At 50.6% G+C, this 115,343-nt stretch carries 96 protein-coding genes and 1 tRNA gene (1 of these 97 only partly in view); 29 read left to right on the top strand and 68 right to left on the bottom strand.

Annotated features, from left to right (window positions below):
• Positions 1–15: 15 nt before the first annotated feature.
• The 4 genes from DHN43_RS06360 to DHN43_RS06345 all read right to left on the bottom strand — a co-directional run bounded on the left by DHN43_RS06360 (position 16) and on the right by DHN43_RS06345 (position 4,524).
• On the bottom strand, positions 16–1,272 hold the full coding sequence (locus DHN43_RS06360; protein WP_057463603.1) for a cytochrome b: 1,257 nt from the start codon (positions 1,270–1,272) through the stop codon (positions 16–18).
• Positions 1,273–1,295: 23 nt separating this feature from the next.
• Positions 1,296–1,856, bottom strand: a complete 561-nt coding sequence (petA, locus tag DHN43_RS06355; protein ID WP_057463604.1) for a ubiquinol-cytochrome c reductase iron-sulfur subunit — start codon at positions 1,854–1,856, stop codon at positions 1,296–1,298.
• Between the two features lie 366 nt (positions 1,857–2,222).
• Complete coding sequence (locus tag DHN43_RS06350) at positions 2,223–4,061, bottom strand: ABC transporter ATP-binding protein (protein WP_108818101.1); 1,839 nt, start codon at positions 4,059–4,061, stop codon at positions 2,223–2,225.
• A gap of 73 nt (positions 4,062–4,134) precedes the next feature.
• On the bottom strand, positions 4,135–4,524 hold the full coding sequence (locus tag DHN43_RS06345; protein WP_057463607.1) for a hypothetical protein: 390 nt from the start codon (positions 4,522–4,524) through the stop codon (positions 4,135–4,137).
• A gap of 567 nt (positions 4,525–5,091) precedes the next feature.
• On the opposite strand from DHN43_RS06345, the gene DHN43_RS06340 reads away from it, so the two are divergent.
• The 4 genes from DHN43_RS06340 to hemF all read left to right on the top strand — a co-directional run bounded on the left by DHN43_RS06340 (position 5,092) and on the right by hemF (position 8,013).
• A complete protein-coding gene (locus DHN43_RS06340) occupies positions 5,092–5,547 on the top strand; it encodes a tRNA (cytidine(34)-2'-O)-methyltransferase (RefSeq protein ID WP_063290043.1) in 456 nt (151 codons plus the stop codon).
• 68 nt (positions 5,548–5,615) lie between these two features.
• Positions 5,616–6,194: a DUF1176 domain-containing protein gene (locus tag DHN43_RS06335; RefSeq protein ID WP_108818100.1), complete on the top strand. Its 579-nt coding sequence runs from the start codon at positions 5,616–5,618 to the stop codon at positions 6,192–6,194.
• A 242-nt stretch (positions 6,195–6,436) separates the two neighbouring features.
• Positions 6,437–7,012, top strand: coding sequence for a DUF1176 domain-containing protein (locus DHN43_RS06330; protein WP_208994967.1), 576 nt, complete (start codon positions 6,437–6,439; stop codon positions 7,010–7,012).
• Positions 7,013–7,101: 89 nt separating this feature from the next.
• Positions 7,102–8,013 (top strand): oxygen-dependent coproporphyrinogen oxidase, encoded by a 912-nt coding sequence (hemF, locus tag DHN43_RS06325; protein ID WP_108818099.1) that lies wholly within the window; start codon positions 7,102–7,104, stop codon positions 8,011–8,013.
• 74 nt (positions 8,014–8,087) lie between these two features.
• Here hemF and DHN43_RS06320 read toward each other — a convergent pair whose 3' ends face one another.
• Together DHN43_RS06320 and DHN43_RS06315 are read right to left on the bottom strand one after the other, a co-directional pair.
• Positions 8,088–8,678, bottom strand: coding sequence for a DUF2087 domain-containing protein (locus tag DHN43_RS06320; protein ID WP_208994961.1), 591 nt, complete (start codon positions 8,676–8,678; stop codon positions 8,088–8,090).
• A gap of 215 nt (positions 8,679–8,893) precedes the next feature.
• The gene (locus DHN43_RS06315) at positions 8,894–9,301 is read right to left on the bottom strand and encodes a hypothetical protein (protein ID WP_108818098.1); all 408 of its coding nucleotides are present in this window, start codon (positions 9,299–9,301) and stop codon (positions 8,894–8,896) included.
• Positions 9,302–9,387: 86 nt separating this feature from the next.
• On the opposite strand from DHN43_RS06315, the gene DHN43_RS06310 reads away from it, so the two are divergent.
• Entirely contained in the window at positions 9,388–9,960 is a 573-nt protein-coding gene (locus tag DHN43_RS06310; RefSeq protein ID WP_108818097.1) for a TetR/AcrR family transcriptional regulator, read from the top strand.
• Here DHN43_RS06310 and fumC read toward each other — a convergent pair.
• Positions 9,947–11,353: a class II fumarate hydratase gene (gene fumC, locus DHN43_RS06305; protein ID WP_057463612.1), complete on the bottom strand. Its 1,407-nt coding sequence runs from the start codon at positions 11,351–11,353 to the stop codon at positions 9,947–9,949. The genes DHN43_RS06310 and fumC overlap by 14 nt on opposite strands.
• Before the next feature lie 242 nt (positions 11,354–11,595).
• Between fumC and DHN43_RS06300 the strand changes: the two genes are divergently transcribed.
• The 3 genes from DHN43_RS06300 to DHN43_RS06290 all read left to right on the top strand — a co-directional run bounded on the left by DHN43_RS06300 (position 11,596) and on the right by DHN43_RS06290 (position 14,269).
• Positions 11,596–12,720, top strand: coding sequence for an AAA family ATPase (locus tag DHN43_RS06300; protein WP_108818096.1), 1,125 nt, complete (start codon positions 11,596–11,598; stop codon positions 12,718–12,720).
• A 2-nt stretch (positions 12,721–12,722) separates the two neighbouring features.
• Positions 12,723–13,706, top strand: coding sequence for an EamA family transporter (locus DHN43_RS06295; protein WP_108818095.1), 984 nt, complete (start codon positions 12,723–12,725; stop codon positions 13,704–13,706).
• An 80-nt stretch (positions 13,707–13,786) separates the two neighbouring features.
• A complete protein-coding gene (locus tag DHN43_RS06290) occupies positions 13,787–14,269 on the top strand; it encodes a PAS domain-containing protein (protein WP_108818094.1) in 483 nt (160 codons plus the stop codon).
• 3 nt (positions 14,270–14,272) lie between these two features.
• Here DHN43_RS06290 and DHN43_RS06285 read toward each other — a convergent pair whose 3' ends face one another.
• Positions 14,273–14,743: a MarR family winged helix-turn-helix transcriptional regulator gene (locus DHN43_RS06285; RefSeq protein ID WP_208989409.1), complete on the bottom strand. Its 471-nt coding sequence runs from the start codon at positions 14,741–14,743 to the stop codon at positions 14,273–14,275.
• A 181-nt stretch (positions 14,744–14,924) separates the two neighbouring features.
• Between DHN43_RS06285 and DHN43_RS06280 the strand changes: the two genes are divergently transcribed.
• A complete protein-coding gene (locus DHN43_RS06280; protein WP_057463616.1) occupies positions 14,925–15,356 on the top strand; it encodes an organic hydroperoxide resistance protein in 432 nt (143 codons plus the stop codon).
• A 178-nt stretch (positions 15,357–15,534) separates the two neighbouring features.
• Here the strand turns inward: DHN43_RS06280 and DHN43_RS06275 are convergent, their stop codons facing one another.
• The 6 genes from DHN43_RS06275 to DHN43_RS06250 form a co-directional block, all read right to left on the bottom strand.
• Positions 15,535–16,587 (bottom strand): TIM44-like domain-containing protein, encoded by a 1,053-nt coding sequence (locus DHN43_RS06275; RefSeq protein WP_057463617.1) that lies wholly within the window; start codon positions 16,585–16,587, stop codon positions 15,535–15,537.
• Positions 16,588–16,760: 173 nt separating this feature from the next.
• On the bottom strand, positions 16,761–17,198 hold the full coding sequence (locus tag DHN43_RS06270) for a DUF1284 domain-containing protein (RefSeq protein ID WP_108818093.1): 438 nt from the start codon (positions 17,196–17,198) through the stop codon (positions 16,761–16,763).
• 2 nt (positions 17,199–17,200) lie between these two features.
• Entirely contained in the window at positions 17,201–18,421 is a 1,221-nt protein-coding gene (locus tag DHN43_RS06265; RefSeq protein ID WP_108818092.1) for a CCA tRNA nucleotidyltransferase, read from the bottom strand.
• Positions 18,418–18,690, bottom strand: a complete 273-nt coding sequence (locus tag DHN43_RS06260) for a DUF6111 family protein (protein WP_208860182.1) — start codon at positions 18,688–18,690, stop codon at positions 18,418–18,420. Before DHN43_RS06260 ends, DHN43_RS06265 begins: the two co-directional genes overlap by 4 nt.
• Positions 18,690–19,310 (bottom strand): CoA pyrophosphatase, encoded by a 621-nt coding sequence (locus DHN43_RS06255; protein ID WP_082596903.1) that lies wholly within the window; start codon positions 19,308–19,310, stop codon positions 18,690–18,692. Before DHN43_RS06255 ends, DHN43_RS06260 begins: the two co-directional genes overlap by 1 nt.
• A gap of 27 nt (positions 19,311–19,337) precedes the next feature.
• Entirely contained in the window at positions 19,338–19,958 is a 621-nt protein-coding gene (locus DHN43_RS06250; protein WP_108818091.1) for a DUF1285 domain-containing protein, read from the bottom strand.
• A 455-nt stretch (positions 19,959–20,413) separates the two neighbouring features.
• Between DHN43_RS06250 and DHN43_RS06245 the strand changes: the two genes are divergently transcribed.
• The 4 genes from DHN43_RS06245 to DHN43_RS06230 are packed head-to-tail and all read left to right on the top strand — an operon-like array spanning position 20,414 to position 27,305.
• Positions 20,414–21,427, top strand: coding sequence for an AAA family ATPase (locus tag DHN43_RS06245; protein ID WP_108818090.1), 1,014 nt, complete (start codon positions 20,414–20,416; stop codon positions 21,425–21,427).
• Between the two features lie 22 nt (positions 21,428–21,449).
• Entirely contained in the window at positions 21,450–22,376 is a 927-nt protein-coding gene (locus tag DHN43_RS06240; protein ID WP_108818089.1) for a DUF58 domain-containing protein, read from the top strand.
• Positions 22,373–25,183 carry a DUF4159 domain-containing protein gene (locus DHN43_RS06235; RefSeq protein ID WP_208994960.1) on the top strand — a complete coding sequence of 937 codons (2,811 nt, stop codon included), beginning with the start codon at positions 22,373–22,375 and terminating at the stop codon, positions 25,181–25,183. Before DHN43_RS06240 ends, DHN43_RS06235 begins: the two co-directional genes overlap by 4 nt.
• A 37-nt stretch (positions 25,184–25,220) precedes the next feature.
• Entirely contained in the window at positions 25,221–27,305 is a 2,085-nt protein-coding gene (locus DHN43_RS06230) for a hypothetical protein (RefSeq protein WP_108818088.1), read from the top strand.
• A gap of 59 nt (positions 27,306–27,364) precedes the next feature.
• On the opposite strand, the gene DHN43_RS06225 is transcribed toward DHN43_RS06230, so the two are convergent.
• Positions 27,365–27,940: a GNAT family N-acetyltransferase gene (locus DHN43_RS06225; protein WP_108818087.1), complete on the bottom strand. Its 576-nt coding sequence runs from the start codon at positions 27,938–27,940 to the stop codon at positions 27,365–27,367.
• A 323-nt stretch (positions 27,941–28,263) separates the two neighbouring features.
• Positions 28,264–28,668 carry an NUDIX domain-containing protein gene (locus tag DHN43_RS06220; RefSeq protein WP_108818416.1) on the bottom strand — a complete coding sequence of 135 codons (405 nt, stop codon included), beginning with the start codon at positions 28,666–28,668 and terminating at the stop codon, positions 28,264–28,266.
• Positions 28,669–29,194: 526 nt separating this feature from the next.
• Between DHN43_RS06220 and DHN43_RS06215 the strand changes: the two genes are divergently transcribed.
• Positions 29,195–30,130 carry a metallophosphoesterase family protein gene (locus DHN43_RS06215; RefSeq protein ID WP_108818086.1) on the top strand — a complete coding sequence of 312 codons (936 nt, stop codon included), beginning with the start codon at positions 29,195–29,197 and terminating at the stop codon, positions 30,128–30,130.
• 79 nt (positions 30,131–30,209) lie between these two features.
• Here the strand turns inward: DHN43_RS06215 and DHN43_RS06210 are convergent, their stop codons facing one another.
• From DHN43_RS06210 to DHN43_RS06160, 11 genes are all read right to left on the bottom strand, one after another.
• Positions 30,210–30,839 carry a hypothetical protein gene (locus tag DHN43_RS06210; RefSeq protein ID WP_063290061.1) on the bottom strand — a complete coding sequence of 210 codons (630 nt, stop codon included), beginning with the start codon at positions 30,837–30,839 and terminating at the stop codon, positions 30,210–30,212.
• 311 nt (positions 30,840–31,150) lie between these two features.
• The gene (locus DHN43_RS06205; RefSeq protein WP_108818085.1) at positions 31,151–31,759 is read right to left on the bottom strand and encodes a GNAT family N-acetyltransferase; all 609 of its coding nucleotides are present in this window, start codon (positions 31,757–31,759) and stop codon (positions 31,151–31,153) included.
• Positions 31,760–31,853: 94 nt separating this feature from the next.
• Positions 31,854–34,028, bottom strand: a complete 2,175-nt coding sequence (gene flhA / locus DHN43_RS06200) for a flagellar biosynthesis protein FlhA (RefSeq protein ID WP_057463628.1) — start codon at positions 34,026–34,028, stop codon at positions 31,854–31,856.
• Positions 34,029–34,047: 19 nt separating this feature from the next.
• Complete coding sequence (flbD, locus tag DHN43_RS06195; RefSeq protein ID WP_108818084.1) at positions 34,048–35,421, bottom strand: sigma-54-dependent transcriptional regulator FlbD; 1,374 nt, start codon at positions 35,419–35,421, stop codon at positions 34,048–34,050.
• Positions 35,422–35,452: 31 nt separating this feature from the next.
• Complete coding sequence (gene fliN, locus DHN43_RS06190; RefSeq protein ID WP_093518315.1) at positions 35,453–35,791, bottom strand: flagellar motor switch protein FliN; 339 nt, start codon at positions 35,789–35,791, stop codon at positions 35,453–35,455.
• A gap of 60 nt (positions 35,792–35,851) precedes the next feature.
• Positions 35,852–36,532: a FliH/SctL family protein gene (locus DHN43_RS06185; RefSeq protein WP_108818083.1), complete on the bottom strand. Its 681-nt coding sequence runs from the start codon at positions 36,530–36,532 to the stop codon at positions 35,852–35,854.
• Positions 36,533–36,568: 36 nt separating this feature from the next.
• Positions 36,569–37,633 carry a flagellar motor switch protein FliG gene (locus tag DHN43_RS06180; RefSeq protein ID WP_057463631.1) on the bottom strand — a complete coding sequence of 355 codons (1,065 nt, stop codon included), beginning with the start codon at positions 37,631–37,633 and terminating at the stop codon, positions 36,569–36,571.
• A gap of 1 nt (position 37,634) precedes the next feature.
• Positions 37,635–39,281: a flagellar basal-body MS-ring/collar protein FliF gene (fliF, locus tag DHN43_RS06175; RefSeq protein WP_082596906.1), complete on the bottom strand. Its 1,647-nt coding sequence runs from the start codon at positions 39,279–39,281 to the stop codon at positions 37,635–37,637.
• Positions 39,282–39,687: 406 nt separating this feature from the next.
• On the bottom strand, positions 39,688–39,966 hold the full coding sequence (gene sciP / locus DHN43_RS06170; protein WP_054784903.1) for a CtrA inhibitor SciP: 279 nt from the start codon (positions 39,964–39,966) through the stop codon (positions 39,688–39,690).
• A gap of 125 nt (positions 39,967–40,091) precedes the next feature.
• Complete coding sequence (locus DHN43_RS06165; protein ID WP_063290066.1) at positions 40,092–40,748, bottom strand: flagellar hook assembly protein FlgD; 657 nt, start codon at positions 40,746–40,748, stop codon at positions 40,092–40,094.
• Between the two features lie 23 nt (positions 40,749–40,771).
• Positions 40,772–43,114, bottom strand: a complete 2,343-nt coding sequence (locus tag DHN43_RS06160; protein ID WP_108818082.1) for a flagellar hook-length control protein FliK — start codon at positions 43,112–43,114, stop codon at positions 40,772–40,774.
• 455 nt (positions 43,115–43,569) lie between these two features.
• Here DHN43_RS06160 and mnmA point away from each other — a divergent pair, with 455 nt between their 5' ends.
• The 4 genes from mnmA (at position 43,570) to DHN43_RS06140 (ending at position 49,937) form a co-directional block, all read left to right on the top strand.
• The gene (gene mnmA / locus DHN43_RS06155) at positions 43,570–44,772 is read left to right on the top strand and encodes a tRNA 2-thiouridine(34) synthase MnmA (protein ID WP_108818081.1); all 1,203 of its coding nucleotides are present in this window, start codon (positions 43,570–43,572) and stop codon (positions 44,770–44,772) included.
• 364 nt (positions 44,773–45,136) lie between these two features.
• Positions 45,137–45,213 (top strand) — tRNA-Met (locus tag DHN43_RS06150).
• Between the two features lie 236 nt (positions 45,214–45,449).
• On the top strand, positions 45,450–49,004 hold the full coding sequence (locus tag DHN43_RS06145) for a protein kinase domain-containing protein (protein WP_108818080.1): 3,555 nt from the start codon (positions 45,450–45,452) through the stop codon (positions 49,002–49,004).
• Positions 49,005–49,046: 42 nt separating this feature from the next.
• Positions 49,047–49,937, top strand: coding sequence for an SDR family oxidoreductase (locus tag DHN43_RS06140; RefSeq protein ID WP_108818079.1), 891 nt, complete (start codon positions 49,047–49,049; stop codon positions 49,935–49,937).
• Here the strand turns inward: DHN43_RS06140 and DHN43_RS06135 are convergent.
• The 3 genes from DHN43_RS06135 to DHN43_RS06125 are packed head-to-tail and all read right to left on the bottom strand — an operon-like array spanning position 49,907 to position 52,864.
• Entirely contained in the window at positions 49,907–51,268 is a 1,362-nt protein-coding gene (locus DHN43_RS06135) for a TfuA-like protein (protein WP_108818078.1), read from the bottom strand. The genes DHN43_RS06140 and DHN43_RS06135 overlap by 31 nt on opposite strands.
• A gap of 4 nt (positions 51,269–51,272) precedes the next feature.
• On the bottom strand, positions 51,273–52,583 hold the full coding sequence (locus DHN43_RS06130) for a YcaO-like family protein (protein WP_108818077.1): 1,311 nt from the start codon (positions 52,581–52,583) through the stop codon (positions 51,273–51,275).
• 5 nt (positions 52,584–52,588) lie between these two features.
• On the bottom strand, positions 52,589–52,864 hold the full coding sequence (locus DHN43_RS06125) for a hypothetical protein (protein ID WP_063303184.1): 276 nt from the start codon (positions 52,862–52,864) through the stop codon (positions 52,589–52,591).
• Between the two features lie 286 nt (positions 52,865–53,150).
• Here DHN43_RS06125 and DHN43_RS06120 point away from each other — a divergent pair, with 286 nt between their 5' ends.
• Positions 53,151–54,170 (top strand): GGDEF domain-containing protein, encoded by a 1,020-nt coding sequence (locus DHN43_RS06120; protein ID WP_108818076.1) that lies wholly within the window; start codon positions 53,151–53,153, stop codon positions 54,168–54,170.
• 633 nt (positions 54,171–54,803) lie between these two features.
• Here the strand turns inward: DHN43_RS06120 and DHN43_RS06115 are convergent.
• Positions 54,804–55,460, bottom strand: coding sequence for a ChrR family anti-sigma-E factor (locus DHN43_RS06115; protein WP_108818075.1), 657 nt, complete (start codon positions 55,458–55,460; stop codon positions 54,804–54,806).
• A complete protein-coding gene (locus DHN43_RS06110; RefSeq protein ID WP_108818074.1) occupies positions 55,457–56,050 on the bottom strand; it encodes a sigma-70 family RNA polymerase sigma factor in 594 nt (197 codons plus the stop codon). The genes DHN43_RS06115 and DHN43_RS06110 overlap by 4 nt, the downstream gene beginning before the upstream one ends.
• A gap of 146 nt (positions 56,051–56,196) precedes the next feature.
• On the opposite strand from DHN43_RS06110, the gene DHN43_RS06105 reads away from it, so the two are divergent.
• From DHN43_RS06105 to DHN43_RS06095, 3 genes are read left to right on the top strand one after another with little or no spacing between them, the layout of a single operon-like run.
• The gene (locus DHN43_RS06105) at positions 56,197–57,537 is read left to right on the top strand and encodes an NAD(P)/FAD-dependent oxidoreductase (protein ID WP_108818073.1); all 1,341 of its coding nucleotides are present in this window, start codon (positions 56,197–56,199) and stop codon (positions 57,535–57,537) included.
• Positions 57,534–58,394: a DUF1365 domain-containing protein gene (locus DHN43_RS06100; protein ID WP_108818072.1), complete on the top strand. Its 861-nt coding sequence runs from the start codon at positions 57,534–57,536 to the stop codon at positions 58,392–58,394. The genes DHN43_RS06105 and DHN43_RS06100 overlap by 4 nt, the downstream gene beginning before the upstream one ends.
• Complete coding sequence (locus DHN43_RS06095; protein ID WP_108818071.1) at positions 58,391–59,635, top strand: SAM-dependent methyltransferase; 1,245 nt, start codon at positions 58,391–58,393, stop codon at positions 59,633–59,635. Before DHN43_RS06100 ends, DHN43_RS06095 begins: the two co-directional genes overlap by 4 nt.
• A 38-nt stretch (positions 59,636–59,673) precedes the next feature.
• On the opposite strand, the gene DHN43_RS06090 is transcribed toward DHN43_RS06095, so the two are convergent.
• The 7 genes from DHN43_RS06090 to DHN43_RS06060 form a co-directional block, all read right to left on the bottom strand.
• The gene (locus DHN43_RS06090; protein ID WP_108818070.1) at positions 59,674–60,111 is read right to left on the bottom strand and encodes a nuclear transport factor 2 family protein; all 438 of its coding nucleotides are present in this window, start codon (positions 60,109–60,111) and stop codon (positions 59,674–59,676) included.
• On the bottom strand, positions 60,108–60,860 hold the full coding sequence (locus DHN43_RS06085; RefSeq protein ID WP_108818069.1) for an SDR family NAD(P)-dependent oxidoreductase: 753 nt from the start codon (positions 60,858–60,860) through the stop codon (positions 60,108–60,110). Before DHN43_RS06085 ends, DHN43_RS06090 begins: the two co-directional genes overlap by 4 nt.
• Positions 60,861–60,904: 44 nt before the next feature.
• Entirely contained in the window at positions 60,905–62,437 is a 1,533-nt protein-coding gene (locus tag DHN43_RS06080) for a cryptochrome/photolyase family protein (protein WP_108818068.1), read from the bottom strand.
• 225 nt (positions 62,438–62,662) lie between these two features.
• The gene (locus tag DHN43_RS06075) at positions 62,663–63,487 is read right to left on the bottom strand and encodes an ABC transporter permease (RefSeq protein WP_063294022.1); all 825 of its coding nucleotides are present in this window, start codon (positions 63,485–63,487) and stop codon (positions 62,663–62,665) included.
• 1 nt (position 63,488) lies between these two features.
• Positions 63,489–64,307 carry an ABC transporter permease gene (locus DHN43_RS06070; protein ID WP_063290166.1) on the bottom strand — a complete coding sequence of 273 codons (819 nt, stop codon included), beginning with the start codon at positions 64,305–64,307 and terminating at the stop codon, positions 63,489–63,491.
• 108 nt (positions 64,308–64,415) lie between these two features.
• Positions 64,416–65,564, bottom strand: coding sequence for an ABC transporter substrate-binding protein (locus DHN43_RS06065; protein ID WP_063290076.1), 1,149 nt, complete (start codon positions 65,562–65,564; stop codon positions 64,416–64,418).
• Between the two features lie 61 nt (positions 65,565–65,625).
• On the bottom strand, positions 65,626–66,726 hold the full coding sequence (locus DHN43_RS06060) for an ABC transporter ATP-binding protein (RefSeq protein ID WP_108818067.1): 1,101 nt from the start codon (positions 66,724–66,726) through the stop codon (positions 65,626–65,628).
• Positions 66,727–66,855: 129 nt separating this feature from the next.
• Between DHN43_RS06060 and DHN43_RS06055 the strand changes: the two genes are divergently transcribed.
• Positions 66,856–67,845 (top strand): LacI family DNA-binding transcriptional regulator, encoded by a 990-nt coding sequence (locus tag DHN43_RS06055; protein ID WP_093518349.1) that lies wholly within the window; start codon positions 66,856–66,858, stop codon positions 67,843–67,845.
• A 78-nt stretch (positions 67,846–67,923) separates the two neighbouring features.
• Here the strand turns inward: DHN43_RS06055 and DHN43_RS06050 are convergent, their stop codons facing one another.
• The gene (locus DHN43_RS06050) at positions 67,924–68,742 is read right to left on the bottom strand and encodes a tetratricopeptide repeat protein (RefSeq protein ID WP_108818066.1); all 819 of its coding nucleotides are present in this window, start codon (positions 68,740–68,742) and stop codon (positions 67,924–67,926) included.
• Positions 68,739–70,934 (bottom strand): polysaccharide deacetylase family protein, encoded by a 2,196-nt coding sequence (locus tag DHN43_RS06045; RefSeq protein ID WP_208994956.1) that lies wholly within the window; start codon positions 70,932–70,934, stop codon positions 68,739–68,741. The genes DHN43_RS06050 and DHN43_RS06045 overlap by 4 nt, the downstream gene beginning before the upstream one ends.
• Before the next feature lie 447 nt (positions 70,935–71,381).
• On the opposite strand from DHN43_RS06045, the gene DHN43_RS06040 reads away from it, so the two are divergent.
• From DHN43_RS06040 to pelG, 4 genes are read left to right on the top strand one after another with little or no spacing between them, the layout of a single operon-like run.
• Positions 71,382–72,368, top strand: a complete 987-nt coding sequence (locus DHN43_RS06040; RefSeq protein ID WP_208994954.1) for a hypothetical protein — start codon at positions 71,382–71,384, stop codon at positions 72,366–72,368.
• Between the two features lies 1 nt (position 72,369).
• Entirely contained in the window at positions 72,370–73,353 is a 984-nt protein-coding gene (locus DHN43_RS06035; RefSeq protein WP_108818064.1) for a hypothetical protein, read from the top strand.
• A 13-nt stretch (positions 73,354–73,366) separates the two neighbouring features.
• Entirely contained in the window at positions 73,367–74,878 is a 1,512-nt protein-coding gene (gene pelF / locus DHN43_RS06030) for a GT4 family glycosyltransferase PelF (protein WP_108818063.1), read from the top strand.
• 35 nt (positions 74,879–74,913) lie between these two features.
• Entirely contained in the window at positions 74,914–76,335 is a 1,422-nt protein-coding gene (gene pelG / locus DHN43_RS06025) for an exopolysaccharide Pel transporter PelG (protein ID WP_108818062.1), read from the top strand.
• On the opposite strand, the gene DHN43_RS06020 is transcribed toward pelG, so the two are convergent.
• Positions 76,332–77,231, bottom strand: coding sequence for an MJ1477/TM1410 family putative glycoside hydrolase (locus DHN43_RS06020; protein ID WP_208994952.1), 900 nt, complete (start codon positions 77,229–77,231; stop codon positions 76,332–76,334). The two genes, pelG and DHN43_RS06020, sit on opposite strands and share 4 nt — an antisense overlap.
• 1,580 nt (positions 77,232–78,811) lie before the next feature.
• On the opposite strand from DHN43_RS06020, the gene DHN43_RS06010 reads away from it, so the two are divergent.
• Entirely contained in the window at positions 78,812–79,792 is a 981-nt protein-coding gene (locus DHN43_RS06010) for a crotonase/enoyl-CoA hydratase family protein (protein WP_108818059.1), read from the top strand.
• Between the two features lie 13 nt (positions 79,793–79,805).
• Here the strand turns inward: DHN43_RS06010 and DHN43_RS06005 are convergent, their stop codons facing one another.
• The 6 genes from DHN43_RS06005 to DHN43_RS05980 all read right to left on the bottom strand — a co-directional run bounded on the left by DHN43_RS06005 (position 79,806) and on the right by DHN43_RS05980 (position 95,325).
• Positions 79,806–82,409 (bottom strand): hybrid sensor histidine kinase/response regulator, encoded by a 2,604-nt coding sequence (locus tag DHN43_RS06005; RefSeq protein ID WP_108818058.1) that lies wholly within the window; start codon positions 82,407–82,409, stop codon positions 79,806–79,808.
• Complete coding sequence (locus DHN43_RS06000; protein ID WP_063294041.1) at positions 82,406–84,592, bottom strand: GGDEF/EAL domain-containing response regulator; 2,187 nt, start codon at positions 84,590–84,592, stop codon at positions 82,406–82,408. Before DHN43_RS06000 ends, DHN43_RS06005 begins: the two co-directional genes overlap by 4 nt.
• A 579-nt stretch (positions 84,593–85,171) precedes the next feature.
• Complete coding sequence (locus tag DHN43_RS05995) at positions 85,172–86,512, bottom strand: HlyD family type I secretion periplasmic adaptor subunit (RefSeq protein ID WP_208994944.1); 1,341 nt, start codon at positions 86,510–86,512, stop codon at positions 85,172–85,174.
• 28 nt (positions 86,513–86,540) lie between these two features.
• A complete protein-coding gene (locus DHN43_RS05990) occupies positions 86,541–88,379 on the bottom strand; it encodes a type I secretion system permease/ATPase (protein WP_063303221.1) in 1,839 nt (612 codons plus the stop codon).
• Between the two features lie 91 nt (positions 88,380–88,470).
• Complete coding sequence (locus DHN43_RS05985; RefSeq protein WP_108818057.1) at positions 88,471–90,414, bottom strand: hypothetical protein; 1,944 nt, start codon at positions 90,412–90,414, stop codon at positions 88,471–88,473.
• Between the two features lie 78 nt (positions 90,415–90,492).
• On the bottom strand, positions 90,493–95,325 hold the full coding sequence (locus DHN43_RS05980) for a beta strand repeat-containing protein (protein ID WP_108818056.1): 4,833 nt from the start codon (positions 95,323–95,325) through the stop codon (positions 90,493–90,495).
• A 1,057-nt stretch (positions 95,326–96,382) separates the two neighbouring features.
• Between DHN43_RS05980 and DHN43_RS05975 the strand changes: the two genes are divergently transcribed.
• On the top strand, positions 96,383–96,982 hold the full coding sequence (locus tag DHN43_RS05975) for a hypothetical protein (protein WP_108818055.1): 600 nt from the start codon (positions 96,383–96,385) through the stop codon (positions 96,980–96,982).
• A gap of 8 nt (positions 96,983–96,990) precedes the next feature.
• Here the strand turns inward: DHN43_RS05975 and DHN43_RS05970 are convergent, their stop codons facing one another.
• The 20 genes from DHN43_RS05970 to DHN43_RS05875 form a co-directional block, all read right to left on the bottom strand.
• Positions 96,991–97,755: an SDR family NAD(P)-dependent oxidoreductase gene (locus DHN43_RS05970; RefSeq protein ID WP_108818054.1), complete on the bottom strand. Its 765-nt coding sequence runs from the start codon at positions 97,753–97,755 to the stop codon at positions 96,991–96,993.
• Positions 97,756–97,814: 59 nt separating this feature from the next.
• On the bottom strand, positions 97,815–98,186 hold the full coding sequence (locus DHN43_RS05965; protein WP_108818053.1) for a hypothetical protein: 372 nt from the start codon (positions 98,184–98,186) through the stop codon (positions 97,815–97,817).
• Positions 98,187–98,240: 54 nt separating this feature from the next.
• Positions 98,241–100,316, bottom strand: a complete 2,076-nt coding sequence (locus DHN43_RS05960) for a TonB-dependent receptor plug domain-containing protein (RefSeq protein ID WP_108818052.1) — start codon at positions 100,314–100,316, stop codon at positions 98,241–98,243.
• Between the two features lie 326 nt (positions 100,317–100,642).
• Positions 100,643–101,287: a NapC/NirT family cytochrome c gene (locus DHN43_RS05955; protein ID WP_108818051.1), complete on the bottom strand. Its 645-nt coding sequence runs from the start codon at positions 101,285–101,287 to the stop codon at positions 100,643–100,645.
• A gap of 28 nt (positions 101,288–101,315) precedes the next feature.
• Positions 101,316–101,759, bottom strand: coding sequence for a nitrate reductase cytochrome c-type subunit (locus DHN43_RS05950; RefSeq protein ID WP_208980620.1), 444 nt, complete (start codon positions 101,757–101,759; stop codon positions 101,316–101,318).
• Entirely contained in the window at positions 101,756–102,685 is a 930-nt protein-coding gene (gene napH / locus DHN43_RS05945; protein ID WP_108818050.1) for a quinol dehydrogenase ferredoxin subunit NapH, read from the bottom strand. Before napH ends, DHN43_RS05950 begins: the two co-directional genes overlap by 4 nt.
• Positions 102,682–103,482: a ferredoxin-type protein NapG gene (gene napG / locus DHN43_RS05940; protein WP_057461271.1), complete on the bottom strand. Its 801-nt coding sequence runs from the start codon at positions 103,480–103,482 to the stop codon at positions 102,682–102,684. Before napG ends, napH begins: the two co-directional genes overlap by 4 nt.
• 32 nt (positions 103,483–103,514) lie before the next feature.
• Positions 103,515–106,004, bottom strand: coding sequence for a nitrate reductase catalytic subunit NapA (gene napA / locus DHN43_RS05935; protein WP_108818049.1), 2,490 nt, complete (start codon positions 106,002–106,004; stop codon positions 103,515–103,517).
• A gap of 13 nt (positions 106,005–106,017) precedes the next feature.
• Positions 106,018–106,278 (bottom strand): chaperone NapD, encoded by a 261-nt coding sequence (locus DHN43_RS05930; protein ID WP_063290102.1) that lies wholly within the window; start codon positions 106,276–106,278, stop codon positions 106,018–106,020.
• A complete protein-coding gene (napF, locus tag DHN43_RS27605; RefSeq protein WP_373456185.1) occupies positions 106,275–106,769 on the bottom strand; it encodes a ferredoxin-type protein NapF in 495 nt (164 codons plus the stop codon). The genes DHN43_RS05930 and napF overlap by 4 nt, the downstream gene beginning before the upstream one ends.
• Positions 106,770–107,240: 471 nt before the next feature.
• Positions 107,241–108,482: a carbohydrate porin gene (locus DHN43_RS05920; RefSeq protein ID WP_208994942.1), complete on the bottom strand. Its 1,242-nt coding sequence runs from the start codon at positions 108,480–108,482 to the stop codon at positions 107,241–107,243.
• 238 nt (positions 108,483–108,720) lie between these two features.
• Positions 108,721–108,969 carry a hypothetical protein gene (locus tag DHN43_RS05915; protein ID WP_057461267.1) on the bottom strand — a complete coding sequence of 83 codons (249 nt, stop codon included), beginning with the start codon at positions 108,967–108,969 and terminating at the stop codon, positions 108,721–108,723.
• Positions 108,966–109,157, bottom strand: coding sequence for a hypothetical protein (locus DHN43_RS05910; RefSeq protein WP_063290104.1), 192 nt, complete (start codon positions 109,155–109,157; stop codon positions 108,966–108,968). The genes DHN43_RS05915 and DHN43_RS05910 overlap by 4 nt, the downstream gene beginning before the upstream one ends.
• 3 nt (positions 109,158–109,160) lie before the next feature.
• Positions 109,161–111,104, bottom strand: a complete 1,944-nt coding sequence (locus DHN43_RS05905; protein WP_199914783.1) for a nitric oxide reductase activation protein NorD — start codon at positions 111,102–111,104, stop codon at positions 109,161–109,163.
• A 5-nt stretch (positions 111,105–111,109) separates the two neighbouring features.
• Positions 111,110–111,907 (bottom strand): CbbQ/NirQ/NorQ/GpvN family protein, encoded by a 798-nt coding sequence (locus DHN43_RS05900; protein ID WP_063303159.1) that lies wholly within the window; start codon positions 111,905–111,907, stop codon positions 111,110–111,112.
• Positions 111,907–113,292: a cbb3-type cytochrome c oxidase subunit I gene (locus DHN43_RS05895; protein ID WP_057461264.1), complete on the bottom strand. Its 1,386-nt coding sequence runs from the start codon at positions 113,290–113,292 to the stop codon at positions 111,907–111,909. Before DHN43_RS05895 ends, DHN43_RS05900 begins: the two co-directional genes overlap by 1 nt.
• An 11-nt stretch (positions 113,293–113,303) precedes the next feature.
• Positions 113,304–113,756 (bottom strand): c-type cytochrome, encoded by a 453-nt coding sequence (locus DHN43_RS05890; RefSeq protein ID WP_057461263.1) that lies wholly within the window; start codon positions 113,754–113,756, stop codon positions 113,304–113,306.
• 189 nt (positions 113,757–113,945) lie between these two features.
• On the bottom strand, positions 113,946–114,662 hold the full coding sequence (locus tag DHN43_RS05885) for a Crp/Fnr family transcriptional regulator (protein WP_057461262.1): 717 nt from the start codon (positions 114,660–114,662) through the stop codon (positions 113,946–113,948).
• Between the two features lie 151 nt (positions 114,663–114,813).
• Positions 114,814–115,170 (bottom strand): DUF2834 domain-containing protein, encoded by a 357-nt coding sequence (locus DHN43_RS05880; protein ID WP_108818046.1) that lies wholly within the window; start codon positions 115,168–115,170, stop codon positions 114,814–114,816.
• A 123-nt stretch (positions 115,171–115,293) separates the two neighbouring features.
• On the bottom strand, positions 115,294–115,343 hold the 3' end of the coding sequence (locus DHN43_RS05875; protein WP_063298390.1) for an ABC transporter ATP-binding protein. The gene runs 781 nt beyond the window's last position; the window shows 50 of its 831 coding nt (coding positions 782–831); its start codon lies beyond the right edge, outside the window; its stop codon occupies positions 115,294–115,296.

Below are 115,343 nucleotides of genomic sequence, written 5' to 3'. Positions count from 1 at the left end.
TAAAATCCCCTGCCCTTAAGCCGCATCACTGGACTTACCCAGCACTGCATCGTTGATTGAGTCAGGAACTTTCCGAGGCGTTTCGATCAGTCCGAGAACTGGAAGAACGATCAGGAAGTGTGCGAAGTAGAGAACCGTAAAGAACTGGATCCAGGCAATGTATGGCTGCTCAGCAGGCTTAGATCCAAGCCACCCCAACATGATTGTGGTGAAGAAGAAGAGCCAGAAGAAGAACCGGTAAACAGGACGGTAATTCGCTGAACGAACTTTGGAAGTATCAAGCCAAGGCAACACGAACAAGATCGCAATCGCACCACCCATGGCAATCACACCACCGAGTTTGGAAGGAATTGGACCAATATCGAAAGTGATCGCACGCAGGATCGCATAGAATGGCAGAAGGAACCATTCTGGAACGATGTGCGCTGGTGTCACCATTGGGTTCGCTGGAATGTAGTTATCAGCATGACCCAGATAGTTTGGCAGGTAGAACACGAACCAGGAGAACAGGATCATAAAGACAACGATCGCGAACAGATCCTTCAACGTGTAGTACGGATGGAATGGAACTGTGTCTTTATCGGACTTAGGATCAACACCAACTGGGTTGTTGTTACCAGCAACGTGGAACGCCCAGATGTGCAGCATCACAACGCCAAGGATCACGAACGGCAGCAGATAATGCAGTGAGAAGAAGCGGTTCAGTGTTGGGTTACCAACTGCGAAACCACCCCAGAGCCATGTGGTGATTGCTTCACCAACAACTGGAACTGCAGAGAACAGGTTCGTAATAACCGTTGCACCCCAAAGAGACATCTGGCCCCAAGGAAGTACGTAGCCCATGAATGCGGTAAGCACCATGAGGAAGAACAGCAACACACCCAGGATCCATGCAATTTCGCGCGGCTCTTTGTAAGAACCGTAGTACATACCGCGGAAGATGTGGATGTACACTGCGAAGAAGAACATGGATGCACCGTTTGAGTGCAGATAACGCATCAACCATCCGTAGTTCACATCGCGCATGATGTGCTCAACGGATGCAAATGCAAGCGCATCATTCGGCGTGTAGTGCATTACCAGAACGATACCGGTAATGAGCTGAACAACGAGCACGAAAAATGCGATACCGCCGAAGGTCCACCAGTAGTTCAGGTTCTTCGGGGTAGGAAACGCAACAAAACTCCCATGTACAAGGGAGAGTACCGGCAAACGACGCTCAAGCCATTTGGCGCCAGCGTTTTGCGGTTCATAAGTAGAATGACCAGCCATAGCTGCCTCCTGAAAGGGCCTCGTCAGCCGATTACAACAACGTCGTCGCTGGAAAACTTGTAAGGCGGCACGAGCATGTTTTCTGGAGCCGGGCCTTTACGAATACGACCAGCAGTGTCGTAGTGGGAGCCGTGACATGGGCAGAACCAGCCGCCGTATTCACCAGCTTCACCAAGAGGCACACAGCCCAGGTGCGTACAAACGCCAACCATAACCAGCCAGGCTTCTTTGCCTGTCGTAGCGCGGTTTGCGTCAGATGCGTCCGCACCATCTTCTAGGTTAGCATTACGTGCAAACTGGTCTGGCAGATCAGCAATAGGCACTTCTGTCGCTTCAGCGATCTCTTTTTCCGTACGTTGACGGATAAAGACCGGCTTACCACGCCAGGTCACAGTGATGGATTGCCCGACTTCAACCGCAGAAACATCAACTTCGATAGAAGCCAAAGCCAGTGCAGATGCATCGGGGTTCATCTGATGGATAAAGGGCCAAGCCAGAGCTCCCGCACCGACCGCGCCCACGGCACCGGTCGCGATGTAAAGAAAATCGCGGCGTGACGGTTCAGCCGTGTCCGTGTGTTCCAAGGTCGCGTCCTCTCGAAACAAAATTGAAAGAGAACACCTACGATCTCTTCTGTGAGGACAGGCCCGCAACCAGTCAAAACCGGTCACTGTCTATACACCGCAAAGAAGACATAGGTGAAAATGCGCTAAATACGCACTTATATTGACGGATGCTATCTGCCACCAATGGTCGCACTTGTCTAGACTGGTTAAAAATTTGCGGACTTATTGTCGCAGACAACTTGGGCATAAGAGGAAAAAAACGGGATCAATTGAGATTTTGACACGCAAATATGAGTCAAAAGTCGAGTGGTTCGGGGACCCTAGGACGCAAACTCGCCCCGAACCACTTTTAGTTTAAACCGCTTGATTCCCTGTCAGGAATCCCTATTCGGCGGCAACTTGTGCAAGGAAACCGCCAGATTGGTGATTCCAGAGGTTTCCATAGATACCTTCGGATTTCAGAAGTTCCTCATGGGTACCCATCTCTACGATCTTGCCTTGATCCATGACAATGAGGCGATCCATTGCCGCAATTGTGGAAAGTCGGTGGGCAATTGCAATAACCGTCTTACCTTCCATCAACTCAAACAGGCTTTCCTGGATCGCAGCCTCCACTTCTGAATCCAAAGCAGACGTTGCTTCGTCCAAAACAAGGATCGGAGCATCCTTAAGCAAGACACGCGCGATGGCGACGCGCTGGCGCTGTCCGCCAGAGAGTTTCACACCGCGCTCACCCACCAGAGTATCAAAGCCAGTCCGTCCTTCTGGATCTTTAAGGCCGTCAATAAACTCCAGAGCATGAGCCCGTCTCGCCGCTTCGGTCGCCTCTTCCAGAGTTGCACCATCTTTGCCGTAGGTGATGTTCTCCAGAATCGTCCGATGCAGCAAAGACGTGTCCTGAGAAACCACACCAATATTCTGGCGCAGGCTCTCTTGCGTCACGCCGCGAATATCCTGACCATCAATGGCAATGCGTCCACCTTCCAGATCATGGAAGCGAAGCAGCAAGTTCATCAGGGTCGATTTACCCGCACCCGAGCGACCAACAATCCCGATTTTCTCACCCGGTTTAATGTTGAGCGACAGGTTCTCCAGAACACCACTGCCCTTGCCATAGTGGAACTTCACATCTTCAAAGCGAATTTCCGCGTCAGAAACAACAAGCGCTTTCGCATCTTGCTTATCAGTGACCTCAGTATGCCGGGACAACATGCCCAATCCGTCCTGAACCGTACCGATATTCTCAAACAGACCAGCAACTTCCCAAAGAATCCACTGAGACATGCCCTGCAAACGCAAGGCCAGACCAATCGCAATCGCGATATCACCAGTCGTTACCAAAGCCCTCTGCCAAAGCCAGATGGACAGAGCGCCAAGAGACAACAAGAGCAGATTGTTGATCAGCGTCAGGCAGATATTCAGCTTGGTCACATTCCGCATCTGCTTATGCACGGTATCCATGAAAGTGCTCATGGAACCCTTGGCATAATCTTCTTCGCGCGATGCATGTGAAAACAGCTTTACGGTCGAGATATTCGTATAGGCATCAACGATATGACCAGTCATCACAGACCGGGCATCTGCTTGCTTCTTGGAAATACGCTTAAGCTTGGGAACAAAGACGTACATGACGAGGAAGTAGGAGAGCAACCAACCGATCATCGGCAGGGCAAGACGCCAATCCGCACTCACAAGCACAACAAGCGCAGCCAGGAAGTAAACAATTACATAGACAAATATATCGACAATACGCGTAATAACTTCTCGCACAGCAAGAGAAGTCTGCATCAGCTTGTTAGCAATGCGACCTGCAAAGTCATTATGGAAGAAAGTCAAACTCTGTCGAAGTAACTGTCGGTGCCCCTTCCACCTGATCAGCATTGGATAGTTACCAACCAATCCCTGATGGAAGAACATCTCCCAAACTGCGGACATGATCGGCGAAATCACAAGAAGAACAACACCCATCCAGATCAGATGGCCCCAGTTGTCGGCAAAGAACGTTTCCGGGTCTTCGGTGCCTAACCAGTTCACCAAATCACCCATAAACGTAAAGATGACCACTTCAATTACAGCAATAGATGCAGCGAAAAAGGCGATCACAACAAGTAGTATTGAAACAGGCTTGGTATAATACCAGATAAACCCCCAAAACTTACTTGGAGGAGTCTCGATCTCTTCCATTTTGAATGGGTCAATAAGCTTCTCAAAATAAGAGAACATGACAAATCCCAATTAAGATATTTGGTTTGCGAGGTGCGCTACCACGTCAACATGGTAAGAGGATGACGGCTGCTTACTGCAGCCGCTCATCTCGATCGTAAGGATCCCGGTTATCTTTCGGAGAGCCGGAAAAAGTCCAGATAACACTGGCAATTCCCACCCCAACAGCAAAAGCTCCAACCAGGGTATCAATCAAACGCCCCTGAAACAGAGAGCCAGCCTCGTTGATTCCGTTTGCTCTTACAATTTCTACCGTAGCCAACTCTGCGTAGAGCGTTGGAATAATTGTAAAAAATGCGATTCCAGCACTGATCATCAAGAACCAGAATGCGTGCCCAAGGCTTTGAGAAAACGTTCCTTTTTCAGAACCAGCCGAGCGCACATACCGGCCACCATCGACCGGAATTTGAGATGCAGAATCGTCACGGGACGCGATCTGCGCCCAGATAAATGACGTAATCATTGGAGATACTCCGACAACATATGCATGCAACCGCAGACGTAATACGTCCGTGAAAAGGGCTGCATTAAGAAAATACGAGCTAGAAAGTGTTGGAAATCCGCCTTCTAAGCGGAAACGGCGTAACCTGCGTTTTTGGCGGGATGCATAGCGCATGCGCCGGTCGCTGGGAGAACATTTACGTTCACGAGCACAAATTCAGTAATCATGTATGTCTCCCTAGTTCCAACGTTAAAAAATGGCTGATCGGGCGATCAGCAACTCGGAGAGTCTCGTCAAGTAAGATGAGGGCTCTCGGCCGGTGCGAGATGCTTATACTCATAAAGGCGGAGACATGCCTAGCCCCAAAAAATACGGAAAACCACTTTAGGATGTGGTGTATCTTTTTCGCAACATATATCACGAATTCAGATAGAAGCTCTTGATTTCCATTAGGTTTCACCCACCGGAACGCCCCACCTATCAACAAACTCTATGATTTTTCTGGAGATTTTCCCCGGGTTCCTCTAGATGCCCAAGAGATGCTTCCATAAGCCATTCTTTCAGGAAACAACGCGAGCACCCGACAACATGCCAGATATTGCCCTTTACCAGCCAGACATTCCGCAGAACACCGGGACCCTATTACGGCTGGCCGCTTGCATGGATGTGACGGTACACCTGATCGAACCGGCAGGCTTCCCCCTGTCTGATCATGCACTTAAACGGGCTGGCATGGATTACATCGAACGCGCCAAACTCCAACGCCATATGGATTGGGAGAGTTTTCGTGAATGGCAGTTAGCCGAAAAACGCCGACTTATCCTCATGACCACCAAAGGATCACGCCCTTATACGCAGTTCGCGTTCAAGAAAGAGGATCTGATCCTGATGGGCCGCGAAAGCTCGGGCGTGCCGGAAGATATCCATCAAGTTGCTGATGCAAGACTGCTGATTCCTATGAAGAACGGCATGCGCTCTCTCAACATGGCCGTTTCCACTGGCATGGTCCTGGGTGAAGCTCTTCGTCAAACAGATTGTTTTTGAATAAAACACAACCTAAACTAGTTGCGTTATTGAATGCGTTGCTTTGCGCGATTTAGGTTTTTATTGCGATGTTTGAGAGTCTTTCGAGAAAATTCGCTCATCTGTTTTGCTTTGCACTTTTGCTGTCAGTTCCACAGCCCACTTTCGCAGGAGCACCGGTCGAACCCGTCCTCCATGCCAACCTGCATGACGAAGCCGTCCTGAATCGATATCTCCACCTGCTGGACGAGATATACCCTTGTGATTGGCATGATGCACACACACGAAGCGGGTATAACCTCTACGACTTCGGCGACGGCATCGAGGTGCTTGAGTTCTCCTGCACCGTTGGCATGCACAATCTGGCGAACCTCTATATCCGTCGCACCAAAAACTCAAACCAGCCTGCAAAACTCGTCTCCCTCGATCGTCCTAAGGACCAGCCAGTCACCAGCCGGTACATTCTGTTCAACAGCTTTTGGGATCACAATCGCAGCGCTCTCACCAGCTTCACAGTGGATCGCGGCCTCTCTGACTGTGGCTCTTTTGAAATCCACCGCTTCACACCCAAAGGATATCTGGAACTCGTGGAGTATCGCGCCAAGCGGGAGTGTGACGGCAAATTCCGTGAGCCAACGGATTACCCGTTGATCTACCCGCCAAGGTAAAAGCGACCAGCAAGTCCATTAAAGCCCGAAGCTTCTTGGTAAGCACGATGAAACCAAGAGTTTTAGCGCAAGAGTAAGGCTGGCAAGGCATCTTCAGGAACACAGCCAGAAGACTACAGCGTATCTCCGAAAAGTGGAAATCGGTTTTCGGATAAAGATACGCAAAAACAAAGACTAAAGCAGTTCATATGTTTCAACTTAAATGCGAACTGCTTTAGGGTTGTCCAAAGAGGAAGATCGCCGTGTTCCAAACCTTGCCCCGAACATTCACAGCCTGTTTTGCAGCAACAGTTCTCTTCGAAGCTCTGCTGGCAAGCTCGTTACACGCCGAACCTGTCAAACCCGTCACACAGCACGATCCATCAATCCTGAACCGCTACATAAACATGCTGGATGCAGCCTATCCCTGTGATTGGAAAGACGCCTACGACCTGTCCGGCAACAATACACTGCAGTTCAGCAAGGACGTAAAGGTGCTGGAGTTCATGTGCGCCAACAACCTTTACAACATGGCCCACCTCTACATCCGTATAGATTCCCGCCAGCCCAACAACGCCAAGCTGCTGACCTTTGAACGCCCAAAACACGAAGGCAACGACAACCCTGACGTGGTCTTCAACGGTGTCTGGGACATCAAGACCGGAGATCTGACCAGCTTTACGGAAGGCCGCGGGCTTGGAGACTGTGGCACCTACGAGGTCCACAAGTTCACATCCGATGGCTACCCCCAGCTGATGGAGTTCCGTGCCAAGCCCGAATGTGACGGCAACTACGTCCAGCCTGAAAAGTATCCGTTCATCCTCGACAGATCCAAATAGCTCCATGCACGGCTCCGCCTCACCTGTACTTCTCAGTTGCGCTCCCTTACATAGAACAGCAAAGAACGCTTTGCGCTCAAGGAGGGACTATGAGCGAGACACAAAACACGCTTCCAGCAGATCTGGAAGACAAAAAACAAGAGGCATCCGCGTGGTTCAGCCAGCTGCGTGACAACATTTGCAATGCCTTTGAGCAGCTGGAAGTAGAAGTCGGGGAACTGGACGGCCCTCTCTCTGACCAGCCGGCGGGACGTTTCGAGCGGACCCCATGGGAACGTACAGACCACAGCGGCGGCCACGGCGGCGGCGGTGTCATGTCCCTGATGCATGGACGTGTATTTGAGAAAGTCGGCGTACACGTCTCCAGCGTACACGGTGAGTTTTCGCCAGAGTTCCGCGACCAGATCCCCGGAGCCAGCGAAGACCCGCGTTTCTGGGCTTCCGGTATCTCCCTGATCGCCCATATGCACAATCCAAATGTACCAGCAGTGCATATGAACACCCGCATGGTCGTCACCACCAAGCAGTGGTTTGGTGGCGGAGCAGACCTGACACCTGTACTCAGCGCACGCCGCACGCAGGAAGATCCGGACACTGTCGAATTTCATGAAGCTATGAAAGCAGCCTGCGCAGACCATCCGGGCGCAGATTACGATCACTTCAAGAAGTGGTGTGACGAGTACTTCTACCTGCCTCACCGCAACGAAGCACGCGGCATCGGTGGCATTTTCTACGACCGCCACAACACCGGCGACTGGAATGCAGACCTTGCCCTCACCAAATCCGTCGGCAACGCCTTCCTCGACATCTACCCAAAGCTGATCCGCAAAAACTTCCTGACTCCATGGACGCTCGAACAACGCGAAGAACAGCTGGTCCGTCGTGGCCGTTACGTGGAGTTCAACCTCCTTTACGATCGCGGCACCATCTTCGGCCTAAAAACAGGCGGAAACGTCTCCTCCATCCTGTCCTCCATGCCACCCGTGGTAAAGTGGCCATAAGCCACAACAGAATAAAGAAGCTCCCCAACTCACGTGTTGGGGAGCTTCCTGTCTCTTTGGAAGTGAAAACCAGCTTAAGCGCTCGGCCTGACAATGAACGACATGACAGAACTGCCAGTCTCACGTTCCAAACTTCTCCCCTTCAAACGCTTGATCAGATCACGCGCTTCCAGCGGTGGTTGTTGCTCCTGCCGTCTGTAATCAGAACAATCCCGATTACGATGCAAAAGCCCGAGACTAAACAGCTCACGCCTTAACAAAGCAGGGTCGGCAAAACAGTGCCCTTCCTTGAGCAGCATGTTGATCTCTTTCTCCCGAAGCGATGCACCAGCCGGAATAAGGGACCACAACTGCCAAAGACAAAGCACCTGAACCTGCCGCCGTGACGGCCAGCTCACCAATCGCCCCAAATCATCAAACTGATTGAGGGCGCGCTCAACAAGCCGATGGTCTACCGTCTCGACAACCGGCTCGGTATCGAGGCGACGACCCGCAGAATGCGAAGCTTTTAGATGCTGGAAGTTCTGGAAACCCGCCGCTTTGGCGAGCATGTTCATCAACTCCACATGCGAGGGAGCATCACCGCGAGATTTCATCTGGCGGGCAACACTACGCGCAAACGTGGAGATATCAGGCAAACGAAGAGGGACTGGGACTCTCGACATTGAAAAATCCTCTCGAGCCGCATTACATTTTCGTGGTCGCTGGCTTGCGAAGCGGCATCGGACAAGAATGTCGATTGCTGTCGAAGTGAATGGCAGGTTTAGCTCCCCTTACGGGGCAGCGACGCCTTGGGAACTGCCGACCGATGATGACAATAAAAGCGCAAACCGCGAAATGTCAACACGCAGCAGTTTTGGGCGTCACCCATTTCAACCACTCAGGCTACAGAACTCCGCAATGCATTTGCACGCCCGGCCTTCCGCAATCCCATCGCCACACAGCCGGCTATAATCGCGAAGGAAATCCACTGCGGCATATCCATCAGGTTACCCAACTGGGTGAGGCCGTAGTAGATGAACAGCAGCGTGAACCCGCCATATTGCCCAATCACCACCCAGGCAACACCAGCGGCCAGTTCCTCTCTAAAGGCAGCTGCCAGCAACAACACACCGTTGACCAGCATCACCACCGTAATCCCGTGCCAGACCACTGACAGCACCGCGATCACCACAGGATGAAGATCACTGCCCAGTACAGGATCGAGGATCTCTGGCCCACCCAGAAACACATGTACCAGCATCAATAGCAACGACAGGATACCAGAAGCCAAAAGCCACTTATTCATAGGAATTGCCTCATCTTTGATTCCATACGGCAGCGTATGGTAGCTTAATGCTGGACCCTGTCAATACGGCAGCGTATGGTGAATGAATGACAGAGAAAACCAAACTCACAGCATTGGACTGGATCAAAGGCGGCTTCCGCTCGCTAGCCGCGAATGGACCTCTGAGCCTGAAAGCCGAAGCGCTTGCCAGAACACTGAAGGTGAGCAAGGGCTCGTTCTATTGGCACTTCAAGGATGTCGCTGCTTTGAAAAAAGCAATGCTGGACCATTGGGAGCAATTAGCCACACAACAAATCATCGCGCAGGTCGATGCAGGCAGCCCCGCCCCCAAACAGCGCCTCTATGATCTGATCGAGATTGCAGCAAGTGAGGTCTCATTGGAGTATGGCGCAACCGGCGTTTCCTCCGCGATCCGCAACTGGGCCCAGTTTGATGATCTCGCCGGCGCCTATATGAGTAAAATTGATCAGCGGCGTCTGGAGTACGTCGAGCAATTGTTTTCTCAAATCCCCCAAACCCAAAGGCATGCAAAGATCAACAGCCAGATCCTTTATGCAACGCTCATTGGGGCTCAGCAGTTAGAGGAGGCAGACCAAAAAGCCTGCCTGAAGCACACACTGGACATCATGATGAGTGGCAACCGCCCTACCCCGGTCTGACCATTTTTTCTGGCCGGACAACACGGTCAAACTCTTCCGCAGACACATAACCAAGACGAAGAGCTTCTTCCTTCAGTGTGGTCCCGTTCTTATGGGCAGACTTGGCAATCTCGGTTGCTTTGTCATAGCCAATGGTGGGCGCAAGTGCTGTCACCAGCATCAAGGACCGCTCCAGCAACTCTTCAATACGCTCAATGTTTGGCTCAATGCCAACAACGCAGCGGTCCGCAAAGCTCACCATGCAATCGGCCAGAAGCTCAATGGATTGCAGCAGGCTGTTGGCAATCACAGGTTTGAACACATTCAGCTCAAAGTGCCCTGTCGATCCGCCCACACTCACAGCTGTCTGATTGCCCATCACCTGAGCGCAGACCATGGTCACCGCTTCACACTGGGTCGGGTTCACCTTACCCGGCATAATGGAAGAGCCCGGCTCGTTGGCTGGCAGGCTGATCTCACCAAGACCAGAACGCGGACCAGAAGCAAGGAAACGGATGTCATTGGCAATCTTCATCAGCGAACAAGCCAGCGTGTTCAGCGCACCATGCGCAAACACAGCTGCATCATGCGTGGCCAATGCCTCAAATTTATTGACCGCCGTCACAAATGGCAGGCCTGTCACCTCACTCACATGAGTAGCAAACGCACTGGCAAACTCTGGCGTTGAATTAAGTCCGGTTCCAACCGCTGTGCCACCCTGCGCAAGGCGATAAAGCCCCACAAGGCTCTGCTCAATACGCTCCTTGGAATACTCCAGCTGCGCCACATAGCCAGAAAATTCCTGCCCCAATGTCAAAGGCGTCGCATCCTGCGTGTGCGTCCGGCCAATCTTCACAATATCCGCAAAGGCCGCTACCTTGGCTTCCATCGTGTCGTGCAGATGTGTCAGCGCGGGCAGCAGCACTTTGTTGATCTCACAAGCTGCCGCGATATGCATGGCCGTCGGGAAGGTGTCGTTAGAGGACTGCCCCATATTCACGTGATCGTTGGGGTGCACAGGAGACTTGGTGCCAATCTGACCACCAAGCAACTCAATGGCTCGGTTGGCAATCACCTCATTGGTGTTCATGTTGGATTGCGTGCCAGATCCTGTTTGCCAGATCACCAGAGGAAAATGCGCGTCCAGCTTGCCGGAAATCACCTCGGTCGCTGCCTGACAAATGGCCTTGCCCAGATCTTCTGACAAACGCCCCTCTTCCATATTCACTCTGGCAGCAGCCAGCTTCACCGCGCCTAACGCATGGATCAGCGCAGGCGGCAAATGCTCCCGGCCAATGGGAAAGTTGATCAGAGACCGTGCGGTTTGCGCGCCCCAATATTTGCCAATCGGAACATCCAGCACACCAAAACTATCGGATTCCTGCCGCATACCATCAGAATTTTGATCAGACATTGACACTTACCTCTCAAGCGCAGTCCTGAAAAAGGAACGATCCTTCTCAGGCGAGAACACACGACAACGAAACCATAAAGCAGTTTGGACAACCCTGCCATGAAGCACAGGGCTTCATCAACCACAGGCGAACAAAACGTGAATTTCCGGTGCATGAACGCCGCGGTTCAATTTACATTCGTGAGTCAACCTGCTTATTCTCAACCATACCTACCGAAGATATATCAAAAAAGTTTCACCAGATGTCTATGCCCCCTCTCTCGGCGATCGGTATTGAGAATTACCGATCCGTACATAAGCTGTTCATGCGAGTTGGTGCCGTCAACGTGTTTGTCGGCAACAATGGCGTCGGTAAAACCAACCTCTACAAGTCACTTGAACTTCTGCAGCAAGCCGCACTGGGCCGTATCACCCGCGCCGTTTCAGAGGAAGGCGGCGTAGACAGCGTCATGTGGGCAGGTGACCTGAAAACCCACGAAAAGAAGCGCATCATCCTGCGTGCCGATCTGGGGGATCTTTCTTACCGCATCCAGCTGGGCCTGCCCAACCCGATCTCTGATCCCGCCCTGCCCTATGAGACCATGGTGAGAGAAGAAGAACTAAACCTTCTGACAGGCTCCAAGTCTGTCATGCTGATGAACCGCAAAGGCCCAAGTGCCTTTCTGCGCGCCAGCAACGGCAGCAAAGTAACCTACGACAACGAGCTTTTGCCTTCCGAGACGGCCCTCGCCAGCATTCGAGATGGCAGCCAGTTTCCGGAGTTGGATCTGGTCCGCCGCGCAATTGCAGACTGGCGTTTCTACCACACCTTCCGCAGTGACCGGGACAGCCTGTTACGTCGTCCAAGCCCCAATGTCACTACCCCAACGCTCTCATCAGATGGCAACGATCTCGCTGCAGTTTTCGCAACACTGAAGGAAATCCGCAAGGACACCTTCTATCTCCAGGAAGCGGTCGATGATGCCTTCCCCAACAGCAAGCTGATCATCGAGGCTAACGGGCAGGATTGCCGCTTCGCATTACAAACACCGGAAATCCGCCGCCCGTTCCCTTCTCAGGAACTGTCGGACGGCACATTGCAATATCTCGCGCTGCTTGGCGCTATGTTGTCCTACCGCCTGCCCTCCTTCATTGCCCTCAACGAACCCGAAGCCAGCCTGCACCCTGACTTGCTGGAACCACTCGCCAAAGTCATTGCCAAAGCCTCAGAGCGCAGCCAGATCTGGCTCGTCACACATTCTGAGCAACTTGCTGATCATATTGCCAATCATGCAGGGGCATACCCAAGGCGCATTTATAAAGAAAACGGCCAGACCGGAATTGATGGCCTGAAAATCACCGGCGAATTCGTCGGAGAGGAGTACTAAGTTTGACCCCCAAGGGCTTGATTGTCTGCCTTGCCACCATGGTAAGCTGGGCGTTTCTGATTGTCATAAGCAAAGGCTTGCTGCTTACTTACAATCTTGATCCATGGATCTTCACTATCATTCAGCTGATGTTTGGCGGCCTGTTCCTCATCGCCATCAGCCGAAAGCTGGGCGCAACAATGGATGCGCTCAAGAGCCCTTACACCTGGGCCTACGGGGTTGCCCGCGTCCTCTCTGCTGCCTGTTTCACAGCCTCACTGCTGTACATAAGTGCGGCAAACGCAGGCTTTTTCGGCCTTGTCTCCGTTCCGTTTTCAGCGCTCGCCTTTGCTCTCTTGTTTTTCCGGCTCCCCACCGCTCTGGAACTGCCCGGTCATCTGACCATTATTCTTGGCGTTGTTCTACTGATCTCCTCGCTGGAAGGCACCTACTCCAACCCCGCCGTCTATCTGATGATCTTCTCAGAATTTGCAGTGGTTGCCTCCGTTATTATCGCTGAATTCCACCCGCAAAATCAGGGAGATGATCTGAAAGAACGTGCCTCGCTCAGCGGTGTCATGCTGGTGGCCAGCGCACTGATCATGCTCATCGCCCTCGCCGCCCTCTCTCTCATCACCGATGGCCCTGCAGCAACACAGCAAGCAACGGACTGGACCAGCAACCTGCCGCTCATCGACCTGACACAGGTCTGGAGCCCAACCATGTGGCTCGCGGCCATTTGTGTCGGCATAACCCTGCGCGGTGTGTCCATGTTCCTGTCCATGCAGGCGATTAATCTGGTTGGCAGTCAGAACTACGTTGCCACAATCGCCGCCCTGCCGTTCACCTCATTGCTGTTTGAGCTCATCGCCGACAAAGCTGGCTATCTGCCTCAGACATTACTAGATCCAATCGCCATTCTGGCAGGCGTTATCATGACGGCGGGTTCACTGGGCATTCTCTGGGCGCGCCAGCGCAAGTTCAAGACGGCAGCCGCATTCTCATAGCTTGGGAAAACCCGAGTATTTCTGAAAGCAATTGCTTACTCGCCTTCGCTAAGGTTTAGGCGAACAGCGAGTAAGCAGACATGACTGACAACAAGAGCGAACTGCCGGAAGTCACTGAACAACGCATTCTGGAAGCGTGGAGACTGTCGGGCTGGGCTGACCGCTTGCTGGAGGAAGCAGGTATCGGTGTCACCATCATCGATAAAGACGGCAAGCTGCTCTACTACAACAAATGGGCTTCAGAAAATCTGGATCGCCAGCCCCGCCACATCGGGCACATCGGGCACAACGTAAAAAAAAACCACCGCCGCGCCATCACCAACCCGCGGTTTGATGCCATGCTGCAGCTGTTCAAAGATGGCCGCAAAGACCCGGTGCGTTATGTGGCCAATCCATACGGAACCACCCCCATTCTCGTCACCGTCTCCCCAATCCATATTGACGGAGAGCTCGTCGGCTTTTCTCAGTTTGTCTTGTTAAAGGAAGAAGTGCAGGACCTGTGCTGCCTGTATGATCAGCATGGCCGCGATCCCTTTGAAAAAGCGATGCTGCCCGACAGCTGATCTTTAGCTGGAAACCTTCTCTTTGGCTTCCGTCAACATCTCCTGAATGTCATTAAGCTGCTCAACCAGTTGGCCAATGGTTTCTACCGGCACATCCAGATTGGAAAAGGCGCAGTGCTGTACGTCAATCACGCCATCACTCAAATCACGCCCTTCTTTCGTCAGGCTAACAATAACCTGCCGCTCATCTTCTTTGGAGCGCGCACGAGCAAGAAAGCCCATTTCTTCAAGGCGCTTAAGCAACGGTGTCAGAGTGTTCGACTCAAGGAACAAGCGCTCCCCCAACTCGGAGACGCGCTGATGGTCTTTTTCCAAAAGAGCAAGCAAAGTGATGTACTGCGGATACGTGACCCCAAGCTTCTTCATCACCGGTTTATAAAACCGATTGAAGGCGTGGTTGGCCTTATAGATGGCAAAGCACAAATGCTGATCTAAACCAAAGCCTTGAAATTCTTCAGATTTCTTTTCGGCCATCACCGTATTCCAGTCCTGAGTAACATCCTCTTTCCTCGTTCTACCCATCAATATAAAAGCCGTCAAACTAAATCGCACACGATTAATTCACGTTTTGATTGACAGCACCCCACATTTCTTCTTAACTATATCGCATAGGATTTAATCGTGCACGATACATAACAACAACGAGGAATACCAAATGCCAGTTAACGTTCTTTATGAAACAAGCGCAGTTGCTACCGGTGGCCGGGACGGCACTGCAAAAACAAAGGACGGAGCTCTGGAACTGACACTTGCAACCCCAAAAGAACTGGGTGGTGCAGGTGGAGAAGGCAACAATCCAGAACAGCTCTTCGCTGCTGGATACGCCGCATGTTTCATCGGAGCTATGAAGTTTGTAGCGTCTCAGCAGTCTGACATCGCTCTGCCTGCTGACGTAAATGTAGAATCAACCGTTGGCATTGGCCCACGCTCCGAAGGTGGTTTCGGTCTGGAAATTGCTCTGGCTGTTACCGTACCGGGCATGGACAAAGCCAAGGCAGAAGAACTCGTCGCTGCAGCGCATGAGGTCTGCCCATATTCCAACGCAACCCGCAACAACATCGATGTAAAGCTTTCTGTCGCAACCTAAAGCGTATCTCCAAAAAAAGTGCCTATCGGTTTTCGGAGATAGATACGCAAAAGCAAAAGCTAAAGCAGATCAAGCGTTTCAGCTAAACGCGAATTGCTTTAGCAGCACAAGACCCATCGAACCATTAAAGAGAAAGGGGCCCATGAGGCCCCTTTCCAATTTCTATTATCTGCTCTGATTAATCAGCTTGTTGAATAGCTGAGAGCTTCCAGCTCTCACCGGCATCACGAACAAACGACCAGATCTCTGTCCGCTCTTCCGGTACATCCGGATTGCCTTCAACCACTTTGTTGTTGGCCCGCTCACGCATCACATCAATGGCCTCATAGCGCATTGCGACAGACGCATAGTCCTTGTCGCCTTCACGCCATGCTTCACTCAGATCACCCTGAAGCAGCTTGATGCCGCGCACTTCATTGACAAGACCGTTGGACGCAGCCTTGCCCAGTTCCTCAGCAAAGTAGCCCATGATTTCAGGCGTCGCGATTTCGCGGATCTTACCGTAATCCTCAGAGCCATAAGCAGTCCAGACGGTTGTCAGCAGCGCTTCAAAGGCATCAAAGTCATCCGCAGTCAGTCCGATTTCATCATCCGCTTCGGTAGAAAAGACAGGCTTTTCTTCAAACTGAGGCGCCTGACCACCACCAAAACCGGTGTTCGGAATGCCAGAAGATCCTGAACGACGCGGCGCATCCTGCGCGCCCGCATCATTAAAGCTGAACGACTGGTTCTGCTGTGGCTCCTGCTGGTATCCATGGGCAGCACCAGCGGCCTGTGGCTGTTGGCGTCCCCGCAAGAACCGCATCAACAACATGATACCACCGCCGATCAGCAACACCTGCATGATCATGCCGAATAACCCGGCCATACCGCCGAACCCGGAACCGAACAGCATGCCCAGCAATCCGCCAAGTGCCAGACCACCGAGCATAGACCCGAGGAAACCACCGCCAAACAAACCACGGCGCTGGCCTGCAGCTGCCTTGGAGGCTGCCGCGGCATTCTGCTGCTGCGCACCAGTGTTGGTGCCGTTGTTAGGTGTCATGGTCCGCTGAACCGGAGCCGTCTTTGGTGCGGTCTTGGTCGCTTTTGGAGCAGAGTAACTGCGTGAACCGCGGCTACCGAAACTGAACCCACGCTTTGCCTCTGCAAAGTCAGCCGTCACAAAAATCAGACCGATCGAAAACACCAAGAGTGTGAGAAACTTTGGAAACTTATTCAATGCAAGCATGTAACCCCTAAACCTGCCCTTAAACTCATGTTGCCCTCCATATGGGGGCATTCTGTTAAAATTTGAAGACCAAAGTGCATCCCCGAAAAGTGGAAGCCGGTTTTCAGACAAGAATACGCGCCAATGAAAAATGCTGAAGCAGCTTAAGTCCCTCAAAACAAAGGCAAACGACTTCAGAGTTTCATTGGATTGCGAAGATGGACTTTTTCAAAGCCAGATGAGGAGATTTCATCACAAAACTCCACCCACTCGCAGTTTTGGCAGGCCTTCTTAAAAACACCCTCAGCATATGCTTTCCGCATCTTGGTGACCAAATGCGAACTCAGCACAAGCTCATCACCAACACGCAGTTCAGTCCCAAGCAGACGAGAGAGCAACGTCACAGCCGCTTTATCACGCTCCACCACACTGCAATTAAAACAATGCGGCTGCTCTTCTTCACTGATCAGAACCGCACAAATCTCATCTGGCCCCTCAACCAATAGGGCAGCCTCTCCCGCATTCAGGCGCTTCACCACAGCCTCATAGTTCTTGGAAAACGCAGGAGAATAGCCGTGTCCAATAAATGTAAGCACGCATAGCAAGTGATGACCACGCAGCTTAACACTCATGATCACTTCACCTCATCAGCCAGCAGCACTTTCACCTGTTCCAGCAAACTTTCAGCAGATTGCTGATAATCCGCATCAGCCCAGATCTGCTGTGCCAGCCGCATCGCCTTACCCATATCAGGTCCGGCAGGAATACCGCCGGCAAGCATCATTTTGCCAGTCAACGGAAAATTCGGTATCACCCAGTTCTGCGCAAAGGCCAGCAGCTCTTTCAGCTCCGCCTCACTCTGCACGATGTCGCTCATCCAGGCAGTCAAAACACCATCAACAACAGCATCTGTACCGTGAGCAACCAACAACGCTTTCAACTGCTGCTTGCTCTGCCCGTGTAAACGCAAAGCTTCTGCAATATCAGCAGCAACCTCAATCTGCTTCTTTTGCGCATTAGAAAGGCGCAGGCGCTCAGCAACTTTCGGCCCCGCAACACCACCAAGCCGTAACACTGACTGGAGAGCTGCCTCAGGCAAATCATCAAGGTCCAAAAGGCGCGCCAAACGAGAGCTCGCAGCCTCTCCACCCAAAATGAGCTGCAATATTCCGCCCTGCTCCATCAGAAGCAAAGAATCGAGAGCACGCGGTGCAGACAGCGTTCTCAGAACTTCCTTGGTGATACGCTCCTTGGAAAGGTGAGAAAGGCCATCTTTCAGCTCAATACAGGCAGCATACCCATCCGCATTGATCTCCCCTTGCCCGTAAGTCGCAAAGAACCGGAAGAACCGTAGGATCCGCAGATAATCTTCGCGAATACGCGCACGCGCATCTCCAATGAACCGCAGATGCCGGTTGAGGCAGTCATCCAGACCGCCCAGCGGATCAAACAGTTCACCATGACGGTCCACGTAGAGCGCATTCATTGTGAAATCGCGACGCTGCGCGTCTTTCGTCCAGTTCCGCCCAAACTTAACCGTCGCATGGCGTCCGTGCGTTTCAATATCCTCACGCAGACAGGTCACTTCAATTGGCTGGCGCTCAATAACCAGCGTCACCGTTCCATGGTCAACACCAGTTGGGATGGCTTTGACACCAGCAGCTTCCGCTCTGGCAAGCACCACATCCGGCAAGGCAGTGCAGGCGATATCAACATCATCCACCACTTCACCAAGTAGGGAATTGCGCACAGTTCCACCAACGGCACGCGCAACATCACCGTCTTGTTCCAGAACGTCAAAAGCCCGCTGAACAGCAGCACTGTCCAGCCAGCCGCTCTGTTGTAATCTAGTCATTTTTGAGGTGTCTCGTATCCACCTGGAACGAACTCACCATCCACCACTTGCGCTGGTCTGTATTGCGAGCCAAGAGGTGCGCGGCTTGTTTCTGCAAGCAGCATCAGGCTGGCGATGACAAGAGCTATTCCGCTGATGCTCAACCACAACATCGGGCCATCGCGAAATCGCTTGTCTTTCTTTGCCTTACGTACCACCATCACCCACACCGCGTAGGCGATAAAAGGAACAAAGAACAACAACCCATGTGTCAGGAGCATTCGTATCATCAGGCATAAACCCTATTGTAAAGCACGCGCAGGATGCCAGCGGTGACACCCCATATGTAACGCTGCTCAAACGGCATGGCATAATAGTAGCGCGTTTTGCCTCTGAATTCTCCGCTTTTTTTCTGGTGGTTCTCAGGGTTCATCAGAAAAGACAAAGGCACTTCAAATACTTCATCCACCTCTGCCGGATTGGGAGAGAGGATCAACGGAGGTTTGACTGTCGCAAGAACCGGCACGACCCGATACCCGGAGCCCGTGTAGTAATCGCCAAGATCACCTAAAATCTCTACTAAGTCAGAGTCCAGGCCAACTTCTTCGTGCGCCTCTCGCAAGGCTGCACCCACAGGCCCGTCATCATCCTCATCAATTTTGCCACCAGGAAACGCAATCTGCCCAGCATGAGAACGCAGGTGCGCAGTACGCTGGGTTAAAAGAATGGACGCCTCTGTCCCCCGGTCAACAATACCGATCAGAACAGCAGCATCCCGTACCTGCTCCAGATCCTCACCATAATCAGGAATATCCGGATTGAGGATGTGATCTCCTGCAGGCTCATGGGCTTGACCGGCCAACCGGTCCATCACCCGAGATCTGAAATTCTCTGCTGTAAACTCAGACAAGATAATACGCCGTCCTAATGTCTCTTCCTAAAATCCAAGGTTCTGGACCGTATCCACCACGAAGAATGCGCCATGGCTTTCAATGCCAACAACCCGTCCACCCTCGCCTTCACGCTCTTGCAAATGCGGCGCGAGCTCATGAACCAGTGTCCGCGCAAACAACGCTTCCAACCGATCACGCACAAGGATGTAAGGCTTCAGCCCGCCATCTTCTTCCTGCTGTACAAAACGGATAGGATTGTCTGGCCCAGCTTCAACAACGTCACCGCAATTGGTCCGGATGGTGATCACCTGCTCTCCGTCCTGCTGGTGAATATCCATTTCCACGCCTACAAACGGCGCATCTTCAACGGTTAGGCCAATCTTCTCAACGGGCGTTACAAGGTAGTACTTCCCATCTTCTTCCTGCTTCAACACAGTCGAAAACAGATGCACCAGAGCCTCACGCAGAATGGGCGTGCCCATGTAATACCAGGATCCATCCCGTTTGATCTGCATATCCAGATCACCACAGAACTCCGGGTTCCAAAGATGGATAGGAGGCAGGCTTTTGGACTTTCCCGCACGCGAAATCAAAGCCTGAAGACCTTTCGGCATCTCGTTGATTTCCGGAATGCTCTTTTCTGTTAATTCGCTCACCACGGTCATTCTACCAATACATCGGAACACACCACTATTGGGGTAATATGGTGTCACGCAAGCTCTAACGCTACCCTCCCTCAAAGCCCGCGCCAAGTTATACCTTTGCGATAAGCATCGACGCAGCAAAATAAGAGACGTCATTGGTGGTCTCCATTAAGGGCGCAATGCTCTCAATTCTCAGGGGCAAACGGAATCTCAGCCCTCAGACTCACTATCTGTTCACAGAAATGCCGTTAGGGTAGAGCCAACCAAACTATAACCCAGGGATGCTCTGACCCCGATCATATCAAAACATTTTGAAACTGGCTTTCGCGCCTTGCATTGCACTTCTGCCTGCATAGTCAGCCTATTGCTGAAAAGTACAGGCCTATAAATTTGCTAGGGATCGCCTTTTTTAAAACCGAGTATGATGCAAAGGTGAGCTAGGCAGGGTTGCAACGCGCGACGAAAAGAGAGCAGCGATGAACACCAATATGACAGGCATGCCCCCCAAACCAGAGGATATAGTCGCACGCACAGAGGCGGCTTGTGAGAAAATCCGACAGACAAAAGAGGAAATCGCCCGTTCCATATTTGGTCAGGAAAGCGTCGTTGAACGCACATTGGTGACGATTCTCTCCGGTGGCCACGGCCTGCTTGTTGGTGTTCCCGGTCTTGCAAAAACCAAACTGGTGGAAACTCTGGGCACAGTGCTCGGCCTCGATTCCAGCCGTATCCAGTTCACACCAGACCTGATGCCCTCGGACATTTTGGGTTCTGAAGTGATGGAGGAAGCCCCGGATGGCAAACGCTCCTTCCGCTTCATTCCCGGCCCAGTCTTCGCCCAGCTACTAATGGCAGACGAGATCAACCGCGCCAGCCCGCGAACCCAGTCCGCTCTCCTGCAATCCATGCAGGAATACCACGTCACAATCGCAGGCCATCACCACGACCTGCCTGCCCCCTTCCACGTACTGGCCACTCAGAACCCGCTTGAACAGGAAGGCACTTACCCACTTCCGGAAGCACAGCTCGACCGCTTCCTCATGCAGATTGACGTCCATTATCCGGACATAGATGCAGAGCGCCGTATCCTGCTGGAAACCACAGGGGCGACAGAAGCCAAATCCAAACAGGTCCTGCAACTTGAAGAGCTGCGGGAAATGCAACAACTTGTGCGCCACATTCCGGTAGGCGAAACCGTCATGGACGCTATTCTGAAACTGGTCAGAGCAGCCCGCCCCGGCGAAGCAGATGGTTTTGATGATCTCGCCCAATACATCGCCTGGGGCCCAGGACCGCGCGCCAGTCAGGCACTCATGTTGACCGTTCGTGCCCGTGCTTTGGCAGACGGACGCCTGTCCCCAAGCGTTGACGATGTCATGTCTCTGGCAGAACCTGTGCTGCAACACCGCATGGCTCTCACCTTTGCCGCACGAGCCGACGGAAAAACCATTCCGCAACTGCTCAAAGACATAAAAGAACGCATCGCCTAACAACAAGCCGACAGGATCGCATATGTTATCTTCGAGGACCGCTCCTCAAGACAGACAGGAAAACATCTTCGGCTTAACGGGCGAAGCGCAATCCATTGCTGATACCTTGCCAGAGCTGCTGGTTGAGGCAAGACGCATTGCAGCCAATGTCACCTCTGGCTGGCATGGTCGCCGCCGAGCAGGTCCCGGCGAAACCTTCTGGCAGTTCCGCCCTTTCCTTTCTGGGGAAGCCGCCCAGCAAGTTGACTGGCGCCGCTCCGCCCGCGACGACAATTTGTATGTGCGTGAGCGCGAGTGGGAAGCAGCCCAAACCATTTGGGTCTGGGCAGACCTCTCCGCTTCCATGCGCTTCCAAAGCAGACAAGCCACCGCCTCCAAACGCGACCGCGCCTTGCTGCTCATGCTGGCTCTGACTTATGCCCTGAATGAAGCTGGCGAACGCGTCGGTCTGGCTGGCCTGACAAGACCACTGGCCAGTAGAAATTCAATGCAGACCATCGCAGAAACTCTGGTGCACGAGAACCCTGAAGCAACGCTACCCAACCCTGAAGGAATCCGCCGTTTTTCTGAAATTGTACTCTTCTCAGACCTGCTCGACCCACCGGAAAAGCTGGAAGCGTGGATGGCCAACATCGCCGGCACAGGTGCTAAAGGCCACCTCATCCAGCTTCTGGACCCGATTGAAGAGACATTCCCCTTCACAGGCCCAACCCAGTTCGAAGATCCGGAAAACGGAGAGCAGCTCAAAGCAGGCCGCGCACAAACCTGGCAACAGGAGTACTTGCTTCGTCTGGCCGCACATAAGGATCAGATCAGCTCTCTCGCCCGCAAATTCGGCTGGAGCTATACCCTGCACCACACAGACCGCCCAGCGGTCGAACCCTTGATGCTGCTCCATTCCCGTCTGGCTGACGCCCCACAGCACAAAATGAGGGGAGACCTGCGATGATCGGCTCTCTTCTCCCAATTGGGTTTGCAGCACCGTGGGTACTCACCGCACTCACAGTTCTTCCCGTTCTATGGTGGCTGCTCCGCACCACACCACCTCAACCTGCCCACGTTAAGTTCCCGCCTCTACGCCTCCTGCTGTCTCTTCGCAACAAAGAGGAAACCCCGCAGCACACCCCATGGTGGTTGATCCTGCTACGTCTTATGCTGGCTGCAGTTCTGATCATCGCTATGGCTGGCCCCGTCTGGAAACCTCTGGATATCGCAGAGCCCAAAACAGGCCCACTCTGGATCATCGTTGACAATGGCTGGGATGCCTCAGCAGATTGGGACCGCCAAATCCGCATGGCGGAACTCATGGTAGACGGCGCAGCGCAGAACAACAGAACCGTCATGCTGGTGACAACAGCAGATGGCCCTGCCCAGCCCTTGCGTTTGTCCAGTGCGCAAGAGGTTGCCGACCAGCTTCGCGCACTGACACCTCAAGGCTGGCAAGCTGCCCGGTCAGAACTCATTCCTGCCCTACAAAAGCAAGCAGAGCAAAACGCGCCCGGTGCAATCCTTTGGTTTTCATCACCGCTTGAGGAACCATCCACCACAAGCTTTGCACGGGGATTGGCCAGCATTGCCAGAGCGTCAGACGTGCGCGAAAGCTCTTTCCTTATCTACCGCTCCGACACCCCGGTCTACGCACTTAAACAGTTGCAAAACACCGCTGGCGCCATGACGACCACAGTCCTCCGCCACCCAGCACCACTGGCAGAAACATTGACGGTCCGCGCTTTCGATCGCAAGCAACGCGCTATTGCAGAACAAACCATCGAGATGAAAGCAGGCCAAAGCGCCGCCGAAATTTCATTGGAGCTGCCGTCAGAGCTGCGCAACGACATCACCAAACTCGCAATTCTTGGTAAGTCCAGCGCTGGCAGCACGGTGCTCGTGGATGAACAATGGCGCCGCCGAAAAGTCGGCCTGTTCGCAGGCGGTTTCGCCGACCGCTCCCAGCCTCTGCTTTCACCGCTTTACTATCTGGAACGTGCACTTGCCCCTTTTGCAGACCTTCCACCAGCAAAAAGCACAGACATCACCACAGCCATCTCCGACTACTTTGACAAAGGCATCTCCGTTCTCGTCCTCGCTGAAGTCGGCACACTGCCCAAGACCACAGAGGCTGACATCGCCAGCTGGGTCTCCAAAGGCGGTACACTGATACGCTTCGCTGGCCCACAACTCCCGGAAAAGCAAGATTCGCTCATCCCGGTTGCTCTCCGTTTGGGTGACCGTAAACTGGGTGGCTCTCTCTCCTGGAAAGAGCCACAGGCACTCAAGTCTTTTTCAGAGAATAGCCCGTTCCGTTCTATCGTTCTTCCTAAGGACGTCACCGTAAACCGTCAGGTGCTTGCAGAACCAACCGCAGACCTGCCTGACAGAACATGGGCCTCACTGGAAGACGGTACGCCTCTCGTCACGGCCAAGAAACATGGCAACGGAACCATTGTCCTGTTCCATGTCACCCCTGATACCAAGTGGTCCAACCTGCCTCTTTCCGGTGGGTTTGTGGATATGCTGCGGGCCATCACAAGCATCTCCTCAACGGCAGTCTTCAATCCGGATGATGAAGCTGACGGCACAACATCAGCCTCCGCCCTGCCTCTGCTCAAAATGCTGGATGGCTATGGCAAACTCACACCGCCCTCTGCCAGTCACAAACCTATTCTGGAGCGCGATTTTGCAACCACCCATCCAGGTCGCGATACCCCCCCAGGTCTCTACGGCACCGACGATGCAGCACGCGCACTCAACCTCATGGAAGATGAGGACAATCTGATCCCGTTAGATCTCAAACCACTGTCCATGGCAAAGATACTCGACTACCCCTCAGAAAAACCGCTGGACCTTCGTGGCTGGTTCTTCTCCATTGCAATCCTGCTGGCTTTGCTGGATACGCTCGCCCTGCTCTGGCTCTCTGGTAAACTACGCCGCAGCCAATTCACACAGGCCGCTATTCTCTTGCTCATCGCCTCCAGCCTGAGCCTGACAGGTGCTGATAAAACGCAGGCCCAAGACAACGCAGAACAGTTCGCCCTCGACGCTTCATTAGACACCCGCCTCGCCTATGTAATGACAGGCGTGCCAGAGGTGGACGAAATCAGCCGAGCCGGACTGTTCGGCCTCACCAGATTACTAACCGACAGAACAGCATTGGAGCCTGAAGCTCCGGTAGGGCTGGATCTGCAAAGCCATGAACTGGCATTTTTCCCAATCATCTACTGGCCCATAGATGCAGGCATGCAGATGCCAAGCCCTGAGGCCATGTCGCGGATCAGTGCCTACATGCGCAACGGCGGCACAATCCTGTTCGACACAAGAGATGCGTTTGGAACAGGATCAAACTCTCCAAACAAACTAAAGCTTCAGCAACTCTTGCGCGGATTGGACATTCCTAGTCTGGAACCTGTTCCGCAAGACCACGTGCTGACCAAAACCTTCTACATTCTGGATAACTTCCCCGGCCGCTACAATCAAAGCCCCATGTGGGTACAAGCCAGCGCGACCACCTCAGATGGCAGCCGCCCGGTCCGCGCAGGCGATGGCGTGTCCCCCATCATGATCAGCGGCAACGATTTCGCTGCAGCATGGGCCATTGATACGCAAGGAAACTACCTTTACCCAACCATTCCTGCTGATGGCAACCAGCGCGAGATGGCGGCGCGGGTGGGCATCAACATCCTCATGTACACCATGACAGGCAACTACAAGGCAGATCAGGTTCACATCCCTGCCCTGCTGGAACGTATCGGCCAATAATAAGTCAGCAAACAAGACGCGGAGCACAGCTACACACATGACATGGTCTCTTTCCATCGACCCGCTTTTGCCCCTTCCGGCAATAATCGCGCTTGGAGTGATCATAGCTCTGGTCTGTGCCTACCTCCTCTTCGTCGGTATGCGCGGCGCCCTGATCCGTTCCGCCGCCTTGGCTCTGCTGGTTCTGGCCCTGCTCAATCCAGCGGTCTTACGAGAAGATCGGGAGTACCTGCCAAGTACCGTCGTTGTCGTCTCAGACAACAGCCAAAGCCAGCAACTGGAAAACCGTGCAGAACTGACCGAGGCAGCGCGAGAGGGTATCGTCAATCAACTTCAAACCCTTGACGGCATCGATCTGCGGCAAGTCTCTCTCAATGATACTTCCATGGAAAGCGGCGATGGCACCCGCGCCTTCACCGCAATCTCCAATGAACTGGCTGATGTCCCGCCAGAGAGAATAGCCGGAGCCATCGTGATCACCGATGGTCAGATACATGATGTACCAGCCACTGCAGAAAAGCTCGGCTTCTCAGCTCCGGTCCATGCGCTCATCACAGGCCGTGACGGCGAGTTTGATCGCCGTTTGAAAGTCGCCAAAGCCCCGCGCTTTGGTCTGGTTGGCTCAACACAGGTCGTCCAGCTGGAATTGATCGAGGAAGGCACTCCGCAGCCCTTCGGCAACCGCGCTGAAATCATAGTCCGCCGCAACGGCGATATCCTGTCCAAGCAGTTTATCTCTTCAGGCTATCCGGCAGAAATCGCAGTTGAGATCGAACATGGCGGCCAGAACATCTATGAGTTTGAGGTGGAAGCGCTCAATGGCGAGCTGACACCACTGAACAACCGTGCCCTCGTCACCATTGATGGCGTTCGCGAAAATCTCCGCGTCCTGCTGGTGTCCGGCTCTCCTCATGCAGGCGAGCGCACATGGCGCAACCTGCTCAAATCAGATGCCTCAGTCGATCTCGTCCACTTCACCATTCTGAGACCACCGGAAAAACAGGACGGAACCCCAATCAACCAGCTGTCTCTGATAGCCTTCCCAACCCGCGAGCTGTTTTCCGTCAAGATCGACGAGTTCGACCTCATTATCTTCGACCGCTACGAACGCCGCGGCGTCCTCCCTCTGCTCTACTTCGACAACATCGCCCGATACGTCAGTGACGGCGGCGCAGTCCTCATCGCAGGTGGTCCTGACTACGCAGAAGCCAACAGCATCTTCCGAACCCCGCTGGGCCGCGTGCTTCCAGCCGCACCAACTGGTGAAGTCTTTGAAGAACCCTTCTTTGCCAACGTCTCAGAACTCGGCCTGCGCCATCCGGTAACACGCGATCTGCCCGGTGCTGGTGAAAGCCCCCCACAGTGGAGCAAATGGTTCCGTCTCGTCGGTGCAAATGTGCAAGAAGGCCAACCCATCATGACTGCGCTGGGCGACAAGCCGCTGCTGGTTCTCAGCCGCGTCGGCAAAGGCCGCGTTGCCGCCCTGCTCTCTGATCATGTCTGGCTCTGGGCAAGAGGCTATGAGGGTGGCGGCCCACACGTCCCGCTTTTGCGCAGGCTGGCCCATTGGCTCATGAAGGAACCTGATCTGGAAGAGGAAGCCCTGCGCTTGTCTTTACGCGGCTCCAACCTACTGACAGAGCGACAAACCCTCGCCAATCTGGTTGATCCGGTCACACTTACAACGCCCTCCGGCAAAACTGAGCAGCTGGAGCTGATAAAGGACACCTCAGGACATTGGACCGCTTCCGTCAAAGTGGAAGAACTCGGCCTTTATTCAGCAACCGATGGCGCACATACAGCACTGATTAATGTCGGGCCGCCAAATCCGAGAGAGTTTCTGGAAGTGGTTTCAACGGCAGACAAACTCTCTGGCATCACAGAACAGACAGGCGGTACAGCTTTGCGGATCGGCGGTGACGACGGCGCATCCTTGTCCCTGCCCAATGTCATCGCGCAGCGTCCATCCGCTCAATATCATGGAAACGGCTGGATCGGCATCAAACGAACAGACGCCAGCATCTTGAATGGCATAGACCGCTATCCGCTTCTCATCGGCTTCCTCGGCCTTGCCTTGCTGTTAGGGCTGCTGTCCTTCACTTGGTACCGCGAAGGACGATAGAAAAACTTCTGAGATGGAGATGTAATCTGCAGGATGAATTAATTCTCCTGCTCATCCTTTCAAGTCGCCATTGCCAGCGAGCCTTGCATCACGTCCACCAGTTGGCTGTCACTCTGCTTTGTGGCTACCAACGCAGGCTTCACGTAGCCACCAACCACAGCACCAGTCGGCATTTGCCCGCCCTGCAGTTTCAAAACAAGCAACCGATCCAGATCAACAGGCCCCGGCAACGTGATCTGGCCATGAGGCACCTGCTCATAACCGTGCGGCCCATAGTAAGGATGATCCCCAACCAACAAAATGGACTGAACGCCCTGCGCTTTGGCCTCATTTGCAACAGTCGTTAGCAAAAGACGACCCAGCCCCTGCCCTTTATAGGCAGCCTTTACGGTCAAAGGTCCCAGCAACATGCTCTGGCTATTGCCAATCATGATGGGAGTGAGTTTCACAGACCCGGCAATCTCGTCGTTGAGTTCTCCAACAAAACATAACTGAGAAGCTTGTTGAACGCCTTCACGGATTTTGAACGCCGTCCGCTCAAAACGCGCAGGTCCAAACGCCTCTGCTTGCATCTGCTCAATCTCGGAGAAATCTGCTGGGGTTTCCTGCCGCACCAGCCATTTTGAAACTATCATGTCACATACCACAAATCGAAGGAGGAAGACCGTCGATCCGTGTGGCTCGGGCAGTTAGACCGATGTTGGGAGCACACTGAGAAAAGGACGGCACGATGCACCACGCGAGAGCAAGTCCCGCGCGTTCATTCGTCGTCGCTGTTCCCAGCAAATAGCCATAAGGCTCATACCCCAGTTTCTCGGTCTATCGCATGCCAGAGCACACGAAATATAATTTCTCCTGACTAACTAACACGCAAATTTTCTGTCGTAAAGCACAAAACTAAGTGCAGATGCGTATTCGTTAGTTGTAGGCCACCTGCACGTAGGCCCTTGAAAAACAACTACCAATAGGGATCAGGCTCAGCTTCGCCCGCAATTTCCTGCAGACGACGCAGCGTCGCCGGGCTCACATCATCAGGTAGGGCATCCAACGCAAACAGCTGTAAATCTGAGATTTCCAGAGTCGGTCTTTTCCAGTCCGGATCTTGCTCAGTCAAGCTCACCTTAAAGAGGCCGACATGGTCCCGGCCTGTTCCTCCGCGGTTAAGATGCATGGAAAGCAACGCCACATCCGGTCCGCATCCATACCCCGTTTCTTCTGCCAACTCCCTGCGAGCGGCCTCCGCCATCGTCTCCCCGGAATCAACACCGCCACCAGGAAAGTACCAGCCCGGCAAATATTGATGACGTACGAGAAGGACTCGGTTTTCAGCATCAAATGCCGCAACGCGCGCACCCATCGTCATTCCACGACTCAAAAGAGCCGCTGATTGCACCAGAATATTGATAATTCGCGTCTTAAAGCTTGCCACGTCTGGCCTCACAATCAATATAACCCTTTGATACAACAGAATTATATTCTGAAATATCATTCATGCAAAAAGTGCATACCACCCTTGCAAAACTAACACTACACAACCCACAGGATAGGCGTAGAAAGAGATCAAAGAATAAGCATACGCCCAAAAATTAATCAGGGCGGCCCCATCACCTACTTATAATAGACACCCAATCCGCGTTTCCCAAATCGCAGGAGTAACACGTCATGCTTACTAAAGTTCTCGCTCGTTTCCGTCGCACAAAACGCTTCCATTGGGCACCAGCAGTCAATTCTGCAAACACCCACGACACTGCTGTTTTGCGTCCGTCTTCTTGCCTTTAAGGCAAATTGGAAGTCAGCATTGCCGATCTGTTAAAGGCGCTTGAGGGTAATTCTCAGAATTAAGGAAAACTCCTTGACCTCAGGCGCAATGCAGCGATGATGCGCAGGCTATGTTTAAGCTTGTACACATATCTGACCCACATCTGGGTCCATTGCCGGACGTTCAGCCAGTCCAGTTGGTCTCGAAGCGTATTCTTGGCTACATAAATTGGCGGCGCAACCGCGCCCATGCAATGACCAATTCTTATCTTGATGCACTGATACGCGATATTCACGCGCAGCAGCCGGATCATATCGCGCTTTGCGGAGACCTGGTCAACATTGCACTGCCCAAAGAGGTTGCTGGAGCCAAAGACTGGCTCGCAACCGTGGGCTCTCCCGAGACTTTATCCCTGACACCAGGCAATCACGATGCCTATGTCCCAGGCGCTTTAAAGCAAGCCTACGGCGCTTGGCGTCCATACATGCAAAGCGATCCGGGCTTGGGGCTGACACCGCCTCTGGGAACTGATCCGCACTTCCCATTTGCCCGCAGGCGAGGCAGCGTCACGATTGTTGGCCTCTCCACTGCAAAAGCAACGGGCCCTTTCATGGCCACAGGCCACATCAGCAGCAACCAGCTGCGCGAGCTGGCAGACCAGTTGCGACGCGCAAAAGAGCGCGGTGATTTCCGCGTTGTCATGCTGCATCACCCGCCTGTGCGCAACGCGACAGCCTGGTACAAGCGCCTGGTAGGCTCCAGCCGCTTTCGCAACATCATTGCAGAACATGGCGCGGAGTTGGTTCTGCATGGTCACACCCATCGGGCGACCCGTATGGAAATCAACGGGCCGGAAGGTCCGGTGCCTGTGATTTGCGTTCCATCCGCATCAAATGGCCTGAGTGGCCATAAGCCACCTGCTCGCTACAATCTCTTTACCATTGAAAAAGATGGCGACGGTTGGTCATGCATCATGGAAGAACGCGGTTTCACAACCGCAGAAGAAGGCGTGCATCACATCGCACAGCATGATCTGTCCATACCCAGCTTAAGGCAAGCAGCGTAAAGCCTGTACCTAAGATGTGGGGCTAGTTTTCAGATTAAAAGACAGAGAGGCATACTGATGCCTCTCACAAAGACAGCGCTTAACCCGCAAAAGGGTTCGCATAAAGCGCCAGCGCCACAAGACCCGCCGCCCCGATAACAGTTCCCAGCAAAAGCCCGCAGATCAGAATGAAAAAGTCACGCGCCTTATTGCGCTTGGCCGCAACAGCTCTGCCTGCGTTTTCTTGTTTAAGCTGATCCAGCCTCTTACCAGTTGGAACATCCTGCTGGCGAATGCGATTGAGCATCCAGTCTGCTTCCAGCGCACGTTCCTTTTCAATAATCCGCTCGGCAATATATTCGGTAATGCAGTCCGCCATATCGTCAATATCAGCGGTTTCAAGCAACACCATCCGGCCCAGACGGGTCTCCTTCACAAAGCGGTAAGAATGGCGATCACGCCCCATCAACACATGGCTGGTCATGTCGATCCATAGGCGTGGCTGGGTACCGGGAACGATCTGGAAGGCAAACTGGTCGTCGTCTTCAGGAACTTCCTTGAACACATCAATCAGCTCTTCGCTGAGCAGTTCAAGGCGTGCTTTCTCGCTCTCCTGAAGGCTCACAACAACGTCTGTCCGTTCCATCTCCGCAACACGCACTTTGCGAATACTATCTCTCAGTGACCGCACCTTCTCATGAGGCACAACGTTGTCATGTAGCTCTGACATGGCAGCTCCCGAATATTCGGTTGAACACACCCCGTTTCAACCGCCCCCAACCTACGTACAACCAATCGATTTGCGTGCAGCCCTCACACATCTTCCACGATTAATCAAAGGTACATGGTAAAAGGAAACTAACACATCCTAGATAAAACTCTAATGAAACCTCATTAACTGTCCCGTTTTGGGGCACTTTTCCAACACCAACCCTGAGAGGTTTCTGCCGCACAACCCCAAGGTTAGGTGAGAACACCAATGCAAGCATATGGGTGTCTATCAAGCGAACCGAAAGGTCCAGCTCATCAACCTGCTCTGCCCTATGGCAAAAAAGGAATGTGAGGAGCGCAGGATCGATCAAGAATTTCATTCAGACGCGGATCATCAGCAACCTCAATGGACCGCTTGAAGGGCTTAAAGCCACTACGCAGATAAAATTGCAGTGCCTGTGGGCTATCCCCTGTGCATGTGTGTAACCAGAAGCGCTTCACTTCAGGACGAGAGAAAGCCTTGCTGATCGCATGGTTCATCAGCCAGCGGCCAGCACCACCGCCAACAGCGTCTGGTACAAGCCCGAAATAGCTCAGTGTAACTTCATCTTCCTTGGCAACATCCAACTCAAGCATTCCCACAGGCTCACCGTTCTTCATAGCCCAGTAAAACTCATTGGTCGGCTTGCTCAGCGTCGCCTCCAGTTCAGCGTCATTCATCACCAAACGACCAAACCAAAGCCACGGCTCACCCACACGTTTAAAGAGGGCTCTATACTCGACAATATCGATCTTGCCAGCCCGTTCCAGCGTGAGGTCAGGACGATCAATCGGTTTGAGAGCAGGCTTCTCCAACATCTCCAGATGCGTCACCACAGTCGCGACTTTGCCTTCTGGCAGGTCTGTGTATCCATCAAGATCCAGTTGAATATGCGCCATACCACTCTCTCAAATTAGGAAGAAACAATGCACTCTGGGTAGCGGGAAGAAGAAAAGGCTGCAAGTGTTCCAATCTCACGAAACACTTGAGATCCTATATGGTTGCCACTGTTTTCAGTCGCGCTCGCGGGTGAACTTCGTTTTGGCTCATAACAAACGTATGCGCTCTGAAACGCTCAACAATGGAACGCACGAATGGCCGCGATTGAGCTGAGCACAACAGCACAGGAACTTCACCCTGATTGGCCGCCGCATCATAAGCATCACGAACCAAACCAACGAACTCCTGCAGCTTGGAAGGTGCCATCGCTAGCTGGCGATCATCCCCATCCCCGATAATGCTTTCAAGGAATGCAGACTCCCAAACAGGGCTCAGGCTGATCAAAGGCAGATACCCACCGGGCGCTTGATTGGCAGAGCAGATCTGGCGCGCCAGACGTGTCCGCACATGCTCAGCAATGGCATTCGGGTTCCGCGTTGAACCAATCGCCTCCGCAATCCCTTCCAGAATTGTTCCCAAATCACGGATGGAAATGCGCTCTTCCAGCAGCGCTTGCAGCACACGCTGAATTCCAGAGATGGAAATCTGGGTCGGAACAATATCTTCCACCAGCTTGGACTGCTCTTCATCCAGCTTCTTCAACAGAACTTGAACATCTGCGTAAGTGAGCAGCTCGGAGATATGAGACTTGATGGTCTCTGTCAGGTGCGTAGAGATAACCGTTGCAGGATCAACCACCGTATAGCCAAGCAGATTGGCCTCTTCGCGATACTGCGCTTCCACCCAGGTCGCAGGCAAACCAAAGGTTGGCTCTGTGGTATGCGTCCCCGGCAGGCGAACCTGCCCACCAGCAGGGTCCATCACCATAAACTGGTTCGGGAACAGAGAGCCGCCGCCAGCATCCACTTCCTTCACCTTGATCATGTAATCATTCGCGCCAAGCTGAATGTTATCAAGGATACGCACTGACGGCATGATCACGCCCATATCAGAGGCAATCTGACGACGCAGCGCTTTGATCTGCTCGGTAACCTGATCTGTTTCCTGCTTATTACGCCCATTGATGATTGGCAGCAGCGCATAGCCAAGCTCAATCCGCAGCACATCCATTTTCAAGCTGTCGGAAATCGGCGCTTCCTGCGGCTCATCCGGCACTTCAGCTTCAACTTTTGCAGCCACTTCCACTGCTTTTTCGCGAGCATGCTTCTTACTTGCCTGCCGCGCCAGATAACCAGCAGCACCCGCCAATGCCAGGAACGGCAACATCGGCATGCCCGGCAGGAACGACAGCACGACCATCACAAACGCAGACATGCCAAGCGCTTTTGGGTAGCCAGTAAACTGCCGGACAAGGGCCTTATCGGCCGCACCCTCAACGCCTGCTTTAGAAACAAGAATACCCGCAGCGGTGGAAACGATCAGCGCGGGGATCTGAGAGACCAGACCATCACCAATCGTCAGCAGCGTATAGTTTTCGGCAGCTTGAGCGAACGTCAGGTTCTGCTGCATCACACCAATAACGATACCGCCAATCACGTTGATGAACGTGATCATCAGACCGGCAACAGCATCACCACGCACAAACTTAGAGGCACCATCCATAGAGCCGAAGAAGGTGGATTCAGATTCCAGCTCTTTACGACGGGTCCGTGCAGTCTCCTCATCAATCAGGCCAGCACCCAGATCCGCGTCAATCGCCATCTGCTTACCGGGCATTGCATCCAGCGTAAAGCGGGCAGAAACCTCAGCAATACGGCCAGAACCCTTTGTAATAACGATGAAGTTCACAATCACAAGGATTGCAAAGACGATAATCCCGATCACGAAATTACCGCCCATCACAAAGCTACCGAACGCTGCAATCACATTGCCGGCTGCGTCAGCTCCTTCATGTCCGTGTGCCAAAATCAGTCGCGTCGACGCCATATTCAACGACAGTCGCAACATGGTCGCAATCAGCAACACAGTCGGAAAAGCAGAGAACTCCAGAGGTTTTTGAATAAAAAGGCCCACCATCAGGATCATCACGGAAAAGATGATCGAAATCGCGAGGAACATATCCAGAAGCATCGCAGGCATCGGAACAATGAGCATCACAAGGATGACCATCACACCTGCAGCAAGCCCAAGGTCGCCTTGTTTTATGGCGCCCCAAAGGTCTTGGAAAAAGGCTGAACCACCAGCTGCACCTAGTCCGGGCACGCGAGCAGCAGAAGGAGCGCTGTCGCTTCCTCCTTGAGCCGCTTTTGTATTTGTCTCTTCAGACATCGCCGCGCCCTATCCGTTCTTATGCGTCTGCAGTGCCAGCGCGTGCTTCGCCTGGCCCTGGAACCTCAACACCCTCTTTGGTGTAAAGGTTCAACTTGTTGCGAAGCGTGCGGATCGAAATGCCAAGGATCTTTGCAGCATGCGTACGGTTCCCCAGACAATGATCCAGCGTATCCAAAATGAGATCACGCTCCACATCAGCAACAGTACGCCCGACCATATCGCGCGAGACAGCTTCAGCTGCATGGGCCGCCCGGGCAGCTGTTTGCTGTCCAGCCCCCATGGCAATTGGAGATCCATCCGGCATGCGAATAGCGTCTGCATCAATCTCGCTACCAGAGGAAAGAAGAACAGCGCGGTGCATGGTGTTTTCCAGCTCGCGTACATTTCCTTTCCATTGGTTGGCCAACAGAAGCTGTCGGCCCTCCTGAGAAACCGGCAGTGCCTTGGTACCATTCGCCTTGGCATAAATTTCAATGAAGTGGCTTGCCAGCTCCAGAATGTCAGCAGGACGTGCCCGAAGCGCTGGCAGCTTCAGGTTCACCACGTTCAGGCGGTACAGCAAATCCTCGCGGAAGCCACCATTGCGCACTTCCTCAGCCAAATCACGGTTGGACGTCGCGATGATGCGAATATCGACCGGTACCGGACGACTGCCTCCAACACGGTCAATCACCCGCTCTTGAATAGCCCGCAACAACTTGGCTTGCAGCCGAACATCCATTTCGGAGATTTCGTCAAGCATCAAGGTGCCGCCATTGGCTTCCTCAAACTTGCCAACACGGCGCGCAACAGCACCGGTAAAGGCACCTTTCTCATGACCAAAAAGCTCGGATTCAAGAAGATGCTCAGGAATTGCAGCACAGTTGATGGAGATAAACGCCTTATCAGCACGACTGGACTTGCTGTGCAGGAAGCGGGAAATCACTTCCTTACCAGACCCGGACTCGCCCGTAATCAGAACAGATGCATCAGATGGAGCCACCTGCTCCGCCAGCTTGATCACACTCGCCATTGCCGCGTCGCGATAGATCAGGTCTTCGCGCTCTTCCGTAACAGCCGCCAGCACAGCAGCAATCAGCTCTGGATCTGGAGGCAGCGGAATGTATTCCTTTGCTCCAGCCCGAATGGCAGACACAGCCGCGCGCGCATCCGTTCCCAACCCGCACGCAACGAGTGGCACATGGATACGCTCGCGTTCTGTCAGTTCCACCAGCTGACCGATATCTTCATTGACATCAACCATCAGAAGATCCGCACCCTGACCAGAACGCAAGACTTTCATGGCCTCAGGAACGCCAGGCGCATGGGTAACAGATGCCCCCCGCTCCATCGCGATCTTGGTTGCGGTCGTCAGCTGACCGCCAAGGGTCCCAACGATCAAGAGCCGCATGTCAGTTCCTTTCCAGTACGCCCCATGACAATCACTTATCCGCCTTGATGATTTCAGTCATGGTGACACCAAGCTTATCTTCCACGAGCACAACTTCTCCGCGCGCGATCAGCCTGTTATTCACGTAAACGTCGATGGCCTCGCCCACCTTCCGGTCGAGTTCCATGACGATCCCGGTATCCAAATGCAAAAGGTCGGAAACCTTCATCTTTGTATGCCCAAGCACAGCAGCCAGTTGGACCGGAACATCAAAAACAGCTTCCAAATCCTCAGCTGCCTTAACGCCGCCTGCACCTTCTTCATCCAGGCCACCAGCGCGCTGGGTACTCTGGTGTTGGTCCAGCACCATTCCCTGTTCATCACTGCTCATAATCAACCTTTCTGATCCCGCACCAGCCATAGCCAGCACGGTCATAGGCAAAAACTAAAATCACGCTGCTCGATTGGCCCGCTCGCGGGCGTCGAAATGGGATTTTATGACTTGTTCAATATGCTCAACCGTCTTGCGACGATCACGAATAATTCCACCATCCGGCCATTCAATCCGGCAATCACCACGTGACATGCTCTCTGACTTCACAACATGCACTTTGCCCTCAAAGCTGCTGTTCAGAACCAGACCGTCAACCATGTCTTCCAGCGCATGCGTATCTTCTGTCGGCACCTCAATCAAAATCTGAGGGATCTTGCGCAGAGGAGCCAAACATTCGGCAAGCAATGCCACAACTTCAGCAAGCGGCTCACGCGCAATAAGGTGACTGCAAAGACGGCGCGCAATCAGAAAACACATAGAGACCAGGTTCTGCTCTTGAGCACGGATCTGGCTTTCAAGATCACCCAAAGCAACTTCAAGTCGCTCCCGCAACACCACCAGTTCTTCCTGTGCACTCAGCTTCTGCTGCTCAGCAATGGCCTGCCGGGCCTGCATCTCACCACGAACAAACGCGGCCTCTTCTGCAGCTTTTAAAAGCTGCTTATGCTCAGCAACTGTAATAGTAGGCTCCAGCGGAGGGACGTCTTCGACTGTTGCTGCGGCCTCAGCCTCATCGATCGATTTAGTATCAAACAAAAAGCGTCGCCGCACAGCACCTTGAGGCATCACAGTAACCATCAGCGAGCCTCCAGTGATCGCGAAGAAAAGGAACGATTAGTAGACAAACTCTTCCTCTCCTTTCTTCTTGTTAATGCTGATTTCACCAGTGGCTGCCAAATCTTTCGCCTTCAGTACAAGTGAGCTTTGCGCCTCATCTACATCGTGCAATCGAACTGGTCCCATACCTTCCATGTCCTCCTGAAGCATCTTTGCTGCACGCGATGACATGTTCGCCGTAAAGAACACAACAGCAGTTTCAGAAGCTCCTTTGAGAGCCATGGCCAGCTGATCCTTCTCAACATTGCGAAGCAAGGTCTGACAGGCAGCGGAATCTAGTTTCAACAAGTCCTCGAAGGTGAACATCAAATTGCGGATACGCTCTGCAGACTCGCGGCTATCTTCTTCCAGTGCTGCCAAAAAGCGGCCTTCGGTCTGCCTGTCGAAATTATTGAAGATGTCGGCCATCATCTCGTGGCTATCACGACGGCTGGTCTGAGACAGGTTCGACATGAACTCGACCCGCAATGTCTGCTCAACCTTCTCCAGAATATCCTTCTGAATAGACTCCATGCGCAACATGCGGTTCACCACATCCAGCGCCAGCTCTTCATTCAGCAGCGCAAGAACGCGAGCCGCATGATCACTTTGGATTTTGGAAAGAACCACTGCAATGGTCTGGGGATACTCATTCTTCAGATAGTTTGCCAGAACGTTTTCAGGAACGTTGGAAAGCTTCTCCCACATGTTCCGACCTGCAGGACCTCGAATTTCCTCCATAATGATCGCAACACGATCAGTTGGCAGGAAAGAGTTCAGCAGGCGCTCTGTAACATCCACGTTTCCGTTCAACGCACCACGGGTGGAAAGCCGCTTCAGGAAGTCAACAAACAGCTCTTCAAGCATGGTCGGCGTAACAGGACCCAAGCTCGCCATTGCGCTGGAAACCTGACGCACTTCAATTTCATCCAACCCGGCCCAGATAGCCTTCCCATACTCCTGCCCAAGCGCCAAGAGCAGAACGGCTGCGCGCTCTGCTCCCCCAAGCTCTCGTTCAGCTATTCCGGATGAGACTGATAAGGCTTGCGCTGTCGATTCCTGCGGCTGTATCTCCTCACTCATCCTACGCTGCCTCGTTCAACCAACCGCGAACGATATTGACCGCTTCGCTTGGAGAATCTTCAATCAACTCACTTATTTGCTGAATTGAGCTTTGATGGAGAGCTGCCTGCATTTTGGCATCTTCAATCCATTCTGCTGTTGGCATTTCAGAAGGAACCTCCTCCATTTCACCAACAACACCTCCAATTTGCGCAGGACCTTCTGCGACCAATGTGCCATCTGGCAACATCTGAACACCACCTTCTGCCGCCGCAGCTCTCTCTTCTTCTTTAGCAAGAATACGCTTCATCAGCGGAGAGACTGCGAAGATCAACAGCAAGATGGTGATCACAAACAGAACACCCAGCTCAGCAAATTTCATGATGTCAGCGCGTGTAAAGTCGAACAGTCCACCTTCGCTATCACCAAAGTCCTGAAGAGGAGCCTCAACAAAGCGCATGTTGACCACTTCAACATTGTCACCGCGATGTTTGTTAAAACCAACAGCAGTTCGAACCAGAGTAGCAATTTGCTCCAGCTCATCTTTACTGCGCGGCTGATAGGTCTGCGTTCCATCCTCGCTGGTTGTGTAGGTACCATCAACCAGAACCGCTACAGATAACCGTTCCAGACCACCTGCTTCATAGATCTCCGTCACTGTACTCTTAGAGATCTCGTAGTTCAGGATTTCCTCGGAAACATTCGAGGCATCCTTGGACCCGGTTGCACTGCCAGCTGCGTCTGCATTTGGCAGCTGGTTGCCGACAGAAACCGTCTCCTCACCATTCGTGGAAGATGCATTCTCCTCTTTACTCTGAGAAGAACGCAACACCTGCCCATCAGGATCATACAGCTCCTGTGTCTCGGTTTTGCGGTTATAGTTGATTTCTGCAGCAACCCGAACACGAGCGCGACCGGTTCCAACGACGTTATTGAGGATCTCTTCAACCTGTTGCCGCAGGCGAGCCTCCATTGTCGAACGTCGTTCATCCAGCGAAGAGCCACCAGCAAGCCCTTCTTTATCGCCGGTTCCGCTGGCAAGCAAAGTGCCGCGCTCATCAACGATAGAGACGTAGGAAGGTTCCAGTCCTTCAACTGCTGTTGCAACGAGATGCTGAATGGCACGGATCTGCCCACCAGACAAAGAACCCTGCACCTTAATTGCAATCGAAGCTGTCGGCGGTTCCCGATCACGCTGGAACAACTGCTTTTCAGGGATCACCAGATGAACACGCGCAGAAGAAATCCGGCCAATGCTGCGAATGGTTCTGGAAAGTTCCCCTTCAAGAGCTCTGAGGCGGTTCAAGTTCTGCACAAAACTGGTTGCACCAAGCGTATCTGTCTTGTCGAAGATTTCATAACCAACACCACCGCCAGATGGCAGGCCAGCTTCTGCCATTGTCATGCGCAGGCGATGAACGTTCTCCTGAGGGACAAGAACACTACGTCCGTTGACACCCAACTCATAAGATACACCTTGAGATTCAACCTGGCTAACAATCGCTGCAGCATCTTCAAGAGTAAGGTCCGTGAAGAGCGGCACCATCTGCGGTGCTGTCGCACGAACAATGATGAAACCGAACAGACCGATCAACGTAACAGCCATCGCCCCCATCGCTGCCAGTCGCGCGGGCCCAAGTCCTTTCAAGAAGTCAAGGATTCCACTCACAGTTGCCGCCCCGTACGTTCAAATCGCTCATTCAAAATGTACCAGCAATACTCTCAACACCTTGGAAATCGGTGTGAATTGCCCCTGATTTGCTGGTAGGTAAAAATTGCCCGCCTTAGAGTTAACAAAAGGTTAATAAAACCCTAATAATCGGTAAACGGGAAATCTACCCACAAAGAAGCATTGTGGAATATCGCAGGAAAGGCCTTTGACTAGGCTTTTGAAGAGTCGAATGAATCTTGAGCGGCCTGTTCGGCAGATTTTGCCGAAGCAGTTAAGACATCATGGTTAATCTGTAAAATTGTACAAAATGTGGCTTCCACATACAAAAAGGCCGGCTGAGACAGCCGGCCTTTTCAGAACCTCAAACCTGTTTGGGTATTACACCCTTTTTGCCTGAAGCTTACTAGTTGCTGCGATAGTCCTGAACGCGTGTAGCGCGCAAGCCGGCTAAACCGTGTCGGTCAATCGAGTTCTGCCAAGACAGAAACTCTTCAACCGTCAAAGTATACCGGTTACATGCTTCATCCAGAGACAACAAGCCTCCACGCACAGCCGCAACCACTTCAGCTTTTCTCCTGATAACCCACCGCTTAGTAGAGGTAGGAGGAAGATCCGCTATCGTCAGAGGGCTCCCATCGGGGCCGATGACGTACTTTACTCGTGAACGTATATGTTCGGTCATTCTACTCTCACACAAACCATGACCAAGCTGAGGATGAGAATAGAACAAGGCGCTTAAAATTTGGCTAAGCCCCCATCAATGTTTTGGTAAGATTCATAACCGGGGATCTTAGTGGATATTAACTACTACAGAATTCCATTGACTCCAGTGACCTCACCCACGGGAATTTTAAGATCCCCCATGTGCAGAATAATGTCGCCAGTGCTGAAGTCCACGGCGTCCACTTTCCCTTTCACTTCGGTCTGAACAGCGAAAGGCTCGCCATTGGCATCCTGGGTAATAATATCAATGGAATAGGCCCCATCACCAGCTTTTGTGCCGTTTGTCGCCACACCATCCCATTCAAAGGTGTTGTCACCTATTTTCAGATCAATCTCTTCCTGATAGACCTCAGCACCCTCACTATTTTTAACAGTGATGGTCGCCTTGCCTGCAGAAACGGCATCAAGATTCCAAGAAGCTTTGTCATCCTTGAGCTGCGCAGTCGCACTCTGAGCAGTCACTTCCTTACCGATATAGTTTACAAACTGACTCGCACTTTGCGTTTTGAGCTGTGTCAGCTGCTCCTCTAATTTCTCAGTAGTTGCAACCTGTTGCTCAACCATCGTGTATTGAACCAGCTGATTCGTATATTCAGCCGAATCGAGAGGCTCTAACGGATCCTGGTTTTGCACCTGCGTGGTCAGCAATGAAATAAACAGATCAAAGTTTGCATTGATGCTGTTCTGGGTGCTTGCGCCAGAGGAGTTTGCATTCGGTGTCAGTGCATTAATTGTAGTCATTGTCTATTTCCTCATGCGCGGCATCAAACCGAGATATCCAGTCCACCAGCGCGGGCAGCACTATTTAAATTATTGTGTGCGAGATAATTTTCTTCTGGCAACTCAGCGCCTTCTGACGCTCGATCCAGCTGCCCGACATTTGCCTGTCGGTTCTCTTGCTGATCTGAAGTCTGCGAGCCACGCCCTCCAAGTGAGAACTGAAGAGAGCTCTTATCGCTTTCGATCCCAGCTTCCTGAAGAGCCTTCTCCAACCCGCGTTGATCTCGCTGCAGAAGTTCAAGAGTTTCAGGCCTCTCAACAATCAGATGCGCCCGTACGCGGCCATCCTTGCTAAATTCCAGAGAAACATCGACCCCACCCAACTCTTTTGGGTCAAGCCGGATTTCAAAACGATCAACGCCGCCACTTGCCTGCCGGGCAATCTCAGGCCACACAGCATTCGCAACATTCCTCAGCGTAGAGGTTGGCAGAGAGCCCATTGAACGGAATGCAGTATCAGAACGTGCAGCAGTACTGGAGATTGCTTCAGAACTTTCCCAATCAAGCTCAGCTTCAGATCCATCCAACGGACCAGCAGCAAGCCCCCAACCGATTGCCGTTGTTGAAGCAACCTGCTCATTTGCCTGTGACACCTTCACCTGAATACTGACAGAGGGCGTAGTACTTTTCTTGTCAGCGGATACTGCCTGCTCTGTAGGCTTGTTCAGTGCATTGGTAAGCTCATCAGCCTCCGGAGCATCACTAACCTCCGTAACGGCTTCAGTGCTCGCTGTCGCTTGCGCAGCTCCACCAGCAGTTTTGTCTTTCCCAACCAACGGGGTCGCTGCAGTCGTCACAGCACCAGTCCGGCTCACCTGTTCCGCAGAACGGACACCCGCTTCATTCTCTTGAACAGAGGATACATCAACAGCCTTTTGTACCTGCGAAGCTTGGCCAATCTTTTCTGAAGGCACATCCGGCTTGGAAGTCACATTCGGGAAAATGATGTCACCATCACCTTCAACAGATGCGGTCTGCACCGCACGCTGTTGATTGCCGACAAAGCTTGAACCAGCCCGATCAGTCTGCCGGACAAGCACAGGCTTTTCTAAGGAAGCGTCTGCCTCACCTTCAACGGCAGCAACAAGAACATCCCCGCGAGTAGACTGAACACCTCCCTTACCCTCAGCAGATTGCGGCTGAACAGGTTCGGATTGAACTTTGACACTCTTCACGTCTTGCGCTGTTGCTAGCTCACTGACCTGACGACCAACAACAGGTTGCGATGATCGAATATCCGCTTCACCCGCAGCACGATCGGGTGCAGCGGTCTTTTCGGCAGGAGCGCTGACTGAATTAGCAACAGTGTCAACATTACCGCTATCTGAGGTCGTGACAGCACCATTACCAACGGCATTGGCGACTTGCTCTACCTTAGCCCCATTGCTCGCTGGCTGAACTTGCGGAGAAGCTGCAGAATTCAGGGATTTCTCAGACACCCCTGATGAACGTGCAATCAGCTCGGGAGAAACCTTAGCCACTTGATCTGAAACCGGGAGCTCCAGCGCATTTAACTGAGGCTCAGTTGAACCACCTTGCTTAACAACAGCACCCTGCTGCTCGGACGTCACGCGCTGTTGCGTATCTGAAGCATTACGAGCGTTGCCTTTAGATTCCTGTACGGTTCCAGCGACGTCTGTCTCTTGAGCAACAGCTCCAATCTGAGCCGTTACCTGTCCATCATCCGCCTGCGGCAAGATCTGCCCACCACGCTCAGCTTTCTGTAAAGCACCAAGATTTTCAACAGCACTCTCTACTGTTTTGGAAGAGATGGCCTCGCCCTCACCCACAATAGGAGAAGCGCTTTGAACATTAGCGACCGCCTGAGCAACTTTCGCTTCGCCTGCTTTCTCCGCTAAGGCTGGCTGACTGCCTGCCTCCTGGACATTTTGTGGCAAAGCAACAAAAGGCGCTTTCGCTTTCCCTTCGCCGCCATTGAGAAGAAGCGCTTCATCATTAGTTGTCGCAACTGCAACCAATCCCGGAACCACACCTGACACTGGTACTGGCACCTGGGAAACAGTGGACAGCGGCAGTTCACCAGCCAAACCAGCAACTGCACTCTCCCCATTTTCATCCTTGATGAGACTTGGGCTCAAAACCGAAAGATCGCCGCCAGTCGTTAAAGCTCCAGAATAGAGGTCCACCGTAGTCGCTGCGGCCCCATCTCCCTCAGAAGCTTTGGCGAGCAGACCGGAGAAAGTATCGGCATTTTGACCGAGCACACTCTCACCAAGCAGCGCATTACCACCTTGCCCTACAACGTGGCCTAAAGGCGTTTGCGGCTGAACAGGACCGGTTAAACTCAGCAAAGCAGATTGCGACATATATTCCTCAAACTACGCAGCACACACCATCAGCAACGATGGTCAAGACATCTTGCGCGCAGATATGCAATTAGCGGGCCAACCAAAAAATCAAAAATATATAAGAACTTTCAAATAGATAAACTCAAATCAACATTTCAAAGAATAGGCCACAAGATCACTTATTGCCCCCGCCTCGGCAACAAATGCCCAGCAAGTAAAAACATCAATCAAAAAGATTGGCCTTCCGTCGAGTTTTAGGTATATTCCCGCCAACTAGCACGCTCGAAGCGTACGCATGCGAAGCGTTTAAAAGAGAGCCCGCGTTTAGCCATCGCCAGAGCGCAGCAAGCACTAAGCAAGCAAAAGAAACTAATCTGCGCTTCAGACTTCAATGTCTCCCAGGATTGAAATCTGCTCGTGATGTTATAGATACGGCTCTCACTTAAACGCGCCTACAGGATGAGGTAATTGGAATGCTAAACAGTCTTGGCCTGCCCGGCCGCCCAGAAGACACACGGGTGGTTGTTGCCATGTCAGGCGGCGTTGATTCATCGGTTGTTGCCGGAATGATGAAACGCGAAGGCTATGATGTGGTCGGCGTCACTCTACAGCTCTACGATCATGGCGAAGCAATCCAACGCAAGGGCGCTTGCTGTGCCGGGCAAGACATCCACGATGCCCGCCGTGTCGCAGAAAAACTCGACATTCCGCATTACGTTCTGGATTATGAATCCCGCTTTAAAGAGCAGGTCATCGAACGCTTCGCGGACAGCTATATCAATGGCGAAACACCTATTCCATGCGTAACATGTAACCAGACCGTCAAGTTCAAAGACCTACTGGAAACGGCAAAGGATTTGGGCGCTGATGTTCTGGTCACAGGCCACTATGTCCGCACAGGCATGGAAGGCAATCAACTTGCCATGTTCCGTCCCGTCGATCTGGACCGTGACCAAAGCTACTTCCTATTCGCAACAACGCAGGAACAGCTAGATTTCTTACGCTTCCCATTAGGTGGCATGACCAAACCAGAAGTCCGCGAACTTGCACATGAGTTTGGACTGGCAATTGCTGACAAGCATGACAGTCAGGACATCTGCTTTGTGCCAGAAGGCCGCTACACAGACGTTATTGCCAAGCTTCGCCCACACGCGGCAGAACCGGGTGATATCGTGCATGTAGATGGCCGCGTTCTTGGCCGACACAACGGCATCATCCATTATACCATTGGTCAGCGCCGCGGTATCGGAGTTGCAACTGGTGACCCTCTCTATGTTGTTCATCTGGATGCAGATGGACGACGCGTGATTGTCGGTCCGCAAGAAGCGTTAGCAACCCACAACCTGCTGCTGCGTGAAGTAAACTGGATTGGCCCAGGTACGCTGGACGATCTGCCGGAAGACGGCATCACTGTTTATGCAAAGGTGCGCTCTACTCGCCCACCGACAGAAGCAATTTTGCGCAAGAGTGGCGAAAATGTTTTTGTCGAGCTGGTAGCAGGCGAATTTGGCGTAGCCCCAGGACAGGCTTGCGTCTTCTTCGACAAAGACGGTCAGGAAGCGCGTGTTCTCGGCGGTGGTTGGATTCAGCGTGCCGAGAAGCAAGAAGGCGCAGAAGCAGCCCTCAAAGCACTGCTCGGAAAAGGCTGGGAAGCAGCAGGCTTTCCTGCAGGCTAAAGCATTGCCAAACTGACCGAATTATTCAAAACGCCCCGCCTGATCTGATCATCACCGGGGCGTTTTATTTTGAGCTCTCAAGCCTGTGCCTTGCACAGTTTCAATACGACATCACTCCACAAATCCTAAAAAAGCCACTCCGGAATTTCCAACTTGGCAAAAAATGAGATTTTCTTGTTCCTGACAACTGCAACTGGCAGTTATTGCTCAACGAAATTGGCATTAACCCTAGGTTTTCATGGAGTTTTTCACAAGAGATCATATTTCCACAAAACTTACCCAAGAACGCTTGACGCCACCCCTCTGGGGCCTTATACACCCCTTCACAGCGCGGCGGTCAACACCGCAACATAGCGCACCGGATGGCGGGGTAGCTCAGTTGGTTAGAGCAGCGGAATCATAATCCGCGTGTCGGGGGTTCAAGTCCCTCCCTCGCTACCATCTCTCTTCAAACGAAGATCAAGACGAGAAGCTACAACTACCTCAAGATATGATTTGACAAACAGCTTCTTCACTTGTGCTCTCTCCATGTACACTTATCGACCTTGTTTTATCGCCATAACGTGCAATCAGCATGCTATTTTACCGGCCAAATTCAAACATTGATTAAAATATCACATCGATAAAGCCAGATAATATTGATATATTACATCTGAACCTCAGCAATAGATACTCAGATGAATCAAAAAAACAATCAATTAGGCCCTTACAGAATAATCAAGCAGATAGGGCAAGGCAGTAACGGGGTTGTTTTTACTGGTGAAAATACAGCCACCGGCAAACATGTCGCCATCAAAATGGCCACTAAGCGCGACGCATCCAAGCTAAACCAACTCCGTCGCGAGATAAGGTCTCTCGCAAAGCTTAAGCATCCTGGAGTTATTCAGATTCTCGACCATGGCATCTCTGATGGCCTCCCATGGCATGCTATGGAAGTAATTGACGCACCTACGCTTGCCAACACGATTGACAAAATCTGGTCAGACCACCGATCAGCGGCTTCCACCTCCACTACCCAGGAGTGGTTCGCAGCAGAATACAGCCCCGAGACAACTATCTCCGGTTTTGATGACATTAATCTAGACGAAAACATCACGTACCCTGACCACAACGTCCTACCGGATCATCACAATATTGCAGCTTCCGGCCAACTCGAAGATGCCCTTACGCTTGTCTACGGCATTTGTGAGGTTCTTGCCTATGTACATGGCTTGGGAATTATTCACCGCGATCTAAAGCCCAGCAACGTCTTCATCCTTAAAAGCAAGTTTCCCATACTGGCTGACTTTGGCCTTGTCACTGAGGTACGTGGCTCAGTCGGTCGAGAGGTCATTGAAAGCGCCCAAGTCATCAGCGGATCCCCTCATTTTATGGCACCAGAGCAAATTCGAAACGAAACTCTCGATGCTCGCTGCGACTTATACAGTCTTGGATGTATTTTATATGAGCTAGTGACCGGATTGAAACCCTTCAACGGCTCGCAAACTCAGGTGTTTCGCGGTCATCTCGAACGCCTTCCGATCAATCCATCTGATCTTGTTCATGGTGTTCCCAAAACACTAGATGACATGATCATGTCGCTCCTATCAAAAACCGCGGACCAACGCATCGGCTACGCAGAAACTGTTTTGCAGTCGATTGAAGCACTCGGCGTAAAGCGGCCAAAGTGGCCAGTAGCGACTCTTTCAGCAAAGCCGTATCTTTATCGCGCGTCCTTTATTGAAAACTTCAAGATACAGGCAAATATAGAAAGTCATCTGAGCAACGCCAAAGATGGAATAGGGCAGATCCATATTGTCTTCGGTGAAAGCGGACTGGGTAAAACACGCCTCGTCTCAGAGATTGCCAGTAAGGCTAAGAAGTCAGGAATGTCGGTTGTCAGTTGCGAGTGCGCTTCTCAAGTAAGAGACAGCACTCAAACTAAGCCAGTCAGCCAACCACTCCAACCTTTCTTACGATTGTTGGATCAGATCGCTGACACTTGCATCGAAGGGGGAAAGGAGAACTTTGAAATACTAATAGGGAAACATGCCGCAGTATTATCTCAATACTCGACCAGCATAAAATCTCTCCCTTGGGCGAAGCACCTTCCTACTTCGCCAAAGCTCGAACCAGAGCAAACGCTCATACGACTATTCGAAGCCTTGCGTAGTGTCCTGACCGCTTATTCTCAAACTTGCCCTTTGCTGATGATCCTTGATGACCTGCAATGGGCCGACGAATTAACCCTGGCATTTCTAAAACACCTTGCTGAAGAAGGCATGGACGGCATCTCCGGACTTTTGCTTGGAACTATGAGATCCGAAGAGCGAACCAAAGAGATCAATGCTATTTTGCCTTTTGACGATGTCAGTGATGTCTCCTTGGAAAGAATGGGTACCCATGACATTGAAAAATTAGCTAGCGGCATGCTGGCGATAAACCGGCTTCCTGATGCATTCGCAGAATTCCTTTTAGAGCGTAGCAATGGCAACCCGTTCTTCATTGCTGAGTATCTTCGTACAGCAGTGGCAGAACAGGTGCTCCGGCGGGACCAATCTGGCAAGTGGGCCTTCGCGCACAAAGCACTATCCGATACAACCCGCTTTGAAAAACTCCCACTGCCGAGTTCATTGAGTGAGTTGATCACCCTCCGCATTGGCCAGCTTAACCCAGACGCACGCCGTTCAGTTGACTGCGCCGCACTCATTGGCCGTCAGTTCGAAATAGACCTCATCGCCTCTGTTAAAAAGCTGAACGAAGAGACGATCGGCCATGTGATTGACGAGTTGGTTGAACGCCAAATCTTAGAAGCCGACGAAAAAGATGGCTTCCGCTTCCTTCACGATAAAATCCGGGAGGTAGCAGAAGCCCAACTTTCCGCTCACCGTCGCCGCGAACTGCATGAGAGAATAGCGACTGAACTGGACAAAGTAAGTGCGAGTGAAAAAGGATCCGATAATATCGACGCGCGCCTAGGATATCATTGGGCCTGTGCAGGCGTTCCCGGTCGAGCAGCCCGACATTTGCAACTTGCAGCAGATCACACTCATCGCCACCACGCAAATGATGAAGCTATCAAACTCTATCAAACCGCCCTGTCGGAAATCCAGAAGGCCCGCACCCTTGAACCAGAACGCAAAGAGGACTGGTCTAGGGAAAGCATATCAGTTAACGAAACTCTGGCAGGCCTGTATTCGCTCAAACGAAACCATGACCTCGCCCGTAGTGCATTGAAAAGCGCTCTGGACCAAAAGCCAACCAACCTGATCACGCAGGCCCGCCTGTACAGACTGAGGGCCAAAACCTATGAAGCGGAACATAGGCATGAAGAGGCGCTGACAGCTCTGGATGAAGCCGCGCGCGTCTTGATAACAGATAAGCGCACGCTGACTGCAACACGTGAGGAATACATAGAAATCAAGGTTGCTCGCTTGTGGACACATTACTGGGCCGCAAATTATCACAAAATGGACCAAGAATTTTCTGAGACACAAACTTTAATCGAGCACAGCGGCAACCCCGACCATCACTACAAACTGTACCTTTCGCTTATATACAGAAATCTGCGCCGCGATCGCTACAGAGTCAACGAAGCAACAGTTGAGTTAGGGCAACAGCTGTTGAGATCGGCCATTGAAACAGGAAGGCACATAGAGATTTCCGTCGCACAATTTGAGCTTGGATTTCTTCTATTATTTGCCGGAAGGCTTGAAGAGGCGAAGTCAGCTCTACTGAAGGCTCTGGAGATGACAAAGCAAATCGGCGATACCAGCGGCCAAGTTCGCACGCTTTGCTACCATGTCATACTATTAAGAAGACTGGGAGACCTAACTGCAACCGAGATTGCAGCGCTGGAGCTACTGGAGGCAGCAAAAAAAGCTCAGATGATGGATTACGTTGGTGTCGCGCATGCATCATTGGGATGGGTGATGCTCAAGCAAGGAAACGTTGCTTCAGCAAAAACAGAAACCCAAAAAGCAATAAAGGTTTGGTCGGCCCTCCCCTTTGAATATGCAATGAAATGGACAGCCATACTAACTGATCTGAAGATCGCTTCTGAAGCAGGCGACCTAGAAGCGCTGAACAACTGCGCGCAAACTTTAAGACATGAAGTTCAGCTGAGACTCCCCGATCAGGTAGACTTTCCGTTGGAGGGCATAATCACGAGCTTCTCCACAAAGGATTATCGCAAAGTAATGAGCTGCGCAAAAGAAGCATTGCTTCAAGCCGAAACCAGAGGATTCTTGTAATATACATAGTTAGAATCACGTAATCATTTTGAGGGAAATAAAATGATCCTTGTTGTTGGAGCAACCGGTGTGCTCGGCTCTAAAGTCTGTAAAGAACTACGAGCCAAAGGGCACCAGGTAAGAGCAATAGTGCGAAGTAGCAGCAGCCAAGAGAGCGTCGAAAAGCTTAAAAATCTTGGTGCTGAAGTTGTTCACGCAGACCTTAAAGACCCCACAACAATTCAAACTGCCTGCCAAGGCGTGAATGCAGTTGTCTCTACAGCGACATCTGTTTCAAGGCCCGTTGAAGGTGACAGCTTTGAGAGCGTTGACCTGAAAGGACAGTTGGATTTGGTCACGCTCGCGAAAGAGAACGATGTAAAGCATTTTGTATACCTATCATTCCCCCAGTTTGGTCGAACATTCCCGCTCCAGACTGCAAAACGGGCGGTCGAAGATGCCCTGCGAAGTGGTGAGATGGATTATACCATCTTGCAAGCGCCTCATTTTCAGGAGTCCTGGCTGGCAGCGCCAACCGGTATCAATCCTGAAACAAATGCAATACTTACTTTTGGCGGCGGTAAAGGCGCAATTTCCTGGATCTCGATAGATGATGTGTGTGTGGCCGTCAGAGCCACTTTGGAAACACCTGAGGCTCGGAACCGCACCTTGAAAATCGGCGGTGCCGAAGCGCTCAGTCAGGAAGAGATCATCTTACGCTGCGAACAGCTCGCTGGCAGACCATTGCAGCGCGAAGACATGCCAAAAACACAGCTGGAAGCAATGTCCTCATCTGGCGACCCAATGATGCAAACATTTTCCGGTTTGATGAGTGTGTGTGTTGAGGGCGGCTGTATCGTTGACAATGAAGAAGCTGAAAAAACATTGGGCTTCCGCCCACGACCACTCAATGACTATCTAGCTCAGCTGGTAGCCTCACTCACAACGACTTGATGCGCTGTAGACAACGCAGTCTCATGCAAATAGTCCATGACAAGGGTCTGGAGAAACGCCTTTCGGCTCTTCAGGCCCAATCCAGCGATGTGACTATCTATATGAACAGGAACGGGAGTCTTCAATCGCTCGGTAAAGTGCCAGCTTAAGAGCTGTTCCTCAGTGGGGTTGTCGTCGTTTAGAAAAAAACCTTCCAGAACGTCAGATGGGACCAACGTCTTCTTGCTTTCAACCTTCTGGACAAGAGAGCCATATTTCCCGGCAGCGCGCAGCACATCTGGAAGTGCTTTGCGAATATCAGCATCCAAACCATCTCTGATGGTTTCGATACGTTGCTCACGCTTAATCAAAGAAATCAGGTCTTCAGAGCTGAGTTCCTGCTCATGCAGCCAGTCCTGAATTTCCGATCCCTCAACAAGATTACGCCTCACAAAGAAGGAGTGGAGCTTTAGCTGAAATTTCTCTGGCTGCTCCTGTAAAGCAACTCGATCCGCTTCCTTCAGCGAAAGAGCTCGTGCAATCGCACCATCGACAATCTGAGCATACAGCTTTGGATCAAGACGCAACTCATCCAGCAGATCATCAATATTCACTGGGTCTTCTGAAGGGGCGATCTGCCGGATTAACTTTTCCCATGTGTCCGTATGCGCAAAAGCAAACGACACCTTCTTTGGCTCTAAAGCCCCCGCTTGCTGCGAAGCCATGGTTTTGAGCATCTCCAAGGCATCATCACGCTTAACATCCACCTGCTCAGCTAAAAGCCAGCCTCGAAATGTCTCGATTTCATCGCAATCTGCCTGGCCTTCTATAGAGGACAACAGACGTTTGTAAGAACGCTCAGGAAAGTGAGAGGATTTTGCGGTTGCCTCACAGAACTCTCGAAGCTCTTTGCAAATGACATGCTGGCTCTCCGCCCGATCCAGCGTTGCACGGATGTTGACCATAGCCTCAGACAGTTTTGGATACCCCAACTCTGCCGGCCCATGAGCAATGGCAACCTCATCATCATCTTCAAGCCGCCCCTCATGATAGGCCTGAAACACCTTGCCGACGCCAGTCATCCCAAAGGTAGCTAACTCAGCAGCTCGCAATGCGCCCATACTCGCAGCCCCATAAACATGAACGCCTCGCGACATAGCCCATAGGATTTCCTTGTGCCAAACAGAAGGAACTTGCTCGAAATACCCGTCGATTATTCCGATCATACGGGCACCATCTTCAACAGCACGATAAACATCACCTTGCGAAATAGGCGGAAGATAAGTCGCATCCAAGACGGCCTGGGCATCAGATAGAGCAAGGCTTGGGCCAAGAAAAACAAAAACAGACATAGCTTTATGTACCGCCAGCTAAATCAAGACTATGCGACTTCAATCGCTTGCCAGGGACATAGCCCGGAGCATCATGTAAACCTTCAAGACCAGGAATGACAACACGCACGACCTCAATGCCGTCAACATGCCCTCCTAGGTTCACCAGTGCGACCTGCTCAACTCCTACCGCCCGCAATTGTGCAATTTGATGAGTGATGTCCTCCTCAAAGCTTTCCCCGTCAAAACTCGGCACGTCCTTGAACGAAAGGCCTTGAAGCTCAGCGCACTTACCTATTCTTTTCCTTATAGTCTCCACGCGATCGCGATTTCTGGAAACCTCAAAAAAGTCGCGGTGAGCATCATCCCTAGCTCCAGCAATAAATGTTAGTCGAGTTTGGGCAGCTTCCGTCAAAGCTCTCAAAAGGGCTATCTCACGCACTGAGTGGCATCCACTGCCATCGCTTGCATAATATTGTCCAAGATGGTTGGGAACGAAATCGGCGATCGTACAAGCAAAAGTTGGTAGCCCGATATCGGTCGTAATCGACCAAACACCGACAGCCTGTCCTGCATCGCGCAGCATCTTAATCACCTCAAGACAATCCGGATCATCAACACTAGATAAATCCAGAGCACCCTTCGGATCCGCTGTCGCCCCTCGAGCAGACCAAAGTGCGAGCGCATCGCGTTCCACCAGCTCACAAATCCCATGACTAACCGCTTCCTGCCAGCAGTTGCCACTGGAAAGTCCGTTAGAACTCATCTGAAAGTGGCCGCTGCTGCCGGACAGTGGCAGCGTAAAGTTGGTGTGCACCATCTCATAGGGCACCCAAACCGAACAATCAGACACCAGATCACGCCCCTCACACCATAGAATCTGCCGGTTCAGATCCAATGATCGAGCGCTATTGTGCGGTAGGCGTCCAACATCAAGCACAGCCCCGTCCTGAGAGATCTCAGAGAAACTTGCCAGACGAAGTGGGAGCTTTACATGTTCTGCGTGATAGCCTTCAATCGCCTCCATTATGCCGGAAGCTTTGGCTGCCGCCAGGTCTAAGCCTTTGCCTTGAGATACGGCCAGCGACCGCGCATTAGGTCGGTAGACAGCAACCACAGGCAAGCCGATCTTATCAAGGCCGGTGATATTCGCGACACGGGTAATCCCAAAAGACTGCAAATAGGGCTCAATCCGCTCAATCGTCTGGACAGGTGAAACGAGCCGATGCGTGCCTCTACGGTGTGTTTTCTCCACTAACGATGTTTCAGAGGCATGACTTCGTTGTAGCTCTTCACCACCCCGAAAACACGCCTCCGCCGCTTTATGCGGAGCCATATCTATTAATAACCGCCTTTAATCACATCGATATTCAGGAGAAAGCATGTCCCTCCAACACTGCTCGGTGAAATTTTCTCTTCAGAACCTTTCTCCTCGTAGTTTGGAATTGAAGCAACTGCTGCACCAAACTTCACCAGCTCTTCCACTCTCATGTGCTCAGAAATTGGCTCAGGAGTTTTGTCTTTCCACTCAGCCTCAGAGATCCGATATACTTCATCTTTCCAGACAATCAGTACATCCTGATCATATTCAACTTTCTCACTGTTATCTGTAGACATAATTTCTTACCCTCAATTAAGAATCAAATATATTTACGTAGTTTTTATTATCACTCGTGCATACATTTACAATGATAGTTTAGTGTAATATATTTTAAAGCAATTTCCGCGCTCATCACACAACACTAACGAGCACTAATGCCCCATAATCCAATGTTAGGGGTTTTGGCTAACTCGAGAGTGTTAACGATCAAAGCAGAAAATGCGTGCTAACTGATAAATCCGAATACCGTGACGGCACAATAGTCTGATCGCTTCGGAAAATAAGAGATGGCCGGGGCTCCAAATGAACTGTGATGATTTGAAAATTGGAAAGACCGAGAATTCAGTAGATCAGGCAAGTGATTTGGGACAAGGATCAGATGAGACAGTTCAATTTGATCACCTACAACTCCCTATTGATCTAGCAAGTCATTCAGGTCAGAACGACAACTCCCAGCCTGGCATTATGTTTGTTAGTGGTAACGAAACTGGGCAAGTTCATCTTCTGACTGCTCCAAGGGTTCAAATTGGTCGTTCGCCAGACTGCCAAATAATGGTTAGAGACGCGAGTGTTAGCCGTCAGCATCTGCTTTTGGAAACAACGCCAGAAGGCGTTCAAGCGATTGATCTGAAATCGCGTAATGGCGTGTTTGTAAATGGGAACAAGATCAAAAGATGCTGGATATCTCCCAATGATGTAATTCGCATCGGACCAAAGATAATATTGCGATACTCTCTTTTTTCCAATGTAGAGCTCGATGTACTGAGAAAAATGCATCGAGCATCAACTATGGATCCACTTACACTTACTTACAACAGGAAGTACTTCAGTGGCCACCTCAAACAACTTGAAGAATTACCTGCGAAAAAAAAGCGAAATTTATCGCTCATCCTGATAGATATTGATTATTTTAAAAGAATTAATGATACGTTTGGCCATCAATTAGGTGATCAAGCCCTAAATCATATAGCAACAATCATTCGCACTACTGTAAGAGGGGATGATATTGTCTGCCGTTATGGCGGGGAAGAATTTACAATATTACTCAGTGACACATCTAATACTGTATCAACAGAAATTGCCGAAAGAATTCGCAATCGAATCGAGAGTAATCCATTACGCCGAGATGGCAATACAATTCGCTTAACTGTTTCAATTGGTGTCGCAATCGTTGAAGAAGCAAACGGCAATCTGGACAATTTATTCAAGTTAGCTGATGCTCGCATGTACGCAGCAAAAAGACGTGGTCGAAATCAAGTGGTAAGCTTGCAAAGTTCAGATGATAACGTCCAGCATCCATTTTCTTACACCCCCGACACTTAAGAGCACAACGAAATGATAGTTCCCTCAGTTATTGAAGGCTCTCACAGCAAAACTACGCTACCAATTTTGATTTTGGCCGGGCGTGACGCCACCTGTGACTATGTTGGACCTGCGTCCCCCTAATAAATCAATCCAAATAAGGGATAATGTTTCCACTAATCTTAAACGGATAACTACTCATGAAATTCAAATAATAATAGTGTGAAAAATACTAGGTCGAGTACTCGCATATCTTGCACTGGATACTATTGATCATGCTCTCTGCAGCAATACGACAAATAAAGGGGTCTGCCCACATTCTCACTCCTCTTGTCGTGATTATGAAACAAAATTGCTCTCTCAAATCTACCCCCAAAAAAGTCAGAGATATATCCTCGAACATCCCTATTGAAGAAGAGATTTGGGAGAGTACTCATTACCCCAATCGTAGTGATGGTTAAGACCAAGTCATCTAGACATAACTGCAAATTGCAGAGAAGAGTAATGCTGGCCGAAACTGGCAACATTACCCTCCTGTCAGAGGGATACTTCTCTCTGTCTGGACCATCTCTCTTAAAATTAAACTTTAGATGACAAGACTCCAAGGGGCTTGCGCATAAAGTAAATCGTCAATTGTGTCCCATACGCATACTATTACATCCTAATAAATGGCTGCAGAAGCTTGGGAAAGAAGCCTTTGAAGTCGAGTGGTGCGTCGGTCACTGCAAGGCAGATGCAGTCTTCTTCTGTATCTGCAATGGGCTGGTGATGCACATGCTCGTCTGCTTCCTGAACATCGCCGATCTTATAGCGTCCGGTCTCATCACTGAACGACCCTTGCAGCACCAGTGTCATTTCTGACCCGTGGTGCGAATGCTCAGGTGTGACAAACCCCGGAGACAGTTTCAACAAACGTGCGCTTTCACCTTCGCTCGATTTAATCGGCAAAATGAACTGCCGGATCCCCGGACCAACCATCTTCCATTTGATACCGCTGTATCCATGCCCCAGCACATCCCACAGCGCCGATGGCACGCCTTTCTCAGGCTTGGGTTCAGCCAGATAGGCACCCGCCGAAAGCGTTGGCTCGTTCTCAACCCGAGCCATCAGAAGGTCGAACATGTCGTCAGAAGGCTTTTGCTGCTCAGTAGTTTGAAGCATCGCGCCTGCAAGGGCTTCCGCTTCAGCTAAGCGAGCCTTACATCCTTGGCAAAGCTCCAGATGACAGGAGACGAGCAAGGCATGTCCTGCAGGCAAAGACCCGGTTGCATAGGCCCATACGATTTCATCGCTGAGGTGATGGTTGGTCATAGGTCCACCCCTTCCAAAAGTTTCCGTAAACGCCCAAGTGCCAATCTCATCCGGGATTTAACGGTCCCAAGCGGCAGTTCCAGGTATTGGGCGATTTTTGAATGACTAGCATCTTCATAAAACGCCAGTTTGATGATGGTTGATTGCTCTGCTGGCAACAGGGGAAGAATTTTCTTCACCCGTTCGCTGAGTTGTGATTGGTGATGGTCATCAAACTGCGTCTCTTCTCCAACCAGCGCATTGGCAAAAAACTGATCATCTTTATAAAGATACCGCCGCTCTTTACGAAAACGATCAATCCGGAGGTTACGAGCGATCGTGTAAATCCAGGTCGACGCTGAAGCCTTACGACTATCAAACATCTCAGCCTTTCGCCACACGATCACGAAAGTTTCCTGAACCAGTTCCTCTGACAGCTCAGAGGTTGCTCCACCTTTAAGAAAGTAAGTCTTGAGCCGAGGAGCAAAGAACTCAAAGAGCTGGCGAAAAATTTGACGAGACCGCTCTTGCCCAAGAGACTGGAGCAAGGCGCTCAAATCTGCGGAGGTCAGGCTGTTCTCGCTCTCGCCATCATTATTTTGAAGCTGCATCGTAACCATCGCTCTGCAAACCGCCGGGTTGTGTCACATAGTCTTTTTACCAAACAGTTTGTCAATTGGATCACTTTTTCCTGCCTAAGGTGATCCATTTCCAATCAACGCTCCTAAAAAGAGAAACTTTGGATTGGATGTGAGCTATGAAAATTGCAGTTATTGGGAGTGGAATTTCCGGTCTTTCCGCAGCCTGGCTTCTCTCTAAAAGTCATGATGTAGATATCTACGAGAAAGATGATCGTCTCGGCGGCCACGCCAACACGCAGCACGTAAAAGTCGCTGATAAAGACGTCGCTGTAGACACCGGTTTCATCGTCTATAACGAAAGAACCTATCCCAATCTGACTGCACTCTTCAATCATCTGGATATCCAGACAGACCCAACCGAAATGTCCTTCGCAGTTTCGCTCGATCAAGGCGCCCGCGAATATTCTGGCTCAGGTTTGAAAGGCCTGTTCGCTCAAAAATCTAACCTCTTCCGCCCCAACTTCCTGCGCATGGTATCGGAAACGCTCCGCTTTTATAAGGATGCACCTCAGGACGCCGAAGATCCAAAACTCCAGTCAGCAACACTGGGCAGTTATCTCACTCAAAACAACTATTCAGCCAACTTCATCAATGAGCATCTGCTTCCCATGGGCGCTGCCATTTGGTCTATGCCTCCACAGCAATTGCTGCAGTTTCCATTCCGCACGTTCATCGGCTTTTGCAACAATCATGGCCTTTTGCAAGTACGCGACAGACCGCAATGGCGCACCGTTTCAGGTGGGTCTTGCAACTATGTTCAGAAACTGGCCTCAGAGATTTCCGGCAAAGTCATTTTGAATGCCGGCATTTCAGATATCCAGCGCAAACCCGGATCGATCACGGTTTACTCAAGAAGCGGTCACGCATCCTCCTACGATCATATCGTGTTTGCGTGTCACTCAGATCAAGCACTTGCCCTGCTCAATGCGGAAGGCAATGCCTCTCGGGCAGAACGTCAGATCCTCGGATCAATCCGGTATCAGCGAAACATCGCCATTCTACATCGCGACATTTCCCTCATGCCGAAACGCAAAACAACCTGGTCCGCATGGAACTTCATCGGCAATCAGATGGGAAACAACGCTCTGTGCGTGACGTACTGGATGAATGCCCTTCAAAGACTGAGCACCTCTGAGGATGTGTTTGTCACCCTCAACCCGAGCCATCAACCAGCTGAAGGCTCCGTACTGCGCACCTTCCAATACTCCCACCCGGTATTCGATCAAACTGCACTGTCCGCTCAAAGGCAACTTTGGCAAATTCAGGGGGAACGGCGCACTTGGTTCTGCGGCGCTTACCTGGGCTATGGCTTCCATGAGGATGGGTTGCAGTCTGGCCTGGCCGTTGCTGAGGCGCTCGGTAACGTCCAACGCCCATGGACATGCGATAATCCCAACGGACGCATTGGCCTGCCTGAAGACTGGCCCTACGGAAGCTATCAGGAGGCTGCGGAATGATCCTGACAGGACGACAGCAGGATTCCACCAATGCACCGCTCAGGATCTACCTGGGCGATGTAGTGCACTGCCGTCATGATCAGATCAAACACAAGCTCAGCTATAAAGCCGTTTCCTTTTCAATCGACATTGACCGATTGCAGGACGTGAACCAAATATCGCGCTTGCTGTCCGTCGACCGGTTCAACCTATTCAGCTTCCATCCATCAGACCACATGGAAGAAGGTCATGCATCCCTGCGCGGTTATGTAGAGGATGTGTTGAAACAAGCGCACATCACTGCCATTCCCGAACAGATACGCCTACTCGCATACCCTAGATTTTTAGGAAGAGCCTTCAATCCAATCAGTGTGTTCTACTGCTATTCGAAAAACAGATTGGAAGCCATTCTCTATCAGGTTCGGAACACCTTTGGCGACATGCACCATTACGCCGTTGAAATAACGCCATCTGAACATCAAGGCATTCAACAGGCCTACCGACACTCCTGCCCAAAGAACTTCCATGTATCACCGTTTCTGGAAGTCTCCGGCCATTATCATTTTGTGGCGCGCCCGCCAACAGACCATGTTTCACTCATCATTCGGCTGACACAGGGCAACGCTCCTATATTGACCGCCAGTTTTCAGGGAAAACAAAAGGCGGCGACAACAACGCGCCTCCTCAAGATCGGCCTTCGGTACTTCCAGAATTCGGCAAAAATCCTGGGGCTCATTCATTTCGAAGCCCTCAAACTCTGGATCAAAGGCGCTCGCTTTCACAAGCGACCATCACCGCCAGCATCCATCGTAACGAGTATGCACAAGCAAACTCCAGCACTCAAAAAGACCAAAATAAACTCAGGGAGACACCCATGACACTCAGAGATCACTCCTCCCTCAGTCCGTTGACCGACACAAAAATGACGGAGCTTAACCTCTCCTCAAAACTCTGGAAGACATTGCTGGACCGTATGCTCCGCCGTCTCTCCGAAGGTCATTTGTGGGTCATTCTTCCCAATGATCAAATGCTTTCCTATGGCACCCCCTCTGGGAAAGGCCCGGTCGTAACCGTCAAGATTTTAAGCACTCGCCTTTTATGGCGTCTTCTTTCCGGTAACTCTCTCGCACTGGCCGAAGGGTATCTGGAAGAAGACTGGCAATGTAGCGACCTGAGGTCTCTGTTCGATTTGCTGGTGGCCAATAAACACATCATGCAGTCCGTCACAAAACGCGGCATCCTCTCACGCGCTTTCGCCCGCCTGCGCCATTTGGCAAATGCAAACACATTAAACGGTAGCAAGCGCAACATCGCGTTCCACTACGATCTTGGAAATGACTTTTACAGCCACTGGCTCGATGAGACGATGACCTACTCATCTGCTTACAAGCTAAAACAGCACGAAACACTCGAAGATGCCCAGCGTAGAAAGTACGATCGTGTCTTGCAGATGACCGATACACAACCAGACCAACAAATTCTGGAGATTGGCTGCGGTTGGGGTGGCTTTGCTGAACATGCCTGCACTGCCGGACGTGATGTGCACGGCATCACGCTCTCGAAAGAGCAGCTCAGATTTGCCCAATTCCGCCTTCAATCCCAAGAAACTGACGGAAGTGCATCCTTCGAACTGCGCGACTATCGCGAAACGCAAGGCCAGTACGACGCCATTGTCTCCATCGAGATGATCGAAGCAGTGGGTGAAGAGAACTGGGCCGGTTATTTTGAAAAGCTGAAGTCTCGCCTGAAACCGGGTGGCACTGCTGTCATTCAGGCAATTCTCATCTCTGACGAAAAGTTCCATAGTTACCGCAGGAACGTTGATTTCATTCAGCGCTACATCTTCCCGGGAGGTTTGCTTCCCTCAGCTAAGGAACTTGCAAGGCAGATTGAGCAGCAAAAACTGCAACTCGTGACACGTGAGTTCTTTGGTGCAGACTACGAGCAGACACTCATACGTTGGAGAAAGTCGTTCTTCCAGAGCTGGCCAGAAATCGCCAAGCTGGGCTACGACAACCGCTTCAAGCGGATGTGGCATTACTATCTGGCATATTGTGAGGCTGGCTTTGCTGAGGGAACCATCAATGTTGGCCTGTTTCAGATCAGAAAACCAATTTGACGAAGTTAAAGTTGGGCCAGACAGGCCCAACCAATCCTTTAGATCGCAGCACGCGAAGCAATCCATCTGATCATCGCACCAATAACCGGCAGCTTGCGATAGAAATGGCGTGAAGCATCCCAATAATCATAGTGCGCACAAACTTTGGCATCCTTGTCAAAGTGCACCTCTGTCACCCCCCGCACGCCCCAGTTGCCAAGCAGTTTTTGCTTGCAGGTAAAATCCCAACGCATGAAACACAGATCACCAGACCAGGCCAGATCGAGTATCTTGAACCGCGGTTCCTGAACATCCTCATACATTTTGTGAAAGACCTTTTCGAAGTTGGCACGCCCTTTCACATCATTAAACGGATCAATGAAGTGCACATCATCACTAATGAGTTCATGAACGTCTTCGATACGGTCCGGCGTAACCTCTTCAAAGAAAAGCGCATACTGCCTTGCAGTAGCCTCCAGATCAGCTCTCTCAGTCATCGTTTACTCATCCTTCTCGTAACCGGAAAGTAGAGAGAGTATGGCAACAAGCGCAGGATCTTCATGATAGCGGCAAGGCGAAATGGAAAGTAAATCTCAAACTTGCGCTTCTTAAGCCCCCTATAGATATCCTTGGCAGCCTGCTCTGGTTCCAAAAGAAACGGCATCTCAAAGGTGTTCTTGTCAGTCATAGGGGTCTTTACGAAGCCCGGATTCACAAGCGACAGGTCAATCCCAGCCTTGTCAAAGTCAGGTTTCAAACTTTCACAAAGGTTGATCAGCGCCGCTTTGGTTGGCCCATAACAAGCAGCGTTGGGAAGACCGCAATACCCGCTTAATGAACTGACGATCGCGATATGCCCTGCACCTTGCTGTTTCAGCAACGGAAAGAGCCCCGCAATCACACGCACAGCACCAAAGTAATTCGTATCCATGGAAGCCACAGAGTGCTCTTCACTCAACACATCTATGCCGCCGGGAAAGTACACGCCTGAGCAATACACCGTAAGGTCAGGCAGTTTGTCAGTCTGCTGAAAACGCTCCAAGGCCTCAGCGACTTGCACTGCATCGGTCACATCAAGCGGCATCACGTCAACATTGCTGGCATCCTGAGCAACAGCCTGAAGCTTCTGCTCATTTCGCGCACTGACAATCACCTGCCATCCAGAACGCGCATACAACTGGGCAAGGTTTGCTCCGATGCCGGAACTCGCTCCAATAATCCAAACAAGCTTCTCATGTTCTGCCATAACGCCCTCTCTGTTTGCTCTTACGCAGCGAGGTAACTTTCAGATCACGCTTGCGTCCCATCCAACAGCCCAAGAAAACGGCGGCTATCACTTCTGATCTCGTTCTTCTTGCTGTCACTCATCTTGTCCCAGCTGCGGTAGATCATCGAGATTCTGGGATTGCCCCGGAGCTTCTCTTCATTCTGATCCAGAAAATTCCAATAAAGGTAGTTGAAGGGACAGGCTTTCTCACCCGTCTTCGTTGCATGGGAATAAGAGCAATGCTCACAGTAGTTCGACATTCTGTTGATGTAAGCACCACTGGCTGCATATGGCTTTGAAGCGAACAGCCCACCATCCGCAAACAGGATCATTCCATTCACATTGGGCAACTCCACCCACTCATAAGCATCTGCATAAACTGCGAGATACCACTCACTCATTTGTTTGGGAGCAAGCCCGGCAAGCAACGAGAAATTCCCGATCACCATGAGCCGCTGAATGTGATGCGCGTAAGCATTCGCTTTTGTCTCCACAATACACTGGTGAAGACAATTCATCTGCGTCTCACCGGTCCAGTAAAACTCAGGCAGATTTCGAGAGGCCTCAAAATAATTTAGTCCTGCGTAGTCAGGCATGGAAAGCCAATAGATCCCACGAATGAACTCTCGCCACCCCACAATCTGGCGAATGAAACCCTCAACAGAGTTCAACGGTGCAGTCCCGTCAAAATACGCCCGCTCCGCCGCACGAACACATTCGAGAGGAAGCAATAATCCGCAATTGAGGTAGAAGCTGATGTGACTATGAAACATCCAGGGTTCGCCCTGAACCATAGCATCCTGATAATCACCAAACCTGCCGAGACGCTCAGCAACAAACTGATCCAGCGCCTTAAGCGCATCCTCACGGGTCACAGCAAGAGAAAACGGCTGCAAGTCACCAAAATGCTCGGGAAACTGCTCCGCAACAAGCGCCAGAACTTCCTCTGTGATTTCGTCTGGCTCTACAGAAAAAGGAGCTGGAACATCCAACTCCTTTGGTGCGCTCTTGCGGTTGTCATGATCATAATTCCACTGTCCGCCCAGAGGTTTGTCACCCTCCATCAAGATGGCATGATCACGTCGCATCTCTCGATAAAAGTACTCCAGCCGTAAGCTCTTGCGCCCGGACGCCCACTTTTGAAAACCTTCAGCAGAGCAGAGAAAGCGGTCATCGTCACGCAGCTCTACCGGCACACCCAACCGCTCCTGCCAGCTCTCCATCTCATCCAACAGGCGATATTCACCGGGCTTTGTCACAATGACTTCAGAAACAGTCTCGTTCTTGATTAATCGAAGAACTTCCCCAAACAAACGACCAGTATTTTCAGCGCAATCATAATTTACATAAACAACCCGATGCCCCCGAGACCTCAACTCCTCGGCAAAATGACGCATTGCCGAAAACAGAAACGCAATCTTCTTCTTGTGATGACGAACATAACTCGCTTCCTCGCGCACCTCCGCCATCACAATGACATCTTCGCCCGGCTTGGCATCGCGCAGGCTGGAAAGAGACAAACTCAACTGATCCCCAAGCACCAGGCGCAAACGCATCTGCAGTTCTCTCCTCAAGGCAGCCCATCAAACTCCCCAAAAGGTAGAGCGCAAGGAACAACGAAGCCATACCCAACAATTAAGCCCAACCTCCACCTGAGGCACTTCGTCTTACGACGTCCTATAGAGTTACCCTGCCTGCTTGCATAAGCATTCAAGATTGAGATCAAAACAACAAATGATCAAATCCCAATTGACACTCTCAATCTAGTCTCTCAAGCAACCTCAGTTCCCCACCTTCGCCAACACATCTGCTTTCAGGAAACGCTCAATAAACAGCATGAAGCCGACGGATGGCACCAGCAGGATCAGGGAGGAGATGGACGCGATTTGGTAGTTGCCTTCCATGCTGGAGGTAAACAGCAACATCGGCAGCGTCACGACATCTGGCGCACCAACAAAGTAGGTTCCGGTAAACTCGTCCATGGATATAAGGAACACAAAGATCGCGCTTGCCATAACGCCCGGCAAAGCCAGTGGCAATGTCACATCAGTAAACGTGCGCCAGCGCCCTGCCCCCATGTTACGCGCAGCAGCTTCCAGCTCCGCATCTACAGCAGCAAAAGCAGCAGTTGCAATCCATACGGCAAACACGAGCCCTTGACTAGCGTGAACCAGCACAACACCTGCAATGGAACCGGTGAGATCCAATCCATAAAAAATGCGCGCAACATTCATATGCACAGCAACCGCCGGAAAGGCCTGCGGCAGGAGAAACAGCAGCATGATGAGATAGCGGAACGGCATTTTCCCACGCGCCAGAGCATATCCAGCTGGGATGGCAATCGCCAGACTGACCACCACAGTCAGCAACGCAATCCAGATGCTGGAAAACAGGGCCTCGGTAGCATTGCCTTCAGGGCGGAAAACACGTTCCCAGAAGGAAAAGCCGTATTCCAGAGGCAGCTTGTAAGGAAAGTACCAAACTTCCGCGACAGCCCACAAAAGCATGTTGGTGATCGGGCCAAAGATCGCAAAAGCCAGCAGGCTCATGGTGAGAACGCGGGTAATTGTGCGCACCCAAGTGGAAGAAAGAGCAGCTTGCACCATCTTATGCTCCCTTATCTTTCAGGCTCTGACGCAGATAGAACCACGCAACCACCCCGGTAAACAGATAGGACATGATGCCCAGCGCATTAGCGACGCCATAGTCGCCGTAGGAGTTGATCCGCCACGCCATATCAACAGTCAGCATGGTCGGTGACTGCGCGTTGATCATGAGCGGCACAGAAAGAACAGACAGCATCACCACATAAGACAGGATCAACCCAACCATCAGGGTCGTCGCAATCTGCGGCACCACAAGCTCAATCAGAATACGCAGGCGGGAAGCCCCAAAAATCCGGCCAGCGTCAATCGTGGTGCGGTCAATGGAAGCCATAGCACCCGCAACAAGCAGAGCCACAAACGGTGTCTGCTTCCAGACAAAGGTGATCACAATCCCGCGCCAGTCCAGATAACTCTGCGCCGCAAGTGGCTCGATAATGCCAGAGCTGGTGAGGATGTTGTTCATCATCCCGTTCTTTGCCAAAAACGTCCGCATCAACTGCGCACTCACAATAAACGGAATGAACAACGGCCACCGATAAAGCCACTTGAGAACAGCGACAGCCGTCGGGTTTTCGCCAAGCGTCAGATAGCCCGCAATAGCAACAGCCAGCACGCCGATAACCACCGTAGACAGGCTGACAATCACAATCGTGAACAGAATATCTTTGGAATAGAACTCAATAGCCTTGGTAAAATTGGCGATATGCCAGCTGCCTTCGCCATTGTCTGTGAAGGCTGAAACCACAGAATAGCCAAAGGGATAAACAAACAAAAAGCCGATCATCAACAGTGCAGGCGCAACAAGCAATATTGCCCCCATCCGACCCGGCCCAACTGACATACTTTGTCCACTCATGGACACCACCTCTCACCAAAACCAAACTTGCCGGGAGAGACATATGCCCCTCCCGGTTTCTTTCAGATATGCTTAGTTAGAAACCTGCCGCTCGTAACCTTCTTTGATGTCGTCAAAGTAAGGACCAATCGGGAACGGTTTACCTTTCTGAGCCAGTTCAAGAGGTGTGACGTCAGTGAACAACTTGGACCAGACTTCTTCATCCAAAGCTGCTTTCACGTGGTCTGCATCGATGCCTGGATACCAGTTGAAGCGGTTCACAATGCCTTCTGCCTGAACAGCAGGGCTGGTTGCCAACTCGATGAACTTTTCAGCCAGATCTTTGTTCGCAGCCTTCGCTGGGGTTGCGTAGTAGTAAGGCTGACCAGGCATACCCGGTGCAATCAGTTTCAGCTTCAGGTTTGGTGGAATACGGCCATCGCCCTGCCAGGAATAGAACATGTCGACCCAAACCGGACCCATCACGATCTCACCACGGTTCAGCATGTCCAGAGTGCCAGCATTACCCGGAGTGAAAGTCACGTTCTCGTTGAACGCTTTCAGATCAGCATAAGCCTGCGCCCAGGTATCTTTCTTCGCCGGGTCATATGGACCGCTCTGCAGGGTCTTTGTGTCACCTGCGTAGGTGTACATCCAGCCAGTCACAAACGCGACGCCGGACATACCGTTTTTGATGCCGTTATAGCCGAACTGTTTTGGGTACTTCTCTACCCATGCACGCAGCTCGTCATAAGACTCAGGTGGGTTTGGCACCAAAGCCGGGTTGTAAGCAATCGCCGTCTGGCTATGGAACATTGGCATCACATAGCCGCCAACATAAACGCCAAGCGCATTTTCAGCCGTCGCGCGCGTCACCATTTTGCCGGTTTCGATGTTGTCGCGGAAATCAGCCAAAAGGCCTTTCTCCTTCATCTCACCTGTTTTCTTCTGCGCAGCAACAATAACGTCGATGTCCCACTGCTCTTTACCCGCAGCAGACTGTGCTTCCAGCTTTTCAAGAATTTTCTGAGAACCAGCATCTCCCGGGCCGGTCCCAGTGACGCGAACTTTCACGCCTGGGTATTTTTCTTCAAAAAGCGGGCCCAGATAATCGGTCACATATTCAACCATGTTCTGGGAGCCGCCGGTAATCACGTTCAGCTGGGTTTCAGCCGACGCAGGCAGAGCAACAGCAATCACAGCACCTGAGATTGCACCTGTAAGAACTGACTTAAGTGTCATCACTCAAAATTCCTGGGTTAAGATCGTTGAGAAAAAAGTTCTATTCACGTTTAAAAAGGTGTCAGGCCGCCTCGGAATAAAGGTGAAGCCCACCAGCTGGCACGCAGATCGTCACCACATCGCCAACTGCATATCGACAAGGATCGTCGATCATGTAGAGCTGCCCGGCGCTTTCTATTTCGTAACGAAATACCCCCCCCGGATAGCTGAGTTGTGTCACCCTACCCGCCAGAGCCAAATGCCCCTCAGGTACGGCTTCATCGGCACGCAAATGTGCTGCACTGGAGCGGAAACGCCCCCGAACAGATCCGGCAGCTGATGCCTGCCAGTTCACACCTCCATCACCAATCTCGTTTGAAACGCTTAAGCTGGCAGCCTTGACGGCCTCCTGCCTTGCAATGCTCAAAGTTCCATTTGCACGCTCAACATTGAGGGCAATTTCGTTCTCAGCGCCCATAAAGGTCGCAACAAAATTGGACTTTGGCTGCTCATAAACTTCCAGCGGTGTGCCCACCTGCGCAACGTGCCCTCCATTGAGAATAACAATGCGATCGGCCATCACCATCGCTTCTTCCCTGTCGTGGGTCACATGCACTGCCGTCAAACCCATACGCTGTTGCAAAGAACGGATCTCATGCCGCATGGACAAGCGAATGCGTGCATCAAGATTGGAAAGCGGCTCATCCAGCAACAGGATCGGAGAATCGACAGCCAGTGCCCGGCCAAGCGCCACACGTTGACGCTGACCACCAGAAAGGTTGGGCACTTTGCGGTCCCCAAAATCCGCAAGTCCCAGCAGCGTCAACAGCTCATCAACCTTCCGGTTGATTTGCTCCTTGGACATCCCACGCAGCTTCAGGCCATACCCCATGTTCTGACGAACCGTCATATGAGGCCAGAGCGCATAACTTTGAAACACCATCGCCATGTTGCGTTGCTCAGGCGGTAACTGTGCAACATCATTCCCGTTAACGCGGATCTGCCCCGACATGGGTTTGATGAAACCGGAGAGACTTTTCAGAAGAGTTGTCTTTCCGCAGCCAGATGAACCCAGCAGCGCAACAAACTCAGAAGAGTTGATTTCAAGATCAATGTCATGAAGAACACTGGTCTTGTCGTAACCAACACAAAGCTTTTCGATTTCGATTCCTACGCCAACCATTCCGGAAACTTGCCCCCCTTTAAGCAACCAAAGCATTATGCTATGAGTTTTGGCAATCGATTGCAATAGAGGTCTTTTAAGCGACTTCTTTGAAGTTAAAATGACAATCATCCAAGATAGTAAGAAGCGATGAAAAGACTGACAGGTAAAGATGTTGCACGTGCCGCAGGCGTTTCTGTCTCTGCCGTTTCCCGTGCGTTCACAGCAGAGAATCGCCTCAACAAAGCGACCCGCGATCACATTTTAAAAGTCGCTTCTGAGTTGGGGTATCGCCCCAACGCACTTGCACGTTCCCTCATCAAACAAGAATCAGATCTGGTAGCTGTCGTCTTTGGAAACACCGATGGCATGTACGACAAAGACTTCTTCAATCGCTTGTCGACCGCCCTGCAAAAACGCGGAAAATGGGCTCTTCAAATTCGCTCTGAGGAAGAAGAAAATATTGCTGAAACACTGGGCAAAGCGCTGATGTATCCAGTCTCAGCCGCCATAGTCCGTGCTGGTACGGTGGATCTGCAAGTGATCGAGAACAGTAAGAAAATGCACGTGCCGCTGATCTACACAGGACTGGGCCCAACCGTAAAAGGCGCAGACTGTGTGTGGTTGAACTACAAACGGGGCGGCTTACTCGGCACACGGCATCTGATCAAACGCGGGTGTAAAAAGATTGCGTACATCGGCGGTATTGAAGGCATCACAGCGGACACCGGTCGCCGCGAAGGATATCTGGAAGCACTGGGCGAGGCTGGCCTTCAACCCCACGGCATTTCACAAACCCGGTTTGATTTCGAAAGCGGCCTGCAGGCAGCATTGAACCTCCTGCAAAGTGATAATCCACCCGACGCTTTCTACTGTGTCTCGGATGCTGCTGCTCTTGGAGTTTTGAATGCAGCAAAATCCATATTGAACCTGCGCGTTCCGGAAGATGTCGCCGTTGTTGGGTCGGACAACATGCCAATGGCAGCTTGGCCCTGCTTTGACCTTACCGCAGCAACCAATCCAATCGACGAGATTGTCCAAAACCTCATGAACACACTGGAAGCCCGCCTTGCAGACCCGGACCAGAAGGAAATGTCTGTCGTGGTAGAACCTGAACTGGTCATCCGCGGCAGTGCGTAGCTGAGAACATTAGAGACGCCAACAACTGAGGCTGGTGCATCTTCAAAAGCATCAGCTAGAGCCTCTCAAATTACGATGTCATGGACAGTCTTGATCACCCTCCTTGGGTCTGATGACACAAGACAAAATGGTGGCTAGCCCCTCAGGCACCTCTGCCTCCCGCATGTATTCATCACGGCCATATCGCAAAAACTCGCTCCGGAAGTCAAAATCTGCCCAAGGCTCCTTGGTCTCTCGCAGACTGAGAGCAACAGTTTCGGCTCTGAGAAAGTCACCAATTTCAAGCAGACTATGAAAATATGCCAAACGTACAGGCCAGTGCTTAGGTGCTAAAGAAGCACTTTCGTGATGCCTAGCAAGAGCCGCAGCAGCCTCTTCCATCCTCTCCCCCTGAAAGTGCAACATGCCCAACCGACCGAGCTGTTGAGGCTTCAACACCCCTTTGGCTTCAAAGAAGGAAAGCTCTGAGAGCTCTTCCTCATAAAGCCCTTCAAACTGCAACGTAGCGAGCAGCTTATCACGATCCTCAGGCTCATCGCTCAACCGCGCAATTGCCTTCAAGGTCTCCACATATCCCCGAAAGTCACCCGCCAATCGATGGTAAAGCTCTATCTTGCGCAGCACCCAAAGGTCATCAGGAGAGCGTTCAATATACGCTTCGTGCATGCGGTGCATTTCCTCAACAAACCCCAATTGCTCTGCAATTTCAGCAAGCTGAAGAAACTCCTCCGGGCTACTGTCGTCTTCCTCAAATGAGGCCAGCAAATGCTTCCGAGCCTCATGATACTTTTGCTCTTTAATCTGGACGGCAATCTTCTCTGTTTGCCCCGGAACAAGCGCATAACCGATCCCCAGAAACAGCAGATAAAGCGACAGATACTTGAGGAAGCGGATCATGGCTGCCTCCCCTTCACCGCCATGCGTGCTGTCGAAGCCCAGTTATTACATATCAATGAAATGTCCAATGGCTCCATCCCGGATACAGCTAAATCCAGACGCAAAGATCCATCTGGCAAAGGCTGAACGTCATCACTTAAGACAAGCTCATTCTCTCTCCTCACCTTCACCCGATAAAGGCTCGAAGACAGTCCACGAAACTGGAACTCCCCAGCCCCAAACCCAAATGCACGAAAACCAATACGACAAGGCTGCCGCACTAAATCATAAACCTGCCATCGGGCTTCCGTGATGCTGGCAACCTTTTCATCATCGTCACTTTGCGATGATTTCAGCACGATCTCGGGCACGCGAACAGCTGGATCCAACGAGACATACAACGAGTTTTGGTGGTGTTTAGAACCAATAACGCCTTTGCTCTTCGCTAAATCAATCTGCCATTGTCTTGCATCATCAAAACGAAACGACTGAAGACGCCCCCGGTTCAAAACAAGCCAGCTGCGATCACTAGTCTGATAGAGTTTCACCCCAAAAAAGCTATTCGCAATCGCTGCATACTGCGAGGCAAAAATGGGCAGATAAGCCCCATCACGCGCACGGTCCAAATGCTTCCGAACCGCTCTGAGCGATGCGTCATGTTCCGCAGAATAGGTGTGGTAATACACATTGTAGGGCCTCAACCGGATCGGGCTTTCAGTATTATCAACTGTCTGATGCAACTGAGAAAATCCATAGAACGGCCCCGTCCAATCATTCGTGTATGTGTTCTCGTTGCTGGAGACAGCATAGATCTGCCGCTCTGCGCCAATTTGACGGGATAATGGGGCCACATAACTCAGAGAAGGCCAGTCGCGATCAAACCGCGTATCGCCGCCATTCATGTTGTAAACACCAAGCTTGCGTGTATGCGCGAGTGCCTCCTCAAACGGCTGCGTGTCACCAGACCACAAGAACAACTTCGCCTTTTTGCCCTTCGGCGCAAAGCTTTCGGCCTGAGCAAGAGACCCGCCGATCTCCCCCACAAGCGAAAACGGCTTGCGCATGTAATAGCGAGGCATAGACACATTCTGTGCCAGATAGTTCTTGAAAGAAGCCTTGCCACTCTCACCAAAGAAACGTCTGGAAAGCCAGCTCACAGGCCCTACGGCAGCTGGCTCTTGCGCAACATTCTTCTCACGAATAAGCGCCAGCTCTTTTGCACGGTCATAATTCCGATAGAAAGCCCAATGAAACGGATGCGAATGGGTATGGCTGGCCACTTCCACCTGCGGAAGAGCGAACAACTCTCTGACCAGACCAACGCCACGATCATCGCCTCCCTCACTCCTATCAACATCCGCTGTCACCAGACCATAAGTGACTGGTAAATCAGGATAAGGCTCAATCAGTTCTCGCAGCATCACTTCGCCGGATAATGCCTTTTGTCCCTGATACTTGGAGGAATAAGAGATGTTGTTCCAACCATCACCATCAATGTGCGAAAAATAAATTCGGCGCCCCATCAGCGTTGATGTATCCGGGATAGGAAAACGCTCCTGTTTAAGCGCACGTTGAAGAAATCCTATCGGATCAATCAACCACTTCTGCCGGTTAAGTACATCGTCTGTGGCAATCGCAAATCCGGGTTGAACATAAGCTCCTCTAGCTCCAATAAACGCCAACTGTGTTCTCTCCGCCGCGACACGCAGGGGCGGCAGAACGGAAGCAATCGACAGCCCATCTCGGGATATGCGCGTAACCAGTGAGTATCCCGGCAGTATCTTGTAAAAAGGCCGCTCGAAGGCAACCAGTTCTGAATCCAGACGAAGCTCTGACGAGGCGCTTGTCAGCATCACAAAACCCGTCTCAAACCGAAGCCCCAGATGCCGCAGAAACAGATTCAACGCTGCTCCATCCTCCTCCAGATCACGAATTCCGGTCTCACCAAACACAAGAAACTGCAGTCCTAAGCCTGCCTGCTTATCAGCCCACTCAAAATATAAAGCAGGGTCAACCAATGCCCCCTGAAACCAGCTCACAACAGCGGCCGCGTTTTCCGCCTGGCTCACCTCCGGCAAACCCGCATTCACGTCAATATACCGGATCGAATAACCAAGATGGTTCAATGGCATCTCAAGAAAATTATGTATTGCCGTTGCAGATGGCTCAGCCTCACGAAGGCTATCGTACAACCCGATAATCTCTCGTTTCACCAAACCTGCCTGCGAATTATTGATGAAACATACAAAGCAAAACAGCGCAAAACCGTAGAAAATAAGGGCGCGAACCTGCCTAGTAATTCCACCTAAAAACAATTGCCACTTACCTTCAATATAGAAGGAGTACAAAGAACAATCGTTACGCACTTCACGCATCCTGAAGACACCAATAAGTAATTTAAGACTGTATACTTATTGCAAACAAATCATTTTATATCCAACCCCGAACTTAATACCCTAACTTTCCATAGAGTTGAATATAAATAAAACAGCAAGTAAATATTCCCGGCCATAAACAAAGATTTTAAACACAATCTATACTGATACTTTTGACAATAGGACTATTTATTCGTGATGTATTCGGATCAGTATTTTTCAAGTAACACTGGACATCATAAAAAGAAGAAAACAAAACGTGCACCCGAGAAGCGATACCACGTCTTGGAAGTCTTCCTGCTGTTCCTCCCCTTCCCGGTACTGTCCACGCTGCATCCCGAACTCTCACTCTGGAGCCTCTCGCCGAGCCCTGTATGGATCCCGATACTGATTGCCAGCTCCATTCTCGGAACCCGTTCCGGAATTCTTGCAGTTCTGACAGCACTTGCAGTCACTCTTTGGTACATCCCACCACAAACTATGGGCGGGCAAGGTTTCTTTGAGTACTTCACAAATACAGGTTTGGAACCAACGCTCTGGCTTTTGACAGCTATTATCTTCGGAGAGTTCAGGACATCACTGCTTCGTAAAAATCAAAGGCTCCAAAGCCAGTTGGCCCATGCCCTGGGACAACGAGACACAATCTCTGATTACTGCACCACACTCACGCTTGAAGCCGAAAACCTACAAAGTCGTATTGCTTCGATGGAAACCACAAGCCCGGTGAGCGTGTGCAGGGCAATTGACAAGCTGAGCACTCTGAATCTTCAAAACAACACCAAACAGCTGGACAACATTCTCGCCAACTTGATCGGCACGACCAGATACAGCCTCTTCAAGTACTCAAATGAGCGCCTTGGTCTAATCCATTCCAACATCACGACATCATCTGAGCTGAAACCTTCGCGTGAGCAGCAAGAACAAGCATGGCTGATGCACCATCCGGACACAGCTAAACCAATCTCTCCGGCCAATGATAAAAGACTGATCAGGTCTCACACACCCAAAGGGAGTCTGATGTTTCTATTTGGAACTCCAAGCTCAAACAGCACACAGACGGACACCAGGACACCACAAGGAGCAATCATCTTCCATCAACTGGAAGCACGCCTCCTCGAAGAAGACTCCACTGTCCTGTTAGAAGCCATCAGCAGCGCACTCTCAAATAACCTCCTTCACCACAACATAACACCAGCACCAGATAACCTCGTCGCCTTCTATTCAATCAACGCTCCCCAAACGAGCAACAGGTTCGACAACTCGGTGATCTAGTATGGTTCAGGATACGTTGCTCGATACACCAACCACCAAGCAACCTTTCAGCCTCTCAATAATCTTGCTGCCGGTTGTCGTCGTAACCGCAACAATTATTGAGGCTTGGTTCGTCTCACAGATCGGCCAAAACTCCGAGGTAATCGGCCCTGCTATTGCGTTTCATTGTCTGGCGGTAATGCTCTGCCTTCTGCTCATGAGAAACATACTCAGCATCGGATTTGCGCTTTATGATTATGGCATCTTTCTCTTCGCATTGTTTGGCCCCTTTGGAGGACTGTTAGCTTCTGTCCTGATGCAATTGGATGGCAGAAGACAAACCGCCAAACTTGCCAGATGGCACACAACTCTTGCGCTTGAGGATACGCCAACCAGGCAGGCCGACGTTTTCAGTAAGATCATAAGCAACCGGTCGCTGGACATGACACATGGCTCACCAAGGCCATTTCAGAAAATCTTTGCTTCAGGAAACACTCAGGATATCAAAAGAGCTCTTTCCATAATTACGCTCAAATATAAGCCCGAGTTGCTGGAGTTCCTTCAGGCCGCACTCAAAAACGACAAGCCTGAGATCCGGGTTCAGGCAGCCGCTGTTTACACCAAACTCAAGCAACGCTTTCAAAACGATATCTCAGAGATCGTCACACTTCCTGCTGAGGCATCAACAGAGCAACGACGTGACGCAATCACACGTTTACAAGCTGCAGCTCTCTCTCAGCTCATCGACATATCCCAGCGAGAACAGGTGACATCCACGCTGCGCAAGTTCCTGAAAACGGATGTACGCCCCGAAGCTGAGAAAGCCCTAACCCTCTTGCGTGCAGACCGGCTCATTCAAAAAGAAGCTCTCAAAGAAGCACAGCTTTGCCTGAAGCAGTTAACGCGCGTCAAAGATCTGGAAGCCTGTGCAATGAACCAGCGCATAAAGAACAGGCTTGAACGAAGAACGGTTCAGCCTGCGCACGAGCAGGCCTTGGTCAACTGAGAGGGTGAGTAGTATGCGTTCTTCGTCAACAACAGACGTCTGCATGATCGTTGAGGGCTGCTACCCTTATGTTGCGGGAGGCGTATCCTCCTGGATCAATTGGCTTATCTCAGGCCTGCCAGATCTCACTTTCTCTGTGGTTGCGGTTCTCTCCAGCTCACAAAACGGTACACCCAAATACAAATTACCCCCAAATGTGAAGCACTATCAAGAGCTTGCTCTCTTCGATATCCATGATCCAGCACCCGCACCAGATTACAGTTCATCCAGTACACAGGGCATCTCAAGGGAGCTCCGCGCCTTCCTGAAAAACGGCAGCAAAGCCCGCTTGTATGATCTTGATCGTCTCGTAAACTCCACAAAGCATCCCTGGTCCATAAACCAGCTGACAAACTCAGATCTCACATGGAACGTCATCTGCCAGATGTACGAGGAGATCCTGCCAGAGACCTCATTCCATCACTTCTTCTGGGCTTGGTACACACTATTCGGCGGCTTGTTCGCAGTCCTTAAAGCTCCCATCCCGCAAGCCAGGACCTACCACACCATTTCAACGGGATACGCAGGCCTGTTCGCAGCAAGAGCGGCCCTGAGCACACAAGCACCGGCAATCATCACCGAGCACGGCATCTACACCAATGAACGCCGCATAGAGATCCTGCTCGCAGACTGGATCGAAGACAGCATCAATAAAGGTTTCTCGCTGGATGATCCTCGCCTTGACCTGCGCGACCTCTGGATCTCGGCCTTCGAAGCATTTGCTAGATGCTGCTACAACAGCTGTTCAGACATCACCACGCTTTACAAAGACAACCAGCTGATGCAGCTGTCTCAGGGAGCGTGCCAAAGCAAAATGCAAGTCATTCCCAACGGCATCAATCTCGACAAATTCAAGTCTGCACAAGCGCAGCACAACAACCACAAGCCAACCGTGGCGCTCATTGGGCGCGTGGTCGCAATCAAGGACGTCAAAAGCTTCATTCATGCCGTCGGCTTGCTGAAAAATGAGCTTCCTGATGTGAATGCACTCATCCTGGGGCCAACAGACGAAGAGCCCACCTACTTCGAGGAATGTCATAAGCTCGCAGTGCAGCTGGGTCTGGAAGAGACGATCACATTCACAGGTCCGGTCAACATCGCTGAGTACCTGCCCTCCATTGATCTCGTGGCACTCACCAGTTTGAGCGAAGCCCAACCCCTCGTTCTTCTCGAAGCTGGAGCCGCCGGAATTCCCTGTGTCGCAACAGATGTTGGCTCATGTAGAGAGGTTTTGGAAGGACGCGCAGATGATCCCCATCCACTCGGGTCTGGCGGCATCATCACAGAACTCGTGTCCCCATCCGCAACAGCACAAGCCATGGCCAAACTGCTAAGGGACGATGAGCTTCGCCAGCAATACGGAGCGCAGCTGCGACAACGCATAGAACGTGACTACAACGAGCAGCAAGCTCTCAAATCCTACAAGGATTTGTATGAGCGGAACTTCGAGAGACAGCGCCCAAAAGCAAAACACCACTTTGCATAAAACCAAAGATAACATCATGGTATCGGAGACTTTGAATGGCAGGCATCGGCTTTGAGCTGCAACGTCTAACTCACAAAGGCGATCTGTCGTCTCATATACGGGCTGTCTTCCACGCAAGCATGGTCATCGCAGGCCCTTGGCTCATGTTCATTCTGTGTGTCCTGTTCATCTCACTTCTCACAGAACAGAAACTGGGTTTACCACTACTCACCGGCTTCAGAACAAAACTGATTTACATCCTCGGCCTTTCGCTTCTCACAAGCGCTCCCGTCTTGATCATCGCCATAAGGATGGCATCAGACGCTATTTATTTCAGAAAATTCCATCTCATCCCACAAATCTATTTAGGCGCGCTCTATGTCTGCGCATTGGTGACTGCAATTGTCAGTGCACCAATCCTGATAATGCTCCTGAATGTCCCCCTTCATGACGTGATAAGCATCATTGTTTCCTGCGTGATCGCCAGCCTGCTCTGGATTGCCCTCGGCTTCAGCTCAAGCCTGCAAAATTACAGAAGCGTCAGCCTATCCTTTGCAACAGGCTTACTTCTCACAGTTGCTCTCATCATCTACAGCACAGCACATAGTCCCAGCGAGTTTCATTTGCTTGGCGCCTTCAGCCTGGGTTTCCTGTTGTGCTTTATTTGGCTTTCAACAGAAGTCCTCTTCACATTCCCCGCGTCGCACTACGCTTTCACAACAACGCTGACATATGTTGCAGGCGCCATGAAACGCTATTGGCCCCTTGCATTGGCCGCAATATTCAACATCAGCGCACTATGGGTCGACAAAGTCATCATCTGGCAAAGTGCAGAGGGCCAACTTCTGCCCAGCGGCCTGCGGCATGCACCCGCCTATGACAGTTCAATATTCATAGCCCAGCTTCTTCTTATCCCACCTTTGGCGCTGTTTTTGATTGAGGCCGAAACCAATTTCTTTCGAAACTTCAGATCCTACATCCAGACGATCACGGGACATGGCACCCTCGTTGAGATCCGCGAGAAATCAGAAAACCTGAAGACAGAAGCGATCTATACATTGGGGCGCATCACACTAATCCAGCTAGCACTCTGCGCGCTGCTTGTCCTGTTTTCTCCAATGGTGGTCGAATCTCTGAATTTTGAATACCGACAAGCTGCGATAATCCGAATTGCAGCAATTAGTGTACTCTTTCAATTCTTGTTTTTCGCAGCCTCTACAACACTCATTTTCATCAACAAAAACATGGAAAACATGCTGTTGCAGCTCGCGTTTTTATTGCTCAACGCCAGTTGTACCTATGCAACCTTGTTTCTTCCTCGGGAATATCTTGGCTTCGGCTACTTCGTCGCCTGCCTGACAGCAAGTTTCCTCGCGGTGGCGATATTGCAAAATGCCTTTAAAAAGCTGGACCAGCACATCTTCTTTCAAGCACGGCTCTCCTTGAGGCCCAACACCTGGTATGAGGCTCTTCGTTAGAAGGCGACCAACGTATCCAACGGCCTGCGGGTAAAGAGAGAAATCACGCCCAACTCATCCAGTTCCTTGCGCGCGCGCCTGCGCTTGTCTCCATCCTCCAGGTACTCGATTACGAAGACTGACAGACCATCCCTTTGTGCTTCAGCCAGAAAGCCCCAACTCCAGTCAATCAGCTGCGGGCTATTACGGGCTCCATCTTGATAGGCACCAAAAAGCAGATCTTCCTTGCTGATCCCGTCAATCTCATCGCGGTACTTTGGAAACCGCAGCAACTCTTCCCCGTTCTGCGCGACGATAATGAAGCCGGGCTCCTGCGCTTTCGCCAGTCTGGAGATTTTCCCGACAAACTTCACCATTCTGGCCTGCGCTTGATCACGCTCATCATACCGCTGGAAAACATCAACACCATCCAGATACACACCATCATAACCAGCAGAAATGATGTGCTTGAGATAGGCCATAATGAGGCCTTGCCATTCTGGCTGCCAGAATTTGACGGTGTAATTACCCGGCCAATTGGGATTTTCATCACCCAGCCATTCAGGAGGGGTCTCCTGCCAGGTATCTTTCCAGTAATCCCGATAATCCTCTGCTTCGCCTATGCTGAGATAAGCAAGCACACGACGTCTGGAACCATCTGGTTTTTCCTTAGCCTTGGCAATTTCGTAACTGGAAAACCGACCCCGCGCAGTGCCGTCTTTGGAGTAATCAATCACCACAAGATCGAGATCTGACTGATGGATTTTCTTAATCTCGATATCCTGCAGCTGAACGCCCCACCGCGACACATCATTCAACGGCGCTTGCATCTCTTCCACCTTGTCACTGGAGCAACTCAAAAGGAACAAAGCAGGAGAAAAAGCAACAACAGCGAGGACAAACCTGAGGTAAAACATCGGCGCTCCATGCAACAGGCCCCACACCATATGCCCAGACAAAACACAACGCTATGCCTATTCTTTCTTATGAAAATTTCTCAGGTCAGCACTTCAGTTTTGAACTCTCAGAATCTGATCTTCTTACCTGAGACATATTGTATTACGACACTCTACAAAGTTACCCTACTATCCCCTCACCAGATTGTCAGAAGCTGAGATAGGTCGGCGGGTGACTCGATCGCAGCAATAGAATCACGGGACGGCTGTTACTGGCATTTGGTGCTATCATTTTATACATACTGCTTTCCACAAGCACCGGCAGGCTCAGGAGATTAGCAAAACCAGCAAGGCCCTTGCCCCCTCCTTGCTTCACTATCCAACATCACGTTCCTTGAGGAACTTCGGCTGCAACCTCGTCTCCACTCACAAGCTCAGTCAAGCACTCAGGACAAGAGCATCTGCCTCACTCAGCATGAAGCATTGGCGCCGCAGCTCGACCATGTTCATGCTGCAGCAAATAGGCCGCTCTATCTGACCATGCAGCAAGACGCGCGAGTGGATGAAAGAGAGCGTGGTTTTCACATTTCAACGCAGCTTTTACAAAAGCGTTCACTGTTTCTGACCGATGAACGCAAATGGTCTCAAACACATATCTCATCGACATCGCAAAGTTGGGAGGAGAAGCTCAAACCATCACAGCAATGACGCTCAAGTCCGCTCTTTGTTGCTCTCAAAACGACCATTTTTTACGTTAATCCAGACAGGTGATTTGCTGTCTAACACCTTAAAATCAGCGCAATTCGGCAGTTTTCCACGTTTTGTACAAAAAAATCGACGCTCATGATGGTAAAAGTTCATCAGGCGTATAAGTGCCATTTTTTTAGGCAAAACACCTTAGGAAGACGAGTTAAACCCGAAAATTGCAACTGCAAAGCGCGATAGTAATACTCAACGAGAGCATTCCTGGAGATTACCCAAACATAACTCATAAACCGTTGTATTTATTGATTTTTATATGACCATAGAGTTTCTCATAAAGTCCAAATAACGATCTTATAGGTTAAGGTTACGTGATAAAATACGCTCTCTCAATCAGATGAAATTGCCTGACCAACTCGTTAAACAAGCAACAAGAAAATTTTGGTTAGTTTTCGCAATGTATGAATTACTAATATTTTAAATATTATACTTTGATTTAAGTAACAATTTGAGAGATCCAAAACTGATGATTATTTTTGCTTGTATAGGCGTGATCCATTTCCACTTATAACTGAATTGTTTACTACAAGCCTCAGCTTAGTTTCATATTACCTATTGGGAACCCCCACTCCAACTCTTAAGTAATCATATCTATAAGCTTTGAGAGTCCAACAGTTAATATTCATGGTTAACAATAAAGCTAAAATTTTAGTCACAATGACGCTGGGTAACTACTTCACTCATGCAGTGCAATAACTTTTTTGCTCGACATACATATTGGTATTAATATATTATTTACCATGTTTGATTGCACATAATACAGTCGAAAGCAAAAAATAGACTGATCTGGGGTGTGCCAAAACCACTGTAACGCATAGGCAAATTTTGTAGGGGCTGAGATGTCTGATCTAACGGGGCATAGATCCAACTTTCCTTCCTTAATTGGAACAACAAAGCCATCCTTAAAGTCTGGCACGCATCCAGTTGTGGATGTCGCCGCTGTTTCAATTGCACAGCAATTTGCGTCTGTTCAGTTGAATTGGGTTGATCTGGAATTCGACGAAACAACAAAAGCTCTCTGGCTTTATATGAAAAGCGAAGGGCGTCCTTGCTTTACACCTGAGTTGCTAAGCGAACTCGCACAGTCGCAGGCCGTGATGAAGCGTCTTTTTGAGACTTATCTGCCAGCAGATCCGTGCCCGATCAACTTCAAGGTCGTCGCCTCTCGTATTCCAGGCGTTTACAATCTTGGCGGTGATCTTAACCTGTTCATCCAGCTTATCCGCGAAAAAGATCGTGAGAAGCTTCACAAGTATGCCATTGATTGCATTGACGTTGTTTACCGCAACGCCATCTCTTCAAACCTGCCAATCGTCACGATCGGCATGATCCAGGGTGATGCATTAGGTGGTGGATTCGAAACTGCACTCTCTTGCGATGTGATCATCGCAGAACGCCAAGCCAAATTCGGCCTGCCGGAGGTTCTGTTCAATCTTTTCCCAGGCATGGGTGCTTACAGCTTCCTGTCACGCATGGTCGATGGCCGTGTTGCAGAAAAAATGCTTATGAGTGGGCGTCTCTACTCAGCTGAAGAGCTTCATGAAATGGGAATTGTTCATGAGGTTGTAGAAGAAGGTCAAGCACCGTTTGCGGTTCAGCAGTACATCACCAAGAACGCACGCAAGCACACCGCTCACTCTGCCATTTATCGCGCAGGCCGCACGGTTCAGCCAGTCGCTTATGAAGAACTGATTGACGTTGTCGAGATTTGGGTCGACGCCGCTCTGTCTTTGTCCGACCAGGACTTGAAAAAGATGGAACGCCTGACAAAAGCTCAGGATCGTCTCGGTGCTCCATCTGTACGTAAACAAGCTTTCTAGAGTTGTACTGGCTCTAAGAAAAATCCAGTGTGCTCAAGCGGTTGATAGGATTACTTCCTTCCTGCTTGAGCTGCTGTAGATACCTGGTCAGGTTTTCATGATCACGCTTTATCTTGCCTGACAGCTTACGCAGCATGTCTTCACCCAGGATCGGCATTTGCGGCGCAGGCAAGTTCTCCATGTCATCACTCAGTTTCGCAACTTCCGTCGCCCCAAGGTTGACTGAAGCAGAACGAAGCGCATGCGCACTTGCCCGAAATAGCTCTGCATCCTGAGCTTCAAATGCAGCTTTAATATCGCGATGCAGCTGTGTGGTATCTTTCAGATAATCTTCAATCACAGCAATAACGAAATCCAGACCACCAAGTGTTCTCAGTTGTGACAGGCTTGCATAGTCGATCCCAGAGGAAACTTCAGAGGAAAACCGAGGATGCTCGGAAATTGACGTTACCTGACTATTAGCAATTTTCTTGCGGGTGATGTTTTCGTAAACACCACTTTCTGCAATCACATCATCAACCAATGTCAGAAGCTTTTGCGGCTCGATCGGTTTGGTCGCACATGCATCAGCCCCAGCTTCCTGCGCATTTCGCGCAGCCGCGCGACTTGCATCTGCTGTGAGCGCTATGATCGGAAGGCGATCCTGTCCAAGTTCTGTAATACGATGCAACTTGATGGTTTCAATACCGTTCAGCACCGGCATATTGATATCCATGATCGCAAGATCGTAAGAGTTATCTTCCAACTCATCCAAGGCCAGTTCGCCGTTGCTGACAAGTTTGCAGGTATGACCGCCTTTTTGCAGGATTTTTTCAATAACACGCTGGTTGGTCTTGTTGTCTTCAGCAACAAGAATGTTCAGCCCAATATAGCGACTGAAATAAGCCTGCAGTTCTTCCTTAAGCTCCATGCCAGATTTCGCATCTTCCGCACCTGCGGCCCTTAGAGCCCAGGCAACCGCTTGCGTGGAAACCGGAACTTTGATCGAAGAAACAATACTCGGCTGGAAAACGTCCTCGCACTCTTTTTCCGATGCAGCTGAGTAAACTGGAATCAGATTGACGTTGTGATGGTGACCAGTCGATTTCAGCGCATAGTGCAGGCTATCCGACGTCGCTGCCAGAACATCTTCCCCAACGAAGAGAACAATCTTGCCGCCATCACTGGACGTTTGTTGACGCAAAGCACTGAAGGCACTGCCAACTGTCTCAAAACACTCATGCTCAATGCCACAATCCTGTAAAGAAGCAGCGCAAACATCCCGCAGATCCTTGCGTTTGGAGACAATAGCAACAGCCCCATCTTCCACTTCAAGCCGAATTGTCTCGTCACTGACAGCACGGCCTACTTTCAGCTCAATGACAAAGGTGCTGCCCTGCCCCGGCTGGCTGGTGACAAACACCTCACCGCCCATCGCACGGACAACTTCGCGCACAATGGAAAGGCCAAGACCTGTCCCGCCAAACCGATCCACGATGCTATCATCAGCCTGGGTAAAACGGTCAAAAATGCGCGACTGAGCATCTTCAGAAATGCCAATCCCGGTATCTTTAACTTCTAGCTGCAGTCGAATTTCGCCTCCATCTGTTTCCTTGCAAACTGCGCGAATAGAAACAGAACCTTCTTCGGTAAACTTGACAGCATTGCCGGCAATATTCAGCAAAACTTCGCGGATATGACGTGCATCGCCCACAAGGAGCGGAGGTAAGTTGCTGTCCACGTAGCGCGAAATGATCAACCCTTTACCGCGCGCTTGGCCCTGCACAATCTGTGTCACCTCACGCAGGATCGAGTTCATGTCAAAGACCGTCCGACTGACGATCATTCGACCACTTTCAATCCGGCTAAAGTCAAGAATGCCGTTGATCATGGAAAGGAGCGAGCTACCGGAATACTTGATGGTCTTCGCCATATCCCGCTGCTCAGCATCCAACTGCGTGTCCTGGATCAGGTCACCCATGCCAATGATCGCATTCAGCGGTGTCCGCAACTCATGACTGACAGCGGTGAGGAACTGGGTCTTCGCTCTATTAGCAGTTTCAGCAGCATGCTGTGCTGCGGTCATCGATCTGATGAGCTTGCTTGCATAGAGAGGCACAACAACAAGACATCCAAGCAAACCCAGACCAAGAATGAACTCACCTTGCCAGTATGGGGTCGTCAGCACCACAGCGAACCCACTCACAGAGGCAATTGTCGCCAATGCCAAATAATCCAATCCAAACCTGAATCCGTTACCGAAGATCACCCAAAGATAGATCGGAAATAGGATTGAAAGGTATTCCCCTCCCACATACAGCCCAGCAGAGACTGCCCCTACATCGAGAAAAATCGCAAGAACGCGCCGAAGTGAACTGATGTTCTGCGAGTAGAGCAGCTGAGCAAGCAGTGCCAGAGACCCAACACCAAACGTGGTCATGATGACATTGGTCTGGAAGTTTTCATGCGATCCAAAAGTGATGTTGGAAGCTAGGTAAGGCGTGATCAGCAAGGTGAACATGAAACGGTTCAGAGACATTTCGCCTTCACCGCCGCCCAACTGAATAATACGCTTATAAAGATCCTTTAATCCGCTCAACGGGAGCAACTGCAGCTTCGTTTTTCTGTTGTCGTTCATAGTTCAAACTCCGCCCCAGCCAACGCTCGTTGCTGCCCGTTCCCTTGCAAGTTCGCTGCTTGCTCTTCTAAGAGACGTAAAAAGTCCTCAGCAGGTACAGGCTTGCCAAACAGATAGCCCTGCGCCATTTCACAGCCAGCATCTGTGAGATATTCAGCCTGTTCCCGGGTCTCGACACCTTCTGCGATGATGGAGAGATCAAGGCTCTTACCCAACCCAACGATAGCCTTGATGATGACCGTGTTGTTCGGGTCCGTCATCATATCGCGCGTAAAGCACCGATCAATTTTCAGGCAATCAACGGAGTATCTGCTCAGATATGCGAGGGATGAATACCCGGTCCCAAAATCATCAATCGAAATCGCAATTCCCATCTCACGGATCTCGCGCAAGTCGCGGACGGTTGCTTCTGAGCCATGCAGAACGATGTTCTCTGTAATCTCAATCTCAAGCTTATCAGGCGGCAAACTGCAGGAAACCAAAGCATCTTTCAAAAGCTGTGGCACGTTCTGCTTGCGGAATTGTGTTGGCGAAATGTTCACGGCAATCCGAGGCGTCGCCACCCCTAAGTCGAGCCACTTCTTTGCCTGCTGACAAGCCGCAAAAATCACCCACTCGCCAATTGGCAGTATAAGCCCAACCTCTTCAGCCGTTCCCAAAAAGACGTTGGGAGCAACCACTCCATAGTCTGGTCGGTTCCATCTCAGCAGAGCTTCAGCACCGACAATCTCCTGGGTCCGCAAATCAATCTGAGGCTGATAAAACAGTTCCAACTGATCATGCTCAATCGCATTCCGTAGCTCAGCTTCCAACGCGACGGTTTCTTTGACGTGGTGATCCATCTTCGTCGAAAACAGATGGAACGTGTTTCCACCATCTGCCTTGGATTGGTACATGGCCATATCTGCGCAACGCAGCAACTCTTCGCTGTTAAGGCCATCCTCTGGGTATTTGGTAATCCCAACGCTGGCACTCGTCTGAAGTTCCCGCCCACTGATATGGAACGGTTCTTCAACCACACTCACCAAATGCTGAGCAAAGCGCAGAGCCTCTTCTGAACTCTTCAAATCAGTCTGGAGAATAGCAAACTCGTCACCACCCAATCGCGCAACCAGGTCCGAACCATCTACACAGCGCAATAAACGCTCTGCGAGCACCTCCAGAAGGCGATCACCGGTACGATGACCCAAAGCATCATTGATTGATTTAAAGCGATCCAGGTCGATAAAATGCAGCGCAAAGCTACGACCGCTGTTTCGGCACTGGAAAATCTCTTCATCAATGCGCTCACCAAGCATCGTTCTGTTTGGCAAACCCGTCAACGCATCATGGTGCGCAATATGAAGCAAATGCGCTTCTGCACGTTTGCGATCAGAGATATTGGTCGCGGTCGTCACAACATGCGTTGTATTCCCATCAACATCCAGCAGAGGGCTTTTTGTAACGATGAAATGGAAGATATCACCAGCATGGTTTCGCTGTTCAATTTCATAGGGTGGCAAGGCTCTGCCCGTAATGAAAACCTTGCGGTCCAAACGACGGTTTCTCTCACGGGTAAACTTATCAAACTTGCCGTAAGTATCTTCACCAACAAGATCTGCCGTGGTCGAATCCAGAAAGCGCGCCCAGGCCGCATTCGAGAACGCGCATAGCCCATCTCGTGTGCTGGTCGTGATCATAGCCGGAACACTATCGATCACCTGCGCCAGCTGCTCACGGGAATCCCGGAGCGCTTCTTTGCTTTGCTGCTCTACGTTGACCAGTTCCTGTTCAAGAAAGCGAGCATGACGTTTAACCGCATTTTGCTCTTCTCGCAGAGCAAGCAGGTTTCTGGCCCGACTGACAAACTCATTGTGGTCAACCGGACTTTGCAGAAAATCAGTTGCGCCCGCCTCCAGCGCACGAATTCTAAACGAGCGATCCGTAAACACGGTGATGACGACAATCGGCACATCGCTGCAATGCTCAAGCGCGCGGACCTTTTGCGTTAGATCAGCGCCGTCCATTTCCGGCATACTGTAGTCGGTAATAATCAAGTCGGGGACGCTGCTCTCCATATATTCGAGAGCATCAACCGGCGAAGCAAAACAGTGCACTTTGACAGATGCATCTACAGCGAGAGCAAGCTTTTCAAAAATACTTCTATTAATTGCCCTGTCATCGACAATAACGATTGTTGTCATGCAGCTACCACCACGAGCCTAACTGCCGAAGGCAACAAACACCCGCAGCAGTTGAACAAATTCACCCCATGGTTATCTTCGCTTAAGGAGACAGTGTTAAGAAATGCCAAATAGTTATCATTAAATGCCTAGTATCAAACTTGTGGTTCTATTTACCTATCGGCATACATCAGTCGTCCACTGCCAGTGCACAGACGCTTTAGTTTCCTTCATCAACAAAATAAAGCTAACGTAAGCGGCAGTTTGCAGGGATTTCTACGGTAAATCAAAGGACTGCCCAATTAGTTACTGAAACATTGAGAACACAATAAAAAATTTTCTTCAAATTGCACTAAACAGTTGTGAATATAGATCCACATACACTCACTTAAAGCTAGTGCGCCTGCACAATTAAACAAATAAGAGTGCAGTAACAAAAGTGAGTCTCATAAAAAATGCAGGTATAGCCCGCTATTCTCCTTTGAATCATTCTTAGTAGAGGTTGCTGAGCATTAGACCTTATACCAAGAAACATCGCGCTATAGAAAGCTCATATGGTTGAATCAGCTTAACGCAACAAGCTATTAAGCTCGACCAAAATCAAGGCTCCCTGAAAGCTCTCGACATGCTGTCACGAACAGGCTCCATAAGGTAATCGAAGAAGGTACGGTCTCTCGTTGTGATGTACACCTCCGCTGGCATGCCCGGCGTTGCTTTGAAGTTGAGGTATGTCGGAATTTTCTCACGATCCAGCTTCACACGCGCCTTATAGACATCAGCAGAAACGTTCATCGGATCCTCACTTCGCAACGCATCAGCTGATACGTATACGACCCTTGCATCCAACATCGGTGTAATCCGCTGGTTCAAAGCCGTCAGGCGAACCATTGCCTTCTGCCCTTCTTTCACGTTGTCAATCTCGGTGGTTTGGATCGACGCTTCAATAATGAGCTCATCCTGCAGAGGTAGGATTTCCATTAGATCCTTACCACTCTCAACCACCCCACCTGCAGTGTGATAACGCATCCGAACAACAATCCCGCGAACTGGCGCTACAATCTCAACGCGCTGCAGAACATCTTGCGCAGCACGTATTTGCTCACTCACATCATCCAGATCAGCATTAACGACCTGAAGCTCCCCAACGGCGGTTTGCGAGGCTTCATTCTCCGCCCTTACAATTTGCGCCTTTGCTCTGGCAATACGCTCAGTCGCATCTCCAATTTCAGCAAGGATACGACCTTCCTCACCTTTGAGATTGGCCAGTGAGCGTTGAATGCGAAGTACGTCAGATTTCCGGATAAGGCCTTTTCCAAGGATCTTCTGTTTGGAATCCAACTCTTCCTGAAAGAGATCCATCTGCTCCTTCACAGCAACAAGCTGCGATTGGCCACCTTGGATCCTCTCCTTTAGTGCATTAATACCTTGAGTAAAAATATCAATTTCACTCTGAAGTTTTCGGGTTCGAGCTTTAAAGGTCAGCAACTGGTTCAAAATGATACTCTTGATCTTAGCATCCTGCGCAGTGCTTAAGAGTTCCTTCGGCAGCACCAATGACTTCTGGCCTTTGGCCTCTTGCGTCAAACGCGCCTGAATAGCTTGAAGGCGTGCTTGCCGGATCAACAAGCGCTCAAGGTTAGCTTTAGCTGCTGTCTCATCAAGTTTCACCAGTACTGCACCAGCAGCCACCACATCCCCCTCTTTCACAAGGATTTCCTTGATGATCCCACCTTCAAAGTGCTGAACAATCTTGTTTTGCCCAGTGGCAACAAAGGAGCCTGAGGCGACGACAGCCCCTGCCATTGGTGCACTGGAAGCCCAGTATCCAAATCCAGCAAATGTGAAAGCAATAATGATAAAACTAGCCAGTATGGGCGCGCGAGTTGTGCGAGGCACATCCTCATACCAGCTTCCATCAAGTATAAGAGCTCTAGTAGACATAAAAATCACCAAATAAGAAAAGCTTAAACTATTCAGCTGGTTGTGCTGCTGGCAGATTATGCCCCGGCGCATTTTGATGTTGTGGAATGCCGGGTCGCTTGCCAGTTATCAATGGCATCACTTCATCACGACTGCCAAAGGCAGCAACCGTCCCATCCTTGAGCATCATGATTTTATCGACACAACGCAGCAAAGCAGGCCGTTGCGTGATGGCAATAACAGTCATGCCATCTTGCTTTGCACGTTCAAGAGCCTGAGCAAGCGCCTGCTCCCCGATTGTATCTAAATTAGAATTGGGCTCATCAAGCACCAACAAACGCGGATTATTGTAAAACGCGCGCGCCAATCCAATACGTTGACGTTGCCCGCCAGAAAGCGGTGCACCATCCATAGCAACCTGCGTCTCATAGCCCTGAGAAAACTGCGAAACCATCTCATGGATGTCCGACATTTGCGCCGCTTTGAAGACATCTTCATCTTTGGCTTCACGGTTCATGCGAGCGATATTCTCTTTAATTGTCCCCGGGAAAAGCTGTACATCCTGAGGCAAATACCCAATGTTTTCGCCCAGCTGCCGGCTATCCCAGTTCCGCAGGTCCATCATATCAAGACGGACATTACCCGCCGTTGGAATAAGGGAACCAACCAACATCTTCCCAAGCGTGCTCTTACCCGATCCCGAAGCACCAACCACCGCCAACGATTCACCGGGAGAAAGCTGGAACGAAATACCATTTAGGATCACGCGTTTGTTGGGCGGTGGAACAAACAACAAACGCTCAACACTCAACCGCCCTGCAGGATTCGGCAGGCGCAACCGATGTACATTCAGGGGCGAAGTATGGAGCAATTTCTGAATACGACCATACGCACTCTTCGCTCCTACATAGCTCTTCCAACCATCAATAATACCTTCAACCGGAGCCAACGCACGACCACCAATAATAGAGGCTGCAATAATCATCCCCCCGGTTATTTCATTGGAAAGCGCAAGCCACGCCCCCCATCCCAGCATCGTGATCTGTGTCGACAGGCGGATGAATTTTGAGATCGCAGAAATCAGGACGTTTCTATCTTGTCCCATTATTTGCGCTTTCAAAGACTCTGCAGTCTCTTTACCCCAGATAATCACCCCTTCCGGGATCATCCCCATCGCATTCATGACCTGCGCATTCCGCGCCATTGCTTCAGCTTGCAGATTGGCACGCGAGGAAAACGCATTAGCCTTTCCAAACGGTACAGCTGTCAGCTTCTGGTTGATCCGTGCAAGCACAAGAAGCAACAGAATGGTCGTTGTCACAATCATCCCCAAATGAGGATGAACCAGATAAACGACGAGCAGGTATATAGGAGCAACCGGTGCATCCATGATGGTTAAAAGAACTGAACCAGTGAGGAAGCTTCTCAATTGCTGAAGGTCGGAAAGAGCCTGAAATTCCTGACTACTGCCGTTGTGAGACGCTCGCGCTGCGGCACTCAAAACAGGTCCACCAAGGCGTGTTTCAACATCCACAGCAACCCGCATGAGCATGAAGCGCCGGAACATATCCAACAGCACATGCGCAAGCACAAGCCCGATAACAATGGCTGTCAGCATCACCAAAGTATCAACACTCCGGCTCGTCAAAACACGGTCGGAAATCTGGAATAAGTAAATTGGAACAGACAGGATCAGAAGACTGGCGCAAAACGAAAAGAAACCAACATAAAGCAGGTTTACCTTGGCACGCGCCAATCCATTCTGCATCAACTTGCGAAAATCAATATCTTCATAGGGTCCTCCATTCTTCCTGGAGGCGAAATTACCCTTTTGGCTGGCAAGCTTTTCTCCATGTGCAGGCGCTTGTTGAACACCATCCACCTGCAATGTTTTGCTCGCTTGCCTCCCACGTTGCCGGCTATTGTTCTTTGTCGCTCGAGCTTTAAACATATATTCTCTCTATAAAAACCTATTAAAATCAAACAAGTATATCGGAGACCATGTCACTCTCACCCGCATAAGGAACAAACGCGGGCGACGTTCCGGTTTCGCTACCACCGTCATTGCCAGTAAATGCAACAACTTCCGAAACCAGATCTGTATTTCCATTCAATGCTGTTTCGAGATCATCTTCTTCAGAGACAACGATATTGACTTTTATAACAATGTCTTCCTCTGAGTATTCGCCATCCAAATATTGAAAACCCGACTGACTATCATAATCAATGATGGTTGCTTTGTTGCTCGTCTTGTTACTTGACGTGTCCAGATAACCCTCTTGGTCATCTTCAACGACCTCACCATTAATAACCTGTGTGAGAACACCATCATCCTCTTGTTCTTTATGGATCTTCACATAGTCCGCATCCGAGAGAACATTGATCTGCTCAATCGCATTGATTTGGTAATAATCACCAGTGATGTAGAGGACTTTCAGGTCAGTGCTCGGCAGGATCGGCAAACCACCTGTGGCAGAAGAGGCGGTATACTCGTAGTCCCCTGCTCGACCATCAATAGCGTCCACCAAACCGTTCACCTCAGAGGTCATCGGCTTCATCAGCGATCCGCCACCAATATTCTTAATCGTACCTTCATTGGTCAGCACATTGTGCCGTCCGGTCTCATTGATAGCTGCACCAGTCGCATCAATATAATCGGCATCCAGGAGGATATTTTTCTGACTGATGTAGTTGACGTCATAGTAGTTTCCAAGAACAATAATCACATCGTAATTCTGAATGTTATCAATCAACTGCGCCGCGTTGACCTGGGTGTTATCACCGGTCTGAACATAATAACCACTGTTGTTCAACTGGTATGAAACGCAGTCGTCGTCGGAAAGAAAGTTCTTCTGATTGACAATATTCAGGTCATAAAAATTACCGCTAACAACATCAACACTCATGGAGTAATCGGGGTTGTTGTAGGTAACTGCGGAGGAAATAATGTACTCGCCTTCGGAAGTCACATTGGCATCATTGAAGACAATCGTTTCATCAAGTCCCTGACCGACGACAGTGTCCGCTGGCTGATCTGTAGGACCATAATATAAGTTGCTTTGAATGATCGAGTTTGTGGCGTAGTAGTCCCCCATCACGACAGTCGAACATTTCAACTCACTCAGGTCCACAATCGAGGCAACGTTGACCGCCTCATTGTCACCGGTCGTTACATAGCTGCTATCGCTCTGTTCATCTTCAGAGGTGCCGTCTTCTGCCTGCTCGTCCTCAGGCAGTTCACCAATATTCTCACCACTTGCAAAAGAAGGATTTGGTGCATCATTCTCCGCTCTATGAACCAGCATTTCGCCAATGGCATCAGCCGCACTTTGCGCATCACCATCATCAAAAATCTGGTCAAGCGTATCCAGCTCAATGTCACTCGCAACATCAAGCAGTTGATCCAACACCTCATCTGAGTTCCACTCAGGAATATCATCCCCGAACTCACTTTTAGACAAAAGCAAATCATCATCCGTCAGGGCATTTTCTTGAGCGAGGTTTATTTCAATGTCCGGCGCATAAATATCGCGATAAGTGAAGGTGATAGTATACGTGTAGTCCAGTGATTGACCGCTATCTCCACCTTGCGGCAGCTCTGGGCCCGTACTGTCTTCAAACAGTACAACTTCAGAAGGTGGAACAAACTCAGAAGCATTTACGAGCGTCTCAACCGAATATGGGAGACGGGCTTGTGACAGCGCGCTAATTTCTGGCAAAAGCGATGGAAGACTGTAGAACTTTTCATAGGGAAGGTCTGTGGTACCTCCGCGAGAATAAACCACTTCCACCGGAGTAATCACAATAGTGTCTTGGGCAAACCGTGCTTCGTCAAAGCTCTGTTCAGCTGTAGCGATACTATCAAAAATCTTCATGTAGCCGATAAAGTGCCAGCTCAATTCATTTATAGCCTGCGACAGCATAAAATATCCTAACAATTTCATATGGATATATAAAACAACCTGCGCGGAGTGATCCGCACAGGTCTTGTTTAGTTTGGTTTATGCAAGGTCGTCTTCGCCAACCACGTTCACGGTTGAGGAACCACCCACAACGTTGACATCAACAGCATTGGCCTGAACGTTCGCACCCATGACAATTGTCTGGTTAAAGGCATTCGCCACACCCAGAGCATCAGCAGTCGCAGCAGTAGAAGCCGTCACGCTGTAATCGTCACCAGTACCGAAGTCGAAGAGACTTTCTGCATCGTGAATGCCATCCGCAGACATGGCCTGACCACCATCAGCAACGATACTCTGATCAAGCGTTCCATGGTTATGGACTTCAACATTGGTGATCGTATCTTGATCATACAATGCATTTGCTTGCTCAGCACCGAAGATGGTGTCAGTGCCATTCGCATCCAGATTGCCAAAGAAGCCGCCACCAACATCTGGGCTACCAGAAGGTGTGATGTCCAATGCACCCAGACCATCATCTTCTCCTGTGAAGAGAAGCGTATCGTTCTGACCTGTAACATCCAGCTCAGTCGAGTTGACCTGCTTGTTACCACCTGAGTACAGGCTCTGGTTGAAGGCAGATGTCTTCGCCGTAGCATCCGCAGAAGCAACAGCTTCCGCAGTCACGGTGTAGTCATCACCAACAGAACCATTAGCAACGAACGAACTCACTGGATCAGTAATACCGTCACCAGAGTCAGCATCACCACCAGTTGCCGTAACAGTCTGAGTTAGCTCATCGAAGTTTTCGACATCGGCTTCATCAATCTGGTCGTTGTCACCAGCAGTGTTGCTTTGTGAGAACAAGGCAAGGCTGTCAGCATTGCCAGCAACGGTACCGGATCGAATTGAGTTCGAAGCCCCACCCTCACTGTCATCACCAACGGAGATGACATTCTTGTTGTCTCCAACAATCTCGACATCTGCTGAGTTTACCTGCGCATTACCACCGGTAGATATTACCTGGTTGAATGCAGAGGCTTCCGCGACAGCATCAGCAGACGACAAGGCTTTACCTGTGAGAGATGCATTGTCACCAACGTTCAACGCACCCTTCACATCTGTGCCATCAATACCACCGGAACCAACACCAGCACTCGCCGTACCACCTGTTGCGGTAACACCCTGCTCAACATTAGAGTAGTTAACAACATCCGCATCAGAAATACTGTCACCATCATAAATGGTATTGCTCTGATACCCGCCAAGGAGGGAGTCGGTTGAATCTACACCGCCGTTGTTAGCTGGACCAGTACCAGTTACAGATGCAAATGCTACGTTGGAGTCTTCGCTGGCAGACTGAACATTACTGCTTCCACCAGTTACGCTCAGATCAAGATCATTGCTCTGAGCATTACCACCAGAAAACAGCTTCTGGTTCATGGAAGACGCAGAAGCAGACGCATCCGCAGTTGCTTGCGTAACACCAGTGATAGAAGAGTCATCTCCAACACTCGCAGCTCCAACATCTCCATCCCAGTCGGCAACACTGATGCCAGCACCACTTGTGGCTGTTCCGCCTGAAGCAGAGACATCCTGATCAACCATGTCGCGATTTACGACATCAGCATCAGAAATGGTATCCTTGTCACCAAGCGTGTTTTCCTGCCACGCACCAGCTGCTGTGTCGGTATCAGACTGACCGGCAGCTGCTGCCTGACCAAACTGACCAAGTGTTGCATTGTCTTCGCCAGATGCAGCAACGCCAGAGTTCGCACCTACAATGCTTGCATCGTAAGAATTGCTCTGTCCATTGCTACCTGAACTAAGAACCTGCTCAAACGATGCTGCAGAAGCCGTAGCATCAGCACCAGCGTTGGAAAGGCCACTTATGCTGCTGTCTTCCGCAACACCAGGAGCACCTTGAGCACCAATTTGACCATCCCCACTGGATGCAATGCCATCACCAGCAGTTGCAGTTCCACCAGTAGCAGTCACCTCTTGAGTGGAATCATGGAAGTTACGAACATCACTATCCCAGATGGTATCGCCATCGTAAGCAGTGTTACCTTGTAGGCCACCTGAAAAACTATCGGTGTTCGTAGTTCCAACCCAAGTACCGTTTACTTCCGCGTCGTCCTGACCAGCAGAAGCAACATTCACATCAGCACCAGTAACAGAAACGGATGCAGAGTTGCTTTGAGCATTACCACCTGTCAACTGCGTCTGAGTGAAGGACTGAGCAACACCTGTCACGTCAGCAGATGCTGAACTGGAGCCTGAGATGCTCTCATTTCCATCAATGTTGGTTGAGCTGCTACCAATCTGAACAATACCAGCTCCAGAGGAAGCAGTTCCACCGCCTACATCAACACTCTGAGTGCTATGGCCCCAGTTAGTGACGTCCGCATGCTCGATTTCATCAACATCACCAAGCTGATTGCTCTGATCACTCCACGAGGTTGTTGTGGTGTCATGATCGACAGATGTAATTGGCTCAGACCCAGCAGTAGCTCCGCTCTCACCAGCTGCTGCAACAGCTTTGTTACCACCAGTAATATCAACATCGACGGAGTTTGATTGAGCATTGCCACCAGTTTTGAGCGTTTGCCCAAAGTTGATCGCAGCGCCTACACCATTCGCACTTGCAGAAGCACTGCCGGTGATGGAGCTATCATCACCAACGGTATCAGGACCGAGATTACCACCAAGAGCTTCAATACCGTTACCTGCAGTCGCACTGCCAGCATCAACTGTGACGGTTTGCACCGCATCTGCCCCACCAGTGTTGATGACATCAGGGCTGAACAAGGTGTCGCCTTCGTACATCTCATTTTCTTGAGACTGGAAGGATCGGGTGTTTGTGTTGGTGTCACCACTACCAGCCAATAGCGAAACAGGCCCTGTGGCAGCACCAGCATCATCTTCGCCAGCAATCGAGGCCGTCATTTCTGCGCCAGTCACAGAGACTTCAGCAGAGTTACCTTGGGCGTTTCCGCCTGTGGTCAATGATTGCGTAAAGGACTGTGCGACACCTTGAGCATTTGCAGAAGCCGCAGCAGATCCGCTCATGTCAAAGTTACTGTGCACTGCAGCAGAAGTACCAGAATCAAACGAGATACCGTTACCAGCATTCGAGATGCCGCCAGTTACATCTGCACTTTGTGAGCTATCATGCTCATTCCAAACATTCGCATCATCAATCTCATCTTTATCGCCAAGCGCATTAGACTGATTGTTTTCAGTGCGCGTCCCAGTCTTGTGATCGCCAGAAGCTGATGGATTGTCTGCATTTAGAGACGCAGTGGCACCGTCCTCACCAGCAGAAGCAGTAACCTGATTTGCTCCAGTTACACCTAACTCAGAGGCATTACTTTGTGAGTTACCACCAGTGCTGACTTTCTGTTCAAAGCTTGCAGCAACACCCAAAGCGTCAGACTTGGCAAGCGTCGAACCAGTGATGGAACCATCATCGACTACGTGTTCCGCACCTAGACGGCCACCGTTCATGTCAATACCGTCACCAGCGGTCGCATCGTCACCGTAGGCTTCAATCTTCTGAGTGGAATGCCCGTCATTATGAAGGCTTGGCTCTAGAACTGCATCGGCATCGTAAGCTTCGTTAGACTGGTTAAAGCGAGCATTTGTGCCTGTTTCAGATTCATTAATAGATGAATTCCAATCGGCACTGACCTGAATACTAGCAGTCGCGTCATCTTCACCAGAGGTTGCCTGGCCAACACCAGTACCTGTAATGTCAAGACTTGCAGAGTTACCCTGGGCATTGCTGCCTGCAGAAATGTCTTGTTGGAAACCAACGCCAACAGCACTTGCTGAAGCAGATGCGACAGCACTACCGCTTACGCTCCCGTCACCACCAACAGATGCAGCAGATCCGATATGGTCAATTGAATTGATGCCATCATCACTAGATGCATTACCTGCTTTGGCTTTAACAACCTGCAAAGAGTCATCAAGATTGGCAACTTCAGGATTTGCAATAGCACCGTCAATGTTGCCACCACCAAAACCACCACCAACGCCATCATTCAGTTCATTTGACTGAGTGACACGCCCACGAGTGTTGGTATCTGAGTTACCAGAAGTGTAGTCAGTCCCACCGACAACAGCTTGAGCACCAGATCCACCAGCACCAGAAACATCTACATCTGAACCTGTGATCGATAGATCAACATTGTTGCCCTGCTCATTGCTACCAGTTTGCAGTGTCTGGTTGAAGCTACGTGCAAGACCAGATGCATCTGCTTGTGCAGCAGTAGAACCAGTGATGCTTTCATCATCACCAACGCCAACATTTGAGCCAGCAATATCAGTTGGTCCAGCACCAATGATGCCATTACCAGAATCAGCATCACCACCTTTAACTTTTACACGTTGCTCAGCATCACCATCATTCGTGACGGTAACATTATTGAGTGTATCAAGGTCATTCGCGTAGTTGGATTGGTTTGCACGAACCAGTGTATCCGTGTCGTTATCTGCTGCTGCCGCCCCTGCTTGATGCGCATTGACACCAGAGCCGTCACCACCAACGGTCGACGCATCAAAGTTTCCGCCAGTTACACTGCCGGAGACATCGTTGCTCTGCAGGTTCGCACCGGTCGCGATACCCTGATCAAAGGCAAGCGCAACACCCTGGCCATTAGCTGAAGCGGAAGAGCTCGCATCAATGGTCAGGTCGTCGCCAATCTGTAGTGCAGCGTTAATATCCTGAATGCCATCGCCAGCCTGTGCGATTGTATCAATCAGATCATCACGGTTCACTAAGACCTCTTGGTCTAACGAACCGTCATTAAGCACTTCAGCGCTACTATCACCATTGTGCTCAACGACATCCTTATCACCGAGCGTATTATCCTGTTCCGCACGGATACGCGTATCAGTGCCATCAGTAAATGGATTGTAACCAGACATATCGTCTCCAAATATTCGGAGAACTGCCCTGCAAGAAGCCGATCATTTGCGTCAGCTGGTTGCCACAGGTTCTCCTGAGGATTAAAAAAATGTTTCATTCCATGATTTGAAGGATGTCTTTTCGATTTAGCTTTTTGATCAAAGATCAGAACAAGCAAATGGCTTGTAAACTCGGATAACCCCGAATTTGGACACAAGATTCCAGATCGCACAAATGTAAAATCTGTACGCTAAACAACACGTCGGCTTCAGAAAACGAAGTAACCGATAAAATATGCGCTGGTTCTGGAATTCTGGCTAAATTACTAACTAAATGCTCTTGCTAAAACGAATAGACTCCATTCCTCCAAACAAAACCTCCAGTAAAGAAGAAAGAATATTCCTCTTGGAAGCGGCGGAAGCTATACCACGGCCTAAAAAACAGACAAACCAAGAGTAATATCTGGTAATAATCAACAATACATTCAATCGAACTAGATAATAATTACTATGGCAATCTAGGATATTAATAGTGAGTTAACGTTAGTATTCGCAAATTAGTGTTTTAAATATTACTAAAAAACAACTAAGCACTCCTAACAGGGAAGTGTTTATTGGTCTCAATAATGACAGTGTCATCTAAATCACATAGCAACCTGATCAAGAAATAGGTTTTCGGTGACCTATGTAATATGCAGTGAATTCTCAAGGTAGCTAAAACACTGTTTGAGTGTAAAAGTTATAGGTTTATAACCAAACTTTGCCGACTAATAAAAGAACGCCATACTCTAATTTAAAGACACAATCCGCCCAGTAACCCACATTCCTGATCGCATAAATTTCTTCACAGGTAATTCAGGAATATCTTCAGTCACTGTGGCTTATGCTCCTTTAAATCTCAGGAATCATCGAAACTAAGCCTCATTTACTTCACCAACACTCCCCAAACATTCAATCAAAGAGTCGCCAAGCAAAACCTGTCCGTCACGCTCTATAAATAACGCCTTAGCTTTGCTACCCTTGCGTTAGAAACATAGTTATAGGCTGTAAAACGAGTATTCTCAGACAGGCGCGCTTTATGCACGATCAAACCTCTCATTCACCTGACTTTGACGAACTAGACAGAATTGCCCCCAACAAGGCTGGGCGGCGAAACCTCCTGTTCGCTTTGATTGGGAACATCAATTACAGCTGGTCCAACAATGAGAGCACGTTCATCTACATCCTGCAGCATCTCATGCAGACCGACGAGCTCACCGCAACTCTTGTCTTCGGCACTCTCAACACAACCAGGGCAAGGCTGGAGCTAATAGAACGCTTAGCAGACGCAAAGCTAAAAGATGTTGCCCTCAAAAAGAAGCTGCGCCGCATTCTTCGCATCTTCAACGAAAGTACCCGGCTAAGAAATGAATTTAGCCACGCAACTTTCAAGCAGAACCAACAAGGCGAGATCACTCACACCCATTCCATGCGCATTCAACGCAAGAATGGACAGATCCAGCTCGGTGAAATCAAGGCAGTCGACGACGCGCGCATCACCCAAATGGGAAATGCAATCGAGAAGCTTGTTAAACTCAATCGTGAGATCTGGGCATTTCTACCCGAGCTGCAGCAAGCAATGACACATACAACAGAAACCGAGGAAGGTCAGAGATCAACCCATCTCCAACCTTCCTAATCTTATCTCTATGAAGAACTGCGCTTCCCGGCTGTAAGGCCAACCAGTCGGAAATATGCCCAATAAGGGACAAACCGTAGCAGTTTCAAAGCCGTAACGAGCGGGAAAGGAAACGCAATCTCAAAGCTCTTACGGTCAAGGCCTTTCTTGATCCGTTTGGCAGCCCCTTCTGCACTCACGATAAAGGGCATAGGCAACTTGCTATTTTCAGTCATCGCGGTCTTCACAAACCCGGGATTGATGACTGAAAGAGAGAGGTTCGCCCGATCAAAACTCGGTTTCAACGCCTCACAAAGGTTGATGAGCGCAGCTTTTGTAGGGCCATAACTTGCAGCGTAAGGCAGCCCTCCATATCCACTAAGCGAGGAAATGATGGCAACATGCCCGGAGCCGCGTTCTTTCAGCAGTGGGAATAAGTTATGTATGGTCCGCACAGCACCAAAATAATTCGTATCCATCGCACTGACGCAGACTTCCTCGGTCAATGTAGAAAGTCCACCAATGTGAAAAACACCTGCGCAATAAAGCGTCAAATCAGGCAGGCTGGCATTTTCATCAAAATCACGAGCCGCCTGAGCTATCTGCTCATTATCCGTTACATCAAGCGGTAAACTCGTCACTGATGTGTATGTTTCTTTCAGTGCTTCAAGTCGATCAACCCGGCGGCCACTCGCAACAATCTGCCAGCCATCATCTGCGTAAAGCTTGCAGAGCTCCTCACCAATCCCTGAAGTTGCCCCAATAATCCAGACAGTCTTTTTTCGAGATGTCATTCGCACTCCCCCCAAAGCAACATTAGAATTCCCGTGGGAGGAGCAAAGCATAGGTCTGGCTATTGCTGCAACAACTTCTGCGTGCTCACAGCGCACCAGCTCTCGCTTTTGTTTATACTCACCTCACAACTGGCAAGGCTGTCAGCCTCAGAAACAAGCAACTGACCTTCTTCAATCCTGTTGAGATAAACGAAACGCTCCGGCTTATCGCCTTCATCATCAGCACCCGGATGTTCAAACTCAGAGATCTGAGCCGAGCTTTGATGGCAACCAGCATAATGGATCTTAAAGCGCGGCTCCGCCAAAATTTCCTTCAACGCAACAATGCCTTGCTGACATTCCTCAACACTATCTTTTTCAACGTAGGAAGCACCCACCTCACCATTCGGCCCCGCTGAACTCAGCAAAAACATGAGAAGCACGGTTTTCATGTGATGATATCCTTTAAATACAGTCCCATCGCTATTACGGCAGGGCTTTAAAAACTAGAAGATGACACTCGCAGATAGTTTAAACGCCCGGCCCGGTGCAGTGAGTTCTTCGACTGACGGTTTATAGTCTTGGTCAAAGATGTTCTCGACAGCTGCATGCACTTTTAACCTGCGCTTTTCATCGAAATCGTAGGAAAAGCCACCTGCCAGGTTAAGCGTGGCAAAACCGTCCGCTTCATCGATACCACTGCCATCCTTCTGCCGATGCTCGCTGGAGAAGCGACTGTAAAGATCCGCATAGGCTTCAACTCCGTTATCAAAGGCCCAGGACTTCATCACGCCTAGACGGCCAGATACCAACGGCGTGTCGGTATCAAAGGTGTTGGTTGCTCCGGAACTAAATTGGCGCCGCATCAAAGTGATATTGGCATATGGTGTGACCGCCAACTCAGCAAACTGATAGGAAGCAGCAAGTTCGAGCCCCCAAGTCTTAGCCGCATCAATATTCACGTAAATATCTGAGTTTGCAGTGCACTTTGAACCATGAACTGCTGCATCACAATCAACCGATGTGATGTAGTCCTTCGCATCGGTATAAAACGCGCTCGCATCAACAATCAAATTCCCGCGGTCGAAACGCGCACCAATCTCTGCGGTCACTGACGTTTCAGGATCAAGGTCAGCGTTACCATAGATTTTTCCAGCAGGAGAAAATACTGAGCCCAACGTGCTTTGGAGGAGTGTCGGATATACATATCCCTGAGACACATGCGCTCTTAGCGCAAAATTCTCAAAGCCCGTATAGTTTAGACCCAAAGCACCCACAAATGCCTGTTCGCTCTCATCCCGATCACCTGCAGTGCCTTTATTCTCACTCGCAACGAAGTAATAACGGCCACCAGCAGTTAGCGTAAGATCATCATTCAGATCCCACTCATTCTGAAGGAACGCAGACAAAGTCGTAAGTTTTGCCTCATCTCGCTCTGTAATATTGACTGGGAAGACAGGTCCAGGAACGCTGATAGTGGTCGTGCCAGTGCTGAAACTATCCTTATCCAACTGATCCTGGACAGCCTGAAAGCCGATTGAGGTCAACATGTTGTCAAACAAGGTCAGATCAGCTTGCCCATTCAGGCCGAATGTAAGCAGTTCGCTCTCAGTCTTATTATCACGCTTCAAAACTGGCGCTCCAGGAGGAGCCAGCTCATAGTCTACCAGAGCCACACGGTCAATCTGCTGGACGTATCCATCCAAATGGACCTTAGCAATGCTCTCACTTACATCGGTAAAGTCATAGAATATGCCAATTTTAGAACGGTCGCGCTTTGGCAAGTCCATATCAAACTGACGCATCACGAGCCCGATATCAGCAGGATCAGTGTAAACCTCACTTTCCTGCTCAAATCGTTCAGCCTTGATACTAAATTTATGTTGGTCACCAGTGTAGCCAACATAGGCCGTTACACTCTGGTTTTCAAAAGCACTACCTTCCAGCGTGCCATCTGCTGTTTCGCGATCACCATGTTTGGATTTGCTAGCAGAAAACCGATAGTCCCACTGATCAATAGTCCCAGCAGCTGAGCTGAACCCCGTAATACCATCAGTAGAGGAATCGAAGGCCGTTCCGACCTCTACCTGCACGGCACGATCGGCACCCTTCTTAGTGATAATATTTACAACGCCGCCGATAGCTTTCGAGCCATGCAGGACCGAGCCCGGGCCCTTCACCACTTCTATACGCTCGATATCAGACGGAGAAATCAGAAATACAGCACCATAAGAAGTATGATCAGAGATCTCTTGCCCATCTACGAGCACAACATTTCGCGAAGATTCTTCACCACGAATGCTGATCCGCTTCATACCTGCAACGTTGCTATCGATAATCTTGATACCAGGAACATCACGCAGAACCTCAGTTACACTATCTGCGACAGACCGCTCAATCTGCTCGTTCTCCACCACAGCGACGGAGCGGGTTACTTCATCCAGGCTTTGCTCACTACGCGAAGCTGTGACGACAATTGGCCCGAGCTCTTGTGGCTCTGTTTGCTCCTGAGAATATGCACCTGACTGCAGTGCGAGATAGCAGATTCCGGTCATCAAGCCGGAGACAAAACCCTTGGACATCCCTACAACCTTTAATATGAGTTAATTACTCATATTATTGGATTGAGATATCTATCAATGTAAAAATAGCCACTTAAGTAAAATACATGAATATAATACTCATATTTGTGTCATTTTAAACACATCTCATGTTGCTTCTCCTTGCTTCATTTGATTTGGATCAAGCAACCACACAGATGAGGGCTTTTGGCAGATGACAATCAGCAGCTTTGTCAACGACTGATTCGACTCACTTACTTTGGTAGGAGCAAAGAAAAACCCACCTTCAAGAACTCTCAAAGGTGGGTTACTACTCTAGCGCCCTATGCAACTAGCCTAAGCGATGCCTAGTCATAAACAGCAGAGACTTTCTCTTTGTAAGCTTCCAGCGCATTGGCTGGCAGGCTGTGGGCGATGCCTTGGTGGCAATCAATACAGGTCTTGCCTTCCTTGAATGCATCAGAGTGAGCGGCAGAGGCACGACCTTCCTGAAGAACGAAGTCCATAGAGTTGAACTCATGACAGTTACGACACTCGCGACTGTCAGTCTTCTTCATTGCAGTCCAAACATTAGTCGCCAGTTGAAGACGCTTCTCCTCAAACTTCTCCGGACTATCAATGGAGCCCAGAGCCTTGTGATATAGCTCTCTGGAAGCTTGTACTTTGCGAACCACCTTATGCACCCACTCTTTCGGCACATGGCAATCTGGGCAAGTTGCCCGCACTCCAGATGCATTCGCATAGTGGGCCGTCTCGGTATACTCCGCATAAACATTTGCTTCCATCTCATGGCAGCCGATGCAGAATTCTTCGGTATTCGTCATCTCCATGGACCAGTTGAAACTACCCCAAAAAACCACACCGACAACAACGCCAATCAGCAACAGAGCGCCTGCAGAAATTGTCGTTGCAGGATGTCTCAAAAACCGCCAGATCCGCTTGAACAAGCCAGGTCCCTGATCTTTACTGGGAATTGCGCCTTGATTGCTCATATTAATTTCCTCCAGTCAGATGTGCCATCTAGCGTTCGCTTGACGGAGTAAATTCATTCTCCACCAGCGGATCAGCATCGACTTGAGGAACATGGCATTGCGTACAGAACCAGCGTGTACCTGCAACCCGGTCCAGCTGACGTCCTTCACGGTCTGCATAATGTGTCATGGACAGGGTTGGCGCTTTTTTCTCCCCTGCATTAGCCCAATCATGGCACGTCAGACACTGGTTGACTTTCAGGTCGACCTGATAAGCCTCAGTCTTGTGTGGCACCAATGGTGGTTGCTGACGGAACTCACGGTTTACCCGAGTGTTTTGCGGGCGAGCAATCGGCTCGACGAAGACAGGTTCATCAACCTGTACACCCCGCAATGACTTTACCCCCTCTGCATGTGCGCTCAAGGCAGCAAAGCCGGTAAGGTGCAAAACCGCCATAATGGTGATAGCCTTCCAAGGCACTCCCGTTTTCATTTGTGACCTCCCATAGCTTTGGTCGTGACCGGATCGCGGGGGCCCGGTTCGATTGAAGTAGGTTGAATAAGTTGAGTATCGAAACGATGGGTGAAACTGAAAACATCCAGATCGCATACGTCGATACAGCGACCACAAGACGTACAGTCTCGATTTACAATCAGCGGGGTATCATCCCCTTTGCCTCGCAAAGCCGGAGAGATTACGTGGATCTCGGGGCAAACCTCGAAGCAGTCCATACAGTCATCACAAGCATCCCGGTTATTCGCAGAAACCCGCAGCAAGCTCTTGGTGTTGAGCAGCCCATAGACAGCCCCCATAGGACAAAGGTGCCCACACCAACCATGCCGGGAGACAAAGGTGTCGAATAAAAACACCATCAACACCGCAGCCCAGGCAAACCCCATGCCGAACACCAACCCTCGGTGCAGCAAGGTCACGGGATTGACCAGCTCATAAGCAAGAGAGCCAGATCCGGCAGCAACCAGCAGCGTCATGGCCAGCACCCAATATCGGGTGTGCTTTTTCGGCTGCCATCCCTTTTTCAGATCAAGCTTGCGGTGTAACCAGTTGGCGCTATCGGTCACCACGTTCATGGGACAAACCCATGAGCAATACAGCCGACCGCCAAACACGGCGTAAAAGCCAACCACAATGGCAACACCAATCAAACCTGTCAGTTCAGGCCAATGTCCTGTCACCATCGTCTGCAGCAGCAGGAACGGGTCTGTCAGCGGAAGGATATCCAGCGTCATGCTGGAGGTCAGTGTTCCTTTGACAATCCAGAGGCCTGCCCACGGCCCTGCAAGGAAGAGAGCCAGAATGAGCAATTGCGAACTCCGTCTGAGCAACAGAAACCTGTTGCGCAGCACCCAGCTTCTCTTCTTCTCTTTTGGTACATGAGCGTCTAATGCATGAGTGGTCATGGCCGCCCCTTCCCTGGCTGGAATACGGGCTCAAACCCACCAGCATCCGGCACACGATCAGGCAGATCAATCACACCGGGAACCAACGCATTTCCTGCTTTTGCTTTTTCCTCCCAACCAAGCCGGTAGTGCTCAGCACTCTCAGCTCTGGCAATACGGCGAGGAAGAACCTTGATTGCAGCTTCTGGCAACACACACGACTGCTCGCATTTACCGCAACCCGTGCAGACGTCTGCATAGACTGTTGGCGAAAAGACTGCGTGACTACCGGTCCGCGTGTTTGGTGTCATTTCGAGTGTGATCGCTTCATCAATCAGCGGGCAAACCCGATAACAAACCTCACAACGCAAACCGAGAAAGTTAAGGCAGTTCTCCTGGTCTATCAGAACAGCCACACCCATATCAGCATCGTCGATATCGGTGAGAGAATGATCCAGTGCCCCTGTCGGACAGGCAGCAACACAAGGAATATCCTCACACATTTCACAAGGCACATCGCGGGCTGTAAAGTATGGCGTTCCTGTTGCCGGGCCAGTTTCACCAAGCTCGGCGAGTTTCAGCGTGTCATATGGGCAATCGCGAACACACAGTCCGCATCGCACACACGCACTCAAAAACTCTTCTTCAGAGAGAGCTCCGGGCGGTCTGATGGCGTCGGCAGGAAAAGCCTTAGCCTGCGCCTGATAGACCGTCAGAAACGTCGCAGCAACAGCACAGCCACACGCTGTGCGGGCCGCGTCGCCAAGAAACTGGCGACGCTTTGCACTGCTGAGGCCTGTCTTTTTGAGATCAGACATGGTTCTTATCCATTGCTGCTCAGAGGGTTGCTCTAAGCGCTTTCCACCTTACAAGCGCACTTTTTGTAGTCGGTTTCTTTCGAAATCGGACAAGTGGCATCGAGTGTAAGCTTGTTGGTCAACTGGTTTGCATCGAAGAAAGGCATGTAAACCAAACCTTTTGGAACCTTGTTCCGGCCCCTGGTTTCCAGGCGTGTCAGCACTTCACCACGACGAGTGGAGATAGTGACTTCCTGCCCTCTGCGAAGACCACGCTCCCGTGCATCTTGCGGATGCATAAACAGAACAGCAGACGGGAATGCCCGATGAAGCTCTGGGACGCGCTGCGTCATGGAGCCTGTATGCCAGTGTTCAAGCACACGACCGGTGCAGAGCCAGAGGTCATACTCATTGTCTGGCACTTCTGCTGGCGGCTCATAAGGTGCGAAGATGATGTTCGCCTTGCCATCAGGCTTACCGTAGAATTTAACGCCCTCGCCTCTTTTAACGTAAGGATCATAACCTTCACGGAAGCGATAAAGTGTTTCCTTGCCATCAACCACTGGCCAGCGGAGACCCCGCGCTTTGTGGTAGACATCAAAGTCAGCCAAGTCGTGCGCATGGCCACGCCCAAATTCGGCGTATTCTTCAAACAACCCTTTTTGAACGTAGAAGCCGAAGTCTTCAGACTCATGGTTATTGAAGCCTTCTTTGACTTCAGAGACCGGGAACTTATCGACGACCCCATTGGCATAAAGCACTTCAAAGAGTGTCTTGCCGCGCAACTCAGGCATTTTGGCAAGCAGTTCTTCAGGCCAGACTTCTTCTGTCTTGAAGTACTTAGAGAACTCCATAACCTGCCAGACATCTGACATGGCTTCACCCGGAGCTTTCACCTGCTGACGCCAGAACTGGGTACGGCGCTCTGCGTTACCATAGGCCCCTTCTTTTTCCACCCACATAGCCGTTGGCAGAATAAGATCAGCAGCCATTGCCGTGACGGTTGGATATGGATCAGAGACAACAATGAAGTTCTCAGGATTACGATACCCCGGCCAGCCTTCCTCGTTCATATTAGGAGCTGCTTGCAGGTTATTCGTGCACTGAACCCAATAGGCATTCAGCTTGCCATCTTTAAGCATGCGATGATGCAGAACTGCATGGTACCCAGGCTTGGCAGGAATTGTTCCTTCAGGAATTTTCCAGGCAGTCTCACAGATTTCACGGTGCTTAGGATTTTTGACCACCATGTCTGCAGGCAGACGGTGCGCAAACGTTCCGACCTCACGGGCAGTACCACACGCAGATGGCTGACCCGTCAGCGAAAATGGACCATTGCCAGGCTCAGAGATCTTACCAGTCAGGAGATGAATGTTGTAGCAAAGGCTGTTCACCCAGCTGCCACGTGAGTGCTGGTTAAAGCCCATTGTCCAGAGAGACATCACCTTCCGGTTAGGATCAGCATAGATCTTCGCCAGCTTCAGAAGCTTTTCAGCCGGAACGCCAGACATTTCTTCTGTATACTCAAGCGTATACTTGGAAACGAGCTGCTTATACTCCTCAAAGTCAATTTTGGAGATCTTACCAGAACCAGCATTTTCGGCAGCCTGCTCGCGCGGATCATTCGGACGCAAGCCGTAACCGATATCTGTCGCGGTTTTGGTGATGTTGACGTGCTTATTGACGAAGTCCCAGTTCACCGCATCATTTTCGATGATGTAGTTGGCGATGAAGTTGAGGATCACCAGATCGCTCTGTGGCGTAAACACCATTCCGTTGTCAGCAAGTTCAAAACAACGGTGCTCAAAAGTGGAGAGCACATGAACTTCACAACCCGGTTTGGTCAGACGGGTATCTGTAATACGGGACCAAAGGATTGGGTGCATCTCAGCCATGTTCGAGCCCCAAAGCACGAATGCATCGGCAAGCTCCATGTCATCATAACAACCCATTGGCTCATCAATACCAAAGGTACGAATGAAAGCAGCCACAGCTGACGCCATGCAATGACGGGCATTCGGATCAATGTTGTTGGAGCGCAGACCTGCCTTCATAAACTTGGAAGCAGCGTAACCTTCCCAGATAGTCCACTGACCAGAGCCAAACATACCAACGGCAGTTGGGCCTTTTTCCTTCAATGCGTCCTTGAACTTTTCGGACATGACAGTGAAAGCTTCATCCCAGGAGACAGGCTCAAACTCGCCATGCTTGTCATAAACGCCAGCGGTCTTGCGGAGCAGCGGTGTTGTCAGGCGATCCTTGCCGTACATGATCTTGGAAAGGAAATAGCCTTTGATACAGTTCAAGCCGCGGTTCACTGGTGCATCTGGATCACCTTGAGTGGCGACAACACGGTCGTCTTTAACACCCACAAGGAGAGAGCAGCCTGTTCCGCAAAAGCGGCAAACAGCCTTGTCCCAGCGTATATCGGAGGCTTTTCCCTGAGCCTCGGCAGACTTTGGTAAAGCGATGCCAGCCGCAGAAGCAGTTGCTGCAACCGCTGCTGACTTTATAATATCTCTGCGAGATGCCGTGATTGACATGTTTTGCCTCCCGTTAGGCCGCCTTCAGGTCAGGGTCGGTGTTTGGTTCGAATTGATGATAGGTAAGACCAGCGGATACGACGCCCGGCGTCCGGTGAATTTCCAGCACCTGCTGATCAGCGAAGGACTCTTCCGTATCCTCTGCAGTCACAACAAGCTGGCTCGTATCCTCTTTGGTGATATGAACTTCCACGCCCGGCAGGGCGGACAATGCTTCAGAAACCTCTTGGGTTTTTCCCGCTAAGCAACTAACGAGAACGCCGCAAATGTTCATAGAACCTCCTCTTGGAGTTTAATTTCGCGCATTTCGATGGATCCATTGGGACAGGCAACAAGGCAGGCACCGCACCCGGTACAGGCGTCACCGTCCAAATCAGGAATTTGCTGGCCGCCTAGGCCAAGATGAAATCGGATTGCCCTCATCTCACAAAAGTCCGCGCAGGCCCGGCACGCGATCTTTTGATAAGAAAGGCAGTTAGAGCCGATCGTTGCTTTCATCGCCCAGGGAGCGTCTTCGGTCTTAACGAGCGCTCCTTCTTTGCAAACGTCGACGCACGCTTCACAGAAGGTGCAGGGTCCCACCCCAAAATCGACAACAGCCAATCGACTCCGCTCAGAAATTCGAAGGATCTTTTCAGGACACGCCGAAACACAATCACCGCAACCGGTGCATACATCGGAAAATTCAACTTTACCAATACTGTAAGGCGGACACGGCTTATCCTCCTCATACTTGGACATACCAAGAAAATGCCGCCTTCCCATCTGCGCTTGCATGATAGAATCAACTTCTCAACTGAACTGAGAAAAATATATCAACGAGATTACTTTTGTATTTTGATTGCAATCAAATTGAATGCTTCAGAAATACTAGTACGAATAACTCAAGATTTAAATTTAACTTGAGTTTACATCTCACGTTTCCGTGATAATTTAGCTTTCGTCCACATTTCAAATTACTTCAAACTAAACTAATTTAGTGATTTCTGAAGTAACATCAGTGCGTTCATCAAAGCCCCCCGAAATCCGGTCCTGAAACCGACTATTTTAAAGCTGAAATTTTGTACTGCTTTTGTGGAGGCTGATGCACTTTGTAAAACTATTACGCACACTCAAAAACACAAAGATTACAGTGGATTTCCGCGTGCTTTTTCTTGGTCGTGTGCTGATGTTTTTTGCAAGTGATTTGCACTCTCGAAAACGAGCTATTTTTCTGAAAAAACAACGTCTTTAGGCCTAAAAATCAACGGACATTTCGAAGCCAACAACCCATGCATCAGAGATATTTGTCTGGCCATTTGGGTTCACCACATACTGCCCATCGACCGTCGTATAGAACCATTCCGTAAACTGAAAACGATGGTTCACCTCAAACACAAGTTCATAGGTCTGGCCTGGCAGGTCATCACTGAAGAAACCAAGATAAAATGCACCCGCTGTGATGTCGTTATCCCGGCTATCAAGCAGTCCTTTGTAGTAGGCACCACCACTCACTCCATAAGGCAAACTGTTGATGCTTTGTTGTGGCGCAAGCGTAAAAAGCCCCCAGAGATTAAGGCCTTGATCCGGTTGCTCTTCATAGACCATCTGGTTCGCTATGAAATAGAGCCCCCAGTTGCCCTCTTCCGTCGCGTTTGCATCGGTGAAAGGCGTGTAATCACTGGTATCATAATAGCCGCCAAGCATATACTGCCCCGGTAAATAAGCACTAGTCTTCTCCTGCCCAACCAGAATCCCACCTTCTGCAATCACCAACACGCCGTCTTCGGGATTGAACTTGAAGTTAAATCCTTGATCTTCGTTGTCCTGCGCATTCAGGTCTGCGTTGTATGCACCCACAGAAAGGTAGAGAAAGTCCTCCGGTTTCACTGTTCCCCGAACACCCCACTGGCTGAAAGGGGGAGTAGTAAATGAAGGCAAGTTTTCAAGGAGTTGGGCCGGGTTCCCATTGACAGCGCTGTTGACATAAAGCGGGAAAGCCTCACTGAACGCAAAGTCCGCCCCCGCAGAAAGTCGACCTATCGCAATCTCCACCCGATCATTCGCCAGCGTCTGCAAAATGTTCATCTGCGAGATACCGAAAACATCGCCGATAAAGATCTGCGCCACATCAAAAACGTTATTGATGTCTTCACCAGACAAATCTCGCCCAAGCCCCTGATACAAACCAAGACTGAAACTGGTTCCGCTCAAGCCCATCAGTTTTTCAAAGTCAAAGTTGATATTGGCCCCGAGCGCTCCGGCATAAGCAGCACTTTGCCGTTCTCCTCCAACCGGATTTGCCATGATATCGTGGGTGTAGTTCAACTCCGGATCGATACCCATATCGTTGAGCTTCGTCCGATACCCGCCCCAGTCTCCGGTCGCCGTCTCCCAATCACCCCAATTCAACGGCCAATGGGAGTCTTGCGCCTGCGCCATGCCGTTGAAAAGCACATAAAAACAAAGGCATGCGAGCAGCAGACAACGCCACTTCATCACACTTGCTAATGATGTTAGGGCAACAGACGCTCGCAACTGTTGTTTCTCCTGTCAGGAAACACCAAATCAGATGGAACGCAGCACAACTCCAGTGGAACAACGCTATGCTGGCACATTAATTTTTGCTTCTGAATTGATAAAACTGTCAATCAGAACAATCGGATGGCAACAGCGCACAAAAAAAGCGCGATCTTTGTAGATCGCGCTCGACTTCCGATGCTTGCAAAACAGATAGTTAGTCCAGCAAACCATCCGATTTATCCATGAGGTAACGGATATGTTTTGCAAAGGGATACGCAAACGGATAGCCCAATACAACACCGCCAGCCATCGCAAGATAAGGTGACATCACTGGCCATCCAACCCATGAGAAAATCAGCGACAAAAAGAAGAGGTTGATACCGACAGCTCCAATACCCAGTGGGTAAAGATAGAGTGCCAACCTTCTTACACTGATGCGATTGCTGAGGTCTTCTTCACTCATCTGCCTTTTACAACCCGGTGCACGATATAAAGTGAGACAACAAGCATAACAGTAGCAAGACCAAACCACAGCTCAGCAGTCGCACTTTGCGGCTGAGGCACAGGACGTTGGTATCCGGAAACTGCAGCCATCGCGGACAAAGGCAGCAGACCTGCCATAAAGCCCATAACCATATAGAAAAGCTTCATAATCTAATACTCCCTTGTCAGGCTTCTATAAATATCCGGTAGCGCACGTGTCAGGCGTTCCGGATTTGGGAAGAGCGTATAACCACCTTTACCAAAGATACGGGCAAACCAATCCTGCCCATCCTCATCAACAATCACACCATGAACGGCCATGCCCAGTTTGCGGGCTTCACGAACAGCCATATGACTGTCTTCAATTCCGTGAATGCCTTCATAGTGATCAAGATCGTTCGGCTTTCCATCTGTTAGTACAATCAAAAGCTTCCGCTGTGTTTGCTGCAAGGCAAGCTGCGCAGTGGTATGCCGGATCGCCGCTCCCAAACGGGTGTAGTAACAAGGCTTGAGCCCGCCAATCTTTGCGATCACCTCATCCGTCATCGGCTCATTGAAGTCTTTGGCTTTGTTCATGAAAACCCGGTCGCGTTTCAATGAAGAAAAGCCCCAGACCCCCAGATGATCGCCACTCGCATCAACTCCGCCAGACAAAGCAGCAAGCGCGGCCCCCGCAATCTCGATAACATTGGAATCGCCAACCGCACTCTCAGTAGAACGGGATGTATCAAGCAACATAGCAACGGATAGATCGCGCTCAACCGCACGTGAATCCTGGAAGATCCGATCGGATGCGTAACCTGAAGCCTTTAGATCAACCTGAGCCGTCACCAAAGCATCCAGATCCAGCTCGCTGCCTTCAGCCTGACGCATCTGCATGATCCGCTTTGGACGCAACGCTTCAAACTGGCGCTTCACCTGACGAATGCGGCGCTTATGGTAAGGATCCGTGAGCAGCACGCTCTCATAATCAGGCTCGGCATCCTTCTCCAGAACGCGGCAATGATCTTCTAAAAACTTACGTTGGCGGTGATCCCACTCAGGATATGTGAATTTGTCGGAAAGGCGTTCGTGGTCTGCATCTTCTGGAGACAAATCCAGATGCAGTCGCAACCGTGTCGCTGCTTTCCGCTGATTTTTCGAAAGGCTGATATAATCCTGATCATCAGCAGCTTTCTGGGCATTTTCCTCTTCGTCGTCATCGGTACTGCGATTGAGGTTCATGCTTTCTACCCAGGAGAGGATCGCCTCAAACCGGTGTAGAATAAAACTGTCTTTACGATCCGCCTGCTCCCGCTTTTCGCGTTTAGCTTTGCGTTTCGTTGTTGCACTTGATCCTTGCGGCGTAGGCGGCGCCTGCTCATCCGAGCGCTCTTCACCACGCTCACCGTTGACCAACTCGCTGGAAACCCAGATCGGCACAGGTGCAAAGGTGCAATATCCGCGCGGAGCTGTCAGCTTCCAGCGCTCATCAACACATTCCATCGCCTTGCGAATTGTTGCACTTGTGCTGGTGACAGCCCGCGGGCCGCCAAGCAATTCCAGAACAATGGCTTCAACTGCAGCTTCCCACTCAGGAAGGCTTGGACGCTTACGAGTTTGCAGAAGAAATTCGCAGGACTGACGGAAGAAATCATGGAGACCAACGCACTTGCCCCAAACACGTTCAATCGCCTGTTTGGCCAAAGCCAATGCCTGAACATCCGCCTGCAACGGATCCTCTGGCTTTGCCTGCACATCGCAGTTCGCTGCAAATGCAGCAAGCCAGATGTAATGGGCCCGGTTCATTTCGGCCTCTGGAAAAACGCCAAGAACCGGAGGAAGTCTCAAACGTTCGCCGTCAAACTCTGGCAGAAAGATTGTTTCTGCAGCGTTGCCGAGCTTACGCTTAACGGGCATGCGGTAGGTTGAAGCCGTCGCCGGAGCTTGACTGATCTCGACTTTAGCTTCACCACCTAACCCGCGAAACACCACTTGCACGGAGGTGCGAAGCTTAGCCAGCTCGACCTCCATATCCTCATGGTGCACTGGAGCACCCAGGCTTGAAGCATAATCATGCCACAGATTACCTACGGCTTCTTCAGGCTCTAAAAACTCCAGTATTTGCTCTTTCATCAGGCTCACCCGTAAACAACTGCGATCAAATCACGAAGCGCAACCTGAACATCAGGCTCATCACTCAGTGGCTCAACAACAGAGTATTGCAGTGCTTTTTCAACTGGCATACCACCAGCAATCAGGGATGCAGCATAAATCAGCAAGCGAGTGGAAACACCCTCTTCCAGATCCAGGCTGGAAAGACCACGGATATGGCCGGCAAGACGAACCAAGGATTTGGAACGCTCAACATCCAGTCCGCTTTCTTTAGCAACGACCTGTATCTCGGTTTCCGCATCAGGAAAGTCGAAGGTCGTGGAGAGGAAGCGCTGCCGTGTGGAAGGCTTCATCTGCTTCAGAACGTTCTGATAGCCGGGGTTGTAGCTGGCAACGAGCATGAAGTTCGCAGGAGCTTGCAGCTCTTCGCCAGTTCTCTCAATGATGAGACGACGACGGTTATCGGTCAGCGGGTGCAAAACAACCGCAACGTCTTTCCGTGCTTCGATCACTTCATCAAGATAGCAGATCGCACCTTCGCGAACAGCGCGGGTCAGCGGGCCATCAACCCACTCAGTCACGCCACCTTTAAGCAGGTAACGACCAATAAGGTCTGCTGCGGAAAGATCATCGTGGCAAGCCACGGTGTAGATCGGACGACCCAGCTTTGCGGCCATGTGTTCCACAAAGCGGGTTTTGCCGCAGCCCGTCGGCCCCTTCAAAAGAAGGGGCAGACCTTTGTTAAAAGCCGTTTCAAATAATGCACATTCATCGGCGATAGGCTGATAATAGGGCACATCAAAAACGTGGTTCTGTACAGTCATTAACGACCACCTTCCAGAACTGCTTGGGCTTCAGGAGTACTACCGGTCGTTGGTTTGGAACCAGAGTTCGCTGTGAACAATTCCTTGCGCGGTACGAGCAAGGAGTAGATGAACAGCAGAGCACCAATCACAACAGCCGCACCAGCACCGAAGCGCATGATGTAGAACACTGTCAGCTGGTCCTGTACGGACATGAAGTCTTCACCAACAACACGCTGCATGTGTGTCTGGATGGTTCCGGCAAATGTCAGCACGAAGGTCATGAAGGACATACCACCAGTCATGAGCCAGAAGCTGCCCATGTTGAGAACCTGGTTGTATGGGTTACGACCTTTAAGCAATGGCATTGCGTAAGTGAAGATCGCAAGGTTCAGAGCAACGTATGCGCCGAAGAAGGCAAGGTGACCGTGCGCTGCAGTGATCTGTGTACCGTGTGAGTAGAAGTTCACACCGTGCAGAGTATGCAGGAAGCCCCATACGCCAGCGCCGAAGAACGCGACAGTTGCAGAACCGAGAGACCACAGCAGAGCTGCTTTGTTTGGATGGTTCTTACGACCTTTCCAGACCATGACGAAGGAGAAGGTCATCATCAGGAAGAATGGTATGACTTCCAGAGTAGAGAAGACGGAACCAATCCACTGCCAGTAGCCAGGCAAGCCGATCCAGTAATAGTGGTGTCCTGTACCAAGAATACCGGAGAACAGAGCAGTCGCTACGATGATGTAGAGCCACTTCTCGATCACTTCGCGGTCAACACCGGTGAGTTTCAGCATCAGGAAGCCAAGGATGGAAGCCATCACAAGTTCCCAGGTACCTTCTACCCAAAGGTGAACAACGTACCACCAGTACATTTTATCAAGGCTCAGGTTGTCTGGGTTGTAGAATGCAAACAGCCACAGCAGGGAAAGAGCCCAAAGGCCAATCACCAGAATGTTTGTGATCGCAGTCTTACGACCTTTCAACACAGTCATTGAGATGTTGAAGAGGAAGATCAACGCAGCAACAAGAATGCCGACTTTAACCCAGAGCGGCTGCTCGAGGAATTCACGGCCTTCATGGATGCCCATGATGTAACTGACAACAGCACCCAGTGTACCAACCACAAGAATGATCAGCTGAATGTAAGCGAGCTTAACGGAGTGGATCTCACGTTCGCTCTCTTCCGGGATGATGAAGTAAGCCGCACCAAAGAAGCCCAGCAGAAGCCAGACGATCAGTGCGTTGGTGTGCAACATGCGAACGATGTTGAACGGCAGCAACTCCGAAAGGAAGTTAGGTGCAACATAAATCCAGCCAGCGAGCAAACCGCCCAGAACCTGGATTGCGAATAGGCCAAGCGCAGCTACGAAGTAGGCATACGCGACTTTTTGAGAACTGTATTTCATAATACCACCCCTTAACCAGCGTCGTTCGGTGGCCAGTCTTGCGTGTTGGTCTTGTCAGCCCAACGCAAGAATTCAGAGAGGCCGCGGACTTCTTCTTTGGTCAGATCGAAGAAAGGCATCTGGCGACGACCTTCGATGCGGCTCGGCTGAGCTTCCATCCAGGAGCCAAGGGTCTCAGCTGCATCATCCGGATCATCCAGCACGCCCCAACGTGTCATCACATTGCCGACTTCAGGAGCAAAGTAAGCGCCTTCCCCGTGCAACGTATGGCAGTTGATGCAAGCATGCTTTTCCCAAACGTGCTTTCCGAGGACAACCTCGTCAGTGAGATCAGCTTTTGAAGTCGATTCATTGACGACGTAAAGGTGGCTGTCGATTGAGAGCACGGCAAATATGCCTATGAAGAATAAGGATCCCCCATAAAAAATATTTCGTGCCCGCGATTTTGTAAGGAATTCTGACATCTACGGAATCCTATCGTGGTTACGGTCCCGAAGATGATAAAATTGACGCCACTGGGGAAGTTTGTGCTAGAACAACCTATTCGGTAATTACCGGATATAGGAGAAAAACACATTTAAAAACAATAGGATATAAAATCGAGAATACTGGTATTTATGCCTAGTAACACTCAGGCAATCGCTCAACGGTACTCAAGAGTCAGCCATTGGGTCCAAATCAGCCAGAGTCTTCAGCTTATTCATCTCCGTCACGATGACCTTTTTGCGCCCGCTATTCACAATTCCCTGTTTTTCCCAAGCGCTTAGCAAACGGCTCACAGTGTACAAAGTTGTACCTGTCATCTCAGAGATATTCTGGCGTGTGAGAGGAAAATCAATTTCCATTCCCTCATCGGTGATGCGGCTGCTTTGGATTGCAAGCCTCAGCAAAGCACGTGCAACACGCTGCTCAACCTGCTGTGTTGCCAGTTCCAGAATGTGGTTGTTCGCTTCAGAGATCCGCTCTCCGACGGTTTTGTAGGTTTCCGTCGCAAATCCATCGTACTTTTCGACAAACGTCTTCCAGAGACTTGTCGGCCAGAACAGCACGAGGCAGTCATCAATCGCTACAGCACTGGCTGGGTAAGTCGTCCTGCCAATTGCGGAGGCAATGCCCATAAGCTCGCCACTGACGATGTGACGCGCAATCACCTGATCTCCGGAAGCCGTGGTGCGAATAACGCGCACATGACCGTCCAACAGCAGGAAAAACCGCTCCGCTGGCTCATGCTCTTCGAAAATAGCCTGACCCGCGCTGAAACGCTTTGGCGTTGCTGCGTCCAAAATCTCTCTGATATCAACGCGTTCCAGCTTTCGGAACGGAGGAATATGGGAAATAAGATTTTCGTCAAGACTTCTCAAAGAAGACACCGTAGATCAATTAGAAAACACCCAAGCCAATCTGCGAGTGTTTTAGCGTATGTACTCGTAGGATTAAGCCGGTTGTTTATAGCAGAAAACATTAAGAAATTCACAGTGAACTCATTGGTGTAGGCCATTTTCTGCACATGAGTTCCAACTATCATATGTGCGCTACGTTTTTTCCGCTATGAGCTCCTGATTTTGAAGGTTTTTCAACGTGTAATTCTCTCAAGAACAAGAACAATGGCAAGCCTAACGACACACCAACGGTGAACACAGCAAGAATCGGAAGCCAAAGACGCTTCATTCCAAGTCGTTGCCCTTCGGCAAAGATAAAGCCTATCAAAACCACCGCTGCAACCACCACATCAAGCCAGGCAAAAGCCGATATCTCGCCAGCAAATGCTTCAGCAAGCAGTTGCGGCAGGTTCAACCCGTTCTCAAACAACCATGGCATAAACGCCCCGTACGGCAGCAGAAATCCCAAAATACAAAGAAGGCCGTAAAAATACTTCATCTCTGGCTCCGCAACCAACAATTATCAAATCAACAAAGCGATCCTACTGAAGTTCCCCCGCCAGAACAACAAAAGCCCCACCACAAGGGCGGGGCTTTCAGTAGTCATCAAATGCTTCACAGATCAGCTGTCGCCGAAGAACTCCGCATCATACCCCATAGAGGCTTTGAGCA

This window comes from Pseudovibrio sp. Alg231-02, from assembly GCF_900143565.1.
Taxonomy (GTDB): domain Bacteria; phylum Pseudomonadota; class Alphaproteobacteria; order Rhizobiales; family Stappiaceae; genus Pseudovibrio.
This window is presented reverse-complemented; position numbering and strand designations above follow the sequence as displayed.

Bases quoted from the DNA above. Each gene is read 5' to 3' on its own strand.
- DHN43_RS06360 (WP_057463603.1), bottom strand. From the start codon at position 1,272: ATGGCTGGTCATTCTACTTATGAACCGCAAAACGCTGGCGCCAAATGG.
- DHN43_RS06350 (WP_108818101.1), bottom strand. From the start codon at position 4,061: ATGTTCTCTTATTTTGAGAAGCTTATTGACCCATTCAAAATGGAAGAG.
- DHN43_RS06345 (WP_057463607.1), bottom strand. From the start codon at position 4,524: ATGATTACGTCATTTATCTGGGCGCAGATCGCGTCCCGTGACGATTCT.
- DHN43_RS06340 (WP_063290043.1), top strand. From the start codon at position 5,092: ATGCCAGATATTGCCCTTTACCAGCCAGACATTCCGCAGAACACCGGG.
- DHN43_RS06335 (WP_108818100.1), top strand. From the start codon at position 5,616: ATGTTTGAGAGTCTTTCGAGAAAATTCGCTCATCTGTTTTGCTTTGCA.
- hemF (WP_108818099.1), top strand. From the start codon at position 7,102: ATGAGCGAGACACAAAACACGCTTCCAGCAGATCTGGAAGACAAAAAA.
- DHN43_RS06320 (WP_208994961.1), bottom strand. From the start codon at position 8,678: ATGTCGAGAGTCCCAGTCCCTCTTCGTTTGCCTGATATCTCCACGTTT.
- DHN43_RS06315 (WP_108818098.1), bottom strand. From the start codon at position 9,301: ATGAATAAGTGGCTTTTGGCTTCTGGTATCCTGTCGTTGCTATTGATG.
- DHN43_RS06310 (WP_108818097.1), top strand. From the start codon at position 9,388: ATGACAGAGAAAACCAAACTCACAGCATTGGACTGGATCAAAGGCGGC.
- fumC (WP_057463612.1), bottom strand. From the start codon at position 11,353: ATGTCTGATCAAAATTCTGATGGTATGCGGCAGGAATCCGATAGTTTT.
- DHN43_RS06300 (WP_108818096.1), top strand. From the start codon at position 11,596: ATGTCTATGCCCCCTCTCTCGGCGATCGGTATTGAGAATTACCGATCC.
- DHN43_RS06290 (WP_108818094.1), top strand. From the start codon at position 13,787: ATGACTGACAACAAGAGCGAACTGCCGGAAGTCACTGAACAACGCATT.
- DHN43_RS06285 (WP_208989409.1), bottom strand. From the start codon at position 14,743: ATGGCCGAAAAGAAATCTGAAGAATTTCAAGGCTTTGGTTTAGATCAG.
- DHN43_RS06280 (WP_057463616.1), top strand. From the start codon at position 14,925: ATGCCAGTTAACGTTCTTTATGAAACAAGCGCAGTTGCTACCGGTGGC.
- DHN43_RS06275 (WP_057463617.1), bottom strand. From the start codon at position 16,587: ATGCTTGCATTGAATAAGTTTCCAAAGTTTCTCACACTCTTGGTGTTT.
- DHN43_RS06270 (WP_108818093.1), bottom strand. From the start codon at position 17,198: ATGAGTGTTAAGCTGCGTGGTCATCACTTGCTATGCGTGCTTACATTT.
- DHN43_RS06265 (WP_108818092.1), bottom strand. From the start codon at position 18,421: ATGACTAGATTACAACAGAGCGGCTGGCTGGACAGTGCTGCTGTTCAG.
- DHN43_RS06260 (WP_208860182.1), bottom strand. From the start codon at position 18,690: ATGATACGAATGCTCCTGACACATGGGTTGTTGTTCTTTGTTCCTTTT.
- DHN43_RS06250 (WP_108818091.1), bottom strand. From the start codon at position 19,958: ATGACCGTGGTGAGCGAATTAACAGAAAAGAGCATTCCGGAAATCAAC.
- DHN43_RS06245 (WP_108818090.1), top strand. From the start codon at position 20,414: ATGAACACCAATATGACAGGCATGCCCCCCAAACCAGAGGATATAGTC.
- DHN43_RS06240 (WP_108818089.1), top strand. From the start codon at position 21,450: ATGTTATCTTCGAGGACCGCTCCTCAAGACAGACAGGAAAACATCTTC.
- DHN43_RS06235 (WP_208994960.1), top strand. From the start codon at position 22,373: ATGATCGGCTCTCTTCTCCCAATTGGGTTTGCAGCACCGTGGGTACTC.
- DHN43_RS06230 (WP_108818088.1), top strand. From the start codon at position 25,221: ATGACATGGTCTCTTTCCATCGACCCGCTTTTGCCCCTTCCGGCAATA.
- DHN43_RS06225 (WP_108818087.1), bottom strand. From the start codon at position 27,940: ATGATAGTTTCAAAATGGCTGGTGCGGCAGGAAACCCCAGCAGATTTC.
- DHN43_RS06220 (WP_108818416.1), bottom strand. From the start codon at position 28,668: ATGACGATGGGTGCGCGCGTTGCGGCATTTGATGCTGAAAACCGAGTC.
- DHN43_RS06215 (WP_108818086.1), top strand. From the start codon at position 29,195: ATGTTTAAGCTTGTACACATATCTGACCCACATCTGGGTCCATTGCCG.
- DHN43_RS06210 (WP_063290061.1), bottom strand. From the start codon at position 30,839: ATGTCAGAGCTACATGACAACGTTGTGCCTCATGAGAAGGTGCGGTCA.
- DHN43_RS06205 (WP_108818085.1), bottom strand. From the start codon at position 31,759: ATGGCGCATATTCAACTGGATCTTGATGGATACACAGACCTGCCAGAA.
- flhA (WP_057463628.1), bottom strand. From the start codon at position 34,028: ATGTCTGAAGAGACAAATACAAAAGCGGCTCAAGGAGGAAGCGACAGC.
- flbD (WP_108818084.1), bottom strand. From the start codon at position 35,421: ATGCGGCTCTTGATCGTTGGGACCCTTGGCGGTCAGCTGACGACCGCA.
- fliN (WP_093518315.1), bottom strand. From the start codon at position 35,791: ATGAGCAGTGATGAACAGGGAATGGTGCTGGACCAACACCAGAGTACC.
- DHN43_RS06185 (WP_108818083.1), bottom strand. From the start codon at position 36,532: ATGGTTACTGTGATGCCTCAAGGTGCTGTGCGGCGACGCTTTTTGTTT.
- DHN43_RS06180 (WP_057463631.1), bottom strand. From the start codon at position 37,633: ATGAGTGAGGAGATACAGCCGCAGGAATCGACAGCGCAAGCCTTATCA.
- sciP (WP_054784903.1), bottom strand. From the start codon at position 39,966: ATGACCGAACATATACGTTCACGAGTAAAGTACGTCATCGGCCCCGAT.
- DHN43_RS06165 (WP_063290066.1), bottom strand. From the start codon at position 40,748: ATGACTACAATTAATGCACTGACACCGAATGCAAACTCCTCTGGCGCA.
- DHN43_RS06160 (WP_108818082.1), bottom strand. From the start codon at position 43,114: ATGTCGCAATCTGCTTTGCTGAGTTTAACCGGTCCTGTTCAGCCGCAA.
- mnmA (WP_108818081.1), top strand. From the start codon at position 43,570: ATGCTAAACAGTCTTGGCCTGCCCGGCCGCCCAGAAGACACACGGGTG.
- DHN43_RS06145 (WP_108818080.1), top strand. From the start codon at position 45,450: ATGAATCAAAAAAACAATCAATTAGGCCCTTACAGAATAATCAAGCAG.
- DHN43_RS06140 (WP_108818079.1), top strand. From the start codon at position 49,047: ATGATCCTTGTTGTTGGAGCAACCGGTGTGCTCGGCTCTAAAGTCTGT.
- DHN43_RS06135 (WP_108818078.1), bottom strand. From the start codon at position 51,268: ATGTCTGTTTTTGTTTTTCTTGGCCCAAGCCTTGCTCTATCTGATGCC.
- DHN43_RS06130 (WP_108818077.1), bottom strand. From the start codon at position 52,583: ATGGCTCCGCATAAAGCGGCGGAGGCGTGTTTTCGGGGTGGTGAAGAG.
- DHN43_RS06125 (WP_063303184.1), bottom strand. From the start codon at position 52,864: ATGTCTACAGATAACAGTGAGAAAGTTGAATATGATCAGGATGTACTG.
- DHN43_RS06120 (WP_108818076.1), top strand. From the start codon at position 53,151: ATGAACTGTGATGATTTGAAAATTGGAAAGACCGAGAATTCAGTAGAT.
- DHN43_RS06115 (WP_108818075.1), bottom strand. From the start codon at position 55,460: ATGACCAACCATCACCTCAGCGATGAAATCGTATGGGCCTATGCAACC.
- DHN43_RS06110 (WP_108818074.1), bottom strand. From the start codon at position 56,050: ATGCAGCTTCAAAATAATGATGGCGAGAGCGAGAACAGCCTGACCTCC.
- DHN43_RS06105 (WP_108818073.1), top strand. From the start codon at position 56,197: ATGAAAATTGCAGTTATTGGGAGTGGAATTTCCGGTCTTTCCGCAGCC.
- DHN43_RS06100 (WP_108818072.1), top strand. From the start codon at position 57,534: ATGATCCTGACAGGACGACAGCAGGATTCCACCAATGCACCGCTCAGG.
- DHN43_RS06095 (WP_108818071.1), top strand. From the start codon at position 58,391: ATGACACTCAGAGATCACTCCTCCCTCAGTCCGTTGACCGACACAAAA.
- DHN43_RS06090 (WP_108818070.1), bottom strand. From the start codon at position 60,111: ATGACTGAGAGAGCTGATCTGGAGGCTACTGCAAGGCAGTATGCGCTT.
- DHN43_RS06085 (WP_108818069.1), bottom strand. From the start codon at position 60,860: ATGGCAGAACATGAGAAGCTTGTTTGGATTATTGGAGCGAGTTCCGGC.
- DHN43_RS06080 (WP_108818068.1), bottom strand. From the start codon at position 62,437: ATGCGTTTGCGCCTGGTGCTTGGGGATCAGTTGAGTTTGTCTCTTTCC.
- DHN43_RS06075 (WP_063294022.1), bottom strand. From the start codon at position 63,487: ATGGTGCAAGCTGCTCTTTCTTCCACTTGGGTGCGCACAATTACCCGC.
- DHN43_RS06070 (WP_063290166.1), bottom strand. From the start codon at position 64,307: ATGGGGGCAATATTGCTTGTTGCGCCTGCACTGTTGATGATCGGCTTT.
- DHN43_RS06065 (WP_063290076.1), bottom strand. From the start codon at position 65,564: ATGACACTTAAGTCAGTTCTTACAGGTGCAATCTCAGGTGCTGTGATT.
- DHN43_RS06060 (WP_108818067.1), bottom strand. From the start codon at position 66,726: ATGGTTGGCGTAGGAATCGAAATCGAAAAGCTTTGTGTTGGTTACGAC.
- DHN43_RS06055 (WP_093518349.1), top strand. From the start codon at position 66,856: ATGAAAAGACTGACAGGTAAAGATGTTGCACGTGCCGCAGGCGTTTCT.
- DHN43_RS06050 (WP_108818066.1), bottom strand. From the start codon at position 68,742: ATGATCCGCTTCCTCAAGTATCTGTCGCTTTATCTGCTGTTTCTGGGG.
- DHN43_RS06035 (WP_108818064.1), top strand. From the start codon at position 72,370: ATGGTTCAGGATACGTTGCTCGATACACCAACCACCAAGCAACCTTTC.
- pelF (WP_108818063.1), top strand. From the start codon at position 73,367: ATGCGTTCTTCGTCAACAACAGACGTCTGCATGATCGTTGAGGGCTGC.
- pelG (WP_108818062.1), top strand. From the start codon at position 74,914: ATGGCAGGCATCGGCTTTGAGCTGCAACGTCTAACTCACAAAGGCGAT.
- DHN43_RS06020 (WP_208994952.1), bottom strand. From the start codon at position 77,231: ATGTTTTACCTCAGGTTTGTCCTCGCTGTTGTTGCTTTTTCTCCTGCT.
- DHN43_RS06010 (WP_108818059.1), top strand. From the start codon at position 78,812: ATGTCTGATCTAACGGGGCATAGATCCAACTTTCCTTCCTTAATTGGA.
- DHN43_RS06005 (WP_108818058.1), bottom strand. From the start codon at position 82,409: ATGAACGACAACAGAAAAACGAAGCTGCAGTTGCTCCCGTTGAGCGGA.
- DHN43_RS06000 (WP_063294041.1), bottom strand. From the start codon at position 84,592: ATGACAACAATCGTTATTGTCGATGACAGGGCAATTAATAGAAGTATT.
- DHN43_RS05995 (WP_208994944.1), bottom strand. From the start codon at position 86,512: ATGTCTACTAGAGCTCTTATACTTGATGGAAGCTGGTATGAGGATGTG.
- DHN43_RS05985 (WP_108818057.1), bottom strand. From the start codon at position 90,414: ATGCTGTCGCAGGCTATAAATGAATTGAGCTGGCACTTTATCGGCTAC.
- DHN43_RS05980 (WP_108818056.1), bottom strand. From the start codon at position 95,325: ATGTCTGGTTACAATCCATTTACTGATGGCACTGATACGCGTATCCGT.
- DHN43_RS05975 (WP_108818055.1), top strand. From the start codon at position 96,383: ATGCACGATCAAACCTCTCATTCACCTGACTTTGACGAACTAGACAGA.
- DHN43_RS05970 (WP_108818054.1), bottom strand. From the start codon at position 97,755: ATGACATCTCGAAAAAAGACTGTCTGGATTATTGGGGCAACTTCAGGG.
- DHN43_RS05965 (WP_108818053.1), bottom strand. From the start codon at position 98,186: ATGAAAACCGTGCTTCTCATGTTTTTGCTGAGTTCAGCGGGGCCGAAT.
- DHN43_RS05960 (WP_108818052.1), bottom strand. From the start codon at position 100,316: ATGTCCAAGGGTTTTGTCTCCGGCTTGATGACCGGAATCTGCTATCTC.
- DHN43_RS05955 (WP_108818051.1), bottom strand. From the start codon at position 101,287: ATGAGCAATCAAGGCGCAATTCCCAGTAAAGATCAGGGACCTGGCTTG.
- DHN43_RS05950 (WP_208980620.1), bottom strand. From the start codon at position 101,759: ATGAAAACGGGAGTGCCTTGGAAGGCTATCACCATTATGGCGGTTTTG.
- napH (WP_108818050.1), bottom strand. From the start codon at position 102,685: ATGACCACTCATGCATTAGACGCTCATGTACCAAAAGAGAAGAAGAGA.
- napG (WP_057461271.1), bottom strand. From the start codon at position 103,482: ATGTCTGATCTCAAAAAGACAGGCCTCAGCAGTGCAAAGCGTCGCCAG.
- napA (WP_108818049.1), bottom strand. From the start codon at position 106,004: ATGTCAATCACGGCATCTCGCAGAGATATTATAAAGTCAGCAGCGGTT.
- DHN43_RS05930 (WP_063290102.1), bottom strand. From the start codon at position 106,278: ATGAACATTTGCGGCGTTCTCGTTAGTTGCTTAGCGGGAAAAACCCAA.
- napF (WP_373456185.1), bottom strand. From the start codon at position 106,769: ATGGGAAGGCGGCATTTTCTTGGTATGTCCAAGTATGAGGAGGATAAG.
- DHN43_RS05920 (WP_208994942.1), bottom strand. From the start codon at position 108,482: ATGAAGTGGCGTTGTCTGCTGCTCGCATGCCTTTGTTTTTATGTGCTT.
- DHN43_RS05915 (WP_057461267.1), bottom strand. From the start codon at position 108,969: ATGAGTGAAGAAGACCTCAGCAATCGCATCAGTGTAAGAAGGTTGGCA.
- DHN43_RS05910 (WP_063290104.1), bottom strand. From the start codon at position 109,157: ATGAAGCTTTTCTATATGGTTATGGGCTTTATGGCAGGTCTGCTGCCT.
- DHN43_RS05905 (WP_199914783.1), bottom strand. From the start codon at position 111,104: ATGAAAGAGCAAATACTGGAGTTTTTAGAGCCTGAAGAAGCCGTAGGT.
- DHN43_RS05900 (WP_063303159.1), bottom strand. From the start codon at position 111,907: ATGACTGTACAGAACCACGTTTTTGATGTGCCCTATTATCAGCCTATC.
- DHN43_RS05895 (WP_057461264.1), bottom strand. From the start codon at position 113,292: ATGAAATACAGTTCTCAAAAAGTCGCGTATGCCTACTTCGTAGCTGCG.
- DHN43_RS05890 (WP_057461263.1), bottom strand. From the start codon at position 113,756: ATGTCAGAATTCCTTACAAAATCGCGGGCACGAAATATTTTTTATGGG.
- DHN43_RS05880 (WP_108818046.1), bottom strand. From the start codon at position 115,170: ATGAAGTATTTTTACGGCCTTCTTTGTATTTTGGGATTTCTGCTGCCG.